This is a genomic window from Klebsiella sp. R390 (genome assembly GCF_051131745.1).
In the GTDB taxonomy this organism is placed as follows: domain Bacteria; phylum Pseudomonadota; class Gammaproteobacteria; order Enterobacterales; family Enterobacteriaceae; genus Klebsiella.
This window is the reverse complement of sequence record NZ_CP180445.1, coordinates 2,233,907-2,348,487: the sequence shown is the minus strand read 5'-3', so window position 1 is coordinate 2,348,487 and position 114,581 is coordinate 2,233,907. Positions and strand designations below refer to the sequence as shown.

Genomic DNA, 114,581 nt, shown 5'->3' with positions numbered 1-114,581 from the left:
ATGTAGATGTCATTTTTATCCTTGGTGTAAGAGATATGTTTTCTGATACTGATGTTATCTACTACATCACCATTTTTTCCTGTGAAGGTCATCAACCCATCTCCCTTGCTGGCAAAGAAAGTGACCGAGAAGACGAATCTCTCATTGCCATTGATAATAGACAGGGCGGATGTACAGTTAATGGTGTCATCGTTGTCTGGCGAATACAGGTAATAGCAGGCAATACTTATTGCCATGATGAGAACGCCGCTGCTGATGATTTTTATTATTTTTCGTGTTTTCATGGTCTGTTATTTTAAGTAGTAGTCGGAGATGCAGAACGATTTTTTGTTAGATGCGATGGGGTATCGACAGGAGATCACCGAGGTCCTGCTCGAAGGATAGTGATTGGTCATATAAAAAACCTGGCCATCTGAGCACGTAATCTGATGCGCTTTAAGAAAATCGAGATAGAACGCATCAAACCGCAAATCTTCATTACGGTAGATCTTACAGTTATTCGCCGCACTGATCAGGGTGTATGCGGTGAAAGGTGCATCGCCCGTGGTGTAGTGATCGAAATCGATATGTAATAACACAATCAGCAACGATATTACCCCGGCAAAAATCCAACGAACTTTTTTATTCATCAGCGGTTTGTTGAGAACCGCGAGCATTGCGACAGGTTTGGCGTTGTCACTCGCGGGCACAGGAATCGACGTGGGGGCGATCTCATCGTGACTATTATGTGCCGTTATCAACGCCTGCGGGTCATGAGATGTGTCGCTAGCAGTTTTATCATTATTAACTTCCTCCTGAACCAAAATACTGGCCTCGTCAGCAATCATAAACCCCCGCTTGGGAATGGTTTGAATCAGCGTACCATTCACCTCGAGACGATTTAACGATTTACGCAGCAAAGATATATTTTGATGTAGGGTATTTGGTGTAACGTTCATCCCCCTTTCTCCCCAGGCATTTTGCAGCAGCTCGGCCTGGGTGACAATTCTACCCTTATGTTTAATTAATAAATAAAAGCAAAGACTTGCGGGTATTGCCAGAGTGATATGTTTATCGGTCTTTATCGCGTGGAGAGTATGTGCTGCTGGATTAAATTTCAGCACGTTATCGATAACGTAGATAGTATCCATATATATATTTTCTTATTGTGAGAATAGTTACCACTGTGTCATTTATCTGGTGTTTGATGCCAGCGATACTAGCACCAAAGCGTAGATCTGACATTCGTCCATGACTAAGAATATTCTTAATCCAGCAATAGGTATGTTATGGAAATGCTATTAAATGTTAATTTTTGTGATGTTTATTTATGATAATCAATCAGTTATGATTTTACAAAAATACAACAGATGTGAATTTTATGCACTTCATAATTTTATGAGTAATAAAAATTTAGCGTTGCGTTTACTATTTGTGTATCAGAGCTAACGGCCCTACCGTACCAAAATTAATGGTGATGTTTTGTCACTGTTTATAAAAGAAAAGTAAACATACGGACATGAGTATTTGCTCTCCTGGGTGAATAGTTCTCAGATGGATTGTTCAACGGATTATTACCGTACTCAAAGGAATAGAGGCACTGTCATTATGGCTGCATTGATCGTAACCGATAACTATTTCTATTTGCAGGGGCTGTTGAATATTGCCAATGATGACTGTTTTATTGACTGGATCGACAATGTTGATAGCGAGTTTGCACGGCTCCAGTGTCAAAGGTTGAGTGCGGATGACTATGTGATTATCCATTTTTCGCAGATAGATAAAATGCTCTGTGCGTATCGGTTCTATTTATCGAACAGCCCGGCAAAAGTCATCGTGGCGCCCGATGCGAAATTTGTCAGCGATGTTTCTGACATTAATAATATCTGTTTTTTATCGGCAGATGCGAGTGTTAAAACGGTTGACAGTATCCTTAATCTTAACAAGTTTAGAGCCAGAAAAAGAAATCTCACCGAGCGTGAAGAAAAAATAATGGCCTTGATGCTCACCGGAAATGTGACTCATGACGTTTCTGAAATTCTCGGTCTGAGCATTAAAACGGTGAGCTTACACAAAAGCAACACCAGCAATAAGGTTGGATTGTTAAATAATAATACGGTAACGATTTTAGCGTTAATGCGTTTTATATTGCCGGCATCCGGGTGCAATATGGTTTTTATTTGAGTGCCACCATTCTGGTGGTGAGTACATTGTCTTCACTCAGCAGTTAAATGTGTGTATCGAATTAGTTGAACCTCTGCACTTAAGAACGTCAGGTTCTTAAGAGGAAATATTCCATAAAGTACGATGGAACAGTACGGGCGATAAACCGCCTTTTATTATTATCAGGTGATGAATATGAAATTGAAAATGTTAGCAGCAGCGCTGGTTACGACTTTTTGTGTGGGTGCGGTTCAGGCTGCAGATGTTACGGCTCAGGCCATGGCAACCTGGTCAGCAACGGCGAAGAAAGATACTACCAGCAAGCTGGTTGTGACTCCTTTGGGTAGCCTGGCGTTCCAGTATGCCGAAGGGATCAAAGGCTTTAACTCGCAGAAAGGGCTGTTTGATGTCGCGATTGAAGGCGATGCCACAGCGACGGCATTTAAACTGACTTCTCGTCTGGTTACCAACACTCTGACCCAGCTGGATACCTCTGGTTCTACTCTGAATGTCGGCGTTGATTACAACGGTGTAGCGGTCGAGAAATCTGCTGATACCATCATGATTGACACCGCTAACGGTGTGCTGGGCGGCAACCTCAGCGCGCTGGCTAACGGTTACAACCAGGCTGGGCGTGCGACTGCTCAGGATGGTTTTAACTTCTCTATCATCAGCGGCACCACCGATGGTACCACCGCCGTCACCGATTACAGCACGTTGCCAGAAGGGATCTGGAGCGGGGATGTCAGCGTTCAGTTCGACGCGACCTGGACCAGCTGATTCCTCTGTCACACCGGGCAGGGGGGTTTCCCCCTGCTTATTTCACGGACTGAATTCCTATGAAAAACCGCATTCTGGCTCTCAGCCTCTATTTTTGCGCCATCATGCCGGCTCTGGCGCTGGATGTCGGCGATATCTCCTCCTTTATGAACAGCGGCAGCAGCGTGCTCAGCAAAGAGATTAAAAACACCACCGAGAGCGGGCGTCTCATCAATATCCATATTGAACGCCTCTCCTCGCCGCTTGAAGGGGCCAGCGTGATCCCGATGGATACTCAGGACGAAGTGTTACTCACTCCGGCCAGCCTGCTGTTGCCTGCACAGAGCAGCGATGCCATCCGCTTTTTCTACAAGGGACCGGCAGATGATAAAGAACGTTACTACCGCATCGTCTGGTTCGATCAGGCGTTAAGCGATGCGCAGCGTGACAGTACCACCCGCAGCGCGGTTGCCACGGCTTCAGCGCGTATCGGGACCATCCTGGTCGTTGCGCCGCGAAAAGTGAATTTTCAGCATCAGTATGCCAATGGAACGCTGGTGAATACCGGCAATGCCACGCTGCGCATCCTGGCGTATGGCCCCTGCCTGAAGCCGGCAGATGGCAAAGAATGCAAAGAAAACTATTACCTCATGCCCGGTAAAGAGCGCCGTTTCACCCGTGTGAATGTTGCCGATAAAAAAGGACGGGTTGCACTCTGGCAGGGCGAGCAGTTTGTTCCTGTAAAATAACAATTGTGCTGGCGGGATAAGGTTATGCCTTTACGACGGATTTCCCCTGAGCTGAAAATGCTCGTTGCCTATGGTATCGCCATTCTTTGTGTTCCGTTTAGCGTGAATGCCGCCTCTCAGCAGGTGCCGCAAATTGGTGGCGTGGTGATCCCACAGGCATTCCGTCAGGCGTTACAAGACGGGATGAGCATCCCGCTATTTCTGCACCTGGAAGGCAGTCAGGGCACCCGGAACGATCAGCGACTCGGGAGCGCGTTTATCTGGCTGGATAACGGTGCGCTACGTATTCGCCACATTCAGCTGGAGGAGCGTGAAGACAACGCCAGCGTCAACGAGTCTACCCGGAAAATGTTGACCACCCTGGCGAATGAATCTTTTGACGGCGACTTACATATTACGCTCACGGCTGATGCTCAGCTGCAGCTCAGTCTGCGCCAGCTGCTGCTGCAGCTGGTGGTGAAACGTGCCGCACTGGGAACCGTACTCCAGTCGCGTAGCGAAGACATCGGCCAGTCAAGCGTTAACCAAATCAGCAGCAGCCTGACCTACAACCTCGGCGTCTATAACAATCAGATGCGCAACGGCGACAACAGCACGTCCAGCTATCTGTCATTGAATAACGTGAGCTCGCTGCGTGAACACCATATCGTGCTGGATGGCTCGCTGTACGGGGCTGGCACCAGCAGCCAGGATAGCGAAATTTATAAGGCCATGTACGAGCGCGATTTCGCCGGGCATCGTTTTGCCGGCGGGATGCTGGATACGTGGAATTTACAATCTCTGGGACCAATGACCGCTATTTCCGCCGGCAAAATCTATGGCGCCTCGTGGGGAAACCAGGCCAGCTCCACGGTGTTTGATAATTCCCAGTCGGCCACGCCGATCGTCGCGTTCTTACCGGCGGCGGGTGAAGTGCATTTGTCGCGTGAAGGGCGCCTGTTGAGCGTGCAGAACTTTATGATGGGTAACCACGAAGTGGATACCCGGGGACTGCCTTACGGAATTTATGATATTGACGTTGAAGTCATTGTGAATGGTCGGGTGGTGGGTAAACGCACGCAGCGGGTGAATAAATTATTTAGCCGCGGGCGCGGGGCGGGGGCACCATTGGCCTGGCAGCTCTGGGGCGGCAGTTTTCATATGGATCGCTGGTCAGAGAGCGGCAAAAAGAGCAAACCCGCGAAAGAGAGCTGGCTGGCGGGGGCTTCCTCTTCCGGTGCCATCGGGACCTTCAGCTGGGCGGCAACCGGCTACGGCTACGATAACAACGCGGTCGCCGAGACCCGTCTGACGATGCCGTTGACGGAATCAATCAACGTTAACCTGCAAAATATGCTGGCCAGCGATAGCTCCTGGAGCAGCATCGGCAGCATCAGCGCCTCGTTGCCCGGCGGGTTTAGCACGGTCTGGGTGAACCAGGAAAAGACCGTTATCGGCGATAAACTGCGCCGCAGCGATGCCAATAACCGGGCAATTGGCGGGACGCTTAACCTGAACCCGTTATGGTCAAAGCTTGGGACGTTTAGCCTCAGCTACAACGACGACCGCCGCTACCGCAGCCATTACTACACCGCTGATTATTACCAGACCCTCTTTAGCGGCGCTTTCGGCTCGCTGGGCCTGCGTGCAGGTATTCAGCGCTTCAATAACGGCAACAGCAGTAGCAGTACAGGAAAATACGTCGCGCTCGATTTTTCACTGCCGCTGGGCAACTGGTTCAGCGCCGGCATGACCCACCAGAACGGCTACACCATGGCCAACCTTGCTGCACGAAAACAGTTTGATGAAGGGGTCGTACGCACCCTCGGCGCCAATATTTCCCGGGCGATTTCCGGTGATACCGGTGATGACAAAACACTGAGCGGTGGCGCCTATGCCCAGTTTGATACGCGCTATGCCAACGGCACGCTGAATATCAACAGCGGCGCTGACGGCTATGTCAATACCAACCTCACCGCCAACGGTAGCGTCGGCTGGCAGGGGCGCAATATTGCTGCCAGCGGGCGTACCGACGGCAACGCGGGGGTGATTTTCAACACCGGTCTCGATGACGACGGCAAGCTGAGCGCGAAGGTTAACGGGCGGGTGTATCAGCTGAGCGGTAAGCGCAACTACCTGCCGCTTTCCCCGTACGGCCGCTACGACGTTGAGCTGCAGAACAGCAAGAACTCACTCGACAGCTACGACATCGTCAGCAACCGCAAGAGCCGTCTGACGCTCTATCCGGGCAACGTGGCGGTGATCGAGCCGGAAGTGAAACAGATGGTGACCGTTTCCGGACGTATTCGCGCTGAAGACGGCACCCTGCTGGCAAATGCGCATATCAATAACCACATTGGCCGTACGCGCACCGATAGCAGCGGCGGATTTGTGATGGATGTGGATAAAAAATATCCGACGATAGATTTCACCTACGGTAACAACCAGAGCTGTGAGGTTGGACTGAATATCAGCCAGGCGCGCGGTGCGGTTTGGGTAGGCGATGTCGTGTGCGCTGGCCTGAAAACTTACGCCAGCGTGTCGCAGGCAGGAGAAGGACATGAAAGTTAAAGGATTCACGTTGATATGCCTGTGTCTTGTTGCGTGGTATGCGGCACGGGCTGGGGCAGCGGTATCGAAAACAACCTGGGCGGATGCGGCGGCAGTGCAGTATGTGTTCGTGGAAAATAACTCGGATGATAACTTCTTCGTCACGCCGGGCGGTGTGCTGGATCCGCGTATGACCGGTGCCAGTCGCTGGACCGGGCTGAAATATACCGGTAGCGGCACCATCTATCAGCAGAGTCTGGGCTATATCGACAATGGCTATAACACCGGCCTTAACGCCAACTGGCAGTTTGATATGTGGCTGGAAAACTCGCCAGTATCGTATCCCCTGAGCGGGCTGCGCTGCATTAACTGGTATGCCGGTTGCGATATGGGAACCAGCCTGATTTTGCCGCAGGTCACCGACGCCAACGGTTTTTATGGCGCGAAAGTCACCTCTGGCGGGCAAAAATGGATGCACGGCATGATGTCGGACTCGTTCTATCAGTATCTCCAGCAGATGCCGGTGGGCGGCAGCATGTCGATGACCATTAATGCCTGTCAGACCTCTGTCGCCTACGATGCCAGCAGCGGTGCCCGCTGTAAGGACCAGGCATCCGGTGCCTGGTATGTGCGTAAAGTCACCCATACCAAAGCGGCGAGCTTAAAACTCATCAATACACATTCCTTGACTGAAGTGTTTATTAACAGCGATGGGATCCCGACGCTGGGTGAGGGGAACAGTAATTGTCAGGAGCAGACCATCGGTACCCGCAGCGGCCTGAGCTGCAAGATGGTCAATTACACGTTGCAGCATAACGGGCTGAGCAATACCTCGATCCATATCTTCCCGGCGATTAGCAACTCCTCGCTAGCCTCGGCGGTGGGGAGTTACGATATGCAGTTCAGCCTCAACGGCAACAACTGGAAGCCGGTCAGCGGCACCGCTTACTTCTATACCTTTAACGAAATGAAAGCCTCGGATTCGGTCTACATCTTCTTTTCCAGCAACTTCTTTAAGCAGATGGTGGCGCAGGGGATCAGCGATATCAACACCCAGGATCTGTTTAACTTTCGTTTCCAGAACACCACCTCGCCGGAGTCCGGCTGGTATGAGTTTTCCACGTCCAACTCGCTGATTATCAAACCACGTGATTTCAGCATCAGCATTATTTCGGATGAGTACACCAGCTCGCCAACGCGAGAAGGCTATGTCGGGGCAGGGGAACCGGCGCTTGATTTTGGCTATATCGTGACCACCAGCGGCAAAACCGCCGCCGATGAGGTTCTGATTAAAGTGGATGGTCCGGCGCAGTCCATTGCCGGTCGTTCGTACTGCCTTTTTAGTTCGGCAGATGGCACGGCAAAGGTGCCTTTCCCGGCGCAGCTCTCGCTGACCACCCAGAGCGGCGCAGTCAAAACGTACGATGCCGGCTGCGATAGTCGCTGGAACGATATGACGGATGCGCTGTGGCTCGCGACGCCGTGGACGGATGCGTCCGGCGATGTCGGCGTGATGAACAAGACGACGGTTAAATTTTCCATCCCGATGAACGATGCCATCTCATTAAGAACCATTAATGACGAGGGCTGGTTTGGCGAAGTCAGTGCTTCAGGAGAGATTCATGTTCAGGCGACGTGGCGCAATATTAATTAAGCGGCTCAGGGTCGTCGGGTGGTTACTGCTGCTGGGGCTGCCGATGATGAGCCAGGCGATTTCCGTCGGCAACCTGACCTTTTCGTTGGGAGCCGAGGAGCAATTTGTCGCTAAACGGGTTCTGAATAACAATAAGAGCGCGCGGCTGTATCAGGTCTCGGTGGTTGGCATCGACCGTCCTGGCGGCAATGAAGTGCGTTCCCGCCCCGCGGATGGCGAGCTGCTGTTTGCTCCGCGCCAGCTGACGTTACAGGCCGGGCAGGGGGAGTATTTTAAATTTTATTATCATGGCCCGCAGGATAACCGCGAACGTTACTACCGGGTTTCATTTCGCGAAATCCCCACGCGCAATCGCGTCGCGCGCAATGCGGCAGGTGGCACGGTCGGTATCGACCCGGTGGTGGTGATGGAGACCATTCTGGCCGTGCGTCCTCGACAGGTGCAGTTTCGCTGGGCCTTCGATCCCAGCGCGGGAAGTCTCAGTAACAGCGGCAATACCTGGTTTAAGCTGTTGATTAAACCCGGGTGCGACTCAACGGAAGAAGAGGGAGAGGCCTGGTATTTGCGGCCTGGGGATGTGCTTCGCCAGGCGGCACTGCGCCAGCCTGGCAATAAATATATTATCTACAACGATAAATTTATTAAGATATCAAAGGATTGCGAGTAAGCAGCGTCAGCGCTTGCCGTAAGATGGCCTGACAATCAAGTCATGACCATCGGCCATTGCGGCGGCGTTTGACTCATGACGTCAATCATTACGTCTTTGATATTGCCCCAGATTTTAGCGACATCCAGCAGTGTGATACCCAGCAGGCCGGTGGCGAACCAGCAGGCCGCAGCCAGACCAAGACAGCTGCAAATGACGGCTAAACCGGCATAGTCACTTTTACGCAGCTGAATGTTCATCGAGCTGGCTAAAAACATCAATACCGCGCTCACCAGCGGCCAGCGTAACAATATGACACTGGTAGTAATGGAAGCCATCAACCTCATCCTCAAAAAATCGGGTGCCTTTGACAACCTGGCGAGACTGACGATGACGTGGCGCTCTGGCTATCTTTAGGCAATCAGGGGAGTAATGAAACAGTGTTCTTGTTTCATCAAGTTGTGTGAACTATATCACATTTGATGTTTTATTCACCAGTCCAAAATGCGCGTTTTTTTATCTGTTTTTAAACCATGCCATTGCTGTGGTTATTGGCGGGGTATCTGACTGCTTATTGATAAACGTTATCTGCGGTTTTTATGATTTATTCTCGCCAATAATACGAATAAACCGAATTACTGGGTGGTCGTGCTCGCATAATGTCGAGAAAGTTTCTCGAATGCCCGCGAACTTAGTATTATTCATCATTATTGACGATGGGGTTTTTACCCCAACTGGCTGATTGCTAAAAATAGTCACTGCTGTAAACAATGGGTGTGATCTTTTACCGTGATTAAGGCATATCGCATGGATAAACAACGGAAATGAATCGTCGCACGCTGCGCAAGCCTTTGCGAATATTGGGCCTCGCCCTGGTGGTCTTACTGCCCATCGTTCTGGCGCTGTGGTTTGCTCAACTGAGAGCGAAAGCGGAAACCGCCGATCGACTTCGTTCGTTCTCACAGCTGGCGCTGCAAAAAACGGAGCTGGTGGTTGATGAAGTGGAGCTGGCACGTAAAAAAGCCTTGCAGTATACGGGGACACTGTGTTCTCCCGAGCATCAGCAATATATGCTGGGCATTGTGCGCAGTCTGCTTTACGTCGATGATTTAATTTACGCTGACGGGACGCAGTTTGATTGTTCCACTTCGGTTCATCCGAAAACCCCGTGGCGAACACCGGCGGCAAATTATACAAAAGCGCCCGATGTCGCCATTTACTATTATCGGGATACGCCTTTCTACCCTGGTTTTGCCATGACCTATATGCAAAAAGGGCACTACGTCGCGGTTATTAATCCCCTGTCCTACAGCTCCCTAATATCCAGCGATAAAGATTTAGCCTATGGCTTGTTCGATACCAAAACCAACCTCTTTTTTTCTACCAGCAAAAATGCTGATGCCGAGTTGTTGCACAGCCTGGTAGGGCACGACGGGACCTTATTCCGCCAGGATAATCGGGTTTATACCGTGGCGCGATCCACCATTCGCCCCATCGCGGTGATCATGTCCACCTCGTACGCCAGTTATTACCAGGTCTTTTTTGATCAGCTCACCGTCACGCTACCGCTGGGCTTTATTTGCAGCATCCTGATTTTACTGGTCTGGTCACGAACTCGTAAGCAATACGATTCACCGCGCAATATGCTGCAGCGGGCACTAAACCACCGGCAGTTGCGCCTGCACTATCAGCCCATTATCGATATTCAACATAACCGCTGCGTGGGGGCCGAAGCGCTGCTGCGCTGGCCGGGCTGTGAGGGGCCGGTGATGAGTCCGGCGGAGTTTATTCCGTTGGCGGAAAGCGAAGGGATGATCGCCCAGATTACCGACTATGTGGTGGATGAACTGTTTGCCGAGCTGGGCGAGTTTCTCTCCCGGCATCCCCATCTGTATATCGCCATTAACCTGTCGGCCACGGATTTTTACTCATCAAGGCTCATCGCCAGAATCAGTGAAAAGGCCAGCAGCTACGCGGTGAGTATCGACCAGATTAAAATTGAAGTGACCGAGCGCGGGTTTATCGACGTGCACAAATCCATGCCGGTGATCCAGGCCTTCCGTGACGCCGGGTATGAAATTGCCATTGATGATTTTGGCACCGGTTATTCAAACCTGCACAATCTCCACCTGCTGAACGTGGATATCCTCAAGATCGATAAGTCGTTTATCGATACGCTGACGACCAATAGCACCAGCTACATGATCGTCGAACATATTATTGAAATGGCGCGCAGCCTGCATTTAAAAACCGTTGCCGAAGGGGTGGAAACGATAGAGCAGGTGAACTGGCTACGACAGCGTGGCGTGCAGTATTGCCAGGGCTGGCACTTTGCCAAAGCGATGCCGCCGCAGGAGTTCAGGCTGTGGCTGGCGAACGCCCCCAGCCGGCTCTGCCCCTGCGTCTGAACGGTCAGGCAGAGATCTGATGGCGGTAGTCGCTGGGGGTACGATCGAACTCCCGGCGGAACACCCGTGAGAAGGTCTGCTGCGACACATATCCGAGGTCCATCGCAATATCAAAGATCGGCCGCTGCGTCGTTCTCAGCGCTTCCGCGGCCATCAGCAGCCGGCGCTGGCGGATGTAATCACCCAGCGTTTGATGCATCACGGCACGGAACATCCGCTGAAGATACCATTTCGAGTAACCCGATTTTCTGGCGACTACATCAATGTTAAGTGGTTGATCGATATGTTCATCAATCCATTCAATAAGCGTTTGGATAATATCCTGATGGGACATAAAGCGGCCTCTCTCAATTCTCGATTCGTCGTTTTGTCTGTGGGCGAGTATAATTCCTCAAGTTAACTTGAGGTAAAGCGCTTTATGGAAAAGAAATCGACCCGCATTAAAATGCTGCTGACCCCAGGCGAGGTGGCAAAACGTACCGGCGTTGCCGTCTCAGCGCTGCATTTCTACGAGAGTAAAGGGCTGATTCACAGCCAGCGTAATACCGGCAATCAGCGGCGCTATCGACGCGACGTGCTGCGCGCGGTGGCGATCATTAAAATTGCCCAGCGTATCGGGATCCCGCTGGCGACCATCGGTGATGCGTTTGGCGTATTGCCGGAGGGGCATAACCTGAGCGCCAAAGAGTGGAAGCAGCTCTCATCGCAGTGGCGGGAAGAGCTGGATCGCCGCATCCATACCCTCACCGCGCTGCGCGATCAACTGGACGGTTGTATTGGTTGCGGTTGCCTGTCACGACGCGACTGCCCGTTGCGTAATCCAGGCGATAAACTGGGTGAAGAGGGGACTGGGGCGCGACTGCTGGAAGATGACGTATAAAAACTAAAGCGCCACAACAGGGCGCTTTAGTTGTTTTCCGGTCTTTGTCTTTGACTCTATCCTACTGGTTCGCAGGAGGGTTTCCCCCGACGTCGACTCCCCTCAGTATTGCGCAAGATGTTGATGGAGGTTCCGGATTGCGTCGACAATTTAATTGTGGCACAGCCCCGTCATTTCACCGGTTTATTTCGCCGAAATTTTTCCGCCAATCGCCGTCAGTTCCTATAGTTAATTCGAACAACTGACGGGAGAGTCTCCATGCTGACGGTACATCATCTCAATCAATCGCGATCGCAGCGGGTGCTGTGGGCGCTTGAAGAACTCCAGCTGCCTTATCGCATGGTTAGCTACCAGCGGCAAAAGAACATGCTGGCGCCCCCGGAATTGAAAAAGATCCACCTGCTTGGCAAATCGCCGGTGGTGGAAGATAACGGCTACGTGCTGGCGGAGTCGGGCGCCATTCTGGAATATTTGCAGGAAACCTACGATAGCGAACAGCAGCTCAGGCCGCAGGAGACCGCCGACAAACTGCAATATCGCTTCTGGCTGCATTATGCCGAGGGCTCGCTGATGCCGCTGTTGCTGATGAAGCTGGTTTTTGCCAGCCTCGGTAAACCACCGATCCCTCTTGGCATGCGAACGCTGGGTAACGCACTGGGCAAGGGCGTACAGAAAGCCTGGCTGGACCGACAAATTGCCACGCACGCCCACTATATAGAAGATCATCTCGCCAGCCGACCGTGGTTTGCGGGGGCAGCGCTGAGCATGGCCGATATCCAGCTCAGTTTTCCGGTGATGGCGCTGCTGGCCCGCGGTGGCATCGGCGATTTGCCGCACATCAGGCGTTGGGTGCAGCAGGTGGAACAGCGTCCGGCCTGGCAGCGGGCAATTGAGCGCGGTGGTCCGTTCACCTTGCCGGAGTGAAGTAGTGATTTTTGTGATGACCGCGAGAAATTGCTATCAGCGCAATACAAAAATGTTACCGGATTGCGCATGGACGACAACGTTTGCGCATCGGCTGATTATTTCGTGAGCATCATAAGCAAAATTTAGCGAATTAGCGTAAACATCTGTTGAAAAGGCCCATCTAATGGCTGGATAATCGTTTGCTTTTTTATTTTGCTCGCTATTTACCTCTGTTCTGGGGGGAGCAAATTCATTCTGACCACCGTATTGCATGCGCGGAGTTAAACGTTTGCTTTTTGCAGCCCCCCTGGCGCTGCGAAGTAGCACAAGGAGATCGCGTTTAACTGGCAGTGGATGGTCCACCACGTATGCAGACAAACGATAAAAATTTTCAGGGGACGTTTTCTATGTCTACGCCTTCAGCGCGTACCGGCGGTTCACTTGACGCCTGGTTTAAAATTTCAGCTCGTGGCAGCTCCGTTCGTCAGGAGATTGTCGCCGGTCTAACCACCTTTCTGGCGATGGTGTACTCGGTTATTGTCGTCCCAGGTATGCTGGGGAAAGCCGGGTTCCCTCCGGCCGCGGTGTTTGTTTCCACCTGTCTGGTCGCAGGCGTCGGCTCTCTGGTGATGGGACTGTGGGCGAACCTGCCGTTGGCAATCGGTTGTGCTATCTCGCTGACCGCTTTTACCGCCTTCAGCCTGGTGCTGGGACAACACATCAGTATCCCGGTGGCGCTGGGCGCCGTATTCCTGATGGGTGTACTGTTTACGGTGATTTCTGCTACCGGCATTCGTAGCTGGATCCTGCGCAATTTGCCGCAGGGCGTTGCGCACGGTACCGGGATTGGTATCGGCCTGTTTCTGCTGCTGATCGCCGCTAACGGCGTGGGCCTGGTCATTAAAAACCCGCTGGACGGTCTGCCGGTTGCGCTGGGTAACTTCGACAGCTTCCCGGTGATCATGTCGCTGGTGGGGCTGGCGGTGATTATCGGCGTTGAAAAACTGAAAGTGCCGGGCGGTATCCTGCTGACGATTATCGGCGTCTCGATTGTCGGCCTGATTTTTGACCCGAACGTTCACTTCTCCGGTATTTTCGCGATGCCTTCGCTGAGCGATGACAAAGGCAACTCACTGATTGGCAGCCTGGACATTATGGGCGCGCTGAATCCGGTGGTACTGCCTAGCGTTCTGGCGCTGGTGATGACCGCGGTGTTTGATGCGACCGGTACCATTCGTGCGGTAGCGGGTCAGGCAAACCTGCTGGATAAAGACGGGCAGATTATTAACGGCGGCAAAGCGCTGACCACCGACTCCCTGAGCAGCGTGTTCTCCGGCGTGGTCGGGGCAGCACCGGCGGCCGTGTATATTGAATCGGCGGCAGGTACTGCGGCAGGCGGCAAAACCGGCCTCACCGCGGTGACCGTTGGTGTGCTGTTCCTGCTGATCCTGTTCCTCTCCCCGCTCTCTTACCTGGTCCCTGCGTATGCCACGGCACCGGCGCTGATGTATGTCGGCCTGCTGATGCTGAGCAACGTTGCCAAAATCGACTTCAATGATTTCGTCGATGCGATGGCGGGTCTGATCACCGCGGTCTTTATCGTGCTGACCTGTAACATCGTGACCGGCATTATGATCGGTTTTGCCACCCTGGTGATTGGCCGTCTGGTCTCTGGTGAATGGCGTAAGCTGAACCTGGGCACCGTCATCATCGCCGCGGCGCTGGTGATCTTCTACGCCGGCGGTTGGGCTATTTAAGCTTTTCTTGCGGTCAACGGGCGGCTCAGGCCGCCCGTTTTATTTTTAAGCCACATCCGGTTTCCTTTTGCGTTAATCTGAGTAGCGTATCATCCAAAGACATGACGTCTCAGGTGTATACCCGTCATACTTCAAGTTGCATGAGCGTTGGCTGGCCCCGTTATTCGGCTCATCCATGAGCCTCACCCTTATCAGGGCCGCTGCTCGCAGCGTTCAAATCTGTTCCAGACAGATTTGTCACCCCAGTCACTTACTTCAGTAAGCTCCTGGGGATTCCCTGCGTCGCCGCCTGCCTGCAACTCGAATTATTAGGGTATAAAATAATAAAATGTAGCGAACAGGGAACACATGGAAATATTCTTCACCATACTCATCATGACCCTCGTGGTCTCGCTTTCCGGGGTGGTTACACGCGTACTGCCCTTCCAGGTTCCACTCCCGTTAATGCAGATCGCCATTGGTGCGATGCTGGCGTGGCCGACCTTTGGTCTGCACGTTGAATTTGACCCCGAACTCTTCCTGGTCCTGTTTATCCCGCCGCTGCTGTTTGCCGACGGCTGGAAGACGCCGACCCGCGAATTTATTGAGCACGGCCGGGAAATCCTCGGGCTGGCGCTGGCGCTGGTGCTGGTGACGGTGGTGGGCATCGGCTTCCTGATTTACTGGATTGTTCCGGGTATTCCGCTGATTCCGGCATTTGCGCTGGCGGCGGTGCTGTCACCGACCGATGCCGTCGCGCTGTCGGGCATTGTGGGTGAGGGACGCATCCCGAAAAAAATTATGGGGATCTTGCAAGGCGAGGCGTTGATGAACGATGCCTCCGGCCTGGTCTCGCTGAAATTTGCCGTCGCCGTGGCGATGGGGACGATGGTCTTTACCGTCGGCGGCGCGACAGTCGAATTCCTGAAGGTGGCTATCGGCGGCATCCTGGCCGGTTTTGTGGTCAGTTGGCTGTACGGGCGCTCGATGCGTTTTCTCAGCCGCTGGGGCGGTGACGAGCCTGCCACACAGATTGTCCTGCTGTTCCTGCTGCCGTTTGCCTCCTACCTGATCGCTGAACATATTGGCGTTTCCGGGATCCTGGCGGCGGTCGCGGCGGGGATGACCATTACCCGTTCCGGGGTGATGCGCACGGCACCGCTGGCAATGCGTCTGCGTGCGAACAGCACCTGGGCGATGCTGGAGTTCGTGTTTAACGGCATGGTGTTCCTGCTGTTGGGCCTGCAGCTGCCGGATATTCTGTCGACCTCGCTGGTGGCGGCCGAAGCGGACCCTAACGTTGAAACCTGGATGCTGTTTACCGACATCATCCTGATCTATGCCGCGCTGATGCTGGTGCGTTTTGGCTGGTTGTGGACGATGCGTAAATTAAGCCAGCGCTTCCTGAAAAAGAAACCGATGGAGTTTGGTTCATGGACCACTCGTGAGCTGCTGATCTCCTCCGTCGCCGGGGTGCGCGGGGCGATTACGCTGGCCGGTGTCCTGTCGATTCCGCTGCTGCTGCCGGACGGTAACGTCTTCCCGGCACGTTATGAACTGGTCTTTCTGGCGGCGGGGGTGATCTTGTTCTCGCTGTTTGTCGGCGTGATTGCGCTGCCGATTCTGCTGCGCCATATCGAGTCGAGCGACCATGTCCAGCAGCGTAAAGAGGAGCGACTGGCCCGCGCGGCGACCGCCGATGTCGCTATTGTCGCTATTCAGAAAATGGAGGAGCGACTGGCGGCGGATACCAAAGAGAATATCGATAACCAGCTGCTGACCGAGGTTAGCTCCAGGGTCATCGGTAACCTGCGCCGCCGCGTAGACGGACGTAACGACGTCGAAACCTCGATCCTCGAAGAGCAGCTTGAACGCCGGTTCCGTCTGGCGGCGCTGCGTTCGGAGCGCGGGGAGCTGTATCACCTGCGTGCGACCCGGCAGATCAGCAATGAGACGCTGCAGAAACTGCTGCACGATCTGGACCTGCTGGAAGCGCTGTTAATCGAAGATCAGTAATACCGCACCCGTTCCCCGGTGGCGCTACGCATGCCGGGGCTACGGGAGCTTATTCCAGCCAGAACGCCTTACTGCACTCCAGCCACGCCTGGGCGCTGTGCGACAGATAAACCCCTTCCCGCCAGATCATCCCCAGTTCCCAGTGCAGTTCACTCTGCAACGGTATCCAGCAAAAATCCTGCGCATCGAGGCGTTCACAGATTGGCTGCGGCAGGATCGCCACGCCAATGCCCGCCTGCACCATCGCCGCCAGGAAATCCCACTGGCCGCTGCGCACCGCGATACGGGGCTTCACATCATGATAGGTAAACAGCGCCATCAGCTGGCGGCTGAGGGCGAAATCTTCGTTATAAATCACCAGCGGATGAGCCGCGAGCGCCTCCGGTGACAGCGAGTTAACCTGCGCCCATTGCTCTGTCCTTGGGGTCAGCACGCACAGCGGGTGGTTGAACAACGGCAGGGTGCTCAGGCCACTGTTCTCGTCAACCGGCAGCGCTGTCATCGCAAGATCCAGCTCGCCGTTGCTCACCGCCTGCTGCACCGTCAGGCCGCCGAATTCCGAAATCTTCAGTTCGACGCCCGGGTAGCGCTGGCGAAACTGGCTGATAGGCTCGGCCATCAGCATCCCCACCATCGGCGGGATCCCCAGTCTCAGGACGCCCTTGTGGAGATGGTTAATATCGCTCAGCTCCGATTCCAGCTGATGAAACTCACCCAGAATTGCCTGTCCGCGTTCAAAAACCACCCGTCCGGTGTCGGTGAGCAGGAGCTTGCGACCATCGCGAATCAACAGGGTGCAGTTCAGCTCATCTTCCAGATTTTTGAGCATCTTGCTGATCGTGGGTTGCGTCACAAACAGTTTTTCCGCAGCGCGGGTAAAACTCTGCTGGCGCACCACTTCGACAAAATAGCGCAGCGTTCGGATATCCATAATTATTCCCAGAGACTATACCTGTGATGATTTTAATTCATTTCTGTCCGTTCCGGCGGCTCTCTATACTGCACACCTCGCTTCTTTTTCAGGAATTTCGCTCATGGCCTTCGCGCCAGCTCGTGTGACCCCCCTCGTTGTACAACGCCTTCAGGTACCCGTTCAGGTGCTCATCTATGCCGGAATGTTTGTCTGCGCTGACTATTTAGTGAACTGGCTGCATCTGCCCCTGCCGGCGAATCTGGTCGGTATGCTGCTGCTGCTGGCGTTAATCGTCTGCCGGGTGATCCCATTAAACTGGGTGCGGGCAGGCTCCCGCTGGCTGCTGGCAGAGATGCTGCTGTTCTTCGTTCCGGCGGTGGTGGCGGTGGTGAATTACACCCAGTTACTGATGGTGGACGGCTGGCGAATCTTCCTGGTGATTGCCCTGAGTACCCTGATGGTGCTGGGGGCCACCGCGTGGGTGGTGGATAAAGTGTATCGCTATGAAATCAGCAGGATGAAGCATGAGTAATTTTCAACTGAGCCTGCTGTGTCTGATCGTCACGCTGGTGCTCTATTTCGCCAATAAGCGCCTGTATCGTCGTTTTCACAAGCTGCCGTTGATGCCGCTGGTTTTTACCCCGCTGCTGCTGGTGCTGATCCTGGTTTTTGGCCACATTTCTTATCAGAACTATATGGGCGAAGCCCACTGGCTGTTATGGCTGCTGGGGCCGGCGACTATCGCGTTTGCGGTCCCGGTGTATGACAACCTGGCGGTGATTAAACGTCACTGGATGTCGCTGAGCGCCGGGGTGACTACCGCGGTGGTTGTGGCGGTGACCAGCTCGGTCTGGCTGGCCCGGCTGTTGACCCTGCCGGATGAGATCCAGCGCAGCCTGGCGGTCCGTTCGATCACCACGCCGTTTGCGCTGGCGGCGGCCAAACCGATTGGCGGCCAGCCGGAGCTGGTGGCGCTGTTTGTGGTGATTACCGGCGTGTTTGGTATGGCGGTGGGCGATGTGCTGTTTATGCGGCTCGCCATTCGCGGCGGGATGGCAAAGGGGGCAGGATTCGGTGCGGCGTCTCACGGAGCGGGTACCGCGCGTTCATATGAGCTAGGGCCACAGGAAGGGGTCGTCGCCAGTCTGGTGATGATGCTGTCCGGCGTGGTGACGGTGCTGGCAGCACCGCTGGTCCGTCTGCTGATGTTTTAATTTCCCCGGCCATGCGGCCGGGGAAGGTCAGGTTAGTGCGCCTGCCCGCGTTCGATACCGATACCGGTCTGCGAACGGATAAACTGCGCGCGGAACTGCTCGCGCTCGCGCATCCCTTCGGCAGAGTTGTCGGTAGCGGAGAAGAACCAGATACCCACAAAGGCGATGGCGATAGAGAACAGCGCCGGATATTCATACGGGAATATCGCCTTTTCATGACCGAGGATCTGCACCCAAATTGTCGGGCCGAGGATCATCAGGATAACCGCCGTTAACAGCCCCAGCCAGCCGCCGACCATCGCACCGCGAGTGGTGAGCTTCGACCAGTACATCGACAGCAGAATGATCGGGAAGTTACAGCTGGCAGCAATCGAGAAGGCCAGACCCACCATGAAGGCGATGTTCTGGTTTTCGAACAGGATCCCCAGCAGAATCGCCACCACTCCCAGCAACAGCACGGTGATTTTTGACACCCGCAGTTCGTCACGCTCGCTGGCACCTTTGCGGAAGACGTTGGCGTACAGGTCGTGAGAGACCGCCGATGCGCCTGCCAGGGTTAAGCCCGCGACCACCGCCAGAATCGTGGCGAAGGCGACGGCGGAAATAAAGCCAAGGAACAGATTGCCGCCTACCGCGTCAGCCAGGTGGACCGCCGCCATGTTATTGCCGCCAATCAGCACGCCCGCCGAGTCTTTGAACGCCGGGTTTGCCCCGACCAGCATGATCGCGCCAAAGCCGATAATAAAGGTCAGAATATAGAAATAGCCCATAAAGCCGGTAGCGTAGAACACGCTTTTCCGCGCCTCACGCGCATCGCTCACGGTGAAGAAACGCATCAGAATATGCGGCAGACCGGCGGTACCAAACATCAGTCCGAGGCCCAGCGACAGCGCGGATATCGGATCTTTCACCAATCCACCCGGGCTCATGATGGCCGCCCCTTTCGGGTGTACCGCCATGGCTTCGCTGAACAGATTATTGAAGCTGAAGCCGACGTGTTTCATGACCATAAAGGCCATAAAGCTGGCGCCGCACAGCAGCAGAACCGCTTTGATAATCTGCACCCAGGTGGTGGCAAGCATGCCGCCGAACAGGACGTAGAGCACCATCAGCACGCCAACCAGCACCACCGCCACGTGATAGTTCAGGCCGAATAGCAGCTGGATAAGCTTGCCTGCGCCAACCATCTGCGCAATCAGATACAGCGCCACCACCACCAGCGAACCGCAGGCGGAGAGGGTACGAATTGGCCCCTGTTTCAGGCGATACGAGGCGACGTCGGCGAAGGTGTAGCGCCCGAGGTTACGCAGGCGTTCGGCAATCAGGAACAGAATAATCGGCCAGCCGACCAGGAAGCCAAGGGAGTAAATCAGCCCGTCGTAGCCGGAGGTGTAGACCAGCGCAGAAATACCGAGGAAGGAGGCCGCCGACATAAAGTCGCCGGCAATCGCCAGCCCGTTCTGGAAACCGGTGATATTACCGCCCGCCGTGTAATAGTCGTTGCGCGAGCGTACCCGTTTTGAGGCCCAATAGGTGATATACAGCGTGAGGGCGACAAAAATCAGGAACATGATGATCGCCTGCCAGTTTGTCGGCTGACGCTGCACCGCACCGGAAATAGCGTCAGCGGCACTCACGGAAAAAGGGAGTGTGGCGGCAATCGCCGTCAGGACTTTCTTCATGATGCGTGCACCTCGTTAATCACACTTTTCGTCAGGCGATCAAACTCACCATTTGCCCGCCAGACATAGATCCCGGTCAGTACAAAAGAGATAACGATAACGCCGATGCCAATAGGAATGCCTCGGGTGACGCTGGTGCCGGCATGCAGCGGCGTGCCGAGCCAGCCAGGGGCGAAGGCGATGAGCAAAATAAAGCCCACATAGATAACCAACATAATCAGTGACAAGATGGCGGCAAACCTTTGCCGGGTAGCAACTAACTCCCTGAAATGCGCACTATCTTCTATCCGCTGACAAATTTGTTCATTCATTACAGCGTCTCCAGAGGTATCCCTTTTGTCATCCACACGCCATTCAGCGGCAGCACTTATCCGCCCGGCAGCGCGCTGTCGGGAAGAGGGGGGCTTGCGCTGTCCTGCTACGTGGAATCCTTAGGGGCTATTATTTATGTCCTCTCCCCTGAAGGGGAGAGGGTGTAGGGAATGCGTTGGTTTATGACGGCATGGCGATGGCCTGCTTCTCTTCGAGCAGTTTTTCCACCACGCCCGGATCCGCCAGGGTTGAGGTATCGCCGAGGTTACTGGTATCGCCCGCGGCAATTTTGCGCAGAATACGGCGCATGATTTTACCAGAGCGGGTTTTCGGTAATGAATCGGTCCAGTGCAGCACATCCGGCGTGGCCAGCGGGCCAATCTCTTTACGAACCCAGTTGCGCACTTCGGCATACAGTTCTGGCGTCGGTTCTTCACCGTGATTCAGCGTCACGTAAGCGTAAATCGCCTGGCCTTTAATGTTATGTGGAATGCCGACCACTGCCGCTTCGGCAATTTTCGGGTGCGAGACCAGCGCCGATTCGATTTCCGCGGTGCCCAGGCGGTGGCCGGAGACGTTCAGCACGTCATCCACGCGCCCGGTGATCCAGAAATAACCGTCTTCGTCACGACGCGCGCCGTCGCCGCTGAAATACATATTCTTGAAGGTGGAGAAGTAGGTCTGTTCAAAGCGCTCGTGGTCGCCAAACAGCGTGCGTGCCTGACCCGGCCAGGAATCGGCGATTGCCAGGTTGCCTTCTGTCGCACCTTCCAGCGGAGTACCTTCGTTATCGACCAGCACCGGCTGCACGCCGAAGAAAGGCCGCGTGGCGGAGCCGGCTTTCAGCTCGATGGCCCCCGGCAGCGGGGTAATCATGAAGCCACCGGTTTCGGTTTGCCACCAGGTGTCCATCACCGGGCATTTTTCATTGCCGATCTTTTTCCAGTACCACTCCCAGGCTTCCGGGTTAATCGGCTCGCCGACGGAACCCAGAATACGCAGGGAAGAGCGGTCTGTGCCTTCGATTGCCTTATCACCTTCCGCCATCAGCGCACGGATCGCCGTCGGCGCGGTGTAGAGGATATTGACCTTATGCTTATCGACCACCTGACACATCCGTGCCGGGGTTGGCCAGTTTGGCACGCCTTCGAACATCAGGGTGGTGGCGCCGCAGGCCAGCGGGCCGTACAGCAAATAACTGTGACCGGTGACCCAGCCCACATCGGCGGTGCACCAGTAGATCTCGCCAGGATGGTAGTCGAAGACGTATTTAAAGGTGGTGGCCGCATAGACCAGATAGCCGCCGGTGGTGTGCAGCACCCCTTTCGGCTTGCCGGTGGAACCGGAGGTATAGAGGATGAACAGCGGGTCTTCGGCATTCATCTCTTCCGGCTGATGATCCGCGCTGGCTTGCTCAATCAGATCGCTCCACCACAGGTCGCGATTTTCCTGCCAGTCGATTTTGCCACCGGTGCGTTTGAGGACCACGACATGCTCGATAGTGGTGACGTTCGGGTTTTTCAGCGCGTCATCGACGTTTTTCTTCAGCGGGATCGCACGACCGGCACGCAGGCCTTCGTCAGCGGTGATCACCAGGCGAGAGCTGGAATCGATAATGCGCCCGGCGACCGCCTCAGGGGAGAAACCACCGAAGATCACCGAATGGATGGCGCCGATACGGGCGCAGGCCAGCATAGCGACGGCCGCTTCCGGCACCATGGGCATATAGATGGCGACAACATCGCCCTTTTTAATACCGAGATTGAGCAGGACGTTAGCAAAACGGCACACGTCGCGATGCAGTTCACGATAGGTAATGTGTTTGCTTTGGCTGGCGTCGTCGCCCTCCCAGATAATTGCGGTCTGGTCGCCGCGTTCGGCCAGGTGGCGATCGAGACAGTTCGCTGCGAGGTTCAGGGTGCCGTCTTCATACCATTTGATGGAGACGTTGCCGGGCGCGAACGAGGTGTTCTTCACGCGGGTATAGGGCTGCATCCAGTCAAGGATTTTGCCTTGCTCACCCCAGAAACTCTCGGGGTCAGTAATCGATTGTTGATAGTTTGCCTTGTACTGTTCCGGGTTAATCAGGCAGCTGTCCGCAATGTTAGCGGGAATAGAATGTTTATGTATTTGGCTCATGGCTTTTTTTCTCCTTTAGATTGTTAAATATATGTCAAGTAAACGTTAATTGTAGGGGCTTTAGCGGCTTTGTTTGCTATTTGGGGGGCAGATCACGCATTAATTCAACTGAATGAAAATCAATCAAATGAAACTTTGAAGTGGAATAATTTCGCTGATGTATTTATAGAAATTGAATTTATGAAAATTTTTTTATAACAAATACTTATGCAATATAAGTGGGGAAAGTTCGTGAATTTATGCACAAAACCAGCGGAAAGCCCTGTTCTTAAACGCTTGCGCAGCATGCCGTGCAAATGATACTGATACTGCGCGTTAAAAAACCCCATACAGCAACGCAACACAATTCATACCCCTTTCAGTGGGCATCATTACCTCTGGGAATGCTGCCTTTCATTGAGGAAGTCTGTAGTGAAGAAAAAAACAAACGTCAGTCTGGCCTGGCAAATTTTGCTGGCCCTGGTGCTGGGTATCCTTTTGGGCAGTTACCTGCATTATCACGCCGAAAGTCGCGAATGGATCATTTCGAACTTCCTGACGCCGGCGGGCGATATCTTTATCCATCTGATCAAAATGATCGTGGTACCGATTGTTATTTCGACGCTGATCGTCGGGATTGCAGGCGTGGGCGACGCCAAGCAACTGGGCCGTATCGGTGCCAAAACCATTATCTATTTTGAAGTGATCACCACGGTGGCGATTGTGCTGGGGATTACCCTGGCGAACGTGTTCCAGCCGGGAAGCGGCATTGATATGTCGCAGCTGGCGGCGGTGGATATATCGAAATATCAGAGCACGACGGCGGAAGTGCAGAACCATGCTCATGGTCTGATGGGGACTATCCTGTCTCTGGTGCCGACCAATATCGTCGCCTCCATGGCGAAAGGCGAAATGCTGCCGATTATCTTCTTCTCGGTGCTGTTCGGACTGGGGCTCTCTTCGCTGCCAGCGACCCACCGTGAACCGCTGGTCACGGTTTTCCGTTCTATCTCCGAAACCATGTTTAAAGTGACCCACATGGTGATGCGCTATGCGCCGGTCGGGGTGTTTGCGCTGATCTCCGTCACCGTGGCGACCTTCGGTTTCGCCTCGCTGTGGCCGTTGGCGAAGCTGGTGATTCTGGTTTACTTCGCGATCCTGTTCTTCGCGCTGGTGGTGCTGGGTACCGTGGCGCGGTTATGCGGGCTGAGCATCTGGATCCTGATCCGCATCCTGAAAGATGAGCTGATTCTGGCGTACTCTACCGCCAGTTCTGAGAGCGTGCTGCCGCGAATTATTGAGAAGATGGAGGCCTATGGTGCTCCGGCTTCGATTACCAGTTTCGTGGTACCGACCGGCTACTCCTTTAACCTCGACGGATCGACGCTGTATCAGAGTATCGCGGCTATCTTCATCGCGCAGCTGTACGGCATTGACCTCTCCTTGTGGCAGGAAATCACTCTGGTGCTGACGCTGATGGTGACCTCGAAAGGGATTGCCGGCGTGCCGGGCGTCTCCTTCGTCGTGCTGCTGGCGACGCTGGGTAGCGTGGGGATCCCGCTGGAAGGTCTGGCCTTTATTGCCGGTGTTGACCGTATCCTCGATATGGCGCGTACCGCGCTGAACGTGGTGGGCAATGCCCTGGCGGTGCTGGTGATTGCCCGTTGGGAACACAAGTTTGACCGTAAAAAAGCGCTGGCGTATGAACGCGAGGTGCTGGGCAAATTTGATAAGACGGCCCAATAAAATACCAGGCCCGGTGCCATCGCACCGGGCCTGTTTTTATCCTTTGCTTATTCTGTCGAACTCTTCACAACCGGTATCAAACCCTTCCTGACAGCTGACGTTCAACCAGTGCAGCGCTTTCTGGTGATTCGGTTCGATGAAACCTTTCTCTCCCTGCAGGAACATCATGCCCGCCCAGTATTCGGCATACCCGGTACGGGACAGCGAGGAGCTGCGTTTAAAATAGTCTGTCGCCATCGCGTCATCTTCCGCTGCCTGCACGCCGCTAGCGTAAATCAATCCCAGCAGCATCTGAGCATCAACGGCAGAGTCATTTTCCGGGTCCTGGGCGGCATCCTGCAGCAGCGAGATCGCGTGGGTATAATCCGTCTTTCCGGCCTGATGGTTGACCAGCACCCTGGCAAGGACGATCTCTCCGGCCTTGCTGCCGGTCTGTACCGATTTCTCGGCCAGCTGCCGGGCCAGTTTGTAATCGGCCAGCTGCGGGTTGCGAATTTTTAACTGAGCCAGCAGCGCCAGCGCGTCACCGTCGCCGTTATCGGCCGACTTTTGCGCCCAGTATTCAGCCTGCGGATAATCGCCGGAACTGACATAGGTATCCGCAAGATAGTATTGCGCCCGCGGATCGCCCGCTTCCGCCTGCTGTTTGTACTGGCTTCCGGGTTCCATGGCGCCAGCGGTGAGTGAAAATAATGCCAGAAGTAAATAGAGGTATTTCATTTTTTATTATCAGTCAGGGACACAGCGAGCAGTATAAAGGGAGGCGAAAAAGAAGAAAATGGCAGCAACTGGCAGGTTTGGTGAAACCCGGGTAGCGGCGTTACCACTTTACCCGGGCGATGGGGACGTGCAGTCCGGTAGCCCGGACAGGTGCGAAGCACCGCCTCCGGGGAGGCGGCGTGATTAACCCATTGCGCTTTCGCGCAGGCGGGCTTTCAGCTTGTTGTACTCGTCAATCACATACTGTTCGGCGGCGCGCTGATCGGCGATGCGTTCAACGTTCACGGCGCAGTACTTGTACTCCGGCGTCTTGGTAATCGGGCTCAGGTTCTCGGTCACCAGCTCGTTACAGGCGCCAATCCACCACTGGTAGGTCATATAGACCGCCCCTTTATTCGGCCGGTCGCTGACCTGCGCACGGGTGATGATCCGCCCTTTGCGCGAGTTGACCCACACCAGCGCTTCATCTTCAATCCCCAGACGCGCGGCGTCGGCGGTGTTGATTTGCGCATAGCCTGGTTCATCCGCCAGCGCGGCCAGCGCCGCACAGTTGCCGGTCATCGAACGGCACGAATAGTGGCCTACTTCACGCACCGTGGAGAGTACCATCGGGTACTCGTCGGTCAGCTTGTCAATCGGCGCAACCCAGTCGCAGGTATAGAACTGCGCCAGACCGTTCGGGGTATCAAACTTCTCTTTAAACAGATAAGAGGTACCCTGATCGGCGTCGGATTCGTCGCGACACGGCCACATGATGTAGCCCAGCTCACCCATTTTCTCGTAGGTAGCGCCGTAGAAATCCGGGCACAGATGCCGCAACTCGTCCCAGATCTCCTGGGTGTTGTTGTAGTGCATCGGATAGCCCATCCGGGTGGCGATTTCACTGATGATCTGCCAGTCGGTTTTCAGGTCCCACTTCGGCTCTACCGCTTTAAAGAAGCGCTGGAAACCACGGTCGGCAGCGGTATAAACCCCTTCATGTTCGCCCCACGACGTTGACGGTAAAATTACATCCGCCGCCGACGCGGTTTTGGTCATAAAGATGTCCTGGACGATAACCAGTTCCAGCTCTTCAAACGCTTTACGCACGGCAGATAGCTCGGCGTCGGTCTGGAGCGGGTCTTCCCCCATGATGTACGCTGCCCGCACTTCGCCATGCGCCGCACGGTGCGGCAGTTCGCTGATGCGGTAGCCGGTGTGTTCCGGCAGGCTGTCGACGCCCCAGGCTTTGGCGAACTTCTCGCGGTTCTCTGGGAACTTCACATACTGGTAGCCCGGATAGGTATCCGGCAGCGCACCCATATCGCAGGCACCCTGGACGTTGTTTTGCCCACGTACTGGGTTCACACCGACGCTCGGTTTACCGAGGTTGCCGGTCATGATTGCCAGGCTGGTAAGCGATCGTACGGTTTCCACCCCCTGATAGAACTGGGTGACGCCCATGCCCCACAGAATGGCTGCGGATTTGGCGCTGGCGTACATTCTGGCGCATTCGCGAATTTGCTGCGCGCTGACGCCGGTGATCGCTTCCACCGACTCCGGCGTGTAGCCTTCGACGATTTTGCGATACTCTTCGAAGCCCTCGGAACGGCTGGCAACGAAGGATTTATCGTAGAGATCTTCTTCGATAATGACATGCCCGATGGCGTTGAGCAGCGCGATGTTCGAGCCGTTTTTCAACGCGATGTGCATATCGGCAATGCGCGCGGTTTCAATTTTGCGCGGATCGCAGACGATAATTTTCGCCCCATTGCGTTTGGCGTTAATCACGTGATTCGCCACGATGGGGTGTGAATCTGCCGGGTTATACCCGAAGATAAACACGAGATCGGTGTTATCAATCTCTGTGATGGCATTACTCATGGCGCCATTACCGACCGACTGGTGCAGACCTGCAACCGAAGGGCCGTGTCAGACGCGCGCGCAACAGTCGACGTTATTGGTACCAATAACGGCGCGTGCGAATTTTTGCATCACATAGTTGGTTTCGTTGCCGGTCCCACGAGATGAGCCGGTGGTCTGGATAGCATCCGGGCCATACTTGGCTTTAATCTCGCTGAGGCGAGTGGCGACGTAGTCGAGGGCCTCCTCCCAGGAGACGGATTCCAGTCTGCCGCCACGTTGACGGCGGATCATCGGGGTTTTCAGACGCGGGGTGAGGATCTGGGTATCATTAATAAAGTCCCAGCCATAGTAGCCTTTCAGACACAGGGTTCCCTGGTTGGTTTTCCCCTGTGCCGCCTCAGCCCGGACGATTTTGCCGTTATCGACCACCAGGTTGATTTTGCAACCTGATGCGCAATACGGGCAAACCGTGACGACTTTTTTCATCGGTCTTGCTCCAGTTAATCAATGGGCGCCTACGCGCTATCTCGCCCTCAATATGCATCTTCTATGCCATGTTTTCATTGTGTGTATTCACTGATAATACGTCGATTTTTTGGTCTGAATGCTGACGAAAAGCAGGCAATCGTCAGTTTTGACGTGTCGACGCGCAGAGAGATGTGACATCGATTGAAGAAACGCGATCGCAGAATGGATTTGTCGCAGGGGCTTTGCTGAATTAATCAGACAGAGATCGTGGCGTGCGGGCAGAGGCGAGTGATGAAACCAGTCATATTAGTGGTGGATGACGACAGCGCGATTGGCGAGTTGCTCAGCGACGTGCTCAGCGCGCATGTGTTTGAGGTGCTGGTGTGTCAGCGCGGTGATGCTGCGCTGACGCTGGCCGCCCAGCGCACGGATATCGCGCTGGTGCTGCTGGATATGATTCTCCCGGACACCAACGGCCTGCTGGTACTGCAACAATTACAGCGCAGTCGGCCGGAATTACCGGTGGTGATGCTGACCGGGCTGGGCAGCGAGGCCGATGTGGTGGTGGGGCTGGAGATGGGGGCCGATGACTATATTGCCAAGCCGTTTAACTCCCGGGTGGTGGTGGCGCGGGTAAAAGCGGTGCTCAGGCGCAGTGGTGCCCTGGGGAGTGAAGGGGCCAGCGGTAGCGCGGGTCTGATGTTTAACGGCTGGCGGCTCGATACGTTGCGCTGTGAATTGTTCAATCCGCAACAGCAGGCCGTGCCGCTGACGCAGGGGGAGTACAGCCTGCTGCTGGCGCTGGCGCAAAACGCCCGTCGGGTCCTCAATCGCGAGCAGCTGCTGGCATTGACCCACAGCGAAAGCACCGAGGTATTTGATCGGACCATCGACGTCCTGATCATGCGCCTGCGGCGTAAAATAGAACGCAATCCCCATCAGCCGACGCTGATTAAAACCTTACGTGGTCTGGGCTATGTGTTCGCCGCGGATGTCACCCACGGCGATAAAGCGGCATAACCCCTGGCGTTCCCCGGTTGCATAAACCGGGAAGCGCCTGAGGCTATCGACTCTACATGACTTCGGGTTACTTCACGGTCCAGCCTTTGTAGCTGCCAATGTTGTTTTTGTCGATCATCATCACCGGGATCAGTACCGGTGCAGCCGGCGCCGGTTTACCCTGCAGAATGTCGTAACCGATCTCCACTGCTTTCGCCGCCATGACCTGCGGGTCCTGGGCCGGAGTGGCGACAAACAGTGAGTTCTTACGCTTGAGTGCCTCTTCACCGTCCGGGCTGCCATCGACGCCCACAATAAAGAACTCATGACGTTGCGCCTGTTTAGCGGCCAGATCGGCGCCGATCGCCGTCGGATCGTTAATGGCGAACACGCCATCAATTTTCGGGTTCGCGGCCAACAGAGAGGTCATGATTTCCAGTCCCCCTTCGCGGCTGCCTTTCGCGTTCTGGTTATAGGAGAGCACCTTGATATCCGGGTGGCGCTTAAACTCGGTCTGGCAACCTTCAACGCGGTTTTGTACCGCGGAAACCGGCGGCCCGTTAATAATCACCACGTTACCTTTGCCTTTCAGCCGGTCGGTGATGTATTTACAGGCCATTTCACCGGCCTGGGTGTTATCGGAAGTGATGGTGGCATCTGCACCTTCAGCGGCAACGTCCACCGCGACGACCACAATGCCCGCGTCTTTTGCCCGTTTTACCGCCGGGCCAATACCTTTGGAGTCAGCGGCGTTGAGGATAATCATGTCGACTTTGGCGGCAATAAAGTTATCGATCTGCGCCACCTGCTGGCCCAGATCGTAACCGCTGGAGACCAACGTCACTTTCACCTTGTCTCCGGCCAGCTTGCGGGCTTCCAGCTCTGCCCCTTTGGTGATTTGCACAAAGAACGGGTTGGCTAAGTCGCCCACCGTTACGCCGATGGATGTCAGCTCTTTTGCCTGGGCAAAAGGCGCGGAGGCAAGCAGCGCGCCGGCACAGAGCGCGGTTACTACGGGTTTCAAACGCATACTGTTTTCCTCTGTCTGTAGGGTATTGTTGTTATGCACTTTGATGGTGTCGGGTGCGGTATTTGTCGATCAGCACCGCGATGATGATCACCGCCCCTTTGATCACCAGCTGCCAGAAATAAGAGACCCCCATCAGGGTCATGCCGTTGTTCAGGGTGGCGATGATCAGCGCCCCCACCAGCGTGCCGGTGATGGTGCCGATGCCGCCGACGAAGCTGGTGCCGCCGAGAATCACGGCGGCGATGGCATCCAGCTCATAGCCCACGCCGAGGTTGCCGTTGGCGCTGTACAGGCGCGATGCGCTCATCACGCCACCCAGCCCTGAAAGTAGCCCGCTCATGCCGTAGACGAACAGCAGCACCAGCCACACTTTGATACCGGTCAGCCGCGCCGCCTGCATGTTGCCGCCGACGGCGTAGATATGAACCCCCAGGGTGGTGCGGCGCAGGATAAACCAGCACACCACCACCACCAGCAGTGCGATCACCACCAGCCACGGCACCGGCCCGAGATAATCGTTGCCGATCCATTCGAAGCTAATGTCGGAGTTAATCACCGTGGTGCCGTCGGCCAGCAGATAGGCCGCTCCACGCAGGGCGGTATAGGTTCCGAGCGTCACGATAAACGGCGGCAGTCCGGCAAAGGCGACCAGTGCGCCGTTAAACAACCCGAGCACCAGCCCAAGCATCAGCGCGGCGGGAATAGAGAGCAGCGACAGCTCTGGGATCAGTGACACCACCATCGCCGCTACCGCGGTAGTCCCGAGAATTGAACCGACGGACAGATCGATCCCCCCGGTGAGGATGATAAAGGTCATCCCGGCGGCGAGAACGATGTTGATGGAGGCCTGGCGGGTAATGTTCAGCAGATTGCTTTCGGTGAAAAAATTGGGGGCGATAAAGCCAAATACCGCCACAATCAAGATTAATATCGGCAAAATGCCGACAGTTTGTACCAAATCGCCCATCAGCATTTTCTTCGCCGATGCGGATTTATCCGTCGGCTGCGCGGCGCGCGTTTTCTGCATTGTCATGGCTGTACCGCCTTAAGGTGAGAGTCGTTAACGCCGGTCGCCAGCGTCATAATGCTTTCCTGACTGATGCCGCCGACCTGCAGTTCGCCGACGATGCTGCCTTCGCGCATGACATAGACCCGGTCGCTCATCCCGACCACTTCCGGCAGTTCGCTGGAGATCATCAGGATGGCAACCCCCTGGCGCGCCATCTGGTTCATGATGCGATAAATCTCGCTTTTGGCGCCGACGTCCACGCCGCGTGTCGGCTCATCAAGAATTAAAATGCGCGGGCCGATAGCGACCCAGCGGGAGATCAGCAGCTTTTGCTGGTTGCCACCGGAGAGGCCGCCGGCGCGCACCTGCGCATGCGGCACCCGGATATTGAGCAGGGCGATGGCCTCATCGGAGATGGTCTGTGCCTTTTTGCGGTTGAGCATCCCCCAGCTGGCATCCCGCTCCAGGGTGGCCATCGTGATGTTCTCCTGCGCCGCCAGCTCGAGAAACAGCCCCTGCTCCTTGCGGTTTTCGGTGAGAAAGCCGATCCCAAGGTCGATGGCTTCGCGCGGCGAGTGAATGACCACCGGCTCGCCATCGATTTCGATCACGCCGCCGGTGGCCTTGCGCACGCCGAAAATCAGCTGCGCCAGCTCGGATCGCCCGGCGCCAACCAGTCCCGCCAGGCCGACGATCTCCCCGGCGTGTACCACCAGGCTGCTGGCGCCGACTTTGCTGCCGTCGGTCAAATCCTGAACCCGCAGGCGCGGCTGACCGGGCGGGATATCGCGTTCTTTGTTGAATAAATCGCTGAGCGGCCGGCCGACCATCATCCGCACCAGTTCGGGAGCGTTGAGTTTGTCGCGGGTCAGGCTGCCGACATACTGCCCGTCGCGCAGCACGCTAACGCGGTCGGAGAGCTCATACACTTCAGCCATGCGATGGCTGATATAAATAATCGCCATGCCTTCGTCGCGCAGGCGCAGGATCAGCTCGAACAGGCGTTGGGTTTCACGGGAAGAGAGGGCGGCAGTCGGTTCATCCATCACCAGGATCCGGCTGTTACGATGCAGGGCGCGGGCAATCTCTACCTGCTGCTGTTCGGCAATGGTCAGCTTCATCACCAGGTCGCTGGCCCTGAACTGCGCGCCGAGGCGGTCAATGACCGCCTGAGCCTGATTAAGCATCTCTTTACGCTGCACCAGCCCGCCGCGCGCCAGCTCGCTGCCGAGGAAAATGTTCTCGGCGACGGTCAGATTAGGCGCCAGCTGCATCTCCTGGTAGATCAAGGTGATCCCTGCCGCCAGCGCATCTTTTGGCCCTTTAATGGCGTGCGGTTGCCCGTCGATCAGGATCTCGCCGCTGGTGGCGGTATAGGCGCCTGCGAGGATCTTCATCAGCGTGCTTTTACCGGCGCCGTTCTCTCCCATTAGCGCATGGATCTCGCCGGGCCAGACCGTCAGATCGACACCTTTCAGCGCGTAAAATTTGCCGAAGGCTTTGGCAATGTTACGCATGGACAGGACCGGTGTTCCCTGCATGGCAGACCTCCTGGGAAGATGAGCGATAGATGCACTCCACCACAGGCGGATAAACACACCATGTCAGCAGCCATTCATATTTGTCATATTGATGAATAGTTAACCTGGGTCACAATTACGTGATGTGACGCTCCCGGTCATTACCCGCAACCGCCAGGATAAATAAAAAGATCGCGGAGCTGACCATGCCATCCCATCGCTATCCGTTTTTTGCCAGCGCTCGCGGGCGTCTGCTGTCGTTTAATTTACTGATGGTCGCGGTGACGCTCATGGTCGCCGGGGTGGCGGCGCTGGGGTTTCGCCATGCCAGCCAGCTGCAGGAGCAGGTGCAGCGCCAGACCCTGGACGATATGACCGGCAGTATGAATCTGGCCCGCGATACCGCCAATGTCGCCACCGCCGCGGTGCGCCTCTCGCAGGTGGTTGGTGCGCTGGAGTATAAAAGCGAGGCCGAACGGCTGCTGGAGACCCAGCAGGTGCTGAAGTCGTCGCTATCCCGCCTTGCCGCCGCGCCGCTGGCGCAGCAGGAGCTGGCGCTGGTGGCCAGTATTATTCGCCGCAGCAATGCGCTTCAGCAGAGCGTGGCGGGCATGCTGGAACGGGGGCAGCAGCGTCACCTGCAACGCAATACGCTGCTCAGCTCGCTGTACCAGAACCAGAGCTATCTTCGGCATCTTCAGGATCTTAACGATCGGCCAGGCGCTGCGGCGATCGATCCCCGACGGTTGATGGAGATGGATCGGCTGATCGTCGCCGCCACCCATACTGCCACGCCGCGTTCGATCGTCCAGCAGCTGGATACGGTGCGGGTCTTCCTGCCGAAAACCAGTCGGGATCCGACCCAGGCCATGATTCTGGCGGACTTCAACGCGGAGCTGGCCAGGCTGGAGCCGCTGTCGGCGCAGCTGGAAGAGAGCGATCTGGCGATCGGCTGGTATATGTTTCACATCAAAGCGCTGGTGGCGCTGCTTAACAGCGATATTAATCTGTACGTGGCCCGGGTGGCACAGGCCTCTGAACTGCGGGCGGCGCAGAGCCACCAGCAACTGCGCTCGATCAGTACCTTTATTCTGCTGTCGGCGCTATTGGCGCTGGCGATCACCGGCTGTGCCGGCTGGTATATCTACCGCAACCTTGGCTCCAGCCTGACCGCTATTTCTCGCGCGATGTCGCGGCTGGCCCACGGTGAGGCGGAGGTCTCCGTTCCCGGGCTGCAACGACGCGATGAGCTGGGGGAGCTGGCGCGCGCCTTCAACGTCTTTGCCCGCAATACCGCCTCGCTGGCCCATACCTCCCAGCTGTTAAAAGAAAAAAGCACCTTGCTGGAGACCACCTTTCACGCCATGCGCGACGGTTTTGCGCTGTTTGATAATCAGGGGAAGCTGGTGGTGTGGAATCCGCAATATCCGCTGCTGCTGGGACTGGCGGCAAATGACCTGCAGCGCGGGGTGCACTATCAGCAGTTGTTGAGCCAGGCGGCGACGCTGGCGGAACATGTACGGGAAAACCTCGCCCGTCCGTTACCCAAACCGCAGGAGCTACAGCTGGCGGGAGATCGCACCATTGAGCTGCGCTTCAGCCCGGTCCCCGGACGCGGCCTGGTGAACGTGGTGCTGGATCGGACCGAACGAAAGGGGCTGGAACAGGCGCTGGTTCACAGCCAGAAAATGAAAGCCGTCGGTCAACTGACCGGCGGGCTGGCGCATGATTTTAATAATCTGCTGGCGGTGATTATTGGCAGCCTCGAGCTGGTGCAGCCGCAGGAGGCCGATGCGCCGCGGATCGCCCGGGCGCGGAAAGCCGCTGAACGTGGGGCGCTGTTAACGCAGCGGCTGCTGGCCTTTTCACGCAAGCAGTCTCTGCACCCGAACGCCGTGGCGATGCAGCCGTTGCTGGAAAACCTGAGCGAGCTGATGCGCCATTCTTTGCCGGCGACGCTAAGCCTGGAGATTGAAGCACAATCGCCGGCCTGGTCCGCCTGGATTGATGTCGGCCAGCTGGAAAACGCCATTATTAATCTGGTGATGAACGCCCGCGATGCGATGGAAGGGCGCCCTGGGGTGATCAAGCTGCGCAGCTGGAATCAGCGGGTGGCCCGCAGCGACGGGCGACGCCAGGATATGGTGGTGCTGGAGGTGATTGACCACGGCAGCGGCATGTCCCAGGAGGTGAAAGCGCAGGTTTTTGAACCGTTCTTTACTACTAAACCAACCGGTAGCGGCAGCGGTCTGGGTCTGTCGATGGTCTATGGATTCGTGCGCCAGTCCGGCGGACGGGTGGCTATCGAGAGCGCGCCGGGTCAGGGAACCACGGTGCGCTTACAGCTACCGCGTGCTGCGGTGCAGGCGGTAGCCGGTACGATGCTGGCGGAAAGCGAGCAGGAGTCCAGCGGCGAGCGGCTGGCGCTGGTGCTGGAGGATGAAGCCGATGTACGCCAGACCCTGTGCGAACAGCTGCATCAGCTTGGCTGGTTAACCCTTGAGGCCGAAAGCGGAGAGCAGGCGCTACAGCTGCTGGAGGCCTCGACGGAGATCGCGCTGCTGATTAGCGACCTGATGCTGCCGGGGCGCCTCGGCGGCGTGGAGGTGATTAACGAAACCCAGCGCCGTTTCCCGACGGTCGCGGTGCTGTTGATCAGCGGCCAGGATCTGCGTCCGGCGCACAACCCGGCGCTGCCGGACGTCGAATTACTGCGTAAACCCTTCACCCGCAGCCAGCTGAGCCAGGCGCTGCGGCAGGTGACGACAAATCACGTTGAGGACGCGGCGCAGCCGCGGATTTGAGATTCCTCCGCTACTCGCCGTGAAGGCCGTTGATTAACGTAGGGCCAGCCCCCCGAAGAGACTGGCCCTATGAAACCACGTTACGCTACTGCTTTGATCCTCTGTACCCTGGTGCTGAACAGCCCGCTGGCGCGCGCCGATATTATCGACGACGCTATCGGCAATATTCAGCAGGCGATTAACGACGCTTACAACCCCAGCAGCAGCCGCGCGGACGACGACGATCGCGACGATCGTTATGATGACGGACGCTACCAGGACAGCCGACAGCAAAGCAGCGATCGCCAGCGGCAGTATGACGATCGACAACGGCAGATCGATGACCGCCGACGTCAGCTTGACGATCGTCAGCGGCAGTTGGATCAGGATCGTCGCCAGTTAGAGAACGATCGGCGCCGGCTGGAAGAGGACTACTGATGAGCTCCTGTGCCCGGTTCGTGGGCCGGGCTTAATCCAGTACGATCTCCATGCCGTCGTAACCCGCTTCAAACCCCGACGGCAGCGCGTTCTCCATCAGCCAGAGATCAAACTGGTGACTGATATGGGTCAGGATGACCCGCGGGCAGCCAATCACCAGGTTGAGGGCCCGTACCGTATTTAAATCGCAGTGGTTACGCGGGGTCTGCGGACGCGGCTCGTGGCTACAGTCGATAATGATCACCTGCGGCTGGTTGTTCAGCAGGAACTTGAGCGTCTTGTCCGGCAGCCCGGCGGTATCCGACAGCCAGGCCACCCGGCTGTGAGCCGATTCCAGCAGATAACCAAAGGTCAGCTTCGAGTGGTTCAGCGGCAGCGGCGTGACCCGCAATCCCTGCAATTCAAACACCACAAACGGCTCAACGGTATGGCTGAAATCCAGCAGACCGGGATGGGTAAACAGATCGTCGCAGCCCATGCTGTCCGGCGGGCCATATACCGGAATGGTTGCCCCCACGCCCCAGCGCAGTGGAAAGAGTCCCTGCACATGGTCCATATGGTAATGGGTCAGCAAAAACTGCTGAAACTGGCCGGCGGGCCACTGCTCCATCAGGTCGGGTATTCCGGCATCCAGTAGGGTGACTGCCTCATTGAACTTTACCACCGCGCTGCAGGGGCGGCGGCGATGGGCGTCATGGCTACGCGCGCGCTGGCAGGCTGCACAGCAACAGCCGAAGACCGGGACCAGCTGGGCGCCGCCGGTGCCGGTTAAGCGGATAGTCAGGCTCATGGCTCCTCCTCACAGCGCTTTTTTAAAACGCAGGTGGCTTTGGGTATACCCTTCGCGGAGATAGAAACGGTGGGCATCGGGACGCGTCTTTCCGCTGGAAAGCTCCATCATCACGGCCCCGCGCTCATGGGCTTCCTGCTCTGCCCACGCCAGCAGCGCCTGCCCGACATGCAGGCCGCGCATCTGCGGCAGTACCACCAGTTCCTGGATTTCGCCAATCCAGGCGTTGGCATTGAGCGGGAACTGCAACTGTAGCCCAATCAGCCCGACCGTCTCTCCCTGCACCTGCGCTAGCTGATAGCGCAGGGTCTGATTTTGCAGATTCATGGCAAACCCGGCGGCGAAATGGCGGCGATCGTACGCTTTCTGCTTTAACTCGCAAATAAGCGCATAGACGGCGTCAAGGTCATCCAGCGTCGGTTCGCGGAGTTCACAGGCAGGCATACTGATCCTCTTGTTGGGCATACTGGCGACGTAACAGCGTGAAGAACTGCTCGACCGATTGCCCCAGGCTGCCGTTGTTGTTGAGGGTCAGGCAGTCGGTGGGGGTATAGCGTGATGCGCGTTCCAGGCGTTGGGCGATGTCGCTCTCGCTCTCCCGTCCGCGCTGCTCCAGACGCTGGCGCAGCACCTCTGGGGTGACCTGCAGACAAATGGGCAGCAGGGCGTCGGCGTAGCGCGCTCGCGCCTGTGGCAGGTGCGCGCGGGAGCCGTTCGCCACGACGTCAAAACCGGCGTGCAGCCACAGATCTATCTCGATACCGACCCCGTAATAATTGTTGTTGGCGTGCCAGCTGAGGGCAAAAAGCTGGCGCTCGGCGCGGTTAAAAAACTCCGACTTGCTGAGGGCAATATGGTTTTCACTGCCGGCGTTGAACGGGCGTGTGATATAGCGGTGCGCCACCAGCAGTTGGGGATGTTCGCGCTGGCGTAGCGCGGCCAGCAGACTATCTTTTCCGGAGCCGGAGGCTCCCATCAGCCAGATCAATTTTCCCGTCATCAGAAGACCCTCTTTCCTTGACGCCAGACATGGTCAATATGGATGTGATCGCCGCGACGGTGCGCCAGCACCATGTCGGCCCGTTTGCCTTCCGCAATCACGCCGCGGTCGCGCAAGCCCAGAGCCTGCGCCGGGTTTGTGCTTACCAGCCGGATGGCCTGCGGCAGGGTGAAGCTGTTGTGCTCGTCATCGGCGATACGGAATGCCGCATCCAGCAGGCTGGCGGGGTAGTAGTCCGACGACAGAATATCGAGCAGGTTGTCAGCGGCCAGGGCGTGGGCGGCGACGTTGCCGGAGTGCGAGCCACCGCGCACGATATTGGGGGCGCCCATCAGCACGTTCATACCGTGATGACGCGATGCGGCAGCGGCGGCTAAGGTGGTGGGAAATTCGGCGATCACGCTGCCAAGTTGATGCGATTCAAGCACATGTTCAGGCGTGGCATCATCGTGGCTCGCGAGGGCGATGTTACGTTCGCGGCAGATCGCGGCGATGGTCTGACGGTTTGGCTGTGACCAGGTTGCTGCCAGCGCCATCTGCTCCTCTTCGAAGCGGTCCATCTCTTCGTTGGTCAGATGATATTTGCCCTGATAGTAGTCACGGTACTTGCTGCGGTCGGCGTACTGGCGCTGTCCTGGCGAGTGATCCATCAGCGAGACCATGCTCACCGGCTCGCGGCCCACCAGTTTTTCAAACAACGGCAGCGTGGTGTGGTGCGGCAGTTCGCAGCGCAGATGCAGACGGTGCTCGGCGCGGTTGATACCGCGCTTCTGCGTCTCTTCGATGGCGTTGATCATCTTTTCCAGATTCTCCAGCCGGTCGCCGCCGTCACGCACATCACCAATGGCCACCGCGTCCAGCACGGTGGTGATCCCGCTGGCGACCATCAGCGCATCGTGGCTGCTCATCGCCGAGTGGGCCGGCCAGTCAACCTTCGGTCGCGGCGTGAAGAATTTATCCAGATTATCGGTATGCAGTTCAATCAGGCCTGGCAGCAGCCAGCCGCCTTCGCCATCGAGCGCTTGTGGCAGCTGGCTTTGACTCTCAGCGAAGGCGTAAATCGTGCCGTCCTGAACCTCCAGCGAACCGTGCACCACTTCGTCCTCAAGCACCAGTTTTACATTATTGATAATCATGCTGTGATTCCCATCGGGTGCAGCCGGTCAGCGACCTGGTTGCGTACCGTTTCATCATGGAAAATACCGACAATAGCCGCGCCGCGCGCTTTGGCTTCGTGAATTAACGCCACTACCGCGGCACTGTTTTTAGCATCCAGCGAGGCGGTGGGTTCATCGAGGAGCAAAATCGGGTAATCCACCGCGAAACCACGGGCGATATTGACGCGCTGCTGTTCTCCGCCGGAAAAGGTCGACGGCGCCAGATGCCACAAATGTTCCGGGACGTTCAGGCGCGTCAGCAGGCTGGCGGCCCGGGAGGCGCAGGTATCGCGTGGAACGCCGAGGTCGAGCAGCGGCTGCATCACCACATCGAGGGCGGAAATGCGCGGGATCACCCGCAGAAACTGGCTGACCCAGCCGATGGTGCGTTTGCGGACTTCAAGCACCTTACGCGGCGAGGCGCTGACCAGATCCACCCATTCGTCACCGTGACGGATATGGATGTGGCCGGTATCCGGAAGGTAATTGGCATAGAGTGAACGCAGCAGGGTAGATTTTCCGCTGCCGGAATGCCCGTGTAGCACCACGCATTCTCCGGCGTCGACGGTTAAAGAGGCGTCGGCAAGGACCGGCAGACGAATGCCATGTTGCTGATGCAGAACAAAGGTTTTGTGTACGTTTTCGACGCGGATCGCGTTCATTTTTAGCCTCTTTTGCATTTGTGCCTTCCCGGCGCGCTACGCCGGGGGTTAGTTCTGCAACACTGATGACACCAGCAGCTGGGTATAGGGGTGATGCGGGTCGTCCAGCACCCGGTCGGTGAGGCCACTTTCCACCACCTGACCCTGCTTCATGACCAGCAGTCGGTTGGCCAGCAGGCGCGCGACGCCCAGATCGTGGGTGACAATCACCACCGCCAGATTCAGCTCCACCACCAGGCCGCGCAGCAGGTCGAGCAGACGAGCCTGTACTGATACGTCCAGACCGCCGGTTGGCTCATCCATAAACACCAGCTTTGGCCGGGAGACGAGGTTACGGGCAATTTGCAGGCGCTGCTGCATCCCACCGGAAAAGGTGGTGGGCAGGTCATCGATGCGCGACGGTGGAATTTCCACATCATTCAGCCACTGCTCGGCGGTGGCGCGGATACTGCCGTAGTGACGCGCGCCGGTCGCCATCAGACGCTCGCCGATGTTGCCTCCTGCCGACACCTGACGGCGCAGGCCATCCATCGGATGTTGATGTACCACGCCCCACTCGGTGCGCAGCAGATGCCGACGTTGTGCTTCGCTCATGCCATACAACGAGCGGTTCTCGTAGCGCACCTCGCCCTGCTGCGGCGCCAGACGCGCGGAGATGGCTTTCAGCAGGGTGGTTTTCCCCGAGCCGGATTCGCCGACGATACCCAGCACTTCACCGGGCCATAGCTCAAAAGAGACGTCGCTGAAGCCTTTGCCCGGCGCATAGAGATGGGTCAGTTGATTGACCGCGAGTAACGGATGGCTCATTTGTTCAGCGCCTCACTCTGTTGGCGGCAATAGTCGGTATCGGAGCAGACAAACATGCGTTTACCGCTGTCATCCAGCACCACTTCATCAAGATAGCTGTGGCGGGAGCCGCAGATGGCGCAGGGCTCATCCCACTCCTGCACGGTAAACGGGTGGTCGTCGAAATCGAGACTTTCCACCGGGGTATACGGCGGCACCGCATAGATGCGTTTTTCGCGTCCGGCGCCAAACAGCTGCAGCGCGGGCATCATGTGCATCTTTGGGTTATCGAATTTTGGAATGGGCGACGGGTCCATCACGTAGCGGCCGTTTACCTTGACCGGGTAGGCATAGGTGGTGGCGATGTGGCCGAAGCGGGCAATATCTTCATACAGCTTCACCTGCATTACGCCGTATTCTTCCAGCGCATGCATGGTGCGGGTCTCGGTTTCGCGCGGCTCGATAAAGCGTAGCGGCTCGGGGATCGGCACCTGGAAGATCAGGATCTGATCTTCGGTCAGCGGCGTCTCCGGGATCCGGTGACGGGTCTGGATCAGCGTGGCATCGCAGGTCGCTTCGGTGGTGGCAACGCCGGTGACGCGCTGAAAGAACTGGCGAATCGATACCGCGTTGGTGGTGTCGTCGGCACCCTGATCGATCACCTTCAGGACGTCATGCTCGCCAATAACGCTGGCGGTCAACTGGATCCCGCCGGTTCCCCACCCGTAGGGCATCGGCATTTCGCGACCGCCGAACGGAACCTGGTAGCCGGGGATCGCCACCGCTTTGAGAATCGCCCGGCGGATCATGCGCTTGGTCTGCTCATCAAGATAAGCAAAGTTGTAGCCAGTGAGGGAATTAGCCACGTTCATTCTCCCGTTGCAGGCGTTTCAGCAGCGCCAGTTCGGCCTGGAAATCGACATAGTGGGGCAGCTTGAGATGCGAGACAAAACCGGCCGCCTCGACGTTATCCGCATGGGCGAGGACAAACTCTTCATCCTGCGCCGGGCCGGCGATCTCCTCGCCGTAGTCCGGTGCCTGGAGCGCGCGGTCCACCAGCGCCATCGCCATCGCTTTACGTTCGCTCATGCCGAACGTCAGGCCGTAGCCGCGGGTAAAGTGCGGCGGCTCCTGCTCAGGGGCGACAAAACCGTTGACCATTTCACACTCGGTCATCAGCAATTCGCCGATGTTGACCGCAAAACCCAGCTCTTCCGGCACGATGTCCACGCTGACGTAGCCGCTGCGGATCTCGCCGGCAAAAGGGTGGTTGCGGCCGTAGCCGCGCTGGGTGGAATAGGCCAGCGCCAGCAGGTAGCCCTCATCGGCGCGTACCAGCTGTTGTAATCGCGATGAACGGGAGCCTGGGTAGACCGGTGGGTCACGCGTGATGTCGTCGGGCGGGGTGTGGCTATCCTGCTCTGCTTTCGCCAGCCCTTCCTGCACCAGCAGGTTAAAAACATGCGGCGTGGCTTCCGGCGGCGATACGGCGGTGCGTAGCGGCGGCGTCTCGCCCTGTGCCAGCAGCGTAAAATCCAGCAGGCGGTGGGTGTAATCGTAGGTGGGGCCGAGCATCTGGCCGCCGGGAATGTCTTTGTAAACCGCCGAAATTCGCCGCTCCAGACGCATGCTGGCGGTATCGAGCGGTTCACTCACCGCCAGACGGGGCACGGTGGTGCGCCAGGCACGCAGTAAAAAAATGGCCTCGACGTTGTCGCCGCTGGCCTGTTTCAGCGCCAGTGCCGCCAGTTCGCGATCGGCGATGCCGCCTTCGGTCATCACGCGGTCGATGGCCAGGTGAAGCTGCTGGGCAATCTGGTCAACGCTCAGTTCCGTAAGCCCGCCATCGCCCCGGCGTTTATGTTCCTGTAAGGCGTGAGCGGCGACAATCGCCTTTTCCCCGCCTTTGACGGCAACATACATTAGCAAACCTCCACGTGAGTGGTACGAGGGATCGCCAGCAGCCGCTCACCGCAGGTCAGGATCAGGTCAATACCGAGCGGGAACGGGTGCGGGCGTTCGGTCAGTTCATCAATAATGCAGTCCGGCAGCTGCGGGGCGATCATCCGCTCTTCGGCGATACCGGCGCCGGTGAGGCGCAGCATGCGCCCACCGCTGAGGCTGGCGAGCTGGACGATCAGGGTGACGCCGGTTTCCGGGGCGGCGACGGTGCCGGCGGAAAGGACGTTAAGCTGCTCGCTGCTGATGCGATCGTCGGTGACGGCGAACACCGCCTGTTGCGGCAGTTCCACCAGCGGGGCGCCGGTATGAAAACGCAAATTCTGGCCGACCAGATCGTTATGCAGCGCCGAGGAGAGCCACACTGGCGTGTCGTGATCTGCCAGGGTCAGCAGCAGGCTGGTTGAGGCAACGTTCAGGGGTTGCCAGCCGTGCTGGAGCTGCTGCAGGGCGACAATCACGCCCGGCTCGCTCATGGCTTTCAGCAGACGACGAAAACTGTGTTGGGCATCCTGCACCGGTAGGGTAAAAGCGGTTTGTAAGGTCATGCGTTATCTCCGCGAACCAGAGTAAAGAAGTCGACCCGGCTGGCGTTGACTTCGGCGCGTCGGGCTTCAATGCGCGCGCTTCGTTGTGCTTCCAGCGGGGTAATCAGGGTTTCCATCAGGGTGTGAAAATGGTGGGGCGATTGCATCAGCGCGTCGATGGCGGCACAGCGCTCGGCGTGGGGACGATCGCGCCCCAGTATCCAGCTGTAGCCGATGGTGCCGTCGCTCAGGCGAACCGCCGCGCGGGTTAAGGTGGCATCGCCGGCGAAGAACCGGTCGCCGATCCCTCCCATGCGGGCCTGCAGCTGAACCAGGCCAGTTTCCGGCGTGCGAATCAGCTCATACGATGGTGCCAGCTTGAGGGCCTGCATCCGCGCTTCAAGTTCTTGTGGTTCACTGTGGGCCAGCACGGACATCCAGCGCTGGCGGGTGGCGGTATCAAAGTGCATTCAGTGCTCCATGGTGAATTCAATCATGTCCGCCCGGGTCAGGCTGACGGAGTACTCCGTGGCCTGCTGTTCGCCGGCCCGGTGGTTGAGAGTTCTTACGCACAGCAGCGGCGCCATGTTGGGGATCCCGAGAATGTTGCTCTCTTTGGCCTGGGCGCGGCGGGCGCTGATTTTGGTTCGCGTGCGGGTCAGTTCGACATTCAACTGCTGGTGCAGGAAATCGTGCAGCGAACCGTGGGTAAAGGTTTGCAGTGCGGGCCAGAAGTGCAGGTCGGCGAAGTAGTGATCGATCAGGCACAACGCGACGCCGTTGACGCGGCGCAGGGTGCGCAGATGGATGACGTTATCCCCTTCCTGAATGCCAAAAGCCTCGGCGACGTGGCTACTGGCCGGGCGCAGTACCGACAGCAGCTTTTCACTGGTCGGGTGGCTGCCCTGCTCGAGCAGGTTCTGGCTAAAGCGGGCCTGGGCGTTAAGCGGGTAATCGATAGGACGCATCAGCACCAGCACCCCGACGCCCTGGCGGCGCTGGACCCAGCCGCGCTCTACCAGCTGGTCGATCGCCCGGCGCAGGGTGTGGCGGTTGACGTCAAAGCGCGTTGCCAGCTGCTGTTCGGCGGGCAGGTAGTCACCGCAGCGATAGTGGTGACGCAGCTCCTGCTCAAGTTTGGCGGCTATTTCCTGATACCGGGTGGGATAACTGGTCGGATGTCTGGATAAGTGCATGTCAATCGAGCCTCACTGAGCAGAAGAAGGGATTTCCTTCTGAGAGTGGCCCGATCCTGACGCGTTTTTGTTACATTTCGGTTAACGCATAATGACCGATGGATGAAGAGTGAGTGCCGGCAGAATGACAGGGCGGGAGAGCCCGCCCGAGGTGGACTGTGGTCAGGGTTGTTTGACGACGTTGACCATCCACGGTACGCCAAAGCGATCGATGGCCCGGCCAAAACCATGGGCCCAGAATGTTTCCTGCCAGGGCATTTCGACGCGTCCACCGTCGGCGAGGTTATCAAACCAACGCTTCCCTTCGGCCAGGTCCTGGGTGTCGAGCACCAGGTTAAAGCCGACATAACGGCCGCTATCGTCGCCGGGGCTGTCGCCGAGCATCAGTTCGCTTCCCGCGACGCGCAGGCTGGCGTGGGCGATGCAATCCGGGGAGATTTGCAGGCCGGAAGGGCAGCCGTCCTGGGCATCCTGACTGTTCTGCGGCATTTCGCCGTAGGTGATCTGGTGGACTAGCTCGGCGCCTAGCGCGTGTTGGTAAAACGCTATCGCCTCCGCGCAGTTGCCACTGTAGGAGAGGTAGGGACTCAGGGACATGGTGATGACCTCAGATAACGAAAGACCCTTTAAGCGTAGAGGAAGATGGGCACTTCAGGCCAGGCGGTAAAGACCGGGTGTGGGCACGGCGTTACAGCGGAAATAAGTGGACGGTACTGCACTATGATATTCGTTAATTTAATCCGTCATCTTTTTCCGCCGCAGGGAAATAACGCCGCTGAGGGTAGGGAATAAGATTAATTCTTTTTCACGAATTCTGATTTCAGCTTCATCGGGCCAAAACCATCAATTTTGCAGTCGATGTTATGATCGCCTTCGACCAGACGGATATTCTTCACTTTGGTGCCAATTTTCAGCATCGAAGAGCTGCCTTTGACCTTCAGATCTTTAATCACGGTAATGCTATCGCCATCGGCGAGTAAATTGCCGTTCGCATCTTTTACCACCAGTGCGTCATTATCGTCAGATGGCTCGGCATTGTTCCATTCATGGGCGCATTCCGGGCAGATAAACATGCCGTTATCTTCATAGGTGTATTCAGATTGGCATTGTGGGCAGTGTGGCAGTTGCATGGCGTTCCTCGTGATGGCTGATGAAAACAGGGCGTTGGCCCTTTAAACAGCGGCTGATAGCCGAAAGTGGTGGTGATTATAGCCTATTCACGTACTTTTGTCGGGCCTTTTTTTATGATAATAGCACCAAGGAAATAGCCGAATTAACCCACAGTTATGCCAGAAATATGGCGTGCTGACGATCGCCCGGCTTATCCAGAAATAAACCTTTCTGCGCTCATATTCATGGAAGCTATTAATTTTTCTCGACTAAGTTATACGGCCTGCAATTTTTCGTGAAGTTGATCCCAAATTTAAACACTGTTAGGGTAAAAAAGGAGAGTTCGTAAATTCAGCAAATTTATGAGTAGCTCTATTTATTGGTAAATGCCAGAGCAGGCGTCAACAGGTTCGGTTGTACGGACTGTCAGCAGACAGTGCAGGCAAACCTGCTACGCTTGAGAAGAGGAGCACAGCAACTCGCCGCTCCCAACGCACAACGCCACGGCTTTGCCGTATGGCGGCGATCGGTGCGCTCACGGCGAAGTTTTAGAGGAAAAATATGCTTAAAAGAAAAAAAATAAAGCCAATCACGTTGCGTGATGTCACCATCATTGACGATGGTAAGCTTAAGAAAGCCATCACCGCAGCATCGCTGGGTAATGCGATGGAGTGGTTTGATTTTGGTGTGTATGGTTTTGTGGCGTATGCCTTAGGTAAAGTCTTCTTCCCCGATGCCGACCCCAGCGTGCAGATGATTGCGGCGCTTGGGACATTCTCCGTTCCGTTCTTAATCCGTCCGCTTGGTGGCCTGTTCTTCGGCATGCTGGGGGATAAATATGGTCGCCAAAAAATACTGGCCATCACCATCGTCATCATGTCGATCAGTACCTTCTGTATCGGCTTGATTCCGTCCTACGCCTCGATTGGTATCTGGGCGCCGATTCTGCTGCTGTTGTGTAAAATGGCGCAGGGCTTTTCGGTCGGCGGAGAGTATACCGGTGCGTCGATCTTCGTCGCCGAATACTCACCTGACCGCAAACGTGGCTTTATGGGCAGCTGGCTGGACTTCGGTTCGATAGCCGGGTTTGTGCTGGGTGCCGGCGTGGTGGTACTGATTTCGAGCGTGGTGGGTGAAGAGAGCTTCCTCGAGTGGGGCTGGCGTTTGCCGTTCTTCCTGGCGCTGCCGTTAGGGCTGATTGGCCTCTATCTGCGCCATGCGCTGGAAGAGACCCCGGCGTTCCAGCAGCACGTTGAAACCCTGGAACAGGGCGACCGTGAAGGGTTACAGGAAGGGCCGAAAGTCTCGTTCAAAGAGATTGCGACCAAACACTGGCGTAGCCTGCTGACCTGTATTGGTCTGGTGATTTCCACCAACGTGACCTACTACATGTTGCTCACCTACATGCCGAGCTATTTGTCGCATAACCTGCACTACTCGGAAGATCATGGGGTGCTGATTATTATCGCCATCATGATCGGGATGCTGTTCGTCCAGCCGATTATCGGCCTGCTCAGCGACCGTTTTGGCCGCCGCCCGTTTATTCTTATCGGTAGCGTCGCGCTGTTCGTGCTGTCAATTCCGGCCTTTATCATGATTAACAGCAATGTGATCAGCCTGATTTTCGCCGGTCTGCTGCTGCTGGCGGTGGTGCTTAACTGCTTCATCGGCGTGATGGCCTCATCGCTGCCGGCGATGTTCCCGACCCATATTCGCTTTAGCGCCCTGGCGAGCGCCTTTAACATCTCGGTGCTGGTGGCCGGTCTGACGCCAACGCTGGCGGCCTGGCTGGTAGAAACTTCGCAGAACCTGATGATGCCGGCGTACTATCTGATGGTGATTGCGGTTATCGGCCTGATGACCGGCCTGACAATGAAAGAGACGGCAAACCGCCCGCTGAAAGGGGCGACGCCTGCCGCATCGGATATCCAGGAAGCGAAAGAGATCCTGCGTGAGCATCACGATAACATTGAGCACAAAATCGAAGATCTCGACCAGGAAATCGCGGAACTGCAGGAAAAACGTTCCCGTCTGGTACAGCAGCATCCGCGTATCAACGAGTAATCGCTGTATCTGCTAAACATGCCGCCGTGGGTTCCCCCCGGCGGCATTTTTTTGCCCGGTTTATGGCTGGGACGGTAGCCCCTGTCGCCGCTGCTGGCTGAGTTTGCGGTACTGCTGCGGCGGCATGCCGACGTAGCGGGTAAAGGTGCTGTAGAAGCGGCTGCTGGAGCGAAACCCGGCGATCAGTGCAATATCGAGAATCGTTTTGTCGGTATCGCTGAGCAGGGCACGCACGTGGTTAATCCGCATCGCGGTGATGTACTGCTTCATGGTCTGCTGCATTACCCGCTGAAAAATCCCCATCGCATAATTCGCGTTGAGTTTGACGTGTTCGGCGACGTCGGCGACGGTCAGCGCCTGATCGTAGTGGCTGGCGATAAACTCGAGCATCTGGCTGACGTAAAACTGGGCATGACGCGAGACGCTGTGCTTGTGGGTGCGCGAGGTTTTATTCACCAGAATCGGCTGCCAGCCGGAAAGGCTAAAGCGCTTAAGCATCAGGGCGATTTCATCGATGGCCAGCTGGCGGATCTGTTCGTTGTCGCTGTTCAGCTCCTGCTGCCAGCGCTGCACTTCAAAGGCGCTGAGCTGCTGGGCGGAGAGCGATTTGATGACCATCCCGTGAGTGACGTTATTGATAAGCTCGCGGTCGAGCGGCCACGATAAAAACAGGTGCATCGGCAGGTTGAAGATCGCCATTTGCTGGCAATTGCCGGGGCGCGTCAGCTGATGCGGCGTACAGGCCCAGAACAGGCTGATATAGCCCTGTTTGATTTGCACCGCTTCGTTGTTGATCAGGTATTCCACATCGCCGTCAAAGGGGACGTTGACCTCAACCTGGCCGTGCCAGTGGCTGGTGGTCATGGCGTGCGGCGGGCGCAGTTCGATATCCATCCGCTGGTATTCGGAATAGAGCGCCAGCGGGCTGCGGGTGTCTTTCTCGTCGCTGCTGCTCATAAACGGATCGTGATGTTTTTCCATGCAGAAATAGGTTCCTGAATCGTCACAGTTGCTGTTTTTTTGCACCGGTATGCGCCTATCTTAGCGGAGAAAACGGCCCGTTTTCTCTCCTTTTCCGCCAATTTATTCTCATAAACTCAGATTTTGTGTGCGCCCACCGGCGATCTGAGTTTTCGGGAATGCTCCGTGGGGAAGGGGGCAGCGAGGCGAGCGGCGGGCATGCCACTCTACATGGACACAATGACATGATGGAGAACGCTCTATGTCTGCCCCAAAAATTACCTTTATCGGCGCGGGATCGACGGTTTTTGTTAAAAATATCCTCGGTGATGTTTTTCAGCGCCCAGCGCTGAAATCGGCCCATATCGCGTTAATGGATATCGACACGACGCGGCTGGAAGAGTCGCATATTGTGGTACGCAAGCTGATGGATTCCGTTGGCGCCGACGGTGAGATCAGCTGCCATCGTGACCAGCGAGTCGCGCTGCAGGACGCGGATTTTGTGGTGGTGGCCTTCCAGATTGGCGGCTATCAACCCTGTACCGTGACCGATTTTGAAGTCTGTAAGCTGCACGGGCTGGAGCAAACGATCGCCGATACCCTGGGACCTGGGGGGATCATGCGGGCGTTACGCACCATTCCGCACCTGTGGCAAATTTGTGACGACATGACCGACGTGTGCCCGCAGGCCACCATGCTGAACTACGTCAATCCGATGGCGATGAACACCTGGGCGGTGTACGCGCGTTACCCGCATATCAAGCAGGTGGGGCTGTGCCATTCGGTGCAGGGGACGGCGGAAGAGCTGGCGCACGACCTTGACCTCGACCCGGCGGATTTACGCTATCGCTGCGCGGGGATCAACCATATGGCGTTCTATCTGTCGCTGGAGAAAAAGCTGGCGGACGGCAGCTATGCTGACCTTTACCCGGAAATGCTGCAGGCCTACGCCGACGGGCGGGCGCCGAAACATCGCGAAAACTCGCGCTGCCAGAATATCGTGCGCTACGAGATGTTCAAAAAGCTTGGCTACTTCGTCACCGAGTCCTCTGAGCACTTCGCCGAATATACGCCGTGGTTTATCAAACCGGGGCGGGAAGACCTGATTACCCGCTACCAGGTGCCGCTGGATGAGTATCCGAAACGCTGCGTGGAGCAGGTGGCTAACTGGCATAAAGAGCTGGAGCTGTATAAATCCAGCGAACGGATTGAGATTAAGCCTTCTCGTGAATATGCCAGCACCATTATGAATGCGATCTGGACCGGTGAGCCGAGCGTGGTCTACGGCAACGTTCGTAACGAGGGGTTGATCGATAACCTGCCGCAGGGCTGCTGCGTGGAGGTGGCCTGCCTGGTGGACGCCAACGGCATTCAACCTACCAAAGTCGGGAAACTGCCGGCCCATCTGGCCGCCTTAATGCAGACCAACATTAACGTCCAGACGCTGCTGACCGAGGCGATCCTCAACGAAAACCGTGACTATATCTATTACGCAACGATGATGGATCCGCATACTGCGGCTGCGCTGGGGATCGAGGAGATCTATGCCCTGGTGGACGATCTGATTGCCAGCCACGGCGACTGGTTGCCGGAGTGGGTTCATTGTTAAGGGCATCGTTAAGGGCATCGTTAAAGAACCGTCGGGCCGTCTGGCCCGACGTTACTGTTGCGCGGGATTAGCCGTGAGTCAGAAAACGGGCCAGCTGTTGTTGCAGCAGTCGGTTCTCGCGGGTCAGGCGGGCGTTTTCATCCAGTAGCGTTAAGGCTACCGCGATGCCCGGCCAGTCCAGCTCCAGCTCCCGGCGCAGGCGCAGCGCGCGATGGACAATCACCACCGCGCTGTCATCGAACAGCCAGGCCTCAGCCTGCGGCTGGCGCGGCTCAATCACGCCCAGGCCGACGATCTCCCTCAGGTCATCCTCAGACACGCCGGTATGCAGACAAACTTCGCTTATGGTGAACGTCACCGTCATCTTAGCCATTATGCTTTCTCCCATGCTTTACGCGGCGCGAAGCCAGCCTCTGCATCGGCCAGCTGCTGCCAGAGTGCGCTGGTTTTGTCGTTCGGTTTCGGCGGCATGACGATTTTTATCACTGCATATAAATCGCCGGTCGTCGTTTTGCTTGCCAGCCCTTTACCTTTGATGCGCAGGCGTTGCCCCGCCTGGCTGCCCGGCGGAATGGTCAGCAGGATGCTCTCTTTGAGCGTCGGGATGGTGACCTTCGCACCCAGCGCGGCTTCCCACGGCGCCAGCGGCAGGACGATTTCCAGGTTATGCCCGACAATATCGAACAGCGGATGCGGGGCGATATGAATCACCAGCCACAGATCGCCATTTGGCCCGCCGTTTTCCCCCGGCGTCCCCTGGCCTTTCAGGCGGATACGTTGGCCGTCGCTGACCCCGGCGGGGATTTTCACATTCAGCGTTTTCGGGGTTTCGCTCTCGACCATCCCGAAGACGTTATAGACCGGCAGGGAATAGCTGATGGTGCGGGTCTGCTCGGCGAGGGTCTCTTCGAGGAAGACCGCGACTTCAATCTCCAGATCGTGGCCGCGCGCGGAATGCTGGCGGCGCGCGTGGTGCGCCTGCTGGCCGAACATCGATGAGAAGATATCGTCAAAGTCCTGCTGGCTGTAGCTCTGCTCGTGGGTCTGCTGCTGATGACTAAATTGCGGATCGTTGCGGTGCTGCCAGAGCTGGTCATACTCGGCGCGACGCTGTTCATCTTTGAGCACTTCCCAGGCTTCGGCGAGGTCTTTGAATTGCGCTTCGGCATTGGTTTCTTTGCTGACATCGGGGTGATATTTACGTGCCAGACGGCGGTAGGCGGTCTTGATGGTTTTTAGATCGTCCGTTGGCTTAACCCCTAGAATAGTATAATAGTCCTTTAATTCCATGGCGTTATCTCATTTGGATTGATGCGTGGTCACAGCTTTCACCTCTAAGCTTAGGGCAAATGGGGGCGTGTGGAGCAGGAATGTGCGGGAAACTTGACGCCGTCGGGGTTGACGGCGTGTGTCGCGGGCAGGGGGTTATTTGACCGGGCGGGTCCGGTAGTTGCGGCGTAGTCCTTCCAGCAGCACCAGCGCGGCGCCAAGGGCGCCGGCAATCAGCGAGAGCGAGTCTGGCGCGTGCGGGAACAGGCGTACAATGGTCGGGTCGGTCACCCACATCGACCCGGCAATCCAGCCGATTAGCGCGCCGCCCAGCAGGATCACCACCGGGAAGCGGTTGAGGATAGCCAGCACCAGTTTGCTGCCGGCAACGATAATCGGGATGCTGATCAGCACGCCCAGCGCCACCAGCAGCAGATGACCTTTACCGGCGGCGGCGACGGCCAGCACGTTATCCAGCGACATGATCACATCGGCGATGGTAATGGTGACGGCGGTACGCCACAGGCTGCCTGAGCTGCTGACTTCTTCATTCTCTTCCTGGTTGGCGACCAGCTTGATACCGATCCACAGCAGCAGCAGGGCACCAACAATTTTCAGCCACGGCAGTGACAGCAGGTAGAGGGCGATGGCCAGCAACAGAACCCGTGCCACGATGGCGCCGGCGGTACCAATAAGAATGGCTTTGGTCCGCAGTTCCGGCGGCAGCTTACGGCACGCCATGGCAATCACCACCGCATTGTCACCGCCAAGCAGCAGATCGATAGCGATGATTTGCAGCAAAATGACGACGATATCCCACTGATTAACTAACTCATTCATGCCTGACTCATACCATTAAACAGAGATCTCAACGGCAAAGCGTACCCCTGTTAGGCCATGTTGACCACCGCCAGGGCGTTTCCGTTCGGTTATTGCGTTATGGCACCCTGTTGAAAAATAAAGTTACTAATCAACGCATCGTGTCACGATGATTCCCTGGTAAAGAGTGTTACCTTGTCCCGTTAGGCTCACCTGCCGTTTTACTCATCGCAAGGATTACCCTCATGGCTGGTATGAAAAAATTACTGACTGGTGCCTTACTTAGCGCCACGTTACTTCCTGTTTTGGCAACGGCCGCAGAGGCTCCTGCCGCAACCTTTACGCCGGAGCAAGAAGCGCGCATTGGTAAAATTGCCGCGGATTATTTAGTCGCGCACCCGGAGGTGCTGCTACAGGCCAGCCAGAAGCTGCAGCAGATCCAGCAAGAGCAGCAGGCGAGTGCGGCGACCCAGGCAGTAATGAAAAATCAGGCTGCGCTGACCCAGGATAAAAATACCCCGACCTATGGCCCGGTAGATGGCAAGGTCACCGTTATCGAATTCTTTGATTACCAGTGCATTTACTGTAGCCGTCTGGCGCCGGTGATGGAGCAGGTCATTAAAGCGCATCCGCAGACCCGTTTTGCGTTTAAAGAGTGGCCTATTTTCGGCAGCCGTTGGGAAACCTCGCTGACCGCAGCGAAGACCGGCCTGCAAATTTATCAGCAGAAGGGGGCAGAGGCTTATCTGACCTACCACAACGGGATTTATGCTACCGGGCATAACGAAGGCAAGCTGACGGCAGCAGATGTCCAGCAGCAGGCGAAGAAAGTGAATTTCGACGCCAAAAAAGCGGCGGATGTTGACGCGGTACTGCAGAGCACCAACACGCTGGCCCAGGAGATTGGTCTGAGCGGGACGCCGGGCGTGATCGTCATGCCAACTACCGGTGCGACCGAAGCCACCATTACCGTCTTCCCGGGGCTTGCGGATAAAGACTCGCTGGAAGCGGCGATTAAGAAAGCCGGCGGCAACTGATCGTTGGTTATCGATAGAGCCACAAACCCGCCAAATGGCGGGTTTTTTTATCTGACGAACCGGGTCATGAACCACACCGCTGTAGCATCGACATAATCACCTGGAACAGCTCATCTTTCGCCTGCTGTTCCGTAATCATGCCGTTAACCACCGCGGCGGATAAGCCCTCAGCAGACCCCAGCATTGCCAGAATCGCCGCATCACCGGGAGGGTTTTGGCTACAGAATGGGGTAAACAATTCACGGCATCGGGCGCTAAATGTGACCGTATAATCCTGTTTAATCTTTTCCAGCTCAGGTGTGCCAGCAAGCGCTGCCATTACGCTGGGCATTTCGCGCCCCTGAAGCAGGACGCACTCGATGTATGAGGTGGCAATCACGGATGCGAGTTTCTCGGGATCGGGTTCTGTCCGGCGAATAATGTCATCCATCAGCGCCGTCTGACGGCGATCAAATTCGGTATAAAGCGTGGCAAAAAGCCCCGAACGGCTGTCAAAGTGATCGTAAACCACCGGTTTTGTGACACCAGCCTGTTTCGCCAGATATCCGAGCGTTAGCGCGTCAGTCCCTTCTTCGCGAATGATTTGCCAGGCAACATCCAGCAGCTGTTTATGCCGCTCTTCTCTTGATAAACGCTGCCGTACGAGGGGTTGAGGCATAGCGATATTCTCCCGTTGACATGCTTATATACTAAAGGTAAGTTACCAATGGTAGGTTACTGTTAGTATATAAGACTACGTCTGATATCGCTGCTGAGCAACTGGAGTATTCATTATGCATGCACTAATCGTGGTTTCTCACCCTCTCGATACCTCACTGACTCACCGTACCGCGACGGCGATCGCCCAAGGGATCGTGGAGTCCAGTCCGCATAACACCTATGAAATAGCCGATCTGACGCGGGAGAATTTTAATCCGGTGTTTTCAGCATCCGACATGGCCGCCTTCCAGCAAACCGGCGTGACGCCGCCAGATGTCGTGGATCAGCAGTCCCGTATCGATCGTGCTGACGCGCTGATTTTGGTGTTTCCGGTTTACTGGTGGTCGATGCCGGCACTGCTGAAAGGCTGGATCGATCGTGTCTTTTCAAATGGTTGGGCCTATGAAGAAACCGCTGACGGCAATGTGGTGAAGAAGTTGGGGCGCCTGCGGGTTCATCTTGTCGCACTGGGCGCCGCCAGCCAGAAAACGTATGACACGCACGGGTTTACCGATGCCTTCAATGCTCAAATTACTCACGGTATTTTTGATTACTGCGGCGCCCCGGTAGAACGTTCGCAAATATTGTTGATGCCGGAGCTGGGAACGGTGGACGCGCATCTGGAGGTTGCCCGCAAAACAGGAGAGGCGGTGTTTAGCCAAGTGACCTGTTAGCGTGGTAGAGGGTATTGTGCGCGGGGTAAGACCCATCGCAATACCCGCCACCGTCACAGCGCCTGTCCGCCGGGCATGGTGTCGCGAAGTAAAAATCCTTGTACCGCATCGGCGCCGCTTTCGAGGCTGAGAGCATAATCTTGCCGGGTCTCAACCCCTTCAATCACTACACGGCGGCCGACCTGGCGATAGCGGACGATCAGACTCGCCAGCTGGTGCTGGGCGGATCTGAACTGGTGGAACAGGGTGCTCGAGATTTTTACGGCACCAAAGCGCATCCCTGATGATTGCCAGGTGAGCAGTTGCTGCGGGTATAAATCATCGAGCCAGACGTGAAATCCCGCCCGACGGAGTATGCGCACTGATGTCAGCACATGTTGTTGCTCGCTGTGGCCAAGGTGCGCCATTGTGCCCGGATCCTGGATTTCAATGATAATCCGCGCCGGGTCCGCCTGGGTTATCAGGGACTGCACAAAGGTCGGCTGGGCGATCATATTGAGAGATAAATTGATCGAGAATCGGCCTGAAAGGGGGGTGACCTGCCGGATTTGCCACAAAAAGAGCTGCTGCTTCGCCTGAGCCGAGAGATGACGAAAGAACGCATCCAGTGAATCCGGTGTCTCCACCTGACTTAAGACTTCCTGGACGTTAGGTTCAGCATCGGCGAAGAAGTGAATCATTTCCAGGCGGATGCCGCAAATCGGATCCAGTTCACGATGGCGCTCTGTTACCGGCGGGGTCAGGGTATTTTCTCTCTGTCTGCTCATGTTAATCATTTCGTTGATTGAAAGGGCGTCGACCGTCCTGTAGCCAGGCAATCCGACGGTCAAGCGGGTATTCAAGATAAAACCGGGCCGCCAGCTGGCGTGCCGTGGTGACATCTTGCTGATGCAGGGCAATCAGAATGCATGTGAAAGCGACATTCGGATCGGGGTGAATGCGGAGGTAGTCGGTTGCCCAGCGGCGAAAGGCGAGGAGCCAGCGGACGTCTTTCGTCTGCTGGTAACGCTGCAGATAGCCCATGTTGATATCGAACTGATAGCGAGTCGCAAGCAGCCAGGCGCCTGGCGGGACCGGTGTCTGAAGTTGATACTGTTCGCCACGTCTTTCAAGGGCGGTCAGGTGCTGTTGGGTGTGCAGCGTAGTTAGCAGGAGCGGGATAAGCAGCAGCGTCAGGATTAGTGTTGTAATGCGGATCGTCGCCGTCGCGGTCCCGCTGAGTCGTTTTCCCTGAACCGGGCGATCGGCGCAGCGTACCAGGATGATCAGCAGCAGCCAGTGCGGTGTTGATTGCCAGACGGGGTATTCCGTCAGCATATGAATTAAGACCGGAGTCCCGGCCAGTAAACAGGCACGGCGCCAGATATTGCCAGTCAGCCAGAGCCAGAGGCCGCCGGTGATAAAACAGGCAACACCGAGTAGCCCGACAATGCCACCTTCCACCCACCACAGTATCAACTCGTTGTGCGGGTGCGAAATCCGGCTCAGCCCGGTGTGGCCAAACTGCGTCAGGAACAGGGAAGGAAAGCTGCCGACCCCGGAACCCAGCCAGGGATGACGGGCGATCAGCGCCCACGAAAAGCGCAGGATCTCCCAGCGTGTTGAGGAGGACGTCAGATGGTCAATTGTTGCGACGGACAACAGGCGGTGAACGGCTTCGCCGGCGGCGATCCCCAGTAACAGAAGCAGCAATAACCGGAGCAACGGCTGGCGTGCAGGAAACACCAGCAGCAGCAGGGACCAGCCGATAAACAGGGCCAGGTATCCGGTTTGCGACTGGCACCCGTGCACCACAAATCCCATCAGCAGCATGCCCAGACCGATGGCGATGCGATATCGGGGGCCGGTTCGCAGGGCCAGGATGGCGGAGATCAGCGTGCCGCTGGCCGTGAAGCTGGCCATCAGGTTGACCTGCTGGAAAATGCCATACGGCCGAGTCTCCCGCCATGCCGGGAACGCCCAGAGTTGTGCAAGAGGCAGATGCAGGTACTGAATAATAAACACCAGGCACTGGATCAGACAGGCTCCCCACAGCATTAAAAGCAGGGCGGTCAGCGTCTTTCCGGTGAGCGGTATCTGCAGCAGCACCAGGTAAAAGAGGGTTCCGCCGATGAGCGCGCCGGCGACGAGTGTAGCTTCTGCGCGCCAGATAGCCGCCGTCAGCAAACACAGCGCCGTCAGCAGGAGGGTGCCCGCGAACATAAAGCGCAGTGGCGTGGTGATGCGCCATGGGGGGCGGCGTAACACCCAGGAGACGCCTCCCATCACCAGCGCGACATAGAGCCAGGCGATGATATTCAGCGGTAGCGAGAGGCCACTTCCTCCGTTATTGGGCCAGTAAAGAGGGAGCGCGGCTCCCCAGAATGCCAGGCTCAGGCCCATCAGAACGCGGCGTGCCGGGGAGCGTGTCGGAGAAAAAAGAATACTCATGCTATTGATAATTCAGGGTCCAGGTTCCACTGGCGCTGAAAGGACCATATTCGATGGTCTGGTTTTTCAGGGCCTCGGGCTCTGCGGCCACCCAGCTCAGGAAGGTTAACTCCATGGGACCTTCGGTTATGGTCTGGCGGGAAGTGCTTTGACCCAGTTGAATACCGGTCCCATTCTCCTCACTCAGTCCAATGGCGATGCCGGATGCGCTGCCTGACCCCGCGGAATTTAACGCCAGGTGGTTGGGCAAGTTCGCATTCTCCGTGCCGTTAAAGGTGACGGACAAGGTGGCAAAAACGTCGGGATTACAATCCCGCAATGAGAGGGTGAATGCGTGTGGCTGGCTGCGCCCGGTCAGGTAGAGGTCTTTCACGGCGATATGGCCGAAATCAACTTCAATTTTGTCTGTGTTGGGCGCAAGGCTGCAGGCCAGCGCCATGACGGTGCCGTGAAAATGCATATCGCCGCCAACGAGTTTGGTGTCCGCCATGACGGTACGGACGGGCAGTAGCAGGAGTAACGTCATGAATATCCGGTATGTCATCAGGTACCTCACTGAAACTGTGCCACGACGGTGGCAGAGGCTTCAAATTCCCCCTCTTTCACACTGCCGACCCCGGGATTGGCGACAGGCGCGGCGGTGAGATTCCAGTCCCCCTGGTTTTGATAGAACCCTTTGACGTTATAGAACTGATTGGGTACTACGGTGCGGCCGCTTTCCTCTTTGAGGATGATGCCGAGATCGTCGCGCTTTTGTCCGTTACTCAGCGTGCCGAGAAACTGGTTGTTGAAACTGGCGGTTCCGGAGGCGGTACTGGTCTGGACCGCCAGATTGATATTCAGCGCGCCCTGGTCAAAACTCCCGCCCTCGCATTCAACATGGATGGGGATGGATTTGCTAAAGTTGGTGCCGTTGAGCTTATCGCCAGAGCCGGGTAAGTTACCGAATTCAATCGTGATTTTGTCACCGCGGTTAAAGGTGCATTTGTCCGGTACGGTAATAATCCCGGATTTAATCACCACGCGAGAAATGGACGTGGTCGGCGTGGGGCCGGCCGTGCCCATGCGTCCCGCTACGTCGAGCAGGGACTGAGAGGCGATGTTGATGCCGTTAATAATCGGTTTGGTGACGATAAAGACCACTTTCCCTTTGGAGCCGCTTTCCACGTTCCTGACTTTCGCGACACCCGTGCGCGTCGAACACGAATTGTTGGTCAGGCGATTGGAGACATTGGTGAAGGGGGCCCGGACGTAGTCGCGGTAATTTCCGGCAATCCACACCGACACTTCAACGTCCAGATATTCATTCAGGCGATAGCGATTAGGCCCCTCTGATGAGAGCGGCATGGTCGAAAGCGTGGAGTAATGGATAGCTCCCCGGCGAATATTCTCCAGGGGGCAGTGGAAATTGACCGTATACTGGCCGTTCAGATTCCAGGTGAAAGGGTTAGTCCGGCCACCGATATGGTTTTTGCTCATATCTAATGATTTCAGTTCGATATCATACTGATGCGGCATTCCTCCCTGCGGCTCACCTTCCCCTTGCGTGAATGCTGACGCGGCCAGAGGGCTGAGCAATAACGCCGAGCCGAGCAGCGCGTTGATAAATACGGTCATAAATACTCCAGCTGCAGTCTGACTAATCCGTGAAACTCACCCGCGCTGACCTCCGTCCCGGTTGATTCCAGCGCGGCGAGAAAGTGAATCGCATTATTGCCAGGTTTAACGATCCACATGCGTTGTGGCTGGCTGAGATGGATAAGCTGTTGGCCTTCATTCATCACGCGGATACCCGCACCCTGGACATCACCATGAATACGCGCGAGATCGCTATTCGCTGGCGCGCTCTCCGCCATTAACGTTAATGACACCCCTTGCCCGGTTGCACTGTGCGCGAACAGCGGGGCGGCAGAGGTTTGCCCGGCAACATCCTGGAGCTTGTGGCCCGACCCTTTCAGACAATCGTTGAGATTTAAGGTCACCAGAACCGGGTGGCTACGATCGCCTGCCTGATGAAAAGCCCTGGCGGAAATCTCCCCGAGGTCGATGCTTTGGTCACGCGATGCCATGTCCAGCACGCACGGAGAAACATAAACACGCCCGTGGAAGTGAACGTTGCCATATTCGCCAGAGACATGGCTCATATCCCGGCGGCCGTTATCGGCCTGAATGGCGCAGGCGTAGCCGGCCAGCAGCAGCGCGCATAGATGCTTTTTCATTATCGAATCCCCGATTACGCGTGTTACCTGGGCTGCTGAGCGGCCGGCAATGCCCGGCAGGTGTCGCCTGTGCAGCGGTATTTGAGTTCCGGATGACCGCCAAAATCATTCACGTACATCATGGTGAACTGGCTGATGCTGGTATCGGTGACGTTGAAATCCATCGAGGATTTGGGGGCCACCATCATTCCCGGGAAGTTCGTCAACCTGCCACTGCCTTCTGCTTCAGGTTTGCGACTGAGCCCAATCACGGTCACAAAGTAGGGGGTCGGATTTTCCACCGACCACTGGCGCCCTTTTTTGTGAAACACCACCTGGTTTTGCCACACCGCACCTGGCTCCTGCGGCACAATGGCGGCAGGGCGATAGAACAGTTTGATGCGGGACTGCATCGCTAGCTGCAGCACATTGGGTTTATCTGGCTTGGGGGGAATTTCGCGCACGTTTAGGTAGAACAGGCTTTCGCGGTCCTGCGGTAACGCGGTAATCCCACTGGTTTTAGTGACGCGGGCAATCCCTTTCTGGCCGCCATTAATGCGCTGTAAAGGCGGGAGTACCATCAGCGGCGATGTCACTTTGGCGCCGCTGGCATCCTCTACCCAGGATTGCGCAAGGAACGGGGTCGTGGGGCTGGTATTCGATAAATTAGCGCTCACCGAGCGATCGTTCCCGTTGATGATGAGTCGGGTGCGGTCAAGGGCAACGCCCGCCCAGGCGGAATCGACGGCGGCGGCCAGTAGCAGGCCGCATGTAACGGACATCAGCCAACGCCGGACAGATAAATAAGATTGTTTTTTCATCACGCTATTCATTTTGCTGGTTGAGAGAATTGGCAAGGCAGTAAGACATTGCCCTGCGGGTTGATTTGTCGGGGAACCTGCAGGTGACACTGCGTCCGGCCGCCCCATACAACGGAGAGTGTTTCATCCGGTTTAACGCCAGCGATCCAGCTTTCACCGTTGTCCATGACCATGGCGACGCTGACGCCGTTGGCATTAAACACTTCTGCGCCAAAAGGAGGGGGCGAACCGTCGGCAAGGCGCAGCATGGCCATCATCTTTTCCCCTTGCGCCACGGCAAAGCGTTGGTAGCCGATGGCTCCTTCCGTTAGCGTGCTGGTGACAATCGCTTTGGTGGCGGCGATATCTTCATCCATGGCATCGACGTCAATGCGGGTATCGAAGCTGTTGTAGCTGACGATGTCTGGCACGACCGCAATCCCATAGCGGTTTGAGTGTGCCTGTTCGCCATTGAGCGGGACGTTGGCGACCCCATCGGTATCGACCATCACACGTGCGGTATTCATCGAGGCCTGGCTGATGTGCAGAGCGGCACCGTGCCGCGTGGCGGTAAAACCACCGCGGACGGTTCCCCCGACGGAAAGGTAGCGATCCTGTTGCCAGCTGACGTTGGACTCCAGTTCCGCCATCATACTGCGGTGCTGATAGTAGCCATCAAAGGCCGTTCGCCCCTCATCTGACAGACCTGCACGTATGCGCCATGGGTTATTACGATCGCGGTTATCCGCATAGGAAACCATCTGGCTGGTCCGGTTGCCGCTGTTTTGTAGTTGATACTCTGTCGAGCGCCCGTCTCGCCACGGGATGGACAGGGACAGAGAAAGACTGTCATCGCGCTTTCCCTGGTATTCAGAACGATACGCCGCAAGGTTAGCACTGACCCCTTCCACTCCGGCGAGCGAGAAGGTATGCCCGACGGACAGGCCATAGCGGTCTTGCGAGCGCCGATCCCAGTAGTTCTGGTGGGAATAGGTCAGATATAGCGTGGTAGCAAGGCGCGGGTCGTCGGCAAAAAAAGTTTTATTCCCGGTAAGGGTATACATCTCTTTTTCACGCCCGGAGCTGTCGTTGTTCTCATACTGCTCATCGAGGAACTGCGAGAAAGAGCGGAAATTTCGCTGGGAAAAACGATATCCGGCAAAGGTAATGGCGCTGTTGTACTCGTCAAAGGTCTTGGCGTAGCTGAGCTTGAAGGACAATCCTTTTTGCTGGTTTTGATCTTTTACCCGGCTTATCGACTGGGTGACATCCGCCGAGAGTGCGCCAAGCAGGCTCAGGTCACGCCCTATCCCCAGAGACCAGGCGTTGTAGCGATTACCGGTTAACAGCGCGCCGCCATACAGAGACCAGGCGTTGCTGACCCCCCATGAGAAGTCACCGCTGTAAAAAGTAGGCCCCTGAAGGTCGTGATTGTAGCGGGAAGGTTTCCCGACCGAGGTGTTGTAACGTACATAGCCCGGGCGCGTCAGGTAGGGGATATCCGCGGTATTGACCTGAAAGGTCTGTACTGTCCCATCCTGTTCTTCCACCCGGACATCCAGAGTACCGCGGACTGAGCTACGTAAGTCTTCGATATTGAAGGGCCCGGCAGGGACGGTGGTTTGATAAATCACGCGTTGTTGCTGGCTTACCGTCACTTTGGCATTACTTCTGGCAATACCGTGCACCTGCGGAGCATAGCCCTGCAAATTCGGCGGCAGCATACGCTCATCGCTGGCAAGGTTAGCTCCAGTAAAGCGAATGGAGTCAAAGAGCTGTGAGTTCAGATAGATTTCGCCAAGCATGAGCTTTGCCGCCAGCATGGGCAGTGGACGATAGGCGTAAAACTGATCCCAGTCGAAGCGTGTGCCTTGCGTATCGGAGGTGTAATTAGCTTGATACTGGCTACGAAAACGCCAGGCACCGATGTTAAATCCCGTCTGACCATAACCGGACAGGGACTGGTAGCTGCCGCTATCCTGCTGATAGCGGGTTGCCTGCCCAGACAGGTTGTAGTCAAAAATGAGCCCGGTGATACCGTTGTCCCAACGCTCTGGCGGCGTCCAGTTTGGGTCGCTGTATTTCATCCACGCCTGGGGAATGGTGATATCCAGGACTCCGGCGCTATTGTTCAGCACAATACCGGGTAAGTGCGAGATGTCGAGGCAGCGTTCAGAACGCGCCTGGATGTATGTCAGCGCCTCTTCCTTTAGCGCTAACAGGCCGAGTTGTTCTGCGGTGAGGCAGGCCAGTGTTTTATGCGGGTGGTCGACATCGGTAATGTAGTGGATCTGCTGCTGAGCGATCTCCTGGCCGTTGATGTGCACATCCAGTAAATAATCACCCGGAGCGACATAATTACCTTCTGAAAAACGCTGTAAATCAACATTTTGTCGGTCGCTGGCATCCAGTACGGCAGTATTGAACTCTACGGCATCGTCAGCGGTGGCTGGAGAAGAACAGGCCAGAGTAATAAAAAGTGCCAGAAGCGTTTTGGATGTATTCAGACTAGTCATCTTTTGTACTCACTTTCAGGACCTTTATTACCAGAACTGCTTAGAGATAATTCACAACAAAATGCATGTTGGCGTTGAATTCACCGGAGCTGATATGTCCATCCTCGGAAATTAAATGCGCGGTAAATCTGAGCGTATTTTTCCCTGGGTTGAGCGTATAATCTGGCGAGGGAACTCCAGGTTGAATGGGGTTGCCATATTTATCAAATATCATGATTGATAAATATCCAGCATCAGTTTCGACACTTAAATGATCTTTGCTCTGGCGTTCTGAGACGCTATAAAAAGTAATGCTGGCACTATGAAATATACTTCCAGGATGTTGTGAATCACCTAATGAACATCCCAGTAAGTGAATGCTAAAATCATGCGCTGAAATATTTTTAGGTGAACCGCTAATATCTCTTGCTGAAATATTATTGAATTCCACTGTGAGATCCTGGTCATGATGATCAAGATAACAAGCGGCTTCGACTATTGTTCCCTGCAAATGCATTTTCCCCGGCGTGTTGGCGATGTTGCCGGTATTCGCCAGAGTCCATGCCGATGGAAGGAGAATAAAAAGCAAGAGCATTCGCCATCCAGGCATCACCGCACTCCCTTTATCGCATTGATAAAACGTTCTGAGCAGGTGCACTGAGGCACCTGCCCGATATCGTTACTGGTAATCGATCTGGAAGTTCACGGTGGACTCAAAGTCACCCGGGGTTACGGTATCGGAGGCGTTATTTGCCTGCAAATAAGCAACGAAGTCGATATCGGTTTCGCCATCAGTAATATTGACCTGGGATGCTGCTTCGCCCCATTTCACGTCCTGGTTACCGCTGTCAATCATGCCAATACCTGCGCCATGAGCAGTACCGGAGGTGAAGGCGGCGAGGGCGGCATTGTCAGGGTCGATGGTTGCCGGGGTATAAGTCACGGTTGCCGTTTTAGCGACGGTAGTATCGCAACCCTGCAGCATAATTTTTGCATGCTTAGTTCCGGCACGTTGATTGTCTTTTAATTGCGATGTCGGGATTTCACCAAAATTAACCTGTACCGGGCTGGATTCGGGAGCCAGACCGCATGCAGAGTTGACCAGAGTGCCGCTAAACTGAATTTTACCATTGGTCGGGTCAACATTTTTTGCCGCGAAAGCAGAGGTTGCAGTCATTGTCATACCGGCCATCAGCGCACAGGCGACAGCTACATTTTTCATATTCATGTTCATTCTAACCTTGTTTCTGTTTTGGGTTATTACAACGATGCTTCTCCAAAAGATATTTCTTCGCCAGAAATACCTTTTTAGCGAATGGTCACGTCAGTTTCTTTACACCTTCTGGCGAAGGTGGTGTGTTTGTCAGCCGGTAAATAATTAAAGTGCCATTATCATGAGCTGCCATGTGCATCGTTTCGGTGACCTATATTAAGTCGCTAAGAAAATGAGGCAATGCAAAGTTAGGGGTTGAATCAAACTCAGGGGAACCTGTTGTGGCAACGTTGTTGTGATGCGTTTTTATGCGATGTCAGCTTATTTTATATGCTTTCATTGGTGTTATGTCCTGTATTTATGTGTTTTTATGGTTTTTTTATCTGTCATTGTGATTTTTATTTATCAGCACATCCTCATCTTCAGGTATTTATAAATTCTTTGTAAATAAAAATAGTGAGATCAAAGTGTAGGGGTGACAATAAGATAGCCACTTTTTGCATGCAGAGTATTCAGTCATGAGTCTGGCGTTAATTAAATGTTATTAAGTAGATAATAAAGCGATCTTTGGCAAACACAAAAATTATAAATGAATTGTGATATGCTTACGCCTCAATCATTTATTCAGGGAGATTCCTGTATCAAGGAGACATCATTGGTTTCTCATATCCCAATATGCAAGATTAAATCTGTGATAATTGACGGCGGGATTGTGTTCAGGCCGCAAAAGAATTCGTTAAAAGACGTTGGGTCCGGGAAGACAGGCACGCTCAATAATGTCGCATCACAATTACTACTTTATTTGTTGCAAAACGGTAGTGAAGTGTCCACACGCGATGAAGTACTGCTGAATGTTTTTCAACGTAATGGTGCCAGGGCCACGGATGCGAATCTGAATCAGCATATCTCTTTTATACGTAAAGTGATTACCGCTATTGGCCATCCGGCTGAGGTGATTGTGACGGTGCCTAGAATAGGATTCAAAATCGGCGAGTTTGGTATTAATTTTCAGTTGCTGGAAGCTCCTGAAAACGATGAGGGACTCGCTGTTGGTGCCGGTAACGTAAAAGAGCACAGAAGGAAAGTAAGCCGCTGGGCGATCGGACTGACGGGATTAATTACCAGCATTGCGGTGCTGGCAACATATTGGTGGACCTGGATACCCAATAACATTCCTATGATTGACGTTTCTGTCCTGAGGACCATCGAGTGGCAACAATGCCAGATTCATATTCTCGGGAATGCCAGTACCGACAATATTACGGATAAAAGTGCTCAGGATATTTTTGAGGATACCGGGATTGCACCGGACTGTTCTGTGAAAAAGGACCTGTATCTCAATGCCTGGGCCAGTAATCATGACCTGATAAACTGGAAATTTGCTGCCGAGTGTGGGCGCAACAATGGCTATTACTATTGCCATAGTCAGTATCATCATCGCGAGGAGTGGTATGAAGACTGAGAGGGATCTGTCGCCATTGTTTTGGTCACTGGTGATCATCATTATTGGAGGGGCGGTGATAGCATTTTTACTGGTAAGCCGTGATGCCAAAAAAAATGAAATTAGCTTTTCCTGTTCATCTGAATTCAGCTCATCCCTTGATATACATAAATCAAAGATGGATCTTGAGGGGATTTTGTTGATTACCAGCTATCACTCCGGTGATTTTTCCTTGTCTGTACAGGGAGCGCTTAAAGCTGAAGGCGGCCAGTATGTTGTTAACCGTAAGCTTTTCTTTCGCTATTCCCGGCCACTGGGGCACGCGGCGGGAGTATATAACATCAATCCATCAGGTCGTGAAAAGTCGCCGGATGATAATGCGCCAGATGCTATCGATTATCTTTTCTTTGATGCCTATGAGCGTGCGGATAAGCTGTATATGGTCAAACGCATTGATAGCGAAACGGTGATCATTGGTGACCAGTTTTCACCACGCTACGCTTGTGTGATGAACCATTTTACGCACTAGGGCTCACGTCATATTTTCTGGCATAAGGACGACCCTGTAAGGGGCTATAGGGGGGATGGTGTGCTCTCCTCCCTGAGTTACTTTTGCTAAAGTCCGGGAGTCTGGCCGTCGGGTTGGCCCGGAAGGGAAAGGGGGAAGGGGTCAGCGGTTTAGCGCGAATATCTGCACTAAAAATTCCCGTATCAGTCTTGCCGTGGGTGCATCAAACCAAAGGTCAGTGAGCCGGAATTATTACGTGTGATACAGGGACGAATTGCCTAATAAACACTGTGTTAAAACACAGTATTGACAGTGGGTTAATAACGAGTAGATTGACCTTATGGCCGGTAAGGAATTAATTTAGTTAGAGTGTTATAACCGGTATGATTTATCAGGTAAAACTTACCTGATAAAGTAAGTCAGATGCGATAAAGGCCACGAAGTAATTGTTGTTTGGGCTCTTCAGCATTGAGCAGAAAGTTTATGCCATGTGTGAAGAGGTTTTAAGGCCACGTAGTAAAGCTCTACAATCGCATAATGTGGACGATGGCGCGATGATGTAAGGCCTTGTTGTTGAAAGTTATTTCGCGGTTCGATTGGTAGCTGTTATGGCAACCAAAAGATAGCGAAGATAGTAAGGCAACGCATCAAAGAGTATATATCGCGCGGGCGATGTACTTAATTGAGAAACGTCGTAAGGATAATTCTCAATGAAATAAACAGGATAGAAATTTGTCTACTAGGATTTCAGGAGGATAGCAGCATCTGAAGTACCGATATATCCTGTGAAAACATGTACATCTTTAGCAGTAGTATTAAATAATTAAGTTGATTAATGTTAGATATTAATTTGAAAGTATCATAAAAGCCCCGGTGTTTTATTGCTGGGGCTTTTTCATTTTGCGGCGAGTGGTGCCAGGACCCGGACTAACGCCGCAGGCGTTTGAACAGCGCGCTTGTCGCGCTGGCCCCGAAGGGGTGAGCGGCCTGCCGCGAATAATCGAACGGAGTTCGATGAAGAGTCCGCATCGCAGAAAGCAAAAAAACCGCCATAGGCGGATTCTTCTAAATAGTGGTGCCCGGACTCGGACTAACGCCGAAGGCGTTTGAACAGCGCGCCTGTCGCGCTGGCCCCGAAGGGGTGAGCGGCCTGCCGCGAATAATCGAACGGAGTTCGATGGAGAGTCCGTATCGCAGAAAGCAAAAAACCAGCCCTTAGGCTGGTTTCTTTAAATTAGTGGTGCCCGGACTCGGACTAACGCCGAAGGCGTTTGAACAGCGCGCCTGTCGCGCTGGCCCCGAAGGGGTGAGCGGCCTGCCGCGAATAATCGAACGGAGTTCGATGGAGAGTCCGCATCGCAGAAAGCAAAAAACCCGCCATAGGCGGGTTCTTCTAAATAGTGGTGCCCGGACTCGGAATCGAACCAAGGACACGGGGATTTTCAATCCCCTGCTCTACCGACTGAGCTATCCGGGCAACGGGGCGCATTAAACCGTAATCCACTCTGTGCGTCAACCAAATTTCTTGATTTTCCTGCTGATTGCTTAACTTTGCGGCAGTTACGTCGCAAAAGGGGCATTTTGGCGGCTTATCACATCATTCCGTTGTCGCCTTCACGGGGCTTCCAGCCGCTGATGGCTGAGATCACATGGCGCACGCCGGAAATGGTGTAGCCGCCGATGACGTCTTCATCTTCGCGGGGGGAGCTGATCATGATCTCGGCATCGACGCCGTGACGATAGGTACCGTGATGGCTAATCACCGTACCGATAAAGCATTTTCCGGCGATCCAGACGGGAATATAGGCCACCGTTTCATAGACATAGTAAGAGGCCACGCCGCTGTAGTAATTATCTGCTTCATCAGATGAGGTGCCGGGGGGGATCGGGCAGATTGGCTCATCCTCAGCTTTGCCTTTTTTATCTTTCAGCAGATTGCTTTGCATCAGATCCAGCGACTTGAGCAGGTCTGCCTGGTCCTGGGCATTCAGGGGCGGGGAGAGCGGCTGACCCTGTTCCGGCGAGCTCAGGGTTTTCAGCGCGTAACGATAGCGAATCGTCACCGCCGGCGTTCTGTCGGTCGGGCTGAAGGGGCGCAGCAGATAAAGATTGTCCTCGCCAAACTGGCCGTTGTACCACAACGCGTACACCTGGCCGTTGATTCTGACCCATTGGTTCCACTGATTGGCGCCGCGCCCGTTGAGTGAAAACAGCGCCCCGGGCACTCCGGCGTCAAAATCATCGTCGTCGTCGCTATCGCCTCTATCGACGCTATCAAACGTGCTGTCACCACGTCTCAGTACCCCGGTATAGCTGAACAGCCCGGTGCCGCCGATGTAGCTGTCGATAATTAAATCGCGCTTGCCGTCGTTATCCAGATCGACAAGCGTAAAGCTGACCTTGCCGTTTTCTGAGTCGGCATCGATATCGGAGTGGAGGAACGCCTGCCATTCATCGTCGCTGATATCTACAGCGGGTTTGTTGGTCGACACCAGGGAGTCATCCGCGTAGGTCAGCGTGAAGTTGGTGATATGCCCGGTCAGGGGGAACTGCTCGGCCACCTTTTTTAATGCCAGCTCAGGGTTGGCCTTCTGCTCTTTCAACACCGCGTTATACAGCGCCTTCAGCGCAATGTTATCGGCCTCTTTCTGTTGTTTTGGCCGAACCTGGCTGACGAAGGTTGGCAACATCCAGGTGCCACCGGGCGTGATTTCCCGGCACATGCCGGTGCTGTATTTCAGACTCTGAACAAAGGCGGTACCGTCCCAGACCCGCTCTTCGCCGCTGACGCAGTCGGCGATGCCGCGGCCTTTATTGAAGAAGGTGATCACCCCGTCGGCGTAGCTGGAGGCGTCGGTGGTAATGGCGACTGGCGGGGTACGCAGGGCGTTATCCACCACCCACATCGCGTAGCCGTCGTTATAGGCTGCACGCCAGCACAGTGCCTGAATGAGCGAATGGCTTTTATCCAGCGGCGTAGATGTTATCTGGCGCTCCTGCGCTGGAATTGCGTTGTTCTGCCAGTCGTCACAGCGGCTGTTCAGCTGCGGGACGAGCGCTGGCAACAGCTTCTGGCGCTGTTTTGCCGTCAACGGTTCGGCTGATGCGTTGTGTAGCGTTGGGGCGGCGATAATTTCCGGAGCAGGAAGGGCGTTAAGCGTGCCGCTATCGTCGGCATCGCCTTTGCGGACTAGCTCATCAGCGGTCCCCAGGCGTTGCTGAAACTCATCAATCTTCAGGAATACTGCGCTGCTGCCAGCGCTGGAGAGCGGCTTACGCTGGCCATTGAGAGAGATTTCGATCTGACGGCTGTGCTCCAGCGCCTCAATCAGCGCGGTGGTCTGGGTACTATCGAAACGGAAGTGGCTGTCGTCTTTCGCCTCCAGGGTACCGCGATCCTGATTGTCGATCAGCAGGCTTACCGTGGCATCGGAGGGAATATCATTATCGGTCTGGGCGAAGGTCACCTGGGCGTTTACGCGCTGCCCGGCGCCGGCGTCACGGGTCAGCAGGACGCTAATTTCACCGATGTTGACGCCATAACCCGCAGCCCGGCAGGTGCCGGTGTTATCGCAGGCGACTTCCCAGTCTTTATAGGCGAAAGAAAACCCTTGAAGTGGTGCTGCCTGGAGCAATGACGGACACAGCCCGATGATGGCAGCCCAAAGGAGACGTCGCATTTCAATCCCGGTAGACAGAGTGATGTAAGGGGATTATACGCTGCAGATATCAAGTTGCATCTGTGTTAGTCGGCCGTTCATTCCTCGTTTACTCACCAACGGGCGTCGCCTTGAGATGCAGGGGCGCGAAACAACGAACTGCCGACCACTATCAGGTTAATGCACCGCCGCTCCGGCATTGGGCAAAGCGCAGAATATCTTCTGCCAGTCGCTGAGCGGTATCGACATCTTCCTGGCTACGTTTGACCAGCATACGGCTCAGGCAGCCTTCGACGATCAGCTCCATCTGTTTGGCGACCATCGCCGGATCGTCCACTTCCAGCAGAGTCAGCAGCTCGTGAGTATAGGCCAGCGAGGCCTGCTTTTGCTGTTCCGCCAGTTGATGGACAGGATGTTGTGCATCCGGGAAAAAGGTGCAGGCGGCGATAAACAAGCAGCCGGGATAGCGATGGTTGCTCACGCATTTGGTCAATGCGCCGTAGCGAGCCAGCAGCTTTTGTTCTGGCGTAAGCGAATCGTCGAGCAACAGCTGCCGACGCCAGACGTCAACCTGATGGCTGAGATAGCGTAGTGCATCGTACAGCAGTGCTTCGCTATCGGGCCAAAAACGTTTGAGGTCATCGAGCGGGTAAGAGACGCGTTCGGCGACCATTTCCAGCGTGGTGTTGGCAATACCTTCGATTTCGAGAATTTGTATAGCTTCACCCAGGACATCTTCACGTTGCACGGTCTTCTCCTCCATTTTTCCTCCTAAAGTGTCGTTCACGGTTGCCAATCACGCAAATGGGCGCTGAATGCGGCTGCATCCATAAACCCGGTCACACGTTGCGCGGGCTGTTCTTCTCCCCGTGTATTAAAGAACAGAATCGTGGGCAGGCCGAGCACCTGCAGGTGCTTCAGCAATGCCACATCGTCGGCGCTGTTCTTCGTCACATCGATCTGCAGCAGAACGGTCCCTTTCAGGACCTGTTGTACTTCTGCGGCGCTAAAGGTGTATTTCTCGAACTCTTTGCAGGCTACGCACCAGTCGGCATACAGGTCGAGCATCACCGGCTTGCCTTTTGCTTGCGCCAGAGCCTGATCGAGTTCGGCGACGTTGCTGATGCGTGTAAAAGCGAGGTGCGCCTGTTGTTGCGCAGCGGGCGCACCAAATGCCCAGTCCTGCAGCGGGCGAGCGCTGACCAGCGCAGCGCCGAACATCATGATTTGCGCGATGCGCAGCCACGGACGGGTGGCGCCGAGCAAGGTAATAAAAGCCCAGCTAAAGAAGGCTACGCCCAGCAGCGACCACAGGCGCAGCCCCCAGGGTTCACCGACTATACGCTCCAGTAAAAAGACCGGCAGCGCCAGGATCACAAAACCAAATGCGCTCTTCACGTGGCCCATCCACGGCCCGCTCTTCGGCAACAGACGGTTGCCAAAAACGGTCACGAGGATCAGCGGCAGCCCCATGCCCAGCGCATAGAGATACAGCGTGCCGCCACCGAGCCACAGATTACCGCTCTGGGCAATATACAGCAGGATGGCGCTGAGCGGTGCGGTGGTGCAGGGTGAGCAGATCAGCCCGGCAATGGCCCCCATTGCAAAGACACCGCCGGGGGAACCGCCCTGGCGTTTATTACTCATCAGCGTCAGGTGGGTCTGCACGGCTGAGGGGAGTTGCAGGGTAAACAGCCCAAACATCGACAGCGCCAGCAGGATAAAGACCACCGAGAGGCCAATCAGCACATAGGGGTGCTGCAGCGCCGCCTGGAACTGTAAACCGGCAGCGGCAACCACCAGGCCCAGCGCGGTGTAGGTCAGCGCCATCCCCTGGACGTAGATAAACGCCAGCAGCAACGCCCGGGCGGTGGACAGCCGCTGTTTACCGCCGAGCACTATGCCGGAGATCAGCGGATACATCGGCAAGACGCACGGCGTGAAGGCGATGCCGATGCCGATCAGCAGCGCCCAAAGGGCAGAGAAGGGCAGGCTGGCCGGATCATCGCCGGCATCGCGCGTCTCCTGTGTCGGCTTCGGCTGGGCCGGTGGCGCGGTTTTGGCGACCAGCTCCGGGCGTTTCTCTACCGGCAGAGGCGGATTAAATTTCGGCTGCCTGACGGCAGGATGCGCTGCCGGAGCCGGCGTTGATTCATTGCCGGAGATCGCCAGCACTGCGCGAAGCGGGACGATTTTGGTCTCAGGTGGGTAGCAAAAACCGGCGTCGGCGCAGCCCTGGTAGGTGACGGTGAGCGTCGCGTCTTTTGCCGCCTGGCTGAAGGTCACTGGTACGCTCAGGCTCTGGCGATAGATCTCGCTCTTGCCGTAAAACTCGTCTTCATGCCAGGTGCCCGGCGGCAGCGTCGGTTCGACGAGTGTGGCCTCTGTCGCCGTCAGTTTGATCTGCTGGCGATAGAGGTAGTAACCATCCTTGATGTGCCAGGTCAGATTGACGTCGTGCTGGTTCTGCTGGAAATCAAAAGCAAAAGCCTGATCCGCAGGAACGAAATTAGAACGACCAGGGGCGTCAAATAACCCGGCGAAAGCGGATGTGCTGCAAAGCAGCAGAATCAGCGTAATGATGCGTTGAGCCATGAGAGGTAATCAGTGTCTCCGTGGGTAACGGGTAAAACCAAGAGTTCGGGCGTTTGATACGGGTGATGAGCCTTCAGGCATTCCAGTAAGGCCTGCTGGTGAGCCAGGTCGGTTTTCAGCAGCATTTGAACTTCATACTCCTGTTCCAGCTTCCCTTCCCAATAGTAGAGGGACGTTGCGCCAGGCAGGAGGGTGGCGCAGGCGGCGAGCTTTTCTGCCAGCACTTTTGCCGCCAGATCCTGGGCGGTGGCTTCATCGGGCGCGGTACAGAGAACAACAACAGCATCAGGCGTAGTCATCGTGAACCTCGTATCAGCGAAAAGAGGCACTATAGCACGCAAGGTGGAGGATTAATGAAACGGGCCAGGAACTGGCCCGAATTTAAGCAGATTTACAGCATGATGCCGCCGAAGATGAATCCCAGAATGACGCACAGGGTAATGGCAATCACCCCAGGGATCAGGAACGCGTGGTTAAAGACATATTTGCCGATGCGCGTTGAACCGGTATCGTCCATCTCAACCGCCGCCAGCAGCGTTGGATAGGTTGGCAGGACGAACAGCGCGGAGACGGCGGCAAACGAGGCGATAGCGGTCAGCGGGGTGACGCCGAGCAGCAGTGCCGCCGGCATCAACGCTTTGGTGGTGGCGGCCTGGGAGTACAGCAGGGTTGCCGCAAAGAACAGCACCACCGCCAGCAACCACGGATAGTTGTGCAGCAGATCGCCGGCCACGGCCTGGATATCGGTGATATGCGCTTTGACGAAGGTATCGCCGAGCCAGGCGACGCCCAGGACGCAAACACAGGCGCTCATCCCGGATTTAAAGGTGCTGGCGTTGAGCACTTCGCCGGTATCGATTTTACAGGTGATGCTGATAAGCGTCGCAATAGTCAGCATGAACACCACGATCGCTTCGTTACGCGGCAGTACCGGGTTCTGAATCAGTCCGACGGTATCGCTGATTGCCGTGGCGTAGAACATCACCGCGACAATACCGACCAGAAACAGCAGCACGGAGCGTTTTGCATGAGGTTTCAGTTCGAACACCTGACTGCCGCGCAGTCTCACTTCACCTTTTGCCAGGCGCTCCTGATAAATCGGATCGTCTTTCAGTTCACAGCCGAGGAAGTTACAGACCACAGCGGTGAGCATGACGGCAATCAGCGTGACCGGAATACAGATCGCCAGCAGCGTCAGGTAGCTGACGCCAAGCGGCTCGAGGATCCCGGCAAAAAAGACCACCGCGGCGGAAATCGGCGAGGCGGTAATCGCAATCTGTGAGGCGACAACGGCGATAGACAGCGGGCGGGACGGGCGAATACCTTGCTCTTTCGCCACTTCGGTAATCACCGGCAGGGTCGAGAATGCGGTATGTCCGGTTCCCGCCAGAACGGTCATAAACCAGGTGACCAGTGGCGCAAGGAAGGTGATGTATTTGGGATGGCGTCGGAGCATGCGCTCGGCCAGGCTGACCAGATAGTCCATGCCGCCGGCCACCTGCATCGCAGCAATCGCGGCGATAACCGCCATGATGATTTCAATGACGTCGAAAGGGATCGCGCCGGGTTTAATTTGAAAGATGAGCGTCAGGACGAGCACGCCCAGACCACCGGCAAAGCCAATGCCGATGCCGCCGAGCCTGGCTCCCAAATAGATAGCCAGCAGGACAACCACGAGTTCTGCTCCAAACATATGCGCCTTCCTTGTTTTTTAACAAGTTGATATTGAATTGTTGTGATTTGGTAAACCTAAGAATGCAAAAAAGGCATGTCATTGCTGACATGCCTTTTGGTAGTTTAACCCGAAAGCTTACTGTTCGCTTTCATCGGTATATCGCTTAGCTTTATAGGCCGGATGCATCAGGTTCTGGGCAGAGAAAATGTCGTCCAGCTCCGCTTCGGTGAGCAACCCGCGCTCCAGCACGACTTCGCGTACGCTCTTGCCCGTTTCGGCGCAAATCTTGCCGACGATATCGCCATTGTGGTGGCCGATAAACGGGTTGAGGTAGGTGACAATCCCAATCGAGTTATAGACATAGCCTTCACACACTGCTTTGTTGGCGGTAATGCCGTTGATGCATTTTTCCAGCAGGTTGTAGCAGGCGTTAGTCAGGATATGGATAGACTCGAACATGGCCTGGCCAATCACCGGCTCCATGACGTTCAGCTGCAGCTGACCGGCTTCGGAGGCCATAGTGACCGTGGTGTCGTTGCCGATAACCTTAAAGCAGACCTGGTTAACCACTTCTGGTACCACCGGGTTAACTTTGGCCGGCATGATAGATGAACCCGCCTGCAGCTCTGGCAGGTTGATTTCGTTCAGGCCAGCGCGCGGACCGGAAGAGAGCAGGCGCAGGTCGTTACAGATTTTGGACAGCTTCACCGCCAGGCGTTTCAGCGAGCTGTGGACCATCACGTAGGCCCCACAGTCTGACGTCGCTTCAATCAGGTCTTCCGCCGGAATGACCGGCAGGCCGCTGACTTCCGCCAGTTTTTGCACGGCCAACTGCTGATAGCCATCCGGAGTATTCAGACGTGTACCGATGGCGGTGGCGCCGAGGTTCACTTCCAGCAGCAGTTCAGCGGTGCGCAGAATGCATTTGGTCTCTTCATTCAGCAGAACGTTAAAGGCATGGAACTCCTGGCCGAGGGTCATCGGTACCGCGTCCTGCAGCTGGGTACGGCCCATTTTCAGGACGTCCTGGAATTCGACGGCTTTATGCTGGAAGCCTTCGCCCAGTTGGTTGATGGCGTCGGTTAATTTCAGCAGTGAGGCATAAACGGCGATACGGAAACCGGTCGGGTAGGCATCGTTGGTGGACTGGCATTTGTTAACGTGATCGTTGGGGTTCAGATACTGGTATTCACCCTTCTGATGGCCCATCAGCTCAAGGCCGATGTTGGCCAGAACCTCGTTGGTGTTCATGTTGACGGAGGTACCCGCGCCACCCTGGAACACATCAACCGGGAACTGATCCATGCATTTACCGTTATTCAGAACTTCGTCACATGCGGCAATAATGGTGTTTGCGACGCTTTTAGGAATGGTTTGCAACTCCTTGTTGGCCATCGCAGCGGCCTTTTTCACCATCACCATACCGCGCACAAACTCAGGTATATCACTGATTTTGCTATTGCTGATGTAGAAGTTTTCAATCGCTCTCAGAGTATGAACACCATAGTAGGCGTCAGCTGGAACTTCCCTGGTACCCAACAGATCTTCTTCGATACGAATGTTGTTTAACATGTGAACCTTCTTTTTCAAGCTGCCAATGAATTCACCAAATACACAGAATTTATGAGATTTAGCGTATTTTCTTGCCGAAGATTATTTCCTTAATCGGCCCGGTGCCCACGATCATATGCTGATGATAGCGAATGTCAGCAACCTTGATCACTTATTATGTATTGCAGGGTATAAGAATTATTAATATGTGAAATGAGTCACCGCTTTACCGTTCTTGAAAAAATTACCGTTTCCACAGATTGAAATGTTGTGTTTTAGCCCAATATTGGTGTGATGCGAAAAGCAAACTAATGACTGCGGGGGCCGATAATGGCCGCCGCTAATGAAGGAGACGCCGGTGCGTTGGATTCCGTTTATTGCCATTTTTTTATACGTTTACATCGAGATATCGATCTTCATCCAGGTGGCCCACGTGCTTGGCGTGCTGATGACGCTGATTCTGGTGATCTTTAGCTCGGTGGTCGGGATGTCGCTGGTGCGTAACCAGGGCTTCAAGAACTTGATGCTGATGCAGCAGAAGATGGCGGCAGGGGAAAGCCCGGCGGCCGAAATGATCAAAAGCGTCTCGCTGATCATTGCTGGTTTGTTGTTGTTGCTGCCGGGGTTCTTTACCGACTTCCTCGGTTTGTTGCTCCTGCTGCCGCCGGTGCAAAAACACCTGACTCTGAAGCTAATGCCGCATTTACGCTTTAACCGGATGCCGGGCGGTGGTTTTAGTGCCGGAACCGGTGGTGGTGAGACCTTTGACGGCGAATACCAGCGCAAAGATGAAGAGCGTGACCGCCTGGACCACAAAGACGACCGCTAAGCTATTCAGCTCGGCCGTCCATCGCCGGGCACAACAGTAGATGAGCCGGATACGCATCGCGCGGTCCGGCTTTTTTTATGGGTTTTTTATCGCAGATGGAGGCGTCCCGGCAGGTCGGTGGCGCTTCGGCAGCCACAACCAAAGGGCGGCCATCACCACCAGGGCATACAGACTTTTCCAACCGACCATCGTCAACAGCAGCAGGCATAGTCCGCTCCCGATGACCGCCAGCACCCGATAGCGTCCCTGTAGCAACCGACAGCCCGCCAGCATGCACAGCAGATAAATCATGATAAAGATGCCGTTGGCATAGACGATCAGCGCGTCGAGATTGATATCAAGCCAGTAAATACACAGCGTGCTGATGACACAGCAGCCCAGTACTGCATTAAGCGCATTGCGGGGAATACGCTGAGGCGAGAGTTGTGCGAGGTAGCTTTCGGGCTTGTACTGCGCCTGGGACCAGACCAGGCGGGCAAAGCTTTGGATATAAATATTGAGGCTGGCGAAGCAGGCGAGATAGCCGATCACGCAGGCGACCCACAGCGCCTGCACGCCAAATAAATGTACTACGATGGTCGGCAGCGACGCGGCAGCAGCCATATCGTCACCGAAGGCATGAAAATGGAGAACCAGCACGGTACAGGCCCAGTACACCGACCCGGCCAGCAGCAGGCCGATCATCAGTGCGCGGGGGAAATCGCGCTCCGGACGTTTAAATTCCGATGCCAGATGGGCAAAGGCTTCGAGACCGACAAAGCACCAGAACATCACCGACAGCGCAGAGAAAAGTTGGCTGCGGTCGATTTCCGTCGCCGCCGGAAAGGGAATGTGCGCAAGATGAATTCCACCGCGCCACCAGATGGCGGCGATCAGCGCGACGATAAGGATCGCGACCAGCGTTTGCAGGTTTGCGCTGGAGCTGGCGCCCCGGGAGCCAACCCACCAGACGATGGCCAGAGTGCCCAGCTCTGCCAACAATAACTGGCTGTCATGCCAGCCAAACAGTGCCTGACCGAAGCCGGTGGCGATATGCAGGGCGGCAGGTAGCCCCACCGGAATGACCGACAGGAACAGCCAGCCGGTGACGCGCTCCATACGGGAACCGAACGCCATATTGACGAAGTGCGCGACGCCGCCAGCGCTGGGGAAATGGCGACCCAGTACGGCGAAGACAATGGCAATCGGGAAGACCAGCAAAATCAGCGCGGGCCAGGCCCACAGGCTGTTGTCACCCGCCACCAACGCTGCCAGCGCGGGAACCGCGAAGACCCCGGTGCCAAGCAACGACGTCGAAAGCAGCCCCACTCCCTGAGCCAGACCTAATTCCTGCTTCAAACCACTCATGATGCAATCCTGTCCCCGAAAAAATCGATGGTATCACAATCGTTTTTACTTATGACGGCGGCCGTTTTTGTGCGTCAGCGCACGTGGAAAAATTTTTTTTTAACTTTGCCCCTTGAAGCGGGAAAACCTACCCCCATCTCTCAGGCACTAGCCGGAAAACCTTATATGGGCCGGTGTCACCCATAACTGATAATGACTTTCTCAAAGGAGAGCTATCAATGAGTATTCGTCCGTTACATGATCGTGTGATCGTCAAACGTAAAGAAGTTGAAACCAAATCTGCAGGCGGCATCGTTCTGACCGGTTCTGCAGCAGCCAAATCAACTCGTGGCGAAATCATCGCTGTCGGTAAGGGCCGCATCCTGGAGAACGGCACTGTGCAGCCGCTGGACGTTAAAGTTGGCGACATCGTTATTTTTAACGACGGCTACGGTGTGAAGTCGGAAAAAATCGACAATGAAGAAGTGCTGATCATGTCTGAAAGCGACATTCTGGCAATTGTTGAAGCGTAATTCGCGCGCGAAACTGAACGAATTTGAGGAATAGAAAAAATGGCAGCTAAAGACGTAAAATTCGGTAACGACGCTCGTGTAAAAATGCTGCGCGGCGTGAACGTACTGGCAGATGCAGTGAAAGTGACCCTGGGTCCGAAAGGCCGTAACGTGGTACTGGATAAATCTTTCGGTGCACCGACCATCACCAAAGACGGCGTGTCCGTTGCTCGTGAAATCGAACTGGAAGACAAGTTCGAAAACATGGGTGCGCAGATGGTTAAAGAAGTTGCCTCTAAAGCGAACGACGCTGCAGGCGACGGTACCACCACCGCAACCGTACTGGCTCAGGCGATCATTTCAGAAGGCCTGAAAGCCGTTGCTGCTGGCATGAACCCGATGGATCTGAAACGTGGTATCGACAAAGCTGTCGTTGCTGCTGTTGAAGAACTGAAAACGCTGTCCGTACCGTGCTCTGACTCTAAAGCTATTGCTCAGGTTGGTACCATCTCCGCTAACTCCGACGAAACCGTAGGTAAACTGATCGCTGAAGCGATGGATAAAGTCGGTAAAGAAGGTGTGATCACCGTTGAAGACGGTACCGGTCTGGAAGACGAACTGGACGTGGTTGAAGGTATGCAGTTCGACCGCGGCTACCTGTCCCCATACTTCATCAACAAGCCGGAAACTGGCGCTGTTGAGCTGGAAAGCCCGTTCATCCTGCTGGCTGACAAAAAAGTCTCCAACATCCGCGAAATGCTGCCAGTGCTGGAAGCCGTTGCGAAAGCAGGCAAACCGCTGGTTATCATCGCTGAAGACGTTGAAGGCGAAGCGCTGGCGACTCTGGTGGTCAACACCATGCGCGGCATCGTGAAAGTAGCAGCGGTCAAAGCACCGGGCTTCGGCGACCGTCGTAAAGCTATGCTGCAGGACATCGCAACCCTGACCGGCGGTACCGTTATCTCTGAAGAGATCGGTATGGAGCTGGAAAAAGCGACCCTGGAAGATATGGGTCAGGCTAAACGCGTTGTGATCAACAAAGACACCACCACCATCATCGATGGCGTGGGTGAAGAAGCTGCGATCCAGGGCCGTGTTGCTCAGATCCGTAAGCAGATTGAAGAAGCAACTTCAGACTACGACCGTGAAAAACTGCAGGAACGTGTTGCTAAACTGGCAGGCGGCGTTGCAGTTATCAAAGTCGGTGCAGCCACCGAAGTTGAAATGAAAGAGAAAAAAGCACGCGTTGACGATGCCCTGCACGCGACCCGTGCTGCGGTAGAAGAAGGCGTGGTTGCCGGCGGTGGTGTGGCGCTGATTCGCGTAGCATCCAAACTGAGCGACCTGCGCGGTCAGAACGAAGACCAGAACGTCGGTATCAAAGTTGCGCTGCGCGCAATGGAAGCTCCGCTGCGTCAGATCGTGCTGAACTGTGGCGAAGAGCCGTCTGTAGTCGCTAACACCGTGAAAGCGGGCGATGGCAACTACGGCTACAATGCCGCTACCGAAGAATACGGTAACATGATCGATATGGGTATCCTGGACCCAACTAAAGTGACCCGTTCTGCTCTGCAGTACGCCGCTTCTGTTGCTGGTCTGATGATCACCACCGAGTGCATGGTGACCGACCTGCCGAAAAGCGACGCAGCTGATTTAGGTGCTGCTGGCGGTATGGGCGGCATGGGTGGTATGGGCGGCATGATGTAATCGTGCGCTATACCCCTTAGAAACAAAGAAACCCCCGGGCAGAAATGCTCGGGGGTTTTTCTTTTTCTGCTCTTTTTAGTATAAGGTGTACATCCGGGCCAGCGCGTCCAGCTCATTGATCATGGGGAATAACATGCAGGTAAGATATTTAGCAGGGATTGTCGGCGCAGCACTATTGTTAGCGGGCTGTAGTTCCAGCAACGAACTGAGCTCAGGCGGACAGAGCGTTCGCTTTGTTGAAGACAAACCGGGTGCGGATTGCCAGCTGTTGGGGACCGCGACTGGCAAACAGAGCAACTGGTTGTCTGGTCAGAACGGGGATGAAGGCGGCTCCATGCGTGGCGCAGCTAATGCGCTGCGTAACCAGGCCGCGGCAATGGGTGGCAACGTGATTTATGGCGTCAGCAGCCCGACGCAGAATCTGTTGTCGAGCTTTGTGCCGACCGACAGCGAAATGAACGGTCAGGTCTATAAGTGCCCGAACTGATGTGACAGACGCCCCTTGTCGTACACAGGGGCATCTTTTCCCGCGACGAACTAGCGACGTCCGGTAGCAAAAGCTACCCATAAAACTCGCGATAATTTCATACCCGCAGACTCTCCTCCATGCTGATGCTTCATCCGGTCAGGCATGTCGCCACAACGCTTTGTTGTGCCGGCTCACCGCTTTATGGAAACCGTCAGCCCATCTCAGGCTCAGCTATGTAGTCATTCGTAGAACTAATGGCGGGTGGTGAATGGCAGCACCGTTTTTTGCGGGTTTAATGTGCGTATGTATGTCGTCAGCCATTTTGCCATATCCTGCCGGTTATGAAATATCCTTGTATATGATGTGAAGTTTCCTTCATGTTATTCATTTCGGTGTTGCTGTTTTATTATTAATCGATGATGTTAGTGAAGTTATGAATAACATTGTGAATGGGTAATGCTTCTTGCTATCAAGCTTATTTTATTGGTGGGTGATTAATAATTCTATTGGTTTTTTGTATGTATCTTATATTGGCATTATTTCCCGTATATGGGTGTTTGTCTCTGTATTCATGCTCTGTTTTGAGCTTATCCTGCTGAATTTTCTATAAAATATATTATCGATGGTAGAGCGATACTTCGCGTTTCATCTGCCATTTGTTCGTGTCCTTTATGATAAGAACATATATTGTGGTGGAATGCTGAATTTTCCGTTATCAGACCATGTTAGTACAAATACAGGTATGCATTCAGTTAGTTCACATTGAAGTTATGAATTTACTTCACGAATTTATATATTATCTTTTGCGGGTTCAGTTGTTCTTATTAAAATATTGAGGTATGTTAATTTTGTTTCGTGATAGCTAAGCGAGTATACAGCTCAGAGTATACAATGCATCAATAATAAATTGAGAGTTTTATCAGTTGCCGTAATGTATTGCATCAGTATGTCATGGTATTTGCCATCCGGGAATTTTCCTCAGGACATTACTTGCCAAATCACAATACAGGAAAATCGTTGTTCCGTATTTTTCGATACGAGCACAAAATCAGGGAGCGCTAACTGAGAGTATGCATAAGTTTTATATTCTTAATGAAATTGTTGAGTTTCATCCTGTCACTAGTCAATTGAGAAACATAGCAAATACCGGGCGGGTTGTGGTATTAAACTCCCCGGCGGCGCGTTGTCTACTGTTATTAATTGAAAGGGCGGGGGAAATTGTCACTCAGCAAGAGTTTATGGATACGGTGTGGGCTGGTCGTAGAATGCAGGTCTCGCCTAATACTTATTATCAAAATATCTGTATCCTCAGAAAGGGATTGAAAAAAATAGGGTTTGCTAGCGATCCTGTTGTCACGGTTCCTCGTATTGGATTGACGTTAGCCAGTGATATATTAGTTACGGTGAGTGATAAATCTTTCATCAAACCCTCAGGAGAGTCGGAACCGGTTGTTATTCAGAGCATATTGCCACCCAATGTTGACGCCGAAGGCGATTTGAATGATTTATCGAATTCCCGGAATATTGAACCGCTACCAGAGGTTACTCTGCCTGTTGTGCAAGCTACTGTACCCGTGGTTCTACAGGAAAAAATAACGGTAACCACGCTGTGTAAGCGTAGGCATTTACTGCTCCTGGGGTTCATGACGGTGATATTGAGTCTTGGCGGCGGGATTTTTCAGAGCCAGGCTGCACAGGATCGTCACTATTTCGACAGTTATCATTTCAATACTACTATCGAGAACTGCTATTTTTTTCTTTCCGAGAATATTCAGACCGCTGTCGGGAAAGCAAAAGCTATCGATTATGGAAAGCGTTTCAGGAAAAGCTGTGAAAGCTATCCATGGATTTATATCAATACTTATGCCACGTTACCACGCGTATCCGTCATCCGTTGTAATAGGCCGATGACTGAGCCTAATCGCTGCATTTCTGATTATTTTATTGAGGCCCACTAGCATGTTTCGTTATCATGTCGTGCAGTGCATCTTCGGTCTGTGTATTGTGACGAGCCTTGTGTCAACGGGTTATCTTCTGTGGGATCGGTTTACCGTTAAAGCGTTCTCCTGTCAGGCGCACTTTGTGCAATATTATCCCGATGATACCCTGGTGTTATGGATGACATATCATTTTGATAAAAAAAACGGTACGCTCAGCATCAGCGGTCATTCCACAACATATCCTGAGAAACGATTTAACCGTAAAATTGCATTTAGCCTGCAGAGAAAAAATAGTACCTATAGCCTGCATTCGGAGGAGAATATTGTTTTCCCGGATGAGACAGTCGATGATGCATGGCTTGAAAAATATGAACCCGGTTTTTTTGTTTATCCAGATAAGAATATAAACGTCAGAATTTACAAGCAGGTTAATTATAATTATCTATTTATATTCTCGAACCTGCCTACTTATGTCTGTCATAATGATTTAGAAGAGTAAAACAGGGTGGTGATGGTATTATTTCATGTTAGGTTAACTATCTGATTATGGATGTCTTAAATGTCGGTCCAGGAACGAGCACTGCACTATAGAAAGAGCTGATAGCCAAATAATACTGATGGATATGTTTCAAACCACAAAAGTGGACCGTCATAGAATATTAAATTTTAGATTGGTATTAAATGTACGCTCGATGCCGTGTTTTGTTTGATGCGCTGAACGATTGCAGTGGCCAGAGATTGCCTGATTTTGATGCTTATATTGATAACTCAGGTAACTGCAGTGTTGTTTGGGTTATTGATAGGGGGAATGTGAACGGCGGTTTGCGTAAGCAAAAAAAACATCACGCCAATCAGGAGGCTTCGAAGATTATCTTACGTATCGGCAGTGATAAAAATGGGGGATGTATTTCTTCAGTAATAGAAAGTTCAGGAATGATTGCGATCAATAATGAACAGTAGATTACATTATTACCCTTAACTGATGCTGCAATTTGTTGCATCTGGGGATTAGCGATTATCTTAATTATTGTTGATATGTGAACCCTGAAGATTTCACAAAACAAAAGTTGTTTCTTACTCATGTAACCATAAAAATAGATCCCGTCAACATGAGGTTGATAATACTAAAAGGGATATATATTTATGAAAGTACTGTCTATAGAAGAAATGAATAATGTTTCTGGGGCCTATGGCAATAATATGGTGGCCAACATTGGTGAGTTCATTGCCAGTGTCGCGCTTGGTGCTGCGGTGGGTAGCTCCATGTGGGGCTTCACCGGTGGTAAACATGGTGGTGACGGTGGTGGTCTGGTTGGCCTTGGTGCCTTCGGTCAGCTTGTTGGTATGACTGTCGGCTTATTATGGGGCGGTGCGACAATGGGGATTGCTGCCGGTCTGGTTGGCTGGGATGCGACCACTGAACTAATCGATAATATGTTCTCCAGCTGGTTTGATGGTACCTGGGTACCGTGATTGGTCATTAGTATAATTTCAGGCCCGACATCGTTCGGGCCTTTTTAAATGCAGGTAAGATATTCATGAGCCAAAAATTATTCCGGCAGGAAGCTATAGACCATCGAAAAAGTTATTGGAAAGGCAAGGTTATATTATTTAAAGGTGTTTCGCCGCTGATTATATCAGCCTGCTGTATAGCTTTTTTGACTATCATTATCTTAATGCTTTGTTTTTTTAAGTTCACACAGAGAATCGATGTCACTGGCGAGGTGATTACGCTTCCTCACCCATTGAATATTTCTTCACCGCAGGCTGGCTCAATATCTCAACAGTTGGTCCAGGTTGGGGATACGGTTGAAAAAGGAACGGTGCTGTTTGAGCTTGATGTCTCAAGAAATACCAACGCAGGAAACGTCAGCGATGCCAGTCTTGTAATAATAGAAGAGAAAATTACTAACGCTGAGGATATTATTAATAAGCTTAAAGCCAATAAGCAGGATTTTATTGCCACGACGCGTCGGCAAATTCAGCGCTATGAATACTCACTGGAAGAGAACGAAGGGTTGTTAGTAACCGCTAAAGACGGTTTATCGAAAATGGAACAATCGCTGAAGAACTATAAAGATTATCTTAGTCGCGGACTAATAAATAAAGATCAGTACAACAATCAGCATTCACTCTTCGTTCAACAGCAAAATGCATTTCAGACGTTTGCCGCACAAAAAATGCAAATTGAACTACAGCTGACACAGGCGCGAAGCGATTTAACCGTTAAATCTGCGGAAATGGATAATCAGATTACTGCACAACACAATCAACTGAGTGATTACCAGACGCAACTGCTTGAATATAGCGCTAACGGCAGGATTTTAATTAAGTCGACAATTGATGGTCGGGTCGAATCTGTTGCCGTTACCCATGGACAAATGGTTGATTCAGGCAGTAGCCTGGCACAGATCAAGCAACTAGACGGTATTAATTATTACTTACTGCTGTGGCTGCCTGATAACAGTCTACCCTATGTAAAAATCGGTGATACGGTAAATATTCGCTATGATGCTTTTCCTTCTGAAAAATTTGGCCAGTTTTCCGGGAAGATCATGTCTATATCGTCAATTCCAGCAACGCGCCGGGAACTTTCTGATTACAATAACAGTCAGGCTAATAATAATCCACCGCCCACGTTGTACAAAGCGATCATTAATATAAAAGAAAAAGAATTTATCTATAAAAATAAAAAGCTGATGTTATCCAATGGTCTTAAGGCAAGTAGCGTCGTATTCATGGAGGAAAGGCCGCTCTACCAGTGGTTGTTTTCACCAGTGTATAAAGTAGCACAAAGCTTGAAGGGGCCGGGTAATGAATAAAGACATCCTTGATACGATTTTCAAAAGAATTAACTTTTCTCTCAGGCGTAGCGTACCTGTTATTATTCAATCCGAGGCTACTGAATGTGGTAATGCCTGTTTATCGATGATCTGCGGTTACTATGGTAAAGACATTGATCTTTTTAACTTCCGTCAGTGCTATGGCTCATCATCGCAGGGGGCCACGTTAAATACGTTGAGTATTGTTGCGCAGAGGGCTGGCCTCAAAACACGGGCATTGTCTCTTGAGCTGAACGAAATTAAAGAACTGCGCCTGCCTTGTGTACTGCACTGGTCGCTGAACCATTTCGTGGTTCTTGTGGCGATAAAGGGAAATCGTTTCGTTATTAACGATCCGGCATTCGGCAAACGTACGGTGCAGAAAAAAGAACTGTCAGAAAATTTCAGCGGCATTGCGCTTGAAGTATGGCCGAACAGTGACTTCAAACAGGAAAAGCAGCGCTCGCGACTTCGTCTGCTTGATTTAATGCGCAATATTGTTGGCCTGAAATCCGCGTTGAGCAAAATTTTCATGCTCTCGCTGGTAATTGAAATGGTTAACCTTCTGCTACCAATGGGCACGCAACTGGTGACTGACCACGTCATCACCGCTCATGATGACAACCTGCTGATAGTTATCTGCGCGGGGCTGATGTTTTTCACTATTTTTAAAACCTGGGTAAGCATGATCCGCGCGTGGGTGTCTCTGAAGCTGAACACGCTGACCGATGTGCAGTGGAAAACCAGCTTTTTTGATCATCTGTTGAGCCTGCCGTTGGCGTTCTTTGAAAAGCGCCATTTGGGCGATATACAGTCGAGATTTTCCTCGCTTGATACCATTCGTTCCACCTTCACGAACAGCATAGTGACGGGGATTATCGATTCGATAATGACGGTAGGGCTGTTGGTTATGCTCAGCCTTTATGGCGGCTGGCTGACCTGGGTAGTGATTGGATTCACCGTGTGCTACGCCGTTATGCGCCTAATTACCTATAAATTTTATCGCACAATCAGCGAAGAGCTGATCGTTAAGCGTGCCCGTTCAGGCTCTCATTTTATGGAGACGCTGTATGGTATCGCGACGATTAAATCGCTTAATCTGAAAAACCGCCGCTCTCAGCACTGGCTCAATACCAATATTGATGTAAGCAATGTCAGCCTGAAGCAAACGCGTTTCGATATGCTGTTTGGCGGCATCAATACCTTCATTAACTCCACCGATCAGGTGGTGATTCTGTGGCTTGGGGCACTAATGGTAATGGACAATTCTATGACCATCGGGATGTTTATGGCTTTTAATGCCTACCGTGGCCAGTTTGCTCAGCGTGCCAGCTCGTTAATCGATCTTGTCATGCAGCTAAGAATGCTGTCATTACACAATGAACGTATTTCTGAAATCGTCTATAGCGAACCGGAAGTCGAATCACCGCCCAGGAAATTTTTCGAGGATAACGTTGGTATTGAACTGCAGGTACAGAATTTAGCCTATCAGTATGATCAGTTGGCAAAACCTGTCTTTTCTGATGTGAGCATCGAGGTTGCCGCTGGCGAATCTGTCGCTCTGATTGGGGCGTCCGGTATTGGTAAAACTACCTTGTTGAAAGTGATGTCAGGTCTGCTGACGCCGGAACGTGGTGAAATATTCATCGGTGGCCACGATATCAAGAAAATTGGCGTCAATAATTTCCGCAGTAGTATTGCCTGCGTACTCCAGGAAGATCGACTGTTTTCCGGGTCTATTGCCGATAACATTTCAGGCTTTGATGACGAAAGCGATCAGGCGATGATTATCGAGTGTGCAATGAAATGCAATATCCATGAAGAGATAATGCGTATGCCGATGGGCTATGAAACCATTATTGGCGAATTGGGAGCTGGGATTTCTGGCGGCCAAAAACAGCGTTTACTTATTGCGCGGGCGCTGTATCAGAAACCCAGTATTTTATTTATGGATGAAGCGACCAGCCATCTTGATGCCAATAATGAGAAAATGATCAATGCCTCTATTGAGGCATTAAATATAACCCGTGTCATTGTTGCACACCGCCCTTCAACCATCGCGTGTGCGGATCGCATTATTGATTTATCAAAATTTTCTACGCCGTCACAACGAATATTCACGGAGGCTTACTGATGAATACATTAACAGGAATTAACTCGGGTATTATTAAATCGCCACAGGGTGTGGTTGCGATCGCACTCAAAGCAAGTTGCGCCTCTGGTGCAGAGCATCTGCTTTATCTACCTCCCAATCAGATGCGGGAACTCATGTTCGCCATCAGTGCCTGTCATCGTGCCCTGCTGGAAAATTATCAGACTGAACCAGAGGTTGTAAAAGCACAAGTCACAGCCGCGACCAATATTCTCAGTGCAAACCCTCCGGTCATTACGCTTGAGGAAGTGCAAAACCCACAGGTTGAACTGCGTGTGACCAATTTTATTTTTAAACAGAATAAGGGTAAACCAACCTTCTTGTTTTTTTTGCAAAATGAAGGTGTTGTCTCTATTGAACTGTCGTTGGCACAAATTGAGTTTATCATCACTCTTTTTTTAATATCGATCAGGAAATCTGATGATGAGGGTTTTATTACGCTAATGACCGGTGCAAATGACTTTATTCCGCTGTATACCACCGCCGTTAGCACAACGCAAGGCGGAGGGTTAACATATCATCGCTTTAATATCCCTGAGTGGAAAATTGGTGTTTTGGCATGCTTTTATTCGCTCATATTTATTCAGCAGGATGGTCATGTTCCATGTGGGATCATATTTAAAGCAGGTGATACACTTGAGCCTTCCCGGGCAGAGAACATTGGCACATTGTTTTTGTCAGGTAACACCCTGCTGGCACCTTATAAGACTCAGTCGATGCATGTTGATTGCGTGAAATTGGATGTTAATGAAGATAATATGGAGTCCTTGTTGCGTGCCCATTTCAATCATCGGGCAACAAAGTTAAATTAAACAACGATCTTATAAAAACAATGTCACTATTTATTATTGCCGCAAGCTATTGTGGCATTTTTTTTGTCTGTGTATTTCCATCAGGTCTTGTTATTTTTTTTGTTTTTTTTTTTTGACGTGTTTACTTTACTAACGCAGACGTAAATTTCGTTTACGGAGCATCAGATAATCAACTTTCACCTTGTTACTGCCGCTATTTAACAACCGGCTCGATAGCTTAGCATTTGAGCTCCGGGGAAAAGGTGCGTATAGCCCTATGCGTTTTGAGACCACTTATATACCAGGTGAGTTAAGAAGTAATGATAGGTGAGGGGTGATGAGAAGATATATTTAACCGGCACCATCAGAGATGGTGTCGGTTAAGGAGGTTGATGCAGGAATAAACCAGATTATTCTTCCTGAATTATGACCTCCATCATTGCTCTGATGGTACCGGTGCTAATGTCATTAGTGACTTTATAATAATCCGCAGTGAAACTCAGAGACTGATTACTACTTACGCTGTTGATTTTATAGGTCGCATAATCAAAAAATTTAATTGGGTTCGCACCCTGCTTTATTATGAAGCCGACATCTTTGGCTCCGCCGGATAACTCGTTAATGGAATTGAGTAATACGCCGTTCTTGGCAGGCAAAACATCGGTAATTGCGTTGAACCAGTAGATGTATTTAAGTCCAACGGATGAATCAGGACAAGTTATGTCCAGGGTAAACTCTTTTTGTTTGCTAGTAGCAGCGCCCTGTGCCATACCACTGAGCACCGTAAGATTTATCGGCTGTAAATTTACTGTACCGCCGCCTCGAGGCGTTATATCACAAGACGATGCGCGATAGGTTAACGGGCCAATATCAATAATTAACCGGAACACACGAGATCTCACCGGCGCTGATGGTACTTTACTGATATCTTCAGACGGACCGGCCAGAAAATGTATTTGAATTTCTTTATTAGATGAAAAGTTAGTATCAATATTATCCCTGGTTTTAATTAACCAGACTGTCATTTGAGAAACGCGACTATAGATTAATCCATAGGCTGAAACCGTCTCCAGGGTTGCTGGCGCAGGGTTACCCACTTGACCCTCGGTTAACTTGGAGAATTCAAAACCAATTCCAGGGATCCCGGTTTCATATACTGGCCCGCCTTTCACACCGGTTACTCCAGGTGCTATGACCACACTAGGGTAGGCAATAATAGCATAAAGATCATTCACGCCACATTTGCCGCTAAAAGTTGGAGCACTTGCAACTTCCCCCCCAATAGTGCGTACCCCAAGCACTGACCCTGCGGGCAAAGTTGGGTCAGATAACACTTTAGTGAACCTGACCCTGGCATTAGTTTCAGTGTCCAGGGAACAGTTTGCCATCAGCGGAAGACTGACAAAGAATAAGCTCATAAAAACGATTATTTTTTTCATCATTGTTCGACGGTCCCTGTTAACGACAAACCGCAGTGGCTTGCACAATACCTTCATTTACAGCGGCTAAGTCATAAGTGGCTTTGCACTGCTGCCCGATTTTGCTTCCCCACTGCGCATGTATCTCACCGCTATCCTGTAGGCCAGACAAATAGACCATCCCGCCGTCAGATACGATACTGGCCTTAGCCTCTGGACGTGCAGCCAGCGTTACCGTCGATCCGTAAGGAACAACCTCACCCGATGCTCGCTTCAGGATCAGGAATGCACGGCGGCCAATGTTGCCCTGGAAATTGGCCCGTGCGATAGCACCACGGGTTGGAACGACTTTCTGGGTTGTATTCGGCAGTTCCATATCATCGCCCAGCGTGGCGGTGTCCAGGGTCACACTGGTACGGTGGTATGGCGTCACGTAAGGAATAATCGCATAGCCACGGAAGTCGGTTTTAATGGTCGAATCGTTCTCCAGCCTGACATTATCCAGCCCCGGTGCTTTGACCAGAATGCTCGTCTCAGCCATCTCCTGGCCTAAGGTAATGCCATCGGCATGAACCAGTACGCCACCGCTCAGACCATAGTTGATGAACTGGCTGTCTTTGCTATAGCTATAGCCGCCATTCATTGTGCCGAATGAGCCACGATAGGTGCCATATGCACCACCGCTGGCATCTTCTCTGTTGCTATAACCCTGCTGTACGTTCCAGTCCAGGCTGTTGTTTTCCAGTGCACTACCGCCTAACGAGACAAACTGCTCGGTGGAGCCTGGGTTGCTATTGGTGACGCTATAGCTTGCATAGGTACCTGGCAACCAGTCCGCTAACGGGATGGATACGTTTAATGAGAAGACATGATCGTCTTGTGCGGAACGGCTACCACCCTTGCTCCCCCAGGAGTAACGACTGTAGCTGTAGCCAACATAATAGTTGATACGCTGGAAACCACCGTTATACCCGAGGTTCAACGAGTTATTACGGCGGTGAGTATGCCAGTAATCTTCGAATACCCCTGATACAGAAACGCTGCCAAGACCAGACCCGAGGCTCTGGCTGACGGTGATATTTGTTCTGTTACGAATAGAGTAGGGGGAATAGGTGCCGTAACGATTATTATAGGTATTCAGGACTTCAGAAAGCGTATTATACCCGAGGGTCGAATAGCGATAACCTGCGACAGTAATATTAGTGCCGGTTTCGAGAATGTTTTTACCGTAACGAATTCGCCACGACTGGCCCGTTGTTTTATCCTCGTCTTTCTTTTTGGACCAGGCCTGGGTTACATCAGCAGAAATAGCACCAATATCCCCCATATTTTGCCCCACGCCGAAGGCCAGAGCTTGATAAGCCGACGCGGCCTGTAAACCACCATAGAGTGTCGTATTGTCCAACACGCCGTAGCCGATCGTGGCTTGAGTAAACGGTTTGTCTTCTATGTCGCCATTGTAGGGACGATATTTGCCGCTGGTAATTTCATACTCCATCTGACCTTCTCTGAGCATCAGTGGCAAAGAAGCATAAGGGACGACGAAGTTCTGACGAGAACCGTCGGCTTCTTCGACGGTGACATACAGGTCGCCATTGCCCCCTGTGGAATAGAGATCGTTAATTTCAAAAGCACCAGGGGCAACAAACGCCTGATAAATCTGGTAGCCATTCTGTTTGATGACAACACGGGCATTGGTTCTGGCAATACCGCGCACAATAGGCGCGAATCCCCTAAGGCTTTCGGGGATCATGTCCGTGTCGGTCGCGAGCTGGATGCCGGTGAAAGGGACGCTATCGAAAATACTCGACAGTGATGAGCTTTCACCCAGGACTAAGGTGCTTTGCAACGGAATAATACTGCGCTGAGCGTACATATAGACGGAGTCCCAGTCACCGCGACTCCCTGCTGATTTATTCCAGGTCATCAGATTACGAAGCCGCCATGCGCCGATATTCAAGCCTGACTGCAGGTTAACGTTATAGTATTCGTTTTTGGTTTCGTAATCTTTGCCAGAACTGAACTGATAGTTGGTCAGCAACGCATTAATACCGTCATCAAACTCTTCCGGTGGAACCATGCCTTGTGCGGCATTAGACAATGCTGCTTGGGGTATGGATATCAAAAGCTGCTGAGTATTGAAGTTAAAGTCGGTCATAAAGTCAGGAATACGAGCAGTATTTACACACCCGTTCTCATCTTCTGCCAATGACGGAAACGCCTCTACACGTAATCCATAGCCAGATAATTTCGCCATGCTCAGACAGGGGCCGAGTCTCAACTCACCGGTAACCGGATCTCTTTTCTCAATAAAATGAATATCGGCCGTTTCCTTTAGGTTATTGTTTAAAAAAACTTCAACGCGATACCCACCTGGTGCCTGTGCGTCTTTTGTCGCATATTGTGATAAGTCAGGTATGAGAGAGGAGTCAGTGGATTGATCAACAGATTTGATAAACTCAGGGTCAAAGAAATCACGGGCCAAAGCATGATTGCATAAACCGAAAGTAAATATCGGAAGAAAGACAAAAAGCGAGCGGGAAACACCCCAGGAAATACCATCCCTTTTTCTTATTGAAATAAACATACGTTCACCCTGGCCGTTCAAAAAGAACAGTAATTAAATCGATGACGAGTACGCAGAACCCGTACCACCATTATCGGTTGCAACTTTCCATACTATTTCTGAGCCATTAACACCGTCAGGTAATGAAAACTCTTTAGTCGAAAATGAATCTATATTATTAACGGTGCCACTCAATTCCTTGCCATTGATTTTGACTGATTTGAAATAGATGAAAAACGGCGTCGTATTTTTTAACATAATTTTATTGTTCGCCTTACGCCACTCTAGTTTTTTAGCCTCTTCGTTTATCGAAAGGTTTTGTATGGATAATGGGCGATAAATTAGTCTCATTCTATGGCGAACGGCTAACTGGACTCTATTCTTATCGTTATCGGCTTCGTTGGTTGGCGGAATTGACATTACGCTGAAGAAATAAACGGTTTCTCTGTCTTTCGGAGCATTAACGATATGCGCATTAGGAAAGACACGAACAGTATTCTTCTGTTTTGGTTCCAGGCGGAAAAGAGGCGGGGTCACCATAAAAAATGATGTATTATTTCCTTCCCGAGGTTCAACCCATGATTTGACCAGATAGGGAATATCATCTTTGTTTTCTATGTTAGCACTAATTTCACGCGAACCTTCTTTGTAAAGATGGCGCGTTGAATCGATAACAATACCGCTGTGGGCAACAAAGCTCGTAGAAATAAAAGAAATAACCACCACTTTCAATAATGATTTCAGCATAATTCAGTCCCTGAATAAAATAGTAGGGCTTACCGTAAGTAAGCCCTATTGCGTATTAGTAGCTGATGGTGAAAGTAGCTACGCCTTTAACTGCCCCGTCGGTTACGCCGTTTGCGGTTTTAACGTATGCTGCTTTATAGTATACAGTTGAAGCCTGGCCAGCGGTGAAAGGCACAACTTCAGGTGTCCCGCCAGTGAAGTTAATACGAGTCCCATTGGTCTTGAGTACGGTCACAGATGCATTAGTTGCTGCGCCTGCTGCGGTGTTGGTCAGTACATCTTCCATGCCGCTGATGTAGTCACCGGTTACGGTAACGTTCAGGTTACCGGTATAAGCAGTTGCGCCTTTCTGGCAATCTTCAATTTTGTACTCAATGTCGCCAGCCAGAGCCATGTGCGGGGTATTTACTGCCAGAGCTTCCAGTTCAGAAGCTTTTACATCAGACAGTTTTAAAACGCCGCCCTGAATCGCCAGCCCTGGCGTTACGTTACAGGATTCACCCGTGTCGGTAACGTTACCCAGAATTGTCAGATAGGCACTGTTCCCTGCGGCGAAAGCCTGAGTACCGAATACTGCGGAAGCAGCGATTGCTGCAGCAATGATTGTTTTTTTCATTTGTTTAATCCATTTATTAGATATAGGTCCTGAATAGATACCTGGCTCGGTTGCTATTTAATTTATGATTAATAGCCTTACCGCTATCTGTGCCTTGGCATCATGTGTTTTACTTCTGGCATAAACAATAAAAAGTAGGTGTATACTTCTTGAGATTTGTTGACAGAAGTGACGACAAACTTAAATCAGAGGTGGGAGGAATGCATGTGAATTCTCCCTGAATTTAAACTTCAGGTTTTAAGATGGCGTGGATTGCATTAAATTCATATGATTAATGAATGTATTGTTGATTACAAGCTAAGACTATTATGGTGCTGTCTGGATTTCCATGGCCGGCACTGTGTCTTTGTTCATGAAATTATCTATATTTTATAGGGTTACAAGGGAGTTGGCTGATTTTAAACGGTGAATTTGAACTTAATTCATCGTCAATTCATGTTGCTGATAAGGAGGATCGGAAATTATGACATTCAATGAATATATTATTAATGGTGAAGTTGTTTTTGATGTGAATGATAATGGGTTGCGACCTCTTGGGGAACATGGGGAGCGAGTGAGTTTAAATGCCCCGACGGCGCGTTGCCTTCAACTCTTACTGGAAAGTCACGGAAAAATTGTATCGCGAGAAGAATTTCTGGATACGGTCTGGAAAACCAGAGGGGTTGTTGTCTCCCAAAACACCTTTTATCAGAATATCTCATTGCTCAGGAGATCGCTGTCTAAAGCTGGATTATCGAAGGATATTATCTCTACGGTCAGGCAGCAAGGCTTTGTTCTTACTTCAGATTCACATATTATCTCTTCTTTTAAAACAGAGGATGTGCCGGCTGAACAGGAAGTTGATATTCAGGTAGCAGATGATGTTGTCGCTCCTCCTGATAATAATCATCACATTAAGGAGAGGCTCATTGAGGGGGAAGTAAAAGTCCAACATCATGATAAGGCGCAATACATATCCAGATTGCCCAGGTGGATATTGCCGTTGTTGGTTGCGGCTATTGCAGCAAATGCACTCTCTATATTTTGGTTGGTCGTTATTAATGAATGACGTTAGTAATTAATTTAACGTTAAAATGCGGTGAACTGCTATAAAGATAAAACAGTGAACGTTATGCGCTGGATTAATTATCGGTTTTCTTTTGTGTGTCTACTACCTATTACTTTATCGTCTGCCAGGTTGCGGCTGGCAGACGTTTACCGCTAACGCTGTTTCAGGCCTAAATCCAGCGGCGTCTTGCTGGGTTCTCCGCCAATCTCACGCGCCAGTTTTGGCACCATATAGCCTGACACCAGGGTCAACAGCTCGCGCATAATCGCCCTGGCTTCCTCGTCATCGACCATAAAATGGGCCGCGCCCTGCACCTTATCCAGCACGTGCAGGTAGTAGGGGATGACGCCAGCATCAAACAGGGCGTTACTGAGATTTGCCAGCGTTTGCGCATTATCGTTGACGCCACGCAGCAGAACGCTTTGGTTCAGGAGCGTGACGCCTGCTCTGCGTAAACGCTTCATCGCCTCACGGAAGTCGTTATCGATCTCATTGGCATGGTTAATGTGGTTCACCAGCAGGATCTGCAGCGACGATTGTTCAAAACGCGACACCAGCGTAGCGGTGATACGCGCCGGAATAACGATCGGCAGGCGGCTGTGGATACGCAGGCGCTTGATATGCGGGATACCTTCCAGCTGCGTTAGCAGCCAGTCGAGCTCATGATCTTTTGCCATCAGCGGGTCGCCGCCGGAAAAAATGATCTCATCCAGCTGCGGATGGGCGGCAATATACTCCAGTGCGGCCTGCCAGTTGCGTTTATTGCCCTGGTTTTCAGCGTAGGGGAAGTGCCGACGGAAACAATATCGACAATTTACCGCGCAGCCGCCTTTTACCAGAAGCAGCGCCCGGTTGCGGTATTTATGCAACAAGCCAGGCACTACGCTGTGCTGTTCTTCCAGCGGATCGGTGGAGTATCCAGGGGCGGAGACAAACTCTTCCTGCGAGGTAAGTACCTGACGAAGAAGGGGATCGTTGGGGTTTCCTGGCTCCATGCGAGCGATAAATGCCCGTGGAACACGCAGTGCAAACAGGCGCTTCGCATCACGCCCCGCCAATAAGTTTGCGTCAGCGTCTACATTTAAAAGATGCAGCAGTTCATCAGGACTGGTCACAACATCGGCAAGTTGCGTTAACCAATCTTCTCTGGATGGGGTATTTAGGGTTACAATATGCGCCATTTTGTGGCTTAGCTACCAATTAACAATTTCAGAGGGCCTTATGGCGACTTACTATAGCAACGATTTTCGTGCCGGTCTTAAAATCATGATGGACGGCGAACCTTATGCGGTTGAAGCGAGTGAATTCGTGAAACCAGGTAAAGGTCAGGCTTTTGCTCGCGTTAAGCTGCGCCGTCTGCTGACCGGTACCCGCGTAGAGAAAACCTTCAAATCTACCGATTCCGCTGAAGGCGCAGACGTTGTCGATATGAACCTGACTTACCTGTACAACGACGGTGAGTTCTTCCACTTCATGAACAACTCTACTTTCGAGCAGCTGGCTGCTGACGCGAAAGCCGTTGGCGATAACGCTAAATGGCTGCTGGATCAGGCTGAGTGCATCGTGACCCTGTGGAACGGTCAGCCTATCTCCGTGACTCCGCCGAACTTCGTTGAACTGGAAATCGTTGAAACCGATCCGGGTCTGAAAGGTGACACCGCAGGTACCGGTGGTAAACCAGCAACGCTGTCTACTGGCGCTGTGGTTAAAGTTCCGCTGTTCGTTCAGATTGGTGAAGTCATCAAAGTGGATACTCGCTCTGGCGAATACGTATCCCGCGTGAAGTAATTCATGTTCTGAGATGGTTGGCGCAGCAGTGTGCTGCGCCTGCTATTGCAGGCCAGGATATCCTAAGCAAGGAACGGACAAGCAGGGGAAGATGAATAACACGATTAAGCTTCTGGTATTGCTCTCCCTGAGCGCGGCTTTGCTGACCGGCTGTAATACTGCTCGCGGCTTTGGTGAAGATATCCAGGGGTTAGGGCATGCCATTTCCCGTGCTGTCAGTTAGGTGCGTTTGCCAGGCTACGTGATTCATCATCGTATTTGTTGTACCGTTTCACTTCCTTCTGCCGTTTCATCTCTCCTTTTCTCTTAAAAAACGCTGAGATCCCGCCATCCCGGGCCAGGTTGTCTATGCTTATAGGGCACGATAACTAAAACTGGTAATAAGGATGACATTATGGTGAAAAAAGCGATTGCAGCGTTCTTTACGGTTTTGGCCCTTTCTTCTGTGTTGACCGCATGTAATACAACACGTGGTGTTGGTCAGGATATTTCAGAAGGTGGTAGTGCCATCTCTGGGGCTGCGACTAAAGCTCAGCAATAGACCTCGACGGTACGGTTATCGGCCGTACCGTTCTTCCTCTCAGCGACGTAGTTGCTTATAATACCTGCGATTTTCACTCACCTTGCGGGACGACCCGTAAGCGTATCGCATCCGGGGACGGCCCCATCAAGGGGGTTCTGTGTCCTGGTTCGTTTTATTTATCGCCGGCCTGCTGGAAGTGGTCTGGGCGGTTGGTCTGAAATATACCCACGGTTTTAGTCGCCTGGTACCAAGCGTTATCACTATTGTCGCCATGGTGGTCAGCATGGCGATGCTGTCATGGGCGATGAAGACGCTGCCTGTCGGCACCGCTTATGCGGTCTGGACGGGTATTGGCGCGGTTGGTGCCGCCATCACTGGTATCGTACTGCTTGGTGAATCCGCCAGCGCTATGCGCATTGCCAGCCTGGCGTGCATCGTCATCGGCATTATCGGGCTTAAGATCAGTACACACTGATTAATAGTGCTGATTCACCCAGATAAGTTTACTGACGTCGAAACCCTGCCGGGTGGCAATGTCCAGCATCTGCTGTTTAACCTCCGGTGAGATTTGCGGCGAGCGGGCCAGCAGCCACAGATAATCGTGGTCTGGTCCGCAAACCAGCGCATGGCGATAGTCTTTATCCAGGGCGATAACGTTGTAGCCGCCGTAGAAAGGGCCAAAGAAAGAGACTTTCAACGCTGCGCGGGTCGGCGAGCCGGTAAAATAAGCCACTCCATCGGTTTTCTGCCACATCTCCCGGTCGGGGTTATAGCCTTTATTCACAACGTCCAGCCCACCATCACCACGCAGGCTGTAGGTGGCGGTAACTTTTTCGAGACCGCTTTCAAACGAGTGGTCGAGGCGGGCAATCTCATACCAGGTGCCAAGATAGCGCTGAGTGTCAAACGGGCTGACCACCGTCACGCCTTGCGGCGGTGTCGGCGTGCTACAGGCGACAACCAGAAACGACGCGGCAATAACCGCAATAATGGGCAGCACACGCATAGCATTTTCCTTGCTGGCTTTTTAGCTAAGTGTAGATTCTGCCTGGAAAAAAGCGGGGGATATTTTTTGCAAAAGAGAGCCCGGTAACAGAATGCTACCGGGCATCTGGGACGTTAAATAAATAACACGCCGATCAGCGTCACGACCGTCAGAATGGCAGCCAGGCCGTAGAAGACCCATTTACCGTTCGGAACGTGGATTTTCAGGTCATGCATGGCGTGATGGATACGGTGTAACCCGCACCACAGCGGCAGGACGATCATCAGGAAGATGAAAGCGCGTCCGACAAAGCTCTGCGCAAAGCCCAGCACGCGCTCGTAGCTGAAGGCATCGCCTGGCGCCAGACCTAATGGCAGCAGAATACCGACCAGCAGCACCATCACCGGCGCGACAATCGCGCCCCACATGCCACCGGCACCAAACAGCCCCCAGAATACCGGCTCATCGGAACGTTTCGGGTTGGGATTGATCATTTCAGTCTCCTTACCAGAACAGGGCAACAAACAGGATCACCACGGTCACCAGCGCGGTCACCACCCAAAGCCCCTTAATCACCGGCTCCGGCCCCATTTTTTCACCTTTAAGAATGATATTGGCGGCTTTCGGCGCCAGTTCAAACCAGGTTTTGGTATGCAGCAACGCGCCAGCCAGGGTGATCAGATTCAGGATCACCACCACCGGGTTTTGCAGAAAACCTACATAGCCCGCCCAACTTTCTGCACCGTGCTTCAGGGCAAACAGACCGTAAATCAGCACAATACTGAACCATACCGTCGGTACGGCGGTGCCTTCACGCACCATATAGAAGCGGTAAAACGGCAGCTTTTTCCACCAGGTGGAGGTCATTGGCCGCACATAGGGTTTGCGTTTCGTCGTCATCATGCACTCCTTAGCGTGGTTTCAGGGTGGCGATAAGAAAGTCTTTCGAGCTTTCTACTTTGCCCTGCTGAATGGCGGCCGCCGGGTCGACATGCTTCGGACACACTTCTGAGCAGTAGCCCACGAATGTGCAGGTCCAGACGCCATTCTGACCGTTCAGCTGCGCCATACGTTCCTTCTTACCGTGGTCGCGGCTGTCTTCGTTGTAGCGATGGGCGAGGGTGATCGCCGCCGGGCCGATAAACTCCGGATTCAGACCAAACTGCGGGCAGGCGGCATAGCACAAGCCACAGTTGATGCAGCCGGAGAACTGATGGTATTTCGCCATCTGCGCCGGGGTTTGCTTGTTTGGTCCCTGATCCGGGGTCCGCGGGTTGCCGATAATATAGGGCTTAATGGCTTCCAGACTTTCGATAAAGTGGGTCATATCGACGACCAGATCGCGCTCGATCGGGAAGTTAGCCAGCGCCTCAACTTTAATACCCTTGGTGTATTCACGTAGGAAGGTTTTGCACGCTAGTTTCGGCACCTTGTTGACCATCATCCCGCAGGAGCCACAAATCGCCATGCGGCAGGACCAGCGGTAGCTCAGGTCCGGCGCCAGGTTATCTTTGATGTAGCCCAGTGCATCAAGCAGTGAGGTTTGCTCATCATATGGGACTTCATAAAACACGCTGTGCGGTGCAGTGTCTACTTCCGGGTTGTAGCGCACCACTTCAATTTTGAGGTTTTTCATCTCAGCCATTTGCCGGCTCCTTCTTCTCGGCTGCTTCCGCTTCTGCACCATAGACACGTTTTGCTGGCGGCAGAGTGGTGATTTTCACATCGCTATATTCCAGACGTGTGTTGCCATCGGCATCGCGGAAGGCGAGCGTGTGTTTGAGGAAATTGATGTCATCACGTTCGGTGCAGCCTTCATCCAGGCACTGATGCGCGCCGCGCGACTCTTTACGGGCGATGGCGGAGTGCGCCATACATTCAGCAACGTTCAGGCCGTGGCCCAGTTCGATGGTGTAGAGCAAATCGGTGTTGAAGACGCTGGAGTTATCGGTGATGCGCACGCGCTTGAAGCGCTCCTGCAGTTCCGCCAGCTTATCGATGGTTTTCTGCATCAGTTCCGGCGTACGGTAGATACCGCAGCCTTCTTCCATCGACAGTCCCATCTCATCGCGAATTTTCGCCCAGTTCTCATTACCTTCCTGATTAACGAGCGTTTTAAGGCGTTTTTCTACGTCGGCAGCCTGGGCATCCAGCGCGGTGCCGTTAGCCTCTCCGGCTTCAGCGGCGCGCTGCATGGCTTGCTCACCGGCGAGGCGACCAAATACCACCAGCTCTGCCAGCGAGTTAGAGCCGAGACGGTTCGCACCATGCAGGCCGACGGACGAGCATTCACCTACCGCAAACAGACCCTTAATTCGGGTTTCGCACTGTTGGTCGGTATCAATGCCGCCCATGGTGTAGTGGGCGGTCGGGCGAACCGGGATGGGTTCTTTTACCGGGTCTACACCAACATAGGCTTTCGCCAGCTCACAGATAAACGGCAGGCGTTCAAGCAGTTTTTTCTCGCCCAGATGACGCAGGTCGAGATACACCACGTCACCACGCGGCGTGGGGATGGTGTTACCTTTACGCCATTCATGCCAGAAGGCCTGAGACACTTTGTCGCGCGGGCCGAGTTCCATATATTTGTTTTTCGGCTCGCCCAGCGGCGTTTCCGGGCCCATGCCGTAATCCTGCAGATAGCGGTAGCCGTTTTTGTTGACCAGAATACCGCCTTCGCCGCGGCAGCCTTCCGTCATCAGAATGCCGGAACCTGGCAGGCCGGTGGGGTGATACTGTACAAACTCCATGTCGCGCAGCGGCACGCCGTGGCTCAACGCCATGCCCATGCCGTCGCCGGTAACGATGCCGCCGTTGGTGTTATAACGATAGACGCGCCCTGCGCCGCCGGTCGCCATGACCACCGCGTTGGCGCGGATTTGCACCAGAGTGCCTTCCATCATATTCATCGCCACCAGTCCACGAGCCTGGCCATCATCGACCAGAATATCGAGGACAAAGTGTTCGTCGAAGCGTTGAATTTGCGGGAACTGAAGGGAGGTCTGGAACAGGGTATGCAGCATATGGAAGCCGGTCTTATCGGCGGCGAACCACGTGCGCTCGATTTTCATCCCCCCGAAGCGGCGTACGTTGACGCTGCCGTCCGGGCGGCGACTCCACGGACATCCCCACTGCTCAAGCTGGGCCATTTCCGTCGGACAATGATGGACGAAGTAATCGACGACATCCTGCTCGCAGAGCCAGTCGCCGCCGGCGACGGTGTCGTGAAAATGGTACTCAAAGCTGTCATGATCCTGCGCGACGGCGGCAGAACCGCCTTCAGCTGCCACCGTATGGCTGCGCATGGGATAGACTTTTGAAATCAGTGCGATTTTGGCATTTGGATTTGCCTGCGCCGCGGCAATTGCAGCGCGAAGACCTGCTCCGCCAGCGCCAATTACGGCAAGATCGGCTTGAAAAGTTTGCACGACATTCCTCCAGTTTTTGTTTATTTCGCCGCCGGACTGGCGAAAATGTATCACTGCTCCTTTATAGGTAAAGGAGTATAGCCGTAGGGTTGATGGGGAAAATTGATGTGTTCGATTTTTTTATCAATATGTGCGCCATGTGAGCCGGATTATTAGCTGTGATTATGGATCTTGAGTGGAGATAAATCCTTCGACTGATTTACCGGAGCCAGTTCGCACAAAATTTGTTTCACCCGACGGTTACGAGTAGACTTCGTGCCCTTGTATGAAATCGGAGAAAGTAACATGAGCGAAACGGCAACCTGGCAGCCGAGCGCATCCATTCCAAACCTGTTAAAACGTGCGGCGATAATGGCGGAAATTCGCCGTTTCTTCAGCGACCGTGGCGTGCTGGAGGTGGAGACGCCTTGCATGAGCCAGGCAACGGTGACAGATATTCACCTGTTCCCGTTCCAGACCCGTTTCGTTGGCCCTGGCTATTCGCAGGGGATGGATCTGTATCTGATGACCAGCCCGGAATACCACATGAAGCGTCTGCTGGCGGCAGGCTGTGGTCCGGTATTCCAGCTGTGTCGTAGCTTCCGTAATGAAGAAATGGGGCGTCATCACAATCCTGAATTCACAATGCTGGAGTGGTATCGCCCGTGCTACGACATGTACCGACTGATTAATGAAGTCGATGATTTGCTTCAGCAAGTGCTGGAGTGCCAGCCGGCGGAAAGCCTCTCTTATCAGCAGGCATTCCTGCGCCATCTTGAACTGGATCCTCTGTCAGCAGACAAAACGCAGCTGCGTGAAGCGGCGGCGAAGCTCGATCTGAGCAATATTGCCGATACGGAAGAAGACCGGGACACCTTATTGCAGCTGCTGTTTACCATGGGCGTTGAGCCGCATATTGGTAAAGATCGCCCGACCTTTGTGTATCATTTCCCAGCAAGCCAGGCCTCTTTAGCGCAGATCAGCACGGAAGATCACCGCGTCGCTGAGCGCTTTGAGGTCTACTACAAGGGAATTGAACTGGCGAATGGTTTCCATGAACTGACCGATGCGCGGGAACAGCAGCAGCGTTTTGAACAGGATAACCGCAAGCGTGCGGCCCGTGGTCTGCCGCAGCAGCCGATTGATACCAACCTGCTGGGTGCGCTGCAGGCCGGTCTGCCGGACTGCTCCGGCGTGGCGTTAGGGGTCGATCGCGTGGTGATGCTGGCGCTGGGTGCGGAAAGTATCAGCGAAGTGATTGCCTTTACCGTCGATCGCGCCTAGGTCCCGTCAGATACGCTGGCGTAGCGTTGAATAACGGAATCACATAGCCCGGCGTTCACTCTCGCCGGGCTATGTGAGAGTTAGCGGGATATCTCAAAAATGGCCGCCGAGCGCGGTGGCAAAGTGACCGTCAGGACCTCCTGCTCATTGTGCCAGACGGCTTCATGTTGCACGGTGGCTGGATAACCCTGTCGTACGCTGCCCTTAAGCCCGGTCAACGGTAGCGCGCAGCTCTCCTGCGATCCCTCTCGTCGCCAGACCGCCAGCCATACCTTACCTTCTGTAGACTTCATGCCCAGCGCCACCCACTCGTCGGTAAAGCTCGAGAGCCCCAGCGGCCAGAACGGCAGCGCGGTGTTGATGTGCTGACGCAACGTTTTGTAGTAGCGAATCGCCTCCTTGACCTGCTGAAAACCCCGATCGGAGAGCTCCGCCAGATGGCCGCTCTGGTGAATGCGCAGCAGCATCGCCGAGACCTGATTAAAGATGACCGCCTGTTCATCGTCATCGCGCAGCGGATAGGACCAGATGGCTGCCTGCTCCGGCGTTACGGCGGTAGGGGCATTGGCGGCAATGGTCGCGTACTTCAGGTAATCTTCTTGATCGCTGGTGGACTGGATAGAACAGCGGCTCAGCATGGCATAATCCATCCGCAGGCCGCCGCTACCGCAGTTTTCAATGATCAACTGTGGATAGCGGGCAAACACGCGATCCAGCCACGCCAGCCAGGCCCGGTTGTGTTTCAACAGACCATCGCCGGCGCTATCAGCATTCTGTTCGGTGCCGATGCCGGGTTCAATGTTGTAATCCATTTTGATATAGCCGACACCATATTCAGTGACCAGCCGGTCGATCACTTCATCGGCATGGCGAATGACCGCCGGGCTGGTAAAGTCCAGCTGGTAACGGCTGCGATCAAACACCCGTTTACCGTGGCGCATGAAGAACCAGCTGTCGTCGGTTTCCTCCAGTTTAGGTGATTTCACACCCATGACTTCCAGCTCCAGCCACAGCCCTGGGATCATGCCTTTTTCGCGAATATAGCGAATCACATGCTGAATACCTTCAGGGAAACGCTCTTCGCTCGGCAGCCACTGGCCCACGCCGTTCCACCATTCACCTTTGTCATACCAGCCGCAGTCGATACAGAAATATTCGGCCCCCGCTGTAGCGGCGGCATCGATCAGCGGCAGTAGTTTTGCCGTCGTGGGATCGCCAAATAAGCAGTTCATGTAGTCGTTGAAGATAACGCCCAACTGCTGGTTATCATCATTGAGACGCCGGGTGCGGCGGCGATACTGGGTTAAGGTCGCCATGGCATCGGTGAAGCCCGCCTGGGTAACGCCTATCGCCACCGGAACAGAACAGAACGCGTCGCCGGGCTGCAGCTGTTTAAACCAGTGATGATAAAACTCATTCGGCCCACCTAACTGCAAATAGAGATGGTTGGCCTGATCGCCGATTTCCCAGTGCCATGAACCGTTATGCTCAATTTGCCAGAACAGGCCAGCGCCGGTACTGCTATCTTCCAGATAGCCCATCGGCAGGTATTCTTTGCTCGACCACGCGCCGGTATTACTGTAATGCAGCGGTTTTGATGAGCGCTGTAGCCCTTTCTGAATACAAGGCATGAAGCCTAATTCATCAAACCGGTACTGCCGCCATTGCAGTTCACGGGTCCAGCTGTTGTGGGGAATATGCAATGTGAAGTTATCACCCCAGTTTTTGGCGCTCTCTTTGGCGATGCCGTTAATCACGAAGCTGGAAAGATACTCTACGGTAAACGCCTGGTGGCCTTGATTACGAATGACGCTCCAGCTGCGGATCAGCGCCAGGTGAGTATAAAACTGATAATGAACCTCAACCTCTGCGGCGGTGTTGGTATCGTACAGGGTAAAAACCAGCTTGCGCCCGTCATGATTGCGTGAGTCCTGGTGCTGCTGGTAGCGCAGCGTATAGCCGGGTGCCGTGGCGGTGAATCCGGCACCATGTCGCTCAAGGGGTTTATCCAGCCCGGAAATATTGACCTCGACCAGATTAAAGCGCGATTGCTCATCGCGATGGGGACCGATGGTGTCGGCATTAAACGGCAGGGCAGAAAAATGCAGCAGACGCGCCCGGTCGGCTAAATCGAAAACCATGGTAATACCGTTTTCAATGACGGATAAAAACTCTGACATATCAACTCCTGAATCGCAGGGTTATACGGTTGGCGCGGGGTGCAGCACCCGATTGCGCGATAACGTGAAAACAGAAATAACGGTGAAGCACAGTGCGATAATGCCGAGGACGGTATAGGACTGTTTGAATCCCATCGCATCGTACATACCGCCGATGGCTGTGCTCATAAAGATTTGGCTGAACTGCTTGGAGAACTGGAAGCCGATTAAGTACACGGTGGCAGAGAGTCGCCAGTCGAAATTGGCGGAGATGTATTTCAGGGTGGCGATAATCAGGATCGAACTTTCGAAGCCGTGTAATAGCTTCATGGTCGAAATCATAATCGGGCCGGTAGCCATTGCGCTGCCGATAATACGGAAGGTCATGATAAAACCGCAGTACAGCAGGGCGTTTTTGGGGCCAATACGATTGACGATGGCCGGGGCGAAAAACATGGTTAATGCATCAAGGAAAATCTGTACGGTGTAGAGATAGCCAAATACTTCCGCCCCCCGTTCGCGGGTGGCGAAAAAGCTGCTGTAGTAGACGGCGAACTGCTGATCGTAGGTTTCATAAACGGCGCCAACGCCCACCATATACAGCACCAGAAACCAGAAGCGTCCTGTTTGCAGCAGGGCCAGCACATCGCCGCGGTCTATTTTTATCCTCTGCGGACTGAGCGCATCGTCCCGTACATGCAGGCCTGGGCGGAAGAAACAGAGCAGCACGGCGAGGATCAATCCGGCACAACTTGCCATGATAAAAATGTAGTTGGGGTTAATCGCGAAAAGCTTACCGGAAATAAAGGTACCGACTGCCGCCCCGATACCGCCCCACATTCTGGCACGGCCAAATTCAAACCCTTCGAGACGAGAAATTTTATCGATCCACGCCTCGCAGATCCCACAGCCGCAACCAAACGTCAGGCCGATGAAGACGCCGCCCGCCAGAGCCCCGGCGATAATATTGATTTTGAGTAACGGGGCGAAAACCCAGATCCACCAGGGGGCAAAAGCAATCATCAGCCCTGCCAGCATCCACATCAGGTGTTTACGAAAATTAAGTTTATCGGCAAGGATGCCGAAGACGGGCTGGAAGACCACGGCGACAATAGCGATGCAGGTATACACCATGCCGACTTCGGTTGAGCGAATGCCAATTTTTTCCGTTAGCCATAATGACAGCCAGGGAAAGCAAGAACCCCAGCCGATAAAGAAAAAGAGAAACCATATGCTCGAGAGCAGGTAGTTCTCTTGCTTCATACCCTTTGCCGGCAACATATACACCCTCATTTTTAGTAAACAAGATATTGTTACCTTAAAAATTAACTTATCGTTCTGGGAAGAAGGCAATCAGTGAAGCGTGAATAAGATCATGTTTCAAAACCAATTTAGCAATATATTTCATGCTGATAGCTAATATTTCCATATTAATCGCGGTGAGTTTTTGGACTTAAAACATCGAGGGTTGCTGTGGGTACGGCATAAATTTATAGTTAACGCAGTATGTTTATTTTTTATTGGGAGCAACATGACAAAGCCGGTCAGGATCAGAAGTATTGCCGAGGCGTGCGGGCTGTCCGTTGCCGCGGTATCCCGGGCCCTCAAAGGCCAACCGGGGCTCAAGGAAGACACCCGGCAGAGAGTCATCGCGGTGGCGAAGGAAATGGGGTACGACTTTTCCCGTCTGCGGGGCGATAAAATTAAGCGCGTCCTGTTTTTGCTCCATCGCCAGCATGATATTGCCCGTGCACTGCCCTTTTATTCCTTGCTGTTGCTCGGCGTGGAGGATCACTGCCGTGAGCAGGGGATCGCCATGAGTTTTCTCTCCATCGGGCCTGGCGATAATGTCGATGAACAAATTGCATTGCATCATCCTGATGCCCTGATTTGTGCCGGATATTTTGAAAGCACGTTGATCATGGCGATCCAGAACACGAAGCTGCCGATGGTGCTGGTCGATTTATGGGCTCCTGATCTGCCCTGTGTGAACCTGGATAACCAGCATGGTGGGTATCTGGCGACGCGTCATTTGATTGACGCCGGGCGCAAGCGTATTGCCTTTCTTGCCAGCACCGCCGCCCACTACAGTATTCGTCAGCGGGAAAAGGGCTATCGTCAGGCGTTATATGAAGCGCAGATGATGATGCCGCCGGAATATGAAGTGATTGCTTCACCGCTGGTGGATACCAACCAGTCGCTGGTGACGGCAATGAATGAACTGTTGTCGCTACCGGTACCGCCGGACGCCATCTTCGCCTATAACGACGTGACGGCGATTGCGGCTATGAATATTTGTGAACGACGCGGGGTCCGTGTCCCACAGGATATTGCCATTATCGGCTTCGATGATATTGCACCTGCGGCGTGGAGTCGCCCGGCGCTGACCACTATTGCGGTCGACAAGCATCAGCTCGGTTATCGCGCCGTGGGACTCTTGCTGGAAGGGGTGACGCAGGCGGATGAAATACTCCCCGTTACGCTGGTGGTGAGGGAAAGCACCGGGGGATAGCTCCCCCGGGTGGCGTTACAGACTTCCCGGCGCCCGGCCGGATTTCCCCGCTGAGGTTAACGACTTACTGGTTTTTAAACCGTCGATACTTTCCAGGCGCATCTGGAACGGCGGGAATGGCATGTCGATACCGTGTTCGCGATAGCCCGCCAGAATCAGCTGGTGGATCTCATGGCGCAGCGGCATCCGGTGTCCCATCTCGGCGGCGTAAATACGCAGTTCGAAAATCTGAATCCCCTGCTGCAGATCGACAAGGAACGCCTCCGGCGCAGGGGTGTCGATCACTAGCGAACAGCGATGCGCTGCGGCGATCAGGATCTGGGTAACCTCTTCGGTGTTCGCATCCGCCGGCGCAGGAATGGTTAATACCACGCGGGTGACGGAGTCGGATAGCGACCAGTTGATGAACTGCTCGGTGATAAAGGCCTTGTTAGGCACAATAATCTCTTTGCGGTCCCAGTCACTGATGGTGGTGGCGCGGGTATTGATTCGCGTCACGCTGCCGGTCAGATCGCGGATTGTCACCGTATCGCCAATACGTATCGGCTTTTCAAACAGAATAATCAGGCCAGAGATAAAGTTAGCGAAAATTTCCTGAAGGCCAAAACCAAGCCCGACACCCAGTGCGGCGACCAGCCACTGCAGCTTCGCCCATTCAATCCCTATCATCGAGAAGCCCATCAGACCCCCGATCAGCATCAGCAGATATTTGGTGATGGTGGTGATGGCATAGCCGGTACCCGGCGCGAGATCAAGGTGCTGCAGCACCGCCAGTTCCAGCAAGGCCGGGAAATTTCTCACCAGCTGAGTGGTGATGATCAGCACCAGAATGGCGATCAATACCGCGCCGAGGGTAATCGGCTCCAGGCTTTCAACGCCCTGTACCGTAGAGGTGACATCCCATAGCGAGATGTTCTCGAGGAAACCGAACGCGGAGTGAATTTCTGACCACAGCACGATCACCGACACCAGCGCGATGAGCATCAGCAGCGAGCGCACCAGGCGCAGTGACTGGGTACTGATGGCATCGAGATCGATCTCGCTGACTTCGTTCTCCGCAGACCCTTCCGGACTGCTGGTATGAACCACGTCATCTTCCCCGCGAGCACGCTGGGCGAGAATTTCCGCCCGCCGGTGTTTTGCACGGTCGAAGGCCAGCCGGCGACGCTGAATCAGCATCCAACGGCGGATAATATGGTACACCACCAGTAGCAGGAACCAGATAGCCACCGACGTTTCCAGCCTTGCCAGCAGCGCCTGTGCGGTGGCCAGATAACCGATCGCCGCCGCCAGCATGGCGATTAACGGCGCGCCAAGCAGCAGGTTCCACAGCATGCGGTTGATCATGTTGTCGCCGTTCCCGGATTTATCGAGATACAGCGGGATCCCGGCGTGTTTCAGGCTCCAGGTCACCAGCGCCAGCGCCCCGCAAATCAGCAGGAAGCAGAGGCGCCCGAGCGAGGCGGAAAACTCTCGGTCGTTAAGATTATCAAACATAATCAGCGCGATAATCAGCGGCACGATCAACCCGATGCTCATCAGGTAGTAGCGCATGGCTTTGGTGACCCGACTACGCGGCCAGCCAAAGTGGGCGATAAACAGGCCGTTTGGCCGGGCGAAGGTGGCGCACACCATCACGACCCACAGCAGCGGAACCGTCGCCGTGACGCTATCGCCGATCGCCACTGCCAGCGGAAAGGGCCAGGCGGATTGCAGACCAAAGCCCAGCGTCATCCACAGCACCGGCAGGGGAGACGCCACCAGAATCGACCAGAACACCGTGCGTAGCGTCAGCCAGAAGTGATCCTGAGTGACTTTGCCGACCCGGGCGCTGGAACGCTCCAGAAAACGGGTGAAATGGCGACGGGAGCTGATGCTGAAGCCCACCAGAATCAAGGCACCAAACAACGGAAGCAGCGTCTCTTTGCTGGTCAACATCATGGCGCTGGCTTTGCCAAGCTGGCTGACAGTATCGAGCGACACCAGACGACGCAGGTCGTGGACAATTTCCAGCGGCCATGAGAAACCGATTGGGCTGACGTCCGAGGTCCAGAACAGATAGCGGTGGGTCGCTTCGTTGATCTCTTTCAGCGCATCTTCCAACTGACTATTGGAAACTTTCAGCTTGGTCAGTTCCAGAATCAGCGTGTCGCCGCCCTGCAGTAGTGAATTAAGCAGCTCGTTCTGCGTGCGTAGCTGTGCTTCAAGAATGCGATTTTGTTCGCTGGTGAGCGGCTCACCGTTGGCCTGGCGAATGAGACGGAGCTGTGGCTGGTTGCCAAGCAGATCTTCAAAGTGCAGGCGCTGTACCCGCAGCTGCGCCATCTCGGTATCCAGCTGCTGCGGTTTTGGCATTTCCGGCAGGCGAGCCACCTGGGCACGTAAGGCTTCACCCAGCAGGTTCGACGACCCGAGCCACTGAGATTGCTCGCGCAGGGTATTCAGCGCCTGGCGTACCTGGAGCGTCTGATTGGTGGCCTGACGTTGCTGTGAGGCCACCAGATCCATTCGCTGGGCCTGCTGATTCAACGCCTGAGAGAGTTCACGGTTAACCTTAAACTGCTCTACAAGCTCCGGCGGCAGGTTTTCGCTGTTCTCAGCCAGCAGTTCGGTACTTTCCAGCGCTTTTTCCGCTTCGCGTTGGCGCTGGCTATTGAGCTGATTGCGTAGCGCCTGCAGGTAGCCGTCGAGGAGCTTGCTCTGCTTTTGCGCTAAATCACCACGCATGCGCGACAGCTCCTGACGATTGTTCGCCGAGAGCTGCGCCAGATCCAGTTCGTTTACCAGGGCTTTCAGGCGCGCGGATTCCGCCTGCAGGCCAAGATTCTGCGCCTGTGCCAGCGGCGTATTGCTGGTCTGCGTGCCGACCCGGCGTTCCACTTCATTGAGCTGGCGGCGTGCGTCGGTTTGCTGCTGTGGAAGCTGGTTCAGGGAGTCGGCGATATCGCGCGCGCGCTCCTGCTCTTGCTGTGCCTGACGGCTGGCTTCGAGCAGCTGGCTGCTGACCTGCAGGATCTCCTGGTTCAGGGCATCGGAAGAGAGACTGGTTGAGACCTGACGCGGTTCGTCGGACAGATTATTGAGCTGCGAGCGCAGCGTCTGGAAAAGCTTGGGGAAGTTGTCGATAACCTGCTGATACTGGCGCGCGCGCTCGAGGGAAGCACTTCGTTCCTCAAGCGCATTCAGTGCAGCTTGTAACGCTTCAACGGTACCAGGCTGGGCGGGTTTTGCCGCCTTCGCCTGTTCGAGTTCCTGAGCGATCTGTTTCGCGTCGGGGGCTGTCGCTGCGTACGCCCCGAAACTGAGGCTCCAGGCCAGCAGAAAAATAGATATCAGGCGCACGGCATAACCCTTTTTAGTCAGGAATTAACCTTCGTCTTGTGTGGCGTCGTTCAGTGGTGTGGCGTCGTCTTCGACCGCGGACGGGGTCTCGACGGCAGTCGCCAGCGGCTGACCGAGCTGCGTGACGGAGAGGCTTTGCAACTGCTCAACTAGCTTCACTTTACCCGGCGCGAACAGGTTGATAACGGTTGAACCGAGCTTAAAGCGGCCCATCTCCTGGCCTTTCAGCAGCGCGATAGAACCTTCGCTGTCGCCTGCCGGCCAGGTCCAGCGTTTGATGATACCTTCACGCGGCGGGGTGACCGTACCGGACCATACGGTTTCAATGCTACCGACAATCGTTGCGCCCACCAGAATTTGTGCCATCGGACCAAATTCTGTATCAAACAGGCAGATCACGCGTTCGTTACGGGCAAACAGATTCGGCACGTTCCGGGCAGTCAGGTGGTTCACGGAGAACAGATCGCCTGGCACATAGATCATTTCACGCAGGATGCCGTTGCATGGCATATGCACGCGGTGGTAGTCACGCGGTGACAGGTAGGTGGTGGCGAAGCTGCCGTTACGGAACAGATCGGCCATCTGGTAGTTGCCTGCCAGCAGGGCTTCCAGGGTGTAGTTGTGGCCCTTAGCCTGCAGAATTTTATTGTCTTCAATAGCGCCTAGCTGACTGATGGCGCCGTCGGCAGGCATGACCAGCACGTTAGGATCGGTGTTAACTGGACGCACTTCTTCGCGCAGCGGGCGCACGAAGAAATCGTTAAAGGTGCGGTAGCTGGCGGTATCAGGCTTCTGCGCCTCTTTCATATCGACCTTGTAGCATTTCACGAACAGATCGATGACCAGTTTCGTCAGCCAGCCCGCTCGCTTGCTCGCACCCCAGCCTGCGAGGCGGGTGAGCCACAGTTTAGGCAGAATGTATTGCAGTGAAAGTTTAAGATCGTTTAACAAGGTAGCCTCCAGGCCATGATTTGTCGTTCCTGACCCCGCAAACGCGCGGGGACCTGAAAAAAGGGGGACGATTCTAATGATGCTCAGCTTAATTGTCAGTCATCGGATGATGAAAAGCTTTTACGCGTTTTTACCTGTACCTGGGTCATGCTTTCCAGGATGCGGTGATAGTTTGCAAAACGGCTCTCAGCGATTTGGCCATTTTCGACCGCTTCGCGCAGCGCGCAGCCAGGATCGGTATCGTGCTTGCAGTCGCGATATTTGCAACGGCCTAAATAATCGTGGAATTCGACAAAGCCGTGGGTAATTTGTTCCGCTTCCAGATGCCATAAACCGAATTCACGCACGCCAGGGGAGTCGATCACATCGCCGCCGTGCGGGAAGTGATAGAGGCGGGCTGCGGTGGTGGTGTGCTGGCCCAGCCCTGAGTTGTCAGACACATCGTTGGTCAGGATCTGATCTTCATGCAGGCCCAGCAATGCGTTCAGCAGGCTGGATTTCCCCACCCCGGACTGCCCGGCAAAAATACTGATGCGGTCGGTGAGCGCGTCTTCAAGCGGTTTCAGACCGTCCTGTGTACGGCTTGAAACCATCAACACGCGGTAGCCGATACCGCGATAGATATCCATCTGCTCGTTAACGAAGGCCATGCCGTCGGCATCCAGCAGATCGGTTTTGTTGAGCACAATCAGGGGTTCAACATCCAGCGTTTCGCAGGCCACCAGATAACGGTCAATAATGTTTAATGACAGTTCGGGCAAAATTGCGGAAACAATCACGATTTGATCGATGTTGGCAGCGATAGGTTTGACGCCGTCGTAGAAGTCCGGGCGTGTCAGAACGGAGGTTCGGTCGTGTACCGCCTCAACAATCCCTTTGACGTTGACGCCGTCAGCGGCATCTTTGCCGGGTCTCCAGACGACACGGTCGCCGGTCACCAGTGAACGGATAGTACGGCGAATGTTGCAGCGGTGAACGCTACCGTCGGCGGATTCGACATCGGCATGCATACCAAACCGGCTGATCACGATGCCTTCGGACGTTTCGCCAAACAGGTTGTCATCGTAATCGGCCTTCTCCGAAGTCGTTTTCAGGCGGCGCTGATGATTGGCCTTCACGCGGCGCTGTTGGCCTTTGGAGAGCTTATTTTTACTCAATCGAACTGGCTCCTGGTCGCCCTGAGTGGGCAAAACCTCTATGATACACGCGATCTAAGATGAATATCGACCCGTCATCTTGCAAGATGCTGGTGCATTGTTCCGCCTGCATCCTGAAATTTTACGGGCCAGAATGGTAAAATTATGGGTGGAAAATAGCATGAGTGCAGATGAAAACAACCTGATTTGGATTGATCTTGAAATGACAGGGCTGGATCCAGAGCGCGATCGCATTATTGAAATCGCCACCCTGGTGACCGATGCACACCTTAACATCCTGGCAGAAGGACCGACGATTGCGGTACACCAGTCTGACGCGCAGCTGGCGCTGATGGATGACTGGAACGTGCGTACCCATACCGGGAGCGGCCTGGTCGAGCGCGTGAAGGCCAGCACTCAAGGTGACCGTGAAGCGGAGCTGGCGACGATCGAATTTCTTAAACAGTGGGTGCCGGCAGGTAAATCACCGATTTGTGGGAACAGCATTGGTCAGGACCGCCGCTTCCTGTTCAAATATATGCCGGAGCTGGAAGCCTATTTCCACTACCGCTACCTGGACGTCAGCACCCTGAAAGAGCTGGCGCGCCGCTGGAAGCCGGAAATCCTCGATGGCTTTAAAAAGCAGGGGACCCATCAGGCGATGGATGATATCCGCGAGTCGGTGGCTGAGCTGGCTTACTATCGCGAACACTTTATTCAACTGTAATCCTAACGCCGGGGTCAGACGGCCCCGGCGCAGATCTTCTATTTAAACCACTTCTGTTCCATGGCCTGGAAATCCGGCGAGGCTTTCACCACCTCCAGCGCGGCATTCATCGTATTGAGCAACTCCGGGTCGTCTTTACGCACCGCAATTGCGTATTGCTTACCGTAATAGCTCGGGTCAGTGGCACGTTCATCCATCATCGCGTAGTCAGGATTATCCGGCAGCCACTGGTCGAGGGTCGTCTGGTCACCCATCACGCCATCCACGCTTCCTGCTTTCAGGGCTCCGAGCGCGGTGTCGCTATTGGCGTAAATCTGCACGTTCACCCCTTTTTGTTTGTCCTGCAGGTAATGCTGGTGAATGCTGCCTTTGACGACGCCAAGCGTTTTGCCCTTCAGATCAGTGAAGTGATGGGCGGCACCTTTCGCGGTGACCACCACGCCAGAGAGCGCCTGACGATAGGGCTGGGTGAATGCCACCTGTTTTTCGCGCATTGGAATCACTTCGATACCGGCGATGATGGCGTCGAACTTTTTAAAGCGCAGCGCAGGAATCAGCGTGTCAAAGTGCTGTGGGGTGAATGTGCACTCGGCCTGCATTTGCTTGCAGAGTGCTTTGGCCAGGTCGATATCAAAACCTGAGGGCTGGTTTTTGGCGTTGACGGTTTCAAAGGGCGGATTGGCCGTGGTGGTACCAAAATGCAGCGTCGTCGCGGATGCTGTTCCTGCAGCAAGCGTGGTCAGCAGCAGGACCGAAAGCGCTCTTTTCATGTTAATTCCCTGTTTGTCATTGTGGTTGACCGTCTGCGGGTATCGCGACCCACAAATCTGAGCGATTTTGCGCCCTTAGCGGGGTCGGAAAAAGTTATTTTGCCTTGTTCGGCGCTTATTTGTACAATTTGACGCGTTGGTTGGCGATAAAGTGTCCATTCAGACAAAAAACGCAAAAAAGTGTTCGCCGGGGGGTTGCAGCTCCATCGAATTCTCGTATAATGCGCCTCCCGTGACGAAGCAGAAATGCAAATCACGACGCCGTAGAAATATGGCCAGAAATACCAAGAAGTACGCGGGAATAGCTCAGTTGGTAGAGCACGACCTTGCCAAGGTCGGGGTCGCGAGTTCGAGTCTCGTTTCCCGCTCCAAAATTTGAAAAGTACCATACCCAAGCGGGAATAGCTCAGTTGGTAGAGCACGACCTTGCCAAGGTCGGGGTCGCGAGTTCGAGTCTCGTTTCCCGCTCCAAAATTTGAAAGTCACCATACCCAAGCGGGAATAGCTCAGTTGGTAGAGCACGACCTTGCCAAGGTCGGGGTCGCGAGTTCGAGTCTCGTTTCCCGCTCCAAAATTTCTTCTCATCTTCAGTTTATCCACAGTGCAAATCGCATCTGCGATGCTTTTCAGCGTCACATCAAAAATACTGTAAACAGAGTTATCCACAGGTTAGCGTCTGTGCATTTCCAGATGAATAACTTCATTTTGTAAATAATATCAGCCCATCCTGTTGAAATTTAATAATAAAAATTCATTTCAAAGTGTTATCGCGATCACTTGACGAACGTCTGCATGTTGAAACGCAATGTGTTTTTGTTTTTATTCACAGCCTGTGAATGAATCAGGCATCCCTTGGTAGCCCTTTTTCAATCACCCGAACCAGCCGCTGTTTTTTCGGCAGCTGCACTTCAATGACGTCAGTATTTCGCTTCTCGATTTGCTGAGCGACCGCCCACTCAATGTGTTCATCAAGTAGTGGGTGCTCACCCCGGCGACTCTCCAGCGCGCTGAGATGCGCGTCATCCCAGGCGGCATTGCCCAGCGCAACGGCAATATTACGCAGCCAGCGCAGATGGCCAATACGGCGAATCGCGGACCCTTCGGTAACTTTCAGAAAATGCGCTTCGCTCCAGGCAAACAGCTCTACCAGCGGCGGCGCATGTAGCGCTTTACGCGGGCTGAAGTCCTCTTCATCTGTTAGCTGCGAAAAGCGGTTCCACGGGCAGATGAGCTGGCAGTCATCGCAGCCATAGATGCGGTTGCCAATGAGCGGACGAAACTCTTCGGGTATTGCCCCCTCCAGTTCGATGGTCAGATAGGAGATACAGCGGCGGGCATCGACGGTATACGGCTCAACGATCGCCCCGGTCGGGCAGATCGTCATGCAGGCCACACAGCGTCCGCACGCTTCCTCCACCGGGCTATCGATGGGAAGAGGGATATCGACCAGCAGTTCGCCGAGGAAAAAAAACGATCCGGCATCGCGATTAAGGATAAGCGAATGCTTACCTGTCCAGCCCAGACCGGCTTTTTCCGCTAACGGGCGCTCCAGAATGGGCGCAGAATCGACAAACGGTCTAAAATTGAGCGAAGTACACTGTTCCTGAATCATCTCGCCGAGTTTTTTCAGGCGGTTACGTAACAGCTTATGATAATCACGCCCAAGGGCATAACGGCTGACGTAACCCAGTGAGGGGTCTTTCAGGGTGCGGGCAAAAGCGGCGTTGGCGGGGAGATAATTCATCCGCACGCTGATCACACGTAACGTGCCGGGCTGGAGCTCATGGGGACGGGCGCGCATCATACCGTGACGCGCCATCCATTCCATCTCGCCGTGGTATTGTTTGTCCAGCCATGCCTGTAGTTTAGGTTCGCTGGTGCTGAGATCGGTGTCGGTAATGCCGACCTGCTGGAACCCTAGTTCAGTGCCCCATTGCTTGATTTGCTGC

The 114,581-nt window shown here is 54.0% G+C and carries 106 protein-coding genes, 4 tRNA genes and 1 pseudogene (2 of these 111 running past the window's edge); 46 read left to right on the top strand and 65 right to left on the bottom strand.

Features of this window, described 5'->3' with window-relative positions; translation table 11 throughout:
* On the bottom strand, positions 1 to 284 hold the 5' portion of the coding sequence (locus ACMYSP_RS10930) for a hypothetical protein (RefSeq protein WP_434586774.1). Its footprint begins 199 nt before the window's first position; 284 of the gene's 483 nt are visible here — the first part of the coding sequence; the start codon lies at positions 282 to 284; its stop codon lies beyond the left edge, outside the window.
* Between the two features lie 6 nt (positions 285 to 290).
* Positions 291 to 1,130, bottom strand: a complete 840-nt coding sequence (locus tag ACMYSP_RS10925; protein WP_434586772.1) for a winged helix-turn-helix domain-containing protein — start codon at positions 1,128 to 1,130, stop codon at positions 291 to 293.
* A 457-nt stretch (positions 1,131 to 1,587) separates the two neighbouring features.
* Between ACMYSP_RS10925 and ACMYSP_RS10920 the strand changes: the two genes are divergently transcribed.
* The 6 genes from ACMYSP_RS10920 (at position 1,588) to ACMYSP_RS10895 (ending at position 8,500) form a co-directional block, all read left to right on the top strand.
* Complete coding sequence (locus tag ACMYSP_RS10920; RefSeq protein ID WP_434586770.1) at positions 1,588 to 2,163, top strand: LuxR C-terminal-related transcriptional regulator; 576 nt, start codon at positions 1,588 to 1,590, stop codon at positions 2,161 to 2,163.
* 174 nt (positions 2,164 to 2,337) lie between these two features.
* Positions 2,338 to 2,922, top strand: coding sequence for a common pilus major fimbrillin subunit EcpA (ecpA, locus tag ACMYSP_RS10915; RefSeq protein ID WP_434586769.1), 585 nt, complete (start codon positions 2,338 to 2,340; stop codon positions 2,920 to 2,922).
* Positions 2,923 to 2,981: 59 nt separating this feature from the next.
* On the top strand, positions 2,982 to 3,650 hold the full coding sequence (locus tag ACMYSP_RS10910; protein ID WP_434586768.1) for a hypothetical protein: 669 nt from the start codon (positions 2,982 to 2,984) through the stop codon (positions 3,648 to 3,650).
* 24 nt (positions 3,651 to 3,674) lie between these two features.
* A complete protein-coding gene (locus tag ACMYSP_RS10905; RefSeq protein WP_434586767.1) occupies positions 3,675 to 6,200 on the top strand; it encodes a CS1-pili formation C-terminal domain-containing protein in 2,526 nt (841 codons plus the stop codon).
* Entirely contained in the window at positions 6,190 to 7,833 is a 1,644-nt protein-coding gene (gene ecpD / locus ACMYSP_RS10900; RefSeq protein WP_434586766.1) for a fimbrial adhesin EcpD, read from the top strand. Before ACMYSP_RS10905 ends, ecpD begins: the two co-directional genes overlap by 11 nt.
* Positions 7,802 to 8,500 carry a fimbria/pilus periplasmic chaperone gene (locus ACMYSP_RS10895; protein WP_434586765.1) on the top strand — a complete coding sequence of 233 codons (699 nt, stop codon included), beginning with the start codon at positions 7,802 to 7,804 and terminating at the stop codon, positions 8,498 to 8,500. Before ecpD ends, ACMYSP_RS10895 begins: the two co-directional genes overlap by 32 nt.
* A gap of 35 nt (positions 8,501 to 8,535) precedes the next feature.
* Here ACMYSP_RS10895 and ACMYSP_RS10890 read toward each other — a convergent pair whose 3' ends face one another.
* Entirely contained in the window at positions 8,536 to 8,817 is a 282-nt protein-coding gene (locus ACMYSP_RS10890; RefSeq protein ID WP_123757762.1) for a YjcB family protein, read from the bottom strand.
* Between the two features lie 486 nt (positions 8,818 to 9,303).
* On the opposite strand from ACMYSP_RS10890, the gene ACMYSP_RS10885 reads away from it, so the two are divergent.
* Positions 9,304 to 10,887, top strand: coding sequence for an EAL domain-containing protein (locus tag ACMYSP_RS10885; RefSeq protein ID WP_434586764.1), 1,584 nt, complete (start codon positions 9,304 to 9,306; stop codon positions 10,885 to 10,887).
* Between the two features lie 4 nt (positions 10,888 to 10,891).
* Here the strand turns inward: ACMYSP_RS10885 and soxS are convergent, their stop codons facing one another.
* Positions 10,892 to 11,221, bottom strand: coding sequence for a superoxide response transcriptional regulator SoxS (gene soxS, locus ACMYSP_RS10880; protein WP_123757764.1), 330 nt, complete (start codon positions 11,219 to 11,221; stop codon positions 10,892 to 10,894).
* Positions 11,222 to 11,305: 84 nt separating this feature from the next.
* Between soxS and soxR the strand changes: the two genes are divergently transcribed.
* From soxR to ACMYSP_RS10860, 4 genes are all read left to right on the top strand, one after another.
* Entirely contained in the window at positions 11,306 to 11,767 is a 462-nt protein-coding gene (gene soxR / locus ACMYSP_RS10875; RefSeq protein WP_123757765.1) for a redox-sensitive transcriptional activator SoxR, read from the top strand.
* Between the two features lie 258 nt (positions 11,768 to 12,025).
* The gene (locus tag ACMYSP_RS10870) at positions 12,026 to 12,691 is read left to right on the top strand and encodes a glutathione S-transferase family protein (protein WP_434586762.1); all 666 of its coding nucleotides are present in this window, start codon (positions 12,026 to 12,028) and stop codon (positions 12,689 to 12,691) included.
* Positions 12,692 to 13,080: 389 nt separating this feature from the next.
* Positions 13,081 to 14,430: an NCS2 family permease gene (locus ACMYSP_RS10865; protein ID WP_434586760.1), complete on the top strand. Its 1,350-nt coding sequence runs from the start codon at positions 13,081 to 13,083 to the stop codon at positions 14,428 to 14,430.
* 348 nt (positions 14,431 to 14,778) lie between these two features.
* Positions 14,779 to 16,425 (top strand): Na+/H+ antiporter, encoded by a 1,647-nt coding sequence (locus ACMYSP_RS10860; RefSeq protein WP_123757767.1) that lies wholly within the window; start codon positions 14,779 to 14,781, stop codon positions 16,423 to 16,425.
* Positions 16,426 to 16,474: 49 nt separating this feature from the next.
* On the opposite strand, the gene ACMYSP_RS10855 is transcribed toward ACMYSP_RS10860, so the two are convergent.
* On the bottom strand, positions 16,475 to 17,356 hold the full coding sequence (locus tag ACMYSP_RS10855; protein WP_434586759.1) for a LysR substrate-binding domain-containing protein: 882 nt from the start codon (positions 17,354 to 17,356) through the stop codon (positions 16,475 to 16,477).
* A 103-nt stretch (positions 17,357 to 17,459) separates the two neighbouring features.
* Here ACMYSP_RS10855 and ACMYSP_RS10850 point away from each other — a divergent pair, with 103 nt between their 5' ends.
* Entirely contained in the window at positions 17,460 to 17,870 is a 411-nt protein-coding gene (locus ACMYSP_RS10850) for a CidA/LrgA family protein (protein WP_434586758.1), read from the top strand.
* Positions 17,863 to 18,552, top strand: a complete 690-nt coding sequence (locus tag ACMYSP_RS10845; protein ID WP_434586757.1) for an LrgB family protein — start codon at positions 17,863 to 17,865, stop codon at positions 18,550 to 18,552. Before ACMYSP_RS10850 ends, ACMYSP_RS10845 begins: the two co-directional genes overlap by 8 nt.
* Before the next feature lie 32 nt (positions 18,553 to 18,584).
* On the opposite strand, the gene actP is transcribed toward ACMYSP_RS10845, so the two are convergent.
* The 3 genes from actP to acs all read right to left on the bottom strand — a co-directional run bounded on the left by actP (position 18,585) and on the right by acs (position 22,685).
* Entirely contained in the window at positions 18,585 to 20,234 is a 1,650-nt protein-coding gene (gene actP / locus ACMYSP_RS10840; RefSeq protein WP_434586756.1) for a cation/acetate symporter ActP, read from the bottom strand.
* Positions 20,231 to 20,545, bottom strand: coding sequence for a DUF485 domain-containing protein (locus tag ACMYSP_RS10835; RefSeq protein WP_434586755.1), 315 nt, complete (start codon positions 20,543 to 20,545; stop codon positions 20,231 to 20,233). The genes actP and ACMYSP_RS10835 overlap by 4 nt, the downstream gene beginning before the upstream one ends.
* A 181-nt stretch (positions 20,546 to 20,726) precedes the next feature.
* Complete coding sequence (gene acs, locus ACMYSP_RS10830) at positions 20,727 to 22,685, bottom strand: acetate--CoA ligase (RefSeq protein ID WP_434586754.1); 1,959 nt, start codon at positions 22,683 to 22,685, stop codon at positions 20,727 to 20,729.
* 411 nt (positions 22,686 to 23,096) lie between these two features.
* Here acs and gltP point away from each other — a divergent pair, with 411 nt between their 5' ends.
* Positions 23,097 to 24,410, top strand: coding sequence for a glutamate/aspartate:proton symporter GltP (gltP, locus tag ACMYSP_RS10825; RefSeq protein ID WP_123757779.1), 1,314 nt, complete (start codon positions 23,097 to 23,099; stop codon positions 24,408 to 24,410).
* 36 nt (positions 24,411 to 24,446) lie between these two features.
* Here the strand turns inward: gltP and ACMYSP_RS10820 are convergent, their stop codons facing one another.
* Both ACMYSP_RS10820 and fdhF read right to left on the bottom strand, forming a co-directional pair.
* Positions 24,447 to 25,130 (bottom strand): tetratricopeptide repeat protein, encoded by a 684-nt coding sequence (locus ACMYSP_RS10820; RefSeq protein WP_434586753.1) that lies wholly within the window; start codon positions 25,128 to 25,130, stop codon positions 24,447 to 24,449.
* A gap of 183 nt (positions 25,131 to 25,313) precedes the next feature.
* Entirely contained in the window at positions 25,314 to 27,461 is a 2,148-nt protein-coding gene (gene fdhF, locus ACMYSP_RS10815) for a formate dehydrogenase subunit alpha (RefSeq protein ID WP_434586752.1), read from the bottom strand.
* A gap of 273 nt (positions 27,462 to 27,734) precedes the next feature.
* Here fdhF and ACMYSP_RS10810 point away from each other — a divergent pair, with 273 nt between their 5' ends.
* Positions 27,735 to 28,463 (top strand): response regulator, encoded by a 729-nt coding sequence (locus ACMYSP_RS10810; RefSeq protein ID WP_434586751.1) that lies wholly within the window; start codon positions 27,735 to 27,737, stop codon positions 28,461 to 28,463.
* 67 nt (positions 28,464 to 28,530) lie between these two features.
* Here ACMYSP_RS10810 and ACMYSP_RS10805 read toward each other — a convergent pair whose 3' ends face one another.
* Genes ACMYSP_RS10805 through ACMYSP_RS10795 form a run of 3 tightly spaced genes read right to left on the bottom strand, consistent with a single transcriptional unit; the run spans position 28,531 to position 32,022 of the window.
* Positions 28,531 to 29,472, bottom strand: coding sequence for an ABC transporter substrate-binding protein (locus ACMYSP_RS10805; protein WP_434586750.1), 942 nt, complete (start codon positions 29,470 to 29,472; stop codon positions 28,531 to 28,533).
* A 31-nt stretch (positions 29,473 to 29,503) separates the two neighbouring features.
* Complete coding sequence (locus ACMYSP_RS10800; RefSeq protein ID WP_434587063.1) at positions 29,504 to 30,499, bottom strand: ABC transporter permease subunit; 996 nt, start codon at positions 30,497 to 30,499, stop codon at positions 29,504 to 29,506.
* A gap of 2 nt (positions 30,500 to 30,501) precedes the next feature.
* Positions 30,502 to 32,022: a sugar ABC transporter ATP-binding protein gene (locus tag ACMYSP_RS10795; protein ID WP_434586749.1), complete on the bottom strand. Its 1,521-nt coding sequence runs from the start codon at positions 32,020 to 32,022 to the stop codon at positions 30,502 to 30,504.
* A 185-nt stretch (positions 32,023 to 32,207) separates the two neighbouring features.
* On the opposite strand from ACMYSP_RS10795, the gene ACMYSP_RS10790 reads away from it, so the two are divergent.
* Entirely contained in the window at positions 32,208 to 34,805 is a 2,598-nt protein-coding gene (locus ACMYSP_RS10790) for an ATP-binding protein (protein WP_434586748.1), read from the top strand.
* Between the two features lie 69 nt (positions 34,806 to 34,874).
* Complete coding sequence (yjdP, locus tag ACMYSP_RS10785) at positions 34,875 to 35,222, top strand: DDRRRQL repeat protein YjdP (protein WP_434586747.1); 348 nt, start codon at positions 34,875 to 34,877, stop codon at positions 35,220 to 35,222.
* Positions 35,223 to 35,253: 31 nt separating this feature from the next.
* On the opposite strand, the gene phnP is transcribed toward yjdP, so the two are convergent.
* The 13 genes from phnP to ACMYSP_RS10720 all read right to left on the bottom strand — a co-directional run bounded on the left by phnP (position 35,254) and on the right by ACMYSP_RS10720 (position 44,429).
* On the bottom strand, positions 35,254 to 36,012 hold the full coding sequence (gene phnP, locus ACMYSP_RS10780; protein WP_434586746.1) for a phosphonate metabolism protein PhnP: 759 nt from the start codon (positions 36,010 to 36,012) through the stop codon (positions 35,254 to 35,256).
* A 9-nt stretch (positions 36,013 to 36,021) separates the two neighbouring features.
* Complete coding sequence (phnO, locus tag ACMYSP_RS10775) at positions 36,022 to 36,456, bottom strand: aminoalkylphosphonate N-acetyltransferase (protein WP_434586745.1); 435 nt, start codon at positions 36,454 to 36,456, stop codon at positions 36,022 to 36,024.
* Complete coding sequence (gene phnN, locus ACMYSP_RS10770; RefSeq protein WP_434586744.1) at positions 36,443 to 37,012, bottom strand: ribose 1,5-bisphosphokinase; 570 nt, start codon at positions 37,010 to 37,012, stop codon at positions 36,443 to 36,445. The genes phnO and phnN overlap by 14 nt, the downstream gene beginning before the upstream one ends.
* Positions 37,012 to 38,148 (bottom strand): alpha-D-ribose 1-methylphosphonate 5-triphosphate diphosphatase, encoded by a 1,137-nt coding sequence (phnM, locus tag ACMYSP_RS10765; RefSeq protein ID WP_434586743.1) that lies wholly within the window; start codon positions 38,146 to 38,148, stop codon positions 37,012 to 37,014. The genes phnN and phnM overlap by 1 nt, the downstream gene beginning before the upstream one ends.
* On the bottom strand, positions 38,145 to 38,831 hold the full coding sequence (phnL, locus tag ACMYSP_RS10760; RefSeq protein ID WP_434587062.1) for a phosphonate C-P lyase system protein PhnL: 687 nt from the start codon (positions 38,829 to 38,831) through the stop codon (positions 38,145 to 38,147). The genes phnM and phnL overlap by 4 nt, the downstream gene beginning before the upstream one ends.
* A gap of 48 nt (positions 38,832 to 38,879) precedes the next feature.
* Positions 38,880 to 39,638: a phosphonate C-P lyase system protein PhnK gene (gene phnK / locus ACMYSP_RS10755; RefSeq protein ID WP_434586742.1), complete on the bottom strand. Its 759-nt coding sequence runs from the start codon at positions 39,636 to 39,638 to the stop codon at positions 38,880 to 38,882.
* Complete coding sequence (locus ACMYSP_RS10750; RefSeq protein ID WP_123757976.1) at positions 39,635 to 40,483, bottom strand: alpha-D-ribose 1-methylphosphonate 5-phosphate C-P-lyase PhnJ; 849 nt, start codon at positions 40,481 to 40,483, stop codon at positions 39,635 to 39,637. The genes phnK and ACMYSP_RS10750 overlap by 4 nt, the downstream gene beginning before the upstream one ends.
* Positions 40,476 to 41,540: a carbon-phosphorus lyase complex subunit PhnI gene (locus ACMYSP_RS10745; protein ID WP_434586741.1), complete on the bottom strand. Its 1,065-nt coding sequence runs from the start codon at positions 41,538 to 41,540 to the stop codon at positions 40,476 to 40,478. Before ACMYSP_RS10745 ends, ACMYSP_RS10750 begins: the two co-directional genes overlap by 8 nt.
* A complete protein-coding gene (phnH, locus tag ACMYSP_RS10740; protein ID WP_434586739.1) occupies positions 41,540 to 42,124 on the bottom strand; it encodes a phosphonate C-P lyase system protein PhnH in 585 nt (194 codons plus the stop codon). Before phnH ends, ACMYSP_RS10745 begins: the two co-directional genes overlap by 1 nt.
* Complete coding sequence (gene phnG, locus ACMYSP_RS10735) at positions 42,121 to 42,573, bottom strand: phosphonate C-P lyase system protein PhnG (RefSeq protein ID WP_434586738.1); 453 nt, start codon at positions 42,571 to 42,573, stop codon at positions 42,121 to 42,123. The genes phnH and phnG overlap by 4 nt, the downstream gene beginning before the upstream one ends.
* Complete coding sequence (gene phnF, locus ACMYSP_RS10730; RefSeq protein WP_434586737.1) at positions 42,574 to 43,299, bottom strand: phosphonate metabolism transcriptional regulator PhnF; 726 nt, start codon at positions 43,297 to 43,299, stop codon at positions 42,574 to 42,576. It lies immediately after the preceding gene.
* 162 nt (positions 43,300 to 43,461) lie between these two features.
* Positions 43,462 to 43,896, bottom strand: a complete 435-nt coding sequence (gene yjdN, locus ACMYSP_RS10725; protein WP_434586736.1) for a VOC family metalloprotein YjdN — start codon at positions 43,894 to 43,896, stop codon at positions 43,462 to 43,464.
* Between the two features lie 197 nt (positions 43,897 to 44,093).
* Positions 44,094 to 44,429, bottom strand: coding sequence for a zinc ribbon domain-containing protein YjdM (locus tag ACMYSP_RS10720; RefSeq protein WP_434586735.1), 336 nt, complete (start codon positions 44,427 to 44,429; stop codon positions 44,094 to 44,096).
* A 541-nt stretch (positions 44,430 to 44,970) separates the two neighbouring features.
* On the opposite strand from ACMYSP_RS10720, the gene proP reads away from it, so the two are divergent.
* A complete protein-coding gene (proP, locus tag ACMYSP_RS10715) occupies positions 44,971 to 46,473 on the top strand; it encodes a glycine betaine/L-proline transporter ProP (RefSeq protein ID WP_434586734.1) in 1,503 nt (500 codons plus the stop codon).
* A 60-nt stretch (positions 46,474 to 46,533) separates the two neighbouring features.
* Here proP and melR read toward each other — a convergent pair whose 3' ends face one another.
* Positions 46,534 to 47,454 (bottom strand): transcriptional regulator MelR, encoded by a 921-nt coding sequence (gene melR / locus ACMYSP_RS10710; protein WP_434586732.1) that lies wholly within the window; start codon positions 47,452 to 47,454, stop codon positions 46,534 to 46,536.
* A gap of 241 nt (positions 47,455 to 47,695) precedes the next feature.
* On the opposite strand from melR, the gene ACMYSP_RS10705 reads away from it, so the two are divergent.
* Positions 47,696 to 49,042: an alpha-glucosidase/alpha-galactosidase gene (locus tag ACMYSP_RS10705; RefSeq protein ID WP_434586731.1), complete on the top strand. Its 1,347-nt coding sequence runs from the start codon at positions 47,696 to 47,698 to the stop codon at positions 49,040 to 49,042.
* A 67-nt stretch (positions 49,043 to 49,109) separates the two neighbouring features.
* Here ACMYSP_RS10705 and cbpM read toward each other — a convergent pair whose 3' ends face one another.
* The 3 genes from cbpM to ACMYSP_RS10690 form a co-directional block, all read right to left on the bottom strand.
* Positions 49,110 to 49,415: a chaperone modulator CbpM gene (gene cbpM, locus ACMYSP_RS10700; RefSeq protein ID WP_174509922.1), complete on the bottom strand. Its 306-nt coding sequence runs from the start codon at positions 49,413 to 49,415 to the stop codon at positions 49,110 to 49,112.
* The gene (gene cbpA, locus ACMYSP_RS10695; protein WP_434586729.1) at positions 49,415 to 50,332 is read right to left on the bottom strand and encodes a curved DNA-binding protein; all 918 of its coding nucleotides are present in this window, start codon (positions 50,330 to 50,332) and stop codon (positions 49,415 to 49,417) included. Before cbpA ends, cbpM begins: the two co-directional genes overlap by 1 nt.
* A 135-nt stretch (positions 50,333 to 50,467) precedes the next feature.
* Complete coding sequence (locus ACMYSP_RS10690) at positions 50,468 to 51,151, bottom strand: TerC family protein (RefSeq protein ID WP_434586727.1); 684 nt, start codon at positions 51,149 to 51,151, stop codon at positions 50,468 to 50,470.
* A 224-nt stretch (positions 51,152 to 51,375) separates the two neighbouring features.
* On the opposite strand from ACMYSP_RS10690, the gene ACMYSP_RS10685 reads away from it, so the two are divergent.
* Positions 51,376 to 52,167, top strand: a complete 792-nt coding sequence (locus ACMYSP_RS10685; protein ID WP_434586725.1) for a DsbA family protein — start codon at positions 51,376 to 51,378, stop codon at positions 52,165 to 52,167.
* A 64-nt stretch (positions 52,168 to 52,231) separates the two neighbouring features.
* Here ACMYSP_RS10685 and ACMYSP_RS10680 read toward each other — a convergent pair whose 3' ends face one another.
* A complete protein-coding gene (locus ACMYSP_RS10680; RefSeq protein WP_434586723.1) occupies positions 52,232 to 52,825 on the bottom strand; it encodes a TetR/AcrR family transcriptional regulator in 594 nt (197 codons plus the stop codon).
* A gap of 115 nt (positions 52,826 to 52,940) precedes the next feature.
* Between ACMYSP_RS10680 and ACMYSP_RS10675 the strand changes: the two genes are divergently transcribed.
* On the top strand, positions 52,941 to 53,540 hold the full coding sequence (locus tag ACMYSP_RS10675; RefSeq protein WP_434586722.1) for an NAD(P)H-dependent oxidoreductase: 600 nt from the start codon (positions 52,941 to 52,943) through the stop codon (positions 53,538 to 53,540).
* Positions 53,541 to 53,593: 53 nt separating this feature from the next.
* On the opposite strand, the gene ACMYSP_RS10670 is transcribed toward ACMYSP_RS10675, so the two are convergent.
* Genes ACMYSP_RS10670 through ACMYSP_RS10630 form a run of 9 tightly spaced genes read right to left on the bottom strand, consistent with a single transcriptional unit; the run spans position 53,594 to position 62,691 of the window.
* Positions 53,594 to 54,307 (bottom strand): EAL domain-containing protein, encoded by a 714-nt coding sequence (locus ACMYSP_RS10670; RefSeq protein WP_434586721.1) that lies wholly within the window; start codon positions 54,305 to 54,307, stop codon positions 53,594 to 53,596.
* Between the two features lies 1 nt (position 54,308).
* Entirely contained in the window at positions 54,309 to 55,970 is a 1,662-nt protein-coding gene (locus ACMYSP_RS10665) for an O-antigen ligase family protein (protein WP_434586720.1), read from the bottom strand.
* A gap of 1 nt (position 55,971) precedes the next feature.
* Positions 55,972 to 56,496 carry a fimbrial protein gene (locus ACMYSP_RS10660; protein WP_434586719.1) on the bottom strand — a complete coding sequence of 175 codons (525 nt, stop codon included), beginning with the start codon at positions 56,494 to 56,496 and terminating at the stop codon, positions 55,972 to 55,974.
* A 26-nt stretch (positions 56,497 to 56,522) separates the two neighbouring features.
* The gene (locus ACMYSP_RS10655; protein ID WP_434586718.1) at positions 56,523 to 57,587 is read right to left on the bottom strand and encodes a fimbrial protein; all 1,065 of its coding nucleotides are present in this window, start codon (positions 57,585 to 57,587) and stop codon (positions 56,523 to 56,525) included.
* Positions 57,584 to 58,189, bottom strand: a complete 606-nt coding sequence (locus ACMYSP_RS10650) for a fimbrial protein (protein ID WP_434586717.1) — start codon at positions 58,187 to 58,189, stop codon at positions 57,584 to 57,586. Before ACMYSP_RS10650 ends, ACMYSP_RS10655 begins: the two co-directional genes overlap by 4 nt.
* 23 nt (positions 58,190 to 58,212) lie before the next feature.
* Positions 58,213 to 58,950 (bottom strand): fimbrial biogenesis chaperone, encoded by a 738-nt coding sequence (locus ACMYSP_RS10645; RefSeq protein WP_434586716.1) that lies wholly within the window; start codon positions 58,948 to 58,950, stop codon positions 58,213 to 58,215.
* Between the two features lie 47 nt (positions 58,951 to 58,997).
* The gene (locus ACMYSP_RS10640; protein ID WP_434586715.1) at positions 58,998 to 61,484 is read right to left on the bottom strand and encodes a fimbria/pilus outer membrane usher protein; all 2,487 of its coding nucleotides are present in this window, start codon (positions 61,482 to 61,484) and stop codon (positions 58,998 to 59,000) included.
* A gap of 40 nt (positions 61,485 to 61,524) precedes the next feature.
* The gene (locus ACMYSP_RS10635; RefSeq protein WP_434586714.1) at positions 61,525 to 62,121 is read right to left on the bottom strand and encodes a fimbrial protein; all 597 of its coding nucleotides are present in this window, start codon (positions 62,119 to 62,121) and stop codon (positions 61,525 to 61,527) included.
* A 21-nt stretch (positions 62,122 to 62,142) separates the two neighbouring features.
* Positions 62,143 to 62,691: a fimbrial protein gene (locus ACMYSP_RS10630; RefSeq protein ID WP_434586713.1), complete on the bottom strand. Its 549-nt coding sequence runs from the start codon at positions 62,689 to 62,691 to the stop codon at positions 62,143 to 62,145.
* A 586-nt stretch (positions 62,692 to 63,277) separates the two neighbouring features.
* Between ACMYSP_RS10630 and ACMYSP_RS10625 the strand changes: the two genes are divergently transcribed.
* Together ACMYSP_RS10625 and ACMYSP_RS10620 are read left to right on the top strand one after the other, a co-directional pair.
* Positions 63,278 to 64,138 carry a winged helix-turn-helix domain-containing protein gene (locus ACMYSP_RS10625; protein WP_434586711.1) on the top strand — a complete coding sequence of 287 codons (861 nt, stop codon included), beginning with the start codon at positions 63,278 to 63,280 and terminating at the stop codon, positions 64,136 to 64,138.
* Positions 64,128 to 64,646, top strand: a complete 519-nt coding sequence (locus ACMYSP_RS10620) for a hypothetical protein (RefSeq protein WP_434586710.1) — start codon at positions 64,128 to 64,130, stop codon at positions 64,644 to 64,646. Before ACMYSP_RS10625 ends, ACMYSP_RS10620 begins: the two co-directional genes overlap by 11 nt.
* 1,380 nt (positions 64,647 to 66,026) lie before the next feature.
* Here ACMYSP_RS10620 and ACMYSP_RS10615 read toward each other — a convergent pair.
* From ACMYSP_RS10615 to aspA, 7 genes are all read right to left on the bottom strand, one after another.
* A tRNA-Phe gene (locus ACMYSP_RS10615) sits at positions 66,027 to 66,102 on the bottom strand.
* A gap of 115 nt (positions 66,103 to 66,217) precedes the next feature.
* On the bottom strand, positions 66,218 to 68,305 hold the full coding sequence (locus ACMYSP_RS10610; RefSeq protein ID WP_434586709.1) for a DUF1176 domain-containing protein: 2,088 nt from the start codon (positions 68,303 to 68,305) through the stop codon (positions 66,218 to 66,220).
* A 151-nt stretch (positions 68,306 to 68,456) separates the two neighbouring features.
* Entirely contained in the window at positions 68,457 to 69,032 is a 576-nt protein-coding gene (locus ACMYSP_RS10605) for a transcriptional regulator (RefSeq protein ID WP_434587061.1), read from the bottom strand.
* Between the two features lie 35 nt (positions 69,033 to 69,067).
* Entirely contained in the window at positions 69,068 to 70,879 is a 1,812-nt protein-coding gene (locus tag ACMYSP_RS10600; RefSeq protein WP_434586708.1) for a protein-disulfide reductase DsbD, read from the bottom strand.
* Positions 70,855 to 71,178 carry a divalent cation tolerance protein CutA gene (cutA, locus tag ACMYSP_RS10595; protein WP_123757819.1) on the bottom strand — a complete coding sequence of 108 codons (324 nt, stop codon included), beginning with the start codon at positions 71,176 to 71,178 and terminating at the stop codon, positions 70,855 to 70,857. Before cutA ends, ACMYSP_RS10600 begins: the two co-directional genes overlap by 25 nt.
* A 92-nt stretch (positions 71,179 to 71,270) precedes the next feature.
* Complete coding sequence (locus tag ACMYSP_RS10590) at positions 71,271 to 72,572, bottom strand: anaerobic C4-dicarboxylate transporter (RefSeq protein WP_154145074.1); 1,302 nt, start codon at positions 72,570 to 72,572, stop codon at positions 71,271 to 71,273.
* A 117-nt stretch (positions 72,573 to 72,689) separates the two neighbouring features.
* A complete protein-coding gene (gene aspA / locus ACMYSP_RS10585) occupies positions 72,690 to 74,126 on the bottom strand; it encodes an aspartate ammonia-lyase (RefSeq protein ID WP_123757821.1) in 1,437 nt (478 codons plus the stop codon).
* Positions 74,127 to 74,463: 337 nt separating this feature from the next.
* On the opposite strand from aspA, the gene ACMYSP_RS10580 reads away from it, so the two are divergent.
* Positions 74,464 to 74,934, top strand: coding sequence for an FxsA family protein (locus tag ACMYSP_RS10580; protein WP_434586706.1), 471 nt, complete (start codon positions 74,464 to 74,466; stop codon positions 74,932 to 74,934).
* 75 nt (positions 74,935 to 75,009) lie between these two features.
* Here ACMYSP_RS10580 and yjeH read toward each other — a convergent pair whose 3' ends face one another.
* Positions 75,010 to 76,281 carry an L-methionine/branched-chain amino acid transporter gene (yjeH, locus tag ACMYSP_RS10575; RefSeq protein WP_434586704.1) on the bottom strand — a complete coding sequence of 424 codons (1,272 nt, stop codon included), beginning with the start codon at positions 76,279 to 76,281 and terminating at the stop codon, positions 75,010 to 75,012.
* 218 nt (positions 76,282 to 76,499) lie between these two features.
* Here yjeH and ACMYSP_RS10570 point away from each other — a divergent pair, with 218 nt between their 5' ends.
* The 11 genes and pseudogenes from ACMYSP_RS10570 to yjeJ all read left to right on the top strand — a co-directional run bounded on the left by ACMYSP_RS10570 (position 76,500) and on the right by yjeJ (position 86,674).
* The gene (locus ACMYSP_RS10570; RefSeq protein WP_003855929.1) at positions 76,500 to 76,793 is read left to right on the top strand and encodes a co-chaperone GroES; all 294 of its coding nucleotides are present in this window, start codon (positions 76,500 to 76,502) and stop codon (positions 76,791 to 76,793) included.
* Positions 76,794 to 76,832: 39 nt separating this feature from the next.
* Positions 76,833 to 78,479 carry a chaperonin GroEL gene (gene groL / locus ACMYSP_RS10565; protein ID WP_434586703.1) on the top strand — a complete coding sequence of 549 codons (1,647 nt, stop codon included), beginning with the start codon at positions 76,833 to 76,835 and terminating at the stop codon, positions 78,477 to 78,479.
* 133 nt (positions 78,480 to 78,612) lie between these two features.
* The gene (locus ACMYSP_RS10560; protein WP_004856962.1) at positions 78,613 to 78,966 is read left to right on the top strand and encodes a DUF4156 domain-containing protein; all 354 of its coding nucleotides are present in this window, start codon (positions 78,613 to 78,615) and stop codon (positions 78,964 to 78,966) included.
* A gap of 54 nt (positions 78,967 to 79,020) precedes the next feature.
* Positions 79,021 to 79,142: pseudogene (locus ACMYSP_RS10555) on the top strand (IS630 family transposase); the annotation flags it as partial.
* A gap of 876 nt (positions 79,143 to 80,018) precedes the next feature.
* Entirely contained in the window at positions 80,019 to 80,906 is an 888-nt protein-coding gene (locus ACMYSP_RS10550) for a winged helix-turn-helix domain-containing protein (protein WP_434586702.1), read from the top strand.
* Between the two features lie 124 nt (positions 80,907 to 81,030).
* Positions 81,031 to 81,387 carry a hypothetical protein gene (locus ACMYSP_RS10545; RefSeq protein ID WP_434586700.1) on the top strand — a complete coding sequence of 119 codons (357 nt, stop codon included), beginning with the start codon at positions 81,031 to 81,033 and terminating at the stop codon, positions 81,385 to 81,387.
* A gap of 203 nt (positions 81,388 to 81,590) precedes the next feature.
* Positions 81,591 to 81,848, top strand: coding sequence for a hypothetical protein (locus tag ACMYSP_RS10540; protein ID WP_434586699.1), 258 nt, complete (start codon positions 81,591 to 81,593; stop codon positions 81,846 to 81,848).
* Between the two features lie 183 nt (positions 81,849 to 82,031).
* Positions 82,032 to 82,361, top strand: coding sequence for a hypothetical protein (locus ACMYSP_RS10535; RefSeq protein ID WP_434586698.1), 330 nt, complete (start codon positions 82,032 to 82,034; stop codon positions 82,359 to 82,361).
* A 65-nt stretch (positions 82,362 to 82,426) separates the two neighbouring features.
* Complete coding sequence (locus ACMYSP_RS10530; RefSeq protein WP_434586697.1) at positions 82,427 to 83,710, top strand: HlyD family secretion protein; 1,284 nt, start codon at positions 82,427 to 82,429, stop codon at positions 83,708 to 83,710.
* Entirely contained in the window at positions 83,703 to 85,844 is a 2,142-nt protein-coding gene (locus tag ACMYSP_RS10525) for a peptidase domain-containing ABC transporter (protein ID WP_434586695.1), read from the top strand. The genes ACMYSP_RS10530 and ACMYSP_RS10525 overlap by 8 nt, the downstream gene beginning before the upstream one ends.
* Positions 85,844 to 86,674 carry a YjeJ family protein gene (gene yjeJ, locus ACMYSP_RS10520; protein ID WP_434586694.1) on the top strand — a complete coding sequence of 277 codons (831 nt, stop codon included), beginning with the start codon at positions 85,844 to 85,846 and terminating at the stop codon, positions 86,672 to 86,674. Before ACMYSP_RS10525 ends, yjeJ begins: the two co-directional genes overlap by 1 nt.
* Before the next feature lie 389 nt (positions 86,675 to 87,063).
* Here the strand turns inward: yjeJ and ACMYSP_RS10515 are convergent, their stop codons facing one another.
* From ACMYSP_RS10515 to ACMYSP_RS10500, 4 genes are read right to left on the bottom strand one after another with little or no spacing between them, the layout of a single operon-like run.
* Positions 87,064 to 88,095 carry a fimbrial protein gene (locus ACMYSP_RS10515; RefSeq protein WP_434586693.1) on the bottom strand — a complete coding sequence of 344 codons (1,032 nt, stop codon included), beginning with the start codon at positions 88,093 to 88,095 and terminating at the stop codon, positions 87,064 to 87,066.
* Positions 88,096 to 88,111: 16 nt separating this feature from the next.
* Positions 88,112 to 90,658 (bottom strand): fimbria/pilus outer membrane usher protein, encoded by a 2,547-nt coding sequence (locus ACMYSP_RS10510; protein WP_434586691.1) that lies wholly within the window; start codon positions 90,656 to 90,658, stop codon positions 88,112 to 88,114.
* A 33-nt stretch (positions 90,659 to 90,691) separates the two neighbouring features.
* Positions 90,692 to 91,384: a fimbrial biogenesis chaperone gene (locus tag ACMYSP_RS10505; RefSeq protein ID WP_434586690.1), complete on the bottom strand. Its 693-nt coding sequence runs from the start codon at positions 91,382 to 91,384 to the stop codon at positions 90,692 to 90,694.
* A gap of 55 nt (positions 91,385 to 91,439) precedes the next feature.
* Complete coding sequence (locus tag ACMYSP_RS10500) at positions 91,440 to 92,000, bottom strand: fimbrial protein (protein WP_434586689.1); 561 nt, start codon at positions 91,998 to 92,000, stop codon at positions 91,440 to 91,442.
* 463 nt (positions 92,001 to 92,463) lie between these two features.
* On the opposite strand from ACMYSP_RS10500, the gene ACMYSP_RS10495 reads away from it, so the two are divergent.
* Positions 92,464 to 93,048: a winged helix-turn-helix domain-containing protein gene (locus tag ACMYSP_RS10495; RefSeq protein ID WP_434586687.1), complete on the top strand. Its 585-nt coding sequence runs from the start codon at positions 92,464 to 92,466 to the stop codon at positions 93,046 to 93,048.
* 152 nt (positions 93,049 to 93,200) lie between these two features.
* On the opposite strand, the gene epmB is transcribed toward ACMYSP_RS10495, so the two are convergent.
* Positions 93,201 to 94,229, bottom strand: a complete 1,029-nt coding sequence (epmB, locus tag ACMYSP_RS10490; protein ID WP_434586685.1) for an EF-P beta-lysylation protein EpmB — start codon at positions 94,227 to 94,229, stop codon at positions 93,201 to 93,203.
* A 40-nt stretch (positions 94,230 to 94,269) separates the two neighbouring features.
* On the opposite strand from epmB, the gene efp reads away from it, so the two are divergent.
* The 4 genes from efp to sugE all read left to right on the top strand — a co-directional run bounded on the left by efp (position 94,270) and on the right by sugE (position 95,834).
* Entirely contained in the window at positions 94,270 to 94,836 is a 567-nt protein-coding gene (efp, locus tag ACMYSP_RS10485) for an elongation factor P (RefSeq protein WP_434586684.1), read from the top strand.
* A gap of 91 nt (positions 94,837 to 94,927) precedes the next feature.
* Complete coding sequence (locus ACMYSP_RS10480; RefSeq protein ID WP_434586683.1) at positions 94,928 to 95,059, top strand: entericidin A/B family lipoprotein; 132 nt, start codon at positions 94,928 to 94,930, stop codon at positions 95,057 to 95,059.
* A 171-nt stretch (positions 95,060 to 95,230) separates the two neighbouring features.
* The gene (gene ecnB / locus ACMYSP_RS10475) at positions 95,231 to 95,377 is read left to right on the top strand and encodes a lipoprotein toxin entericidin B (RefSeq protein ID WP_004097935.1); all 147 of its coding nucleotides are present in this window, start codon (positions 95,231 to 95,233) and stop codon (positions 95,375 to 95,377) included.
* Between the two features lie 139 nt (positions 95,378 to 95,516).
* Positions 95,517 to 95,834 carry a quaternary ammonium compound efflux SMR transporter SugE gene (gene sugE, locus ACMYSP_RS10470; RefSeq protein WP_434586681.1) on the top strand — a complete coding sequence of 106 codons (318 nt, stop codon included), beginning with the start codon at positions 95,517 to 95,519 and terminating at the stop codon, positions 95,832 to 95,834.
* Here sugE and ACMYSP_RS10465 read toward each other — a convergent pair whose 3' ends face one another.
* From ACMYSP_RS10465 to frdA, 5 genes are all read right to left on the bottom strand, one after another.
* On the bottom strand, positions 95,835 to 96,365 hold the full coding sequence (locus ACMYSP_RS10465; protein ID WP_434586679.1) for a lipocalin family protein: 531 nt from the start codon (positions 96,363 to 96,365) through the stop codon (positions 95,835 to 95,837).
* 113 nt (positions 96,366 to 96,478) lie between these two features.
* Positions 96,479 to 96,838: a fumarate reductase subunit FrdD gene (gene frdD / locus ACMYSP_RS10460; protein WP_004856982.1), complete on the bottom strand. Its 360-nt coding sequence runs from the start codon at positions 96,836 to 96,838 to the stop codon at positions 96,479 to 96,481.
* A 10-nt stretch (positions 96,839 to 96,848) separates the two neighbouring features.
* Entirely contained in the window at positions 96,849 to 97,244 is a 396-nt protein-coding gene (gene frdC / locus ACMYSP_RS10455; RefSeq protein ID WP_174509932.1) for a fumarate reductase subunit FrdC, read from the bottom strand.
* 10 nt (positions 97,245 to 97,254) lie between these two features.
* Positions 97,255 to 97,989, bottom strand: a complete 735-nt coding sequence (frdB, locus tag ACMYSP_RS10450) for a fumarate reductase iron-sulfur protein (protein WP_434586678.1) — start codon at positions 97,987 to 97,989, stop codon at positions 97,255 to 97,257.
* Positions 97,982 to 99,772 carry a fumarate reductase (quinol) flavoprotein subunit gene (gene frdA, locus ACMYSP_RS10445; RefSeq protein WP_434586677.1) on the bottom strand — a complete coding sequence of 597 codons (1,791 nt, stop codon included), beginning with the start codon at positions 99,770 to 99,772 and terminating at the stop codon, positions 97,982 to 97,984. Before frdA ends, frdB begins: the two co-directional genes overlap by 8 nt.
* Positions 99,773 to 100,057: 285 nt before the next feature.
* Between frdA and epmA the strand changes: the two genes are divergently transcribed.
* On the top strand, positions 100,058 to 101,035 hold the full coding sequence (gene epmA, locus ACMYSP_RS10440) for an elongation factor P--(R)-beta-lysine ligase (protein ID WP_123757831.1): 978 nt from the start codon (positions 100,058 to 100,060) through the stop codon (positions 101,033 to 101,035).
* 80 nt (positions 101,036 to 101,115) lie between these two features.
* On the opposite strand, the gene ACMYSP_RS10435 is transcribed toward epmA, so the two are convergent.
* Complete coding sequence (locus ACMYSP_RS10435) at positions 101,116 to 103,215, bottom strand: alpha-galactosidase (RefSeq protein WP_434586676.1); 2,100 nt, start codon at positions 103,213 to 103,215, stop codon at positions 101,116 to 101,118.
* A gap of 21 nt (positions 103,216 to 103,236) precedes the next feature.
* On the bottom strand, positions 103,237 to 104,475 hold the full coding sequence (locus ACMYSP_RS10430; RefSeq protein WP_434586675.1) for an oligosaccharide MFS transporter: 1,239 nt from the start codon (positions 104,473 to 104,475) through the stop codon (positions 103,237 to 103,239).
* Positions 104,476 to 104,725: 250 nt separating this feature from the next.
* Here ACMYSP_RS10430 and ACMYSP_RS10425 point away from each other — a divergent pair, with 250 nt between their 5' ends.
* Positions 104,726 to 105,706 carry a LacI family DNA-binding transcriptional regulator gene (locus ACMYSP_RS10425; protein ID WP_434586674.1) on the top strand — a complete coding sequence of 327 codons (981 nt, stop codon included), beginning with the start codon at positions 104,726 to 104,728 and terminating at the stop codon, positions 105,704 to 105,706.
* A 15-nt stretch (positions 105,707 to 105,721) separates the two neighbouring features.
* On the opposite strand, the gene mscM is transcribed toward ACMYSP_RS10425, so the two are convergent.
* The 3 genes from mscM to rsgA form a co-directional block, all read right to left on the bottom strand.
* Entirely contained in the window at positions 105,722 to 109,048 is a 3,327-nt protein-coding gene (gene mscM / locus ACMYSP_RS10420; RefSeq protein WP_434586673.1) for a miniconductance mechanosensitive channel MscM, read from the bottom strand.
* A 24-nt stretch (positions 109,049 to 109,072) separates the two neighbouring features.
* Positions 109,073 to 109,999, bottom strand: coding sequence for an archaetidylserine decarboxylase (gene asd, locus ACMYSP_RS10415; RefSeq protein WP_434586671.1), 927 nt, complete (start codon positions 109,997 to 109,999; stop codon positions 109,073 to 109,075).
* Positions 110,000 to 110,094: 95 nt separating this feature from the next.
* On the bottom strand, positions 110,095 to 111,156 hold the full coding sequence (gene rsgA, locus ACMYSP_RS10410) for a small ribosomal subunit biogenesis GTPase RsgA (RefSeq protein ID WP_434586670.1): 1,062 nt from the start codon (positions 111,154 to 111,156) through the stop codon (positions 110,095 to 110,097).
* 160 nt (positions 111,157 to 111,316) lie between these two features.
* On the opposite strand from rsgA, the gene orn reads away from it, so the two are divergent.
* Positions 111,317 to 111,862, top strand: coding sequence for an oligoribonuclease (gene orn, locus ACMYSP_RS10405; RefSeq protein WP_123757839.1), 546 nt, complete (start codon positions 111,317 to 111,319; stop codon positions 111,860 to 111,862).
* A 38-nt stretch (positions 111,863 to 111,900) separates the two neighbouring features.
* Here the strand turns inward: orn and ACMYSP_RS10400 are convergent, their stop codons facing one another.
* Positions 111,901 to 112,632: an arginine ABC transporter substrate-binding protein gene (locus ACMYSP_RS10400; protein ID WP_434586669.1), complete on the bottom strand. Its 732-nt coding sequence runs from the start codon at positions 112,630 to 112,632 to the stop codon at positions 111,901 to 111,903.
* A 295-nt stretch (positions 112,633 to 112,927) separates the two neighbouring features.
* Between ACMYSP_RS10400 and ACMYSP_RS10395 the strand changes: the two genes are divergently transcribed.
* From ACMYSP_RS10395 to ACMYSP_RS10385, 3 genes are all read left to right on the top strand, one after another.
* Positions 112,928 to 113,003 (top strand) — tRNA-Gly (locus ACMYSP_RS10395).
* 24 nt (positions 113,004 to 113,027) lie between these two features.
* A tRNA-Gly gene (locus ACMYSP_RS10390) sits at positions 113,028 to 113,103 on the top strand.
* Positions 113,104 to 113,127: 24 nt separating this feature from the next.
* Positions 113,128 to 113,203, top strand: a tRNA-Gly gene (locus ACMYSP_RS10385).
* Positions 113,204 to 113,473: 270 nt separating this feature from the next.
* Here ACMYSP_RS10385 and queG read toward each other — a convergent pair.
* Positions 113,474 to 114,581, bottom strand: partial view of a tRNA epoxyqueuosine(34) reductase QueG gene (gene queG / locus ACMYSP_RS10380; RefSeq protein ID WP_434586668.1) — the 3' portion only. Its footprint extends 32 nt past the window's final position; 1,108 of the gene's 1,140 nt are visible here — the last part of the coding sequence; its start codon lies beyond the right edge, outside the window; it ends in the stop codon at positions 113,474 to 113,476.

Excerpts from the sequence above, each read along its gene's own strand:
- ACMYSP_RS10925 (WP_434586772.1), bottom strand. The coding sequence starts at position 1,130 with ATGGATACTATCTACGTTATCGATAACGTGCTGAAATTTAATCCAGCA.
- ACMYSP_RS10920 (WP_434586770.1), top strand. The coding sequence starts at position 1,588 with ATGGCTGCATTGATCGTAACCGATAACTATTTCTATTTGCAGGGGCTG.
- ecpA (WP_434586769.1), top strand. The coding sequence starts at position 2,338 with ATGAAATTGAAAATGTTAGCAGCAGCGCTGGTTACGACTTTTTGTGTG.
- ACMYSP_RS10910 (WP_434586768.1), top strand. The coding sequence starts at position 2,982 with ATGAAAAACCGCATTCTGGCTCTCAGCCTCTATTTTTGCGCCATCATG.
- ACMYSP_RS10905 (WP_434586767.1), top strand. The coding sequence starts at position 3,675 with ATGCCTTTACGACGGATTTCCCCTGAGCTGAAAATGCTCGTTGCCTAT.
- ecpD (WP_434586766.1), top strand. The coding sequence starts at position 6,190 with ATGAAAGTTAAAGGATTCACGTTGATATGCCTGTGTCTTGTTGCGTGG.
- ACMYSP_RS10895 (WP_434586765.1), top strand. The coding sequence starts at position 7,802 with ATGTTCAGGCGACGTGGCGCAATATTAATTAAGCGGCTCAGGGTCGTC.
- ACMYSP_RS10890 (WP_123757762.1), bottom strand. The coding sequence starts at position 8,817 with ATGGCTTCCATTACTACCAGTGTCATATTGTTACGCTGGCCGCTGGTG.
- ACMYSP_RS10885 (WP_434586764.1), top strand. The coding sequence starts at position 9,304 with ATGAATCGTCGCACGCTGCGCAAGCCTTTGCGAATATTGGGCCTCGCC.
- soxS (WP_123757764.1), bottom strand. The coding sequence starts at position 11,221 with ATGTCCCATCAGGATATTATCCAAACGCTTATTGAATGGATTGATGAA.
- soxR (WP_123757765.1), top strand. The coding sequence starts at position 11,306 with ATGGAAAAGAAATCGACCCGCATTAAAATGCTGCTGACCCCAGGCGAG.
- ACMYSP_RS10870 (WP_434586762.1), top strand. The coding sequence starts at position 12,026 with ATGCTGACGGTACATCATCTCAATCAATCGCGATCGCAGCGGGTGCTG.
- ACMYSP_RS10865 (WP_434586760.1), top strand. The coding sequence starts at position 13,081 with ATGTCTACGCCTTCAGCGCGTACCGGCGGTTCACTTGACGCCTGGTTT.
- ACMYSP_RS10860 (WP_123757767.1), top strand. The coding sequence starts at position 14,779 with ATGGAAATATTCTTCACCATACTCATCATGACCCTCGTGGTCTCGCTT.
- ACMYSP_RS10855 (WP_434586759.1), bottom strand. The coding sequence starts at position 17,356 with ATGGATATCCGAACGCTGCGCTATTTTGTCGAAGTGGTGCGCCAGCAG.
- ACMYSP_RS10850 (WP_434586758.1), top strand. The coding sequence starts at position 17,460 with ATGGCCTTCGCGCCAGCTCGTGTGACCCCCCTCGTTGTACAACGCCTT.
- ACMYSP_RS10845 (WP_434586757.1), top strand. The coding sequence starts at position 17,863 with ATGAGTAATTTTCAACTGAGCCTGCTGTGTCTGATCGTCACGCTGGTG.
- actP (WP_434586756.1), bottom strand. The coding sequence starts at position 20,234 with ATGAAGAAAGTCCTGACGGCGATTGCCGCCACACTCCCTTTTTCCGTG.
- ACMYSP_RS10835 (WP_434586755.1), bottom strand. The coding sequence starts at position 20,545 with ATGAATGAACAAATTTGTCAGCGGATAGAAGATAGTGCGCATTTCAGG.
- acs (WP_434586754.1), bottom strand. The coding sequence starts at position 22,685 with ATGAGCCAAATACATAAACATTCTATTCCCGCTAACATTGCGGACAGC.
- ACMYSP_RS10820 (WP_434586753.1), bottom strand. The coding sequence starts at position 25,130 with ATGAAATACCTCTATTTACTTCTGGCATTATTTTCACTCACCGCTGGC.
- ACMYSP_RS10810 (WP_434586751.1), top strand. The coding sequence starts at position 27,735 with ATGAAACCAGTCATATTAGTGGTGGATGACGACAGCGCGATTGGCGAG.
- ACMYSP_RS10805 (WP_434586750.1), bottom strand. The coding sequence starts at position 29,472 with ATGCGTTTGAAACCCGTAGTAACCGCGCTCTGTGCCGGCGCGCTGCTT.
- ACMYSP_RS10800 (WP_434587063.1), bottom strand. The coding sequence starts at position 30,499 with ATGCAGAAAACGCGCGCCGCGCAGCCGACGGATAAATCCGCATCGGCG.
- ACMYSP_RS10795 (WP_434586749.1), bottom strand. The coding sequence starts at position 32,022 with ATGCAGGGAACACCGGTCCTGTCCATGCGTAACATTGCCAAAGCCTTC.
- ACMYSP_RS10790 (WP_434586748.1), top strand. The coding sequence starts at position 32,208 with ATGCCATCCCATCGCTATCCGTTTTTTGCCAGCGCTCGCGGGCGTCTG.
- yjdP (WP_434586747.1), top strand. The coding sequence starts at position 34,875 with ATGAAACCACGTTACGCTACTGCTTTGATCCTCTGTACCCTGGTGCTG.
- phnP (WP_434586746.1), bottom strand. The coding sequence starts at position 36,012 with ATGAGCCTGACTATCCGCTTAACCGGCACCGGCGGCGCCCAGCTGGTC.
- phnO (WP_434586745.1), bottom strand. The coding sequence starts at position 36,456 with ATGCCTGCCTGTGAACTCCGCGAACCGACGCTGGATGACCTTGACGCC.
- phnN (WP_434586744.1), bottom strand. The coding sequence starts at position 37,012 with ATGACGGGAAAATTGATCTGGCTGATGGGAGCCTCCGGCTCCGGAAAA.
- phnM (WP_434586743.1), bottom strand. The coding sequence starts at position 38,148 with ATGATTATCAATAATGTAAAACTGGTGCTTGAGGACGAAGTGGTGCAC.
- phnL (WP_434587062.1), bottom strand. The coding sequence starts at position 38,831 with ATGAACGCGATCCGCGTCGAAAACGTACACAAAACCTTTGTTCTGCAT.
- phnK (WP_434586742.1), bottom strand. The coding sequence starts at position 39,638 with ATGAGCCATCCGTTACTCGCGGTCAATCAACTGACCCATCTCTATGCG.
- ACMYSP_RS10745 (WP_434586741.1), bottom strand. The coding sequence starts at position 41,540 with ATGTATGTTGCCGTCAAAGGCGGGGAAAAGGCGATTGTCGCCGCTCAC.
- phnH (WP_434586739.1), bottom strand. The coding sequence starts at position 42,124 with ATGACCTTACAAACCGCTTTTACCCTACCGGTGCAGGATGCCCAACAC.
- phnG (WP_434586738.1), bottom strand. The coding sequence starts at position 42,573 with ATGCACTTTGATACCGCCACCCGCCAGCGCTGGATGTCCGTGCTGGCC.
- phnF (WP_434586737.1), bottom strand. The coding sequence starts at position 43,299 with ATGCACTTATCCAGACATCCGACCAGTTATCCCACCCGGTATCAGGAA.
- yjdN (WP_434586736.1), bottom strand. The coding sequence starts at position 43,896 with ATGTCCCTGAGTCCCTACCTCTCCTACAGTGGCAACTGCGCGGAGGCG.
- ACMYSP_RS10720 (WP_434586735.1), bottom strand. The coding sequence starts at position 44,429 with ATGCAACTGCCACACTGCCCACAATGCCAATCTGAATACACCTATGAA.
- proP (WP_434586734.1), top strand. The coding sequence starts at position 44,971 with ATGCTTAAAAGAAAAAAAATAAAGCCAATCACGTTGCGTGATGTCACC.
- melR (WP_434586732.1), bottom strand. The coding sequence starts at position 47,454 with ATGGAAAAACATCACGATCCGTTTATGAGCAGCAGCGACGAGAAAGAC.
- ACMYSP_RS10705 (WP_434586731.1), top strand. The coding sequence starts at position 47,696 with ATGTCTGCCCCAAAAATTACCTTTATCGGCGCGGGATCGACGGTTTTT.
- cbpM (WP_174509922.1), bottom strand. The coding sequence starts at position 49,415 with ATGGCTAAGATGACGGTGACGTTCACCATAAGCGAAGTTTGTCTGCAT.
- cbpA (WP_434586729.1), bottom strand. The coding sequence starts at position 50,332 with ATGGAATTAAAGGACTATTATACTATTCTAGGGGTTAAGCCAACGGAC.
- ACMYSP_RS10690 (WP_434586727.1), bottom strand. The coding sequence starts at position 51,151 with ATGAATGAGTTAGTTAATCAGTGGGATATCGTCGTCATTTTGCTGCAA.
- ACMYSP_RS10685 (WP_434586725.1), top strand. The coding sequence starts at position 51,376 with ATGGCTGGTATGAAAAAATTACTGACTGGTGCCTTACTTAGCGCCACG.
- ACMYSP_RS10680 (WP_434586723.1), bottom strand. The coding sequence starts at position 52,825 with ATGCCTCAACCCCTCGTACGGCAGCGTTTATCAAGAGAAGAGCGGCAT.
- ACMYSP_RS10675 (WP_434586722.1), top strand. The coding sequence starts at position 52,941 with ATGCATGCACTAATCGTGGTTTCTCACCCTCTCGATACCTCACTGACT.
- ACMYSP_RS10670 (WP_434586721.1), bottom strand. The coding sequence starts at position 54,307 with ATGAGCAGACAGAGAGAAAATACCCTGACCCCGCCGGTAACAGAGCGC.
- ACMYSP_RS10665 (WP_434586720.1), bottom strand. The coding sequence starts at position 55,970 with ATGAGTATTCTTTTTTCTCCGACACGCTCCCCGGCACGCCGCGTTCTG.
- ACMYSP_RS10660 (WP_434586719.1), bottom strand. The coding sequence starts at position 56,496 with ATGACGTTACTCCTGCTACTGCCCGTCCGTACCGTCATGGCGGACACC.
- ACMYSP_RS10655 (WP_434586718.1), bottom strand. The coding sequence starts at position 57,587 with ATGACCGTATTTATCAACGCGCTGCTCGGCTCGGCGTTATTGCTCAGC.
- ACMYSP_RS10650 (WP_434586717.1), bottom strand. The coding sequence starts at position 58,189 with ATGAAAAAGCATCTATGCGCGCTGCTGCTGGCCGGCTACGCCTGCGCC.
- ACMYSP_RS10645 (WP_434586716.1), bottom strand. The coding sequence starts at position 58,950 with ATGTCCGTTACATGCGGCCTGCTACTGGCCGCCGCCGTCGATTCCGCC.
- ACMYSP_RS10640 (WP_434586715.1), bottom strand. The coding sequence starts at position 61,484 with ATGACTAGTCTGAATACATCCAAAACGCTTCTGGCACTTTTTATTACT.
- ACMYSP_RS10630 (WP_434586713.1), bottom strand. The coding sequence starts at position 62,691 with ATGAATATGAAAAATGTAGCTGTCGCCTGTGCGCTGATGGCCGGTATG.
- ACMYSP_RS10625 (WP_434586711.1), top strand. The coding sequence starts at position 63,278 with ATGCTTACGCCTCAATCATTTATTCAGGGAGATTCCTGTATCAAGGAG.
- ACMYSP_RS10620 (WP_434586710.1), top strand. The coding sequence starts at position 64,128 with ATGAAGACTGAGAGGGATCTGTCGCCATTGTTTTGGTCACTGGTGATC.
- ACMYSP_RS10610 (WP_434586709.1), bottom strand. The coding sequence starts at position 68,305 with ATGCGACGTCTCCTTTGGGCTGCCATCATCGGGCTGTGTCCGTCATTG.
- ACMYSP_RS10600 (WP_434586708.1), bottom strand. The coding sequence starts at position 70,879 with ATGGCTCAACGCATCATTACGCTGATTCTGCTGCTTTGCAGCACATCC.
- cutA (WP_123757819.1), bottom strand. The coding sequence starts at position 71,178 with ATGACTACGCCTGATGCTGTTGTTGTTCTCTGTACCGCGCCCGATGAA.
- ACMYSP_RS10590 (WP_154145074.1), bottom strand. The coding sequence starts at position 72,572 with ATGTTTGGAGCAGAACTCGTGGTTGTCCTGCTGGCTATCTATTTGGGA.
- aspA (WP_123757821.1), bottom strand. The coding sequence starts at position 74,126 with ATGTTAAACAACATTCGTATCGAAGAAGATCTGTTGGGTACCAGGGAA.
- yjeH (WP_434586704.1), bottom strand. The coding sequence starts at position 76,281 with ATGAGTGGTTTGAAGCAGGAATTAGGTCTGGCTCAGGGAGTGGGGCTG.
- ACMYSP_RS10570 (WP_003855929.1), top strand. The coding sequence starts at position 76,500 with ATGAGTATTCGTCCGTTACATGATCGTGTGATCGTCAAACGTAAAGAA.
- groL (WP_434586703.1), top strand. The coding sequence starts at position 76,833 with ATGGCAGCTAAAGACGTAAAATTCGGTAACGACGCTCGTGTAAAAATG.
- ACMYSP_RS10560 (WP_004856962.1), top strand. The coding sequence starts at position 78,613 with ATGCAGGTAAGATATTTAGCAGGGATTGTCGGCGCAGCACTATTGTTA.
- ACMYSP_RS10550 (WP_434586702.1), top strand. The coding sequence starts at position 80,019 with ATGCATAAGTTTTATATTCTTAATGAAATTGTTGAGTTTCATCCTGTC.
- ACMYSP_RS10535 (WP_434586698.1), top strand. The coding sequence starts at position 82,032 with ATGAAAGTACTGTCTATAGAAGAAATGAATAATGTTTCTGGGGCCTAT.
- ACMYSP_RS10530 (WP_434586697.1), top strand. The coding sequence starts at position 82,427 with ATGAGCCAAAAATTATTCCGGCAGGAAGCTATAGACCATCGAAAAAGT.
- ACMYSP_RS10525 (WP_434586695.1), top strand. The coding sequence starts at position 83,703 with ATGAATAAAGACATCCTTGATACGATTTTCAAAAGAATTAACTTTTCT.
- yjeJ (WP_434586694.1), top strand. The coding sequence starts at position 85,844 with ATGAATACATTAACAGGAATTAACTCGGGTATTATTAAATCGCCACAG.
- ACMYSP_RS10515 (WP_434586693.1), bottom strand. The coding sequence starts at position 88,095 with ATGATGAAAAAAATAATCGTTTTTATGAGCTTATTCTTTGTCAGTCTT.
- ACMYSP_RS10510 (WP_434586691.1), bottom strand. The coding sequence starts at position 90,658 with ATGTTTATTTCAATAAGAAAAAGGGATGGTATTTCCTGGGGTGTTTCC.
- ACMYSP_RS10505 (WP_434586690.1), bottom strand. The coding sequence starts at position 91,384 with ATGCTGAAATCATTATTGAAAGTGGTGGTTATTTCTTTTATTTCTACG.
- ACMYSP_RS10500 (WP_434586689.1), bottom strand. The coding sequence starts at position 92,000 with ATGAAAAAAACAATCATTGCTGCAGCAATCGCTGCTTCCGCAGTATTC.
- ACMYSP_RS10495 (WP_434586687.1), top strand. The coding sequence starts at position 92,464 with ATGACATTCAATGAATATATTATTAATGGTGAAGTTGTTTTTGATGTG.
- epmB (WP_434586685.1), bottom strand. The coding sequence starts at position 94,229 with ATGGCGCATATTGTAACCCTAAATACCCCATCCAGAGAAGATTGGTTA.
- efp (WP_434586684.1), top strand. The coding sequence starts at position 94,270 with ATGGCGACTTACTATAGCAACGATTTTCGTGCCGGTCTTAAAATCATG.
- ACMYSP_RS10480 (WP_434586683.1), top strand. The coding sequence starts at position 94,928 with ATGAATAACACGATTAAGCTTCTGGTATTGCTCTCCCTGAGCGCGGCT.
- ecnB (WP_004097935.1), top strand. The coding sequence starts at position 95,231 with ATGGTGAAAAAAGCGATTGCAGCGTTCTTTACGGTTTTGGCCCTTTCT.
- ACMYSP_RS10465 (WP_434586679.1), bottom strand. The coding sequence starts at position 96,365 with ATGCGTGTGCTGCCCATTATTGCGGTTATTGCCGCGTCGTTTCTGGTT.
- frdD (WP_004856982.1), bottom strand. The coding sequence starts at position 96,838 with ATGATCAATCCCAACCCGAAACGTTCCGATGAGCCGGTATTCTGGGGG.
- frdC (WP_174509932.1), bottom strand. The coding sequence starts at position 97,244 with ATGACGACGAAACGCAAACCCTATGTGCGGCCAATGACCTCCACCTGG.
- frdB (WP_434586678.1), bottom strand. The coding sequence starts at position 97,989 with ATGGCTGAGATGAAAAACCTCAAAATTGAAGTGGTGCGCTACAACCCG.
- epmA (WP_123757831.1), top strand. The coding sequence starts at position 100,058 with ATGAGCGAAACGGCAACCTGGCAGCCGAGCGCATCCATTCCAAACCTG.
- ACMYSP_RS10435 (WP_434586676.1), bottom strand. The coding sequence starts at position 103,215 with ATGTCAGAGTTTTTATCCGTCATTGAAAACGGTATTACCATGGTTTTC.
- ACMYSP_RS10430 (WP_434586675.1), bottom strand. The coding sequence starts at position 104,475 with ATGTTGCCGGCAAAGGGTATGAAGCAAGAGAACTACCTGCTCTCGAGC.
- ACMYSP_RS10425 (WP_434586674.1), top strand. The coding sequence starts at position 104,726 with ATGACAAAGCCGGTCAGGATCAGAAGTATTGCCGAGGCGTGCGGGCTG.
- orn (WP_123757839.1), top strand. The coding sequence starts at position 111,317 with ATGAGTGCAGATGAAAACAACCTGATTTGGATTGATCTTGAAATGACA.
- ACMYSP_RS10400 (WP_434586669.1), bottom strand. The coding sequence starts at position 112,632 with ATGAAAAGAGCGCTTTCGGTCCTGCTGCTGACCACGCTTGCTGCAGGA.